The sequence below is a fragment of the Klebsiella sp. S69 genome, from assembly GCF_016516145.1.
Taxonomy (GTDB): Bacteria; Pseudomonadota; Gammaproteobacteria; order Enterobacterales; family Enterobacteriaceae; genus Klebsiella; species Klebsiella oxytoca.
Genome location: NZ_JACVUU010000020.1, coordinates 57672 through 139889, shown reverse-complemented (window position 1 = coordinate 139889; position 82218 = coordinate 57672). Strand labels below are relative to the sequence as shown.

The following is an 82218-nucleotide window of genomic DNA, read 5'->3' as shown; positions in this document are numbered from 1 at the left end:
GCCTTGCCCGGGCTACGGGTTTACAGCCCGTCTGCGGGCCGGTAGCCCGGATAGATGGGCAGCATCGCCTCCGGGAAATGATTCCACTCTGCGCTCTTATCCCGGGGGCGGCGCTTAACGCGCCTTGCCCGGGCTACGGGTTTACAGCCCGTCTGCGGGCCGGTAGCCCGGACAGGCGCATCGCGCCGCCTCCGGATTTATTATTTATAGCAGTTCAATAATATCGCTGTCTTTCGGCGTGCTGCCGCTGAGCGCTTCGTCGAAATAGTGCTTCGGTACGGTAAAGCGCAGATGATCGAGAGCAAACTGCATGCTGCGATCGTCAATCGCGTGCCCCAGATCCTCAACGATATCCAGCGTCACATCCCCGCCGGCCTGCTGCAGCGCCTCCTGCCCCGCAACCGCCCACGCCAGATCGATAACCCGATCTTCACCGCCGTGGATCAGGTGAATCGTGGTCGCGGTCGTCGCCGTCTCGGGCAGAGTCGCATAGCGGCCGTTGAAGGCAATCACCCGCGATGCCAGACCCGGTTCGGCTTTAATGCTTTCCAGCGACATAATCGCCCCCTGCGAGAAGCCGATCAGCGCCGTCGCCTGCGGGCTGACGCCGCTCTGTTGTTGCCAGTAGCGCACCGTTTCAATAAAGGTCGGCATAATCGCATCTACGCGCTGCTGGCGATTTTCTTCGCTGACGCCCTGAACAGAAAACCACTGGCGTCCCGGAGCCGGGCCGCACGGCTCCGCGCCGCCGATGCTGACGATAAGCGCATCGGGAAAGAGCGGCGCAAACCAGCTACCGATTTGCCCCATGGCCACCGGGTTATCGCCGACGCCATGAAACAGCAGCAGCAGTTGCTGTGCAGGTGTTGCGGGGCTTTGAACGATAAAATGATCGTGTTTCATGGCTTTCTCCTTAATGTCTGCAAGGAAGTTTACGCCGCGGAGGGAATATGACCATGCCATTTAACTGATGAAGTTAGTTAAAAAATTGCAACATCTGAACCTGCCGGCGCAGGTCGTTGGCGCGGTTTTCATCCAGGCTAAGCAGCGCCTGCGCCGCCTCTTCGCGCAGCCTGGCCAGCAGCGCTTTCCGTCCGGATAAACCTAACGTTCGGCAAAGCGCGGTCTCATCCTGCTGCTGCAGGCGGGCCCGCAGCGCCGGAAGCGGCAGCACCACCAGCATAAGCAGGCGATTGAGGCTACCCGCCGAGGTCAGCAGCGGACGATGGGCAAAAGCAAAACCCGCTACCTCCAGCCAGTCTTCTTCAGTAAGAATAGTCGCTTTCAGCGCCGTCAGCGGCACAGGTTCATCTCGCCACTCGCGCAGCCAGAATTCGTCGCGCTGCAGCCGTTGGGCTTCTTCGCTTGCCAGGCAATGTCCCGCTTCGCTGAGAGGATAGAGCGCCATCGCGGTGTAACAGCCACTGCTGGCTTCCCGATGCGTGCCCAGCCGCACCAGCGTAAAACCGCAGCTTTGCCAGAAACGCCAAAGTTCGGGAGTATAGCCAAAACTGACTGAGAGATAATCCCGGTCCGCAGCCTGAGCCGCCGCCCGGGCCACCAGCCGCTGCCCCAGCCCCTCGCGCTGGCGAGCCGGATGCACGGCAATACGGCTGATGCGCAGGCCCGTCAACGTGGCCGCCAATGGGCTACCGCCATGCGCCGCCAGCGACTGCGCCACCAGATTTCCGCGCGGACGCCGATAGCCGGCCCATACCGCCCGGCTAAGCGACGGCTCAAGACCGCCCTCCTCCACCAGCCACAACGCCCCGGCGATGCGCTCGCCGCTATGGGCGCAGGTAAAATGCTGTCCTGGCGCATCCAGCATGCGCCGGAGATCCAGCGGCGACGTGCGATAGTGGGCCCCGGAGAGCAGCTGATACATCGTTTCCGGTAACGCAGGCTGCCGCCGCCAGCACTGCTGGCTGACGTTCTCCAGCGCGATATCGCCGCCTGGCGCATGCTGGAAGGTCTCATCATTGAACAGCAGCAGCTGTGCAATTGCCGCTTCCAGCGGACAGCCGCTAGCCCAGCGGATGGGCGTCGTGAGGCTAAACTGCCGTAGGTGCGCGAAGCTGGCGCAAAATTTAAGTAAAAAACCGCGTCCGGTCCCTTCATATCCCTGAACGGTGGTGATCAGCAGCGTTCTCGGGAAACGGGAAACAAGCTGGCGCAGCAGCGGCCCGGGGATGGCGGCAGCCTCGTCGACTATCAGCCATCCCGCTCGACGTCCGGACGCCAGTAATGCATCGGGCGCCATAAAGTTAACGCTCTCCCCGGCGAAAGCCGCCATCACCTCCGTCGCTCCGCGCGCCGGCGCGGTAACGATGGCGTCACCTTTTAGCTGGCGGAGAAGCATTCCCGCGAGAGCGGACTTCCCTCGCCCGCGTTCGGCGGTCAACGCGGCAATACCGGGGGGGAAATCGGCAAGTTCGGCAAGAACGGCGGCCTGCTCCGCCTGCGGATGACCATCGGCGAAATGCCATCGCGGGCGCTCGGGAAATACGGGTACGACCCGTTCATGGCCCTGCCGCCAGAGAATGGACGCTTTATCCGCAACAATCTGTTGGCAAAAACGATAAACAAAGTTCGGCGTGGGTATGGGATCGGGAGCGTCGCTCCAGCGCCGGGAATCCGCATCAGGACGGGCCGGCCATTGGGCGAAGTCGGGGGTGAGCAATACCAGCCAGCTACCGGCGCGTAGCGTACCGGCTAACGCGGCGAAAGCGGCAACATCAAAGCCCGCGCGGGCATCGAAAAAGGCGTGCTGGTATTCGCGGCCCAACAGCGATCTCAGATCTGCAGGCGGGACGTACGGCGCAGGCATCGGCTGTGGGCCAACCCACAGTCCGTCTCCGGCCAGCGCTGTGCGTATTTGTTGCGCCTGAAGCTGAGTCCAGGCATCGTCGCCGCTGAGAACCAGCAGACGACGAATGCCTTCGCGCGCCATCTGCGCCGTCAGACGACGCAGTTCATCCATGACAGAAGAGCATTACAGCGCATTGCCGAAGGTGTTGCACTGCGCCGGGTCGCCGCTATCGAAGCCGCGTTTAAACCAGGTATAGCGCTGCTGCGACGTTCCATGGGTAAAGCTGTCCGGCACCACCCGCCCCTGGCTCTGCTGCTGCAGGCGATCGTCGCCAATCGCCTCTGCGGCATTCAGCGCTTCCTGGAGATCGCCGGTCTCCATGTAGTCCTGCTTCTGCATGTTGTAACCCCAGACGCCAGCGAAGCAGTCCGCCTGTAGTTCCATTTTCACCGACAGGCGATTCGCTTCCGCCTGCGAAGCGTTTTGCTGTAGCTCACGCACTTTCGATTCAATACCCAGCAGCTTTTGTACGTGGTGGCCAACCTCGTGGGCGATAACGTAGCCCTGTGCGAAATCGCCGCCGGCGCCAAGCTTGTTTCTCATCTCATCGTAGAATGACAGGTCGATATACACCGTGCTGTCCGCCGGGCAGTAAAAAGGCCCCATAACGGACTGACCGGTACCGCAGGCGGTCCGCGTCGCGCCGCGGTACATCACCAGTTTGGGCTGCGGATACTGGCGGCCCATATCTTTAAATATTGCTCCCCAGGTATCTTCCGTGTCCGCCAGAATCACCTTAGTGAATTTTGCGGCTTCTTCATCCTGCGGGCTGATGGAGCGTTGGGTGGTGGTTTGCTGCGGAGATACCGGCTCGCCGGTCAGCATGCCGGTTAAATCGACGCCGTAATAGCCCGCCACCAGAACAATAATCAGCAGCACAATGCCGCCTTTGCCGCTGGGGAGACGAAAACCGCCCCCGCCGCCCATTGGCGAACCAGATTGACTACGACGATCTTCAACATTGTCGCTCTCGCGACGTCCTTGCCAGCGCATAAGCACCTCAATTCATCATATTAACCAATGAATAAGATCGTAGGCGGTTCAGCGAAGGATTACCACAGGAAACAGCAAGAAGAGCGCCAGAAGAAGAAAACTTCTCCTGGCGTAGGGGATTAGTCGAGCTTCACGCCCAGGCGATGAGCGACTTCTTCATAGGCTTCAATCAGGCCGCCGAGGCTCTGGCGGAAACGGTCTTTGTCCATTTTATCCATGGTCTTTTTATCCCACAGACGGCTGCCGTCCGGAGAAAATTCATCCCCCAGCACCACTTCGCCTTTGAACAGACCAAATTCCAGCTTGAAATCCACCAGGATCAGGCCCGCATCGTCAAACAGCTTTTTCAGCACATCGTTAGCTTTGTAGGTCAGCTCCTGCATACGCGCCAGGTTCTCTTTGCTCACCCAGCCAAAGGTTTCGCAGTAGGATTCGTTGACCATCGGATCGTGCATGGCGTCGTTCTTCAGGAACAGGTCGAACAGCGGCGGGTTCAGCTCGATGCCCTCTTCAATCCCTAAGCGTTTCACCAGCGAACCGGCAGCGCGGTTACGTACCACGCACTCCACCGGCACCATATCCAGCTTTTTAACCAGACACTCGGTATCGGACAACAGCGCTTCCATCTGGGTCGGGATACCCGCTTCCGCCAGCTTGCTCATAATGAAATGGTTGAACTTGTTGTTCACCATGCCTTTACGATCGAACTGCTCAATGCGAGCGCCGTCCCCTGCTGACGTATCGTTACGGAATTCGAGTATCAACAGATCCGGGGTCTCGGTGCTGTATACCGTCTTCGCCTTACCACGATACAACTCAGCTTGCTTTTGCATCTTTGTCACTCCAGTGATGATTAACGATAAAAATTTGTGCTTTTCTGCCGACGCACACGTTTGCGTCACTATACATTAAAAAGGGCCGGATTGCTCCAGCCCTGTTAATTACTTACTTAATGCGGCCTGGAATACGGCAACCAGGGCATCATTTTGCGACTGCGTCAGAGTATGGCCTTTCGGGTCGATGAACTGCAGACTGCTGCGGTTATCGAGGTCCCCGACCTGCAGTTTATAATCGCCGGACACCAGCTGTGGGTCGCGAGCGCCCAGATCGGTCCAGCCGCTGTCGGAAAGCGGTTTATAGGTCACGGACAAGTTACCCTGAGAGCGAGAACTATCAGTTACCTTCATACCCACTTTTTCCAGCGCGCCCGGCAGGCGTTGCCATACCAGATTAAACGGTGCGCGAACGATCAGCATCGGCAGGCCGGTATCATCAGCCCCGCTCTGCACGTCGAAGGTTGCCCCAGCATTTTTCTGCGCAGCGTTCTGCGCGCTGGTCGCGTTCAGATCCAGACCTTCGGAAATGACGTTCAGCATGGCGGTACTGTAGCGCTGCAGCGAAGCCGGATCGGCAACAGGTTTACCCGCCTGCTCCAGATTCACCAGCTTCACGATCACCGCCTGCTGGTAGCCCTGCTGTTTAACTGAGATTTGATAGCGACCACGATACTGCTGGTCTTCATCGAGGCGATTCCATTCGACCCAGTCGGTATTCAGCGTCTGGCTGGCATCGTCGCGTTTAGCGATAGTGTAGTTTTTCGACTGCACGATGCTTGCCACCTGCGCCCACAGCGAACCGCTGCGCCCGTTTTCCACCATCAGCGTTGCGGTATCACCGTTAAACTGCGTGCGCGCGCCGCTGACCAGCGCCAGAGGCTGGGCTGGCGGACGAATATCCAGCGCTTTGCCTGTGTTACCGGTGCTGGTCGCAACCGGAATATTATAATCACCCACCTGAACCGGCAGAATCATACCTGCTGGCGCGTGAAGTTCACTAAGCGGCGTAGCCTGCAAATAGGCCTCGTCGCCGCTCACCTGACGCTTATAGCGCGAGTCAGAACTACAGGCCGCGAGGAGTAGAACCAGCGAAACACCCGCAACCTTCGCCAGGCGCGACTTCTGTACTGAGTAAGCCATCAAATCTCCCTAAACTTTACAGCAAACCGGCATGCTTCAGCGCTGCGGTAACAACCTTCGTACCGTTTTCGGTAATCGGGGTCATCGGCAGGCGTAGCGTATCGGTCGCCACAAGACCCAACGCCTTACAGGCCCACTTGACCGGGATAGGGTTGGGTTCGACAAATAATTTGGTATGCAATGGCATCAGACGCTGGTTAATCGCACGAGCTTCGGCAAATTGACCTGCTAGCGCCAGTCGGCACATCTCGGCCATTTCACGCGCCGCAACGTTTGTCGTTACGGAAATCACGCCATGGCCGCCTAGCTGCATAAAGTCCATTCCGGTCGCGTCATCGCCGCTCAGCAGAATAAAGTCATCTGAAACCAGCTCTTTGATCTGATGAACCCGGCTTAAGTTCCCCGTCGCTTCCTTAATACCGATAATATTTTTGATTTCCGCCAGACGACCAACGGTTTCAGGCAGCATATCGCAACCGGTACGGGAGGGCACATTATACAGAATTTGCGGCAGGTCAGTATGTTCTGCGATAGCTTTAAAGTGTTGGAAGAGTCCTTCCTGAGTCGGACGGTTGTAATAAGGCGTTACCGTCAGGCAGCCAACCACGCCGCTATCGTTAAATCTTTTAGTCAGGCTAATCGCCTCTGCGGTTGCATTAGCACCGGTACCGGCAATGACCGGGATACGCCCGTCGGCCAGTTCCAGCGTCTGCATGACCACGTCACCATGCTCTTCATGGCTCAATGTTGCGGACTCTCCGGTAGTACCTACCGAAACAATCGCCGAGGTTCCGTTGGCGACATGGTAATCAATCAGTTTTTTCAGGCTTGACCGGCAAACGTTGCCGTTTTCATCCATCGGCGTGACAAGCGCTACAATACTTCCCGTAAACATGGGCCATCCTCAGAGCATAAGTGGGACAAGATTCTCAATGTTACGTTTGGTGCCGCAATAAAAGCAAGAGAGCCGATGCCATCAGGGATGTTGTATGCCGGTTTTTTTTATGCTTTCCTAACGTTACCTCACCTTTTTAAAGGAAGAACAGGTTTGACAGCCTCATTACAACACTATCTGGTTATTACCGCGTTGGGTGCTGACCGCCCAGGCATCGTGAATACGATCACTCGTCACGTCAGCAGCTGCGGCTGTAATATCGAAGACAGTCGGCTGGCCATGCTTGGCGATGAGTTTACGTTTATCATGCTGCTTTCCGGTTCGTGGAATGCGATTAACCTGATTGAATCAACTCTGCCGCTGAAAGGCGCCGAGCTGGATCTGCTTATCGTGATGAAGCGTACAACCGCAAGGCCGCCGCAGGCGATGCAGAATAGCGTCTGGGTTCAGGTTGAGGTGCCGGATTCACCGCACATCATTGAGCGATTCACGGCTCTGTGCGATACGTGGAAAATGAACATTGCCGAACTGGTTTCCCGTACTCAGCCGGGAGCGAACGACGATTCAGCACAGCTTTTTATTCAAATCACCGCCCACAGCCCGACTACGCAAAATGCATCAAATATCGAACAAGCGTTCAAAGCCCTATGTACAGAACTGAATGCACAAGGCAGTATTAACATCGTTAATTATTCACAGCATGATGAACAGGATGGAGTTTGAGTGATGAACCCACTGAAAGCCGGTGATATTGCACCGAAATTTAGCTTACCGGACCAGGACGGCGAGGAAGTAAATTTGACCGACTTCCAGGGACAGCGTGTTCTGGTTTATTTTTATCCCAAAGCCATGACCCCGGGCTGCACCGTACAGGCGTGCGGTTTACGCGATAATATGGACGACCTGAAAAAAGCAGGCGTTGAAGTTCTGGGAATCAGTACGGATAAACCAGAAAAACTCTCCCGTTTCGCCGAAAAAGAGCTGCTGAACTTCACTCTGCTGTCTGATGAAGATCATCAGGTGTGCGAGCAGTTCGGTATCTGGGGTGAAAAAACCTTTATGGGGAAAACCTACGACGGTATTCATCGTATTAGCTTCCTCATCGATGCCAATGGCAAAATCGAACATGTTTTTGATGACTTCAAAACCAGCAATCACCACGACGTGGTGCTGAACTGGCTGAAAGAAAACGCCTGACGCACGAGTAAACGCAAGACGCCGGGTCATCGCCCGGCGTCTTTTTTTAGGCCATTCTTTGCGGCTTCGCGCTAATGCTCGTCTTCCACTATCAGGCCATCCGGCCAGGCATGCACCACCGCTTTGATGAGCGTCGCCAGCGGGATCGCGAAGAACACTCCCCAGAATCCCCACAGACCACCGAAAATCACCACCGACAGAATAATGACCAGCGGATGCAGGTTAACGGCTTCCGAGAACAGTACCGGCACCAGCAGGTTGCCGTCCAGCCCCTGAATAATCAGGTAAACCGCAAACAGGCTCCAGAACTCGGTGCCCGCGCCAAACTGGAACAACGCCACGCCCACCACCGGAATAGTGACCACAAAGGCGCCGATATAGGGAATTAATACCGAGAATCCGACCAGTACCGCCAGCAGCAGCGAATAGTTAAGGCCAAAAAGGATAAAGCCAATCCACGTCGCCACGCCGACGACGATCATCTCCAGTACCTTACCGCGGATATAGTTGGTAATTTGCTGGTTCATCTCTTTCCACACCTGCCCGGCCAGGCCGCGGTTGCGCGGCAGCACCCGGCGCACGGCGTTAAGCATCTGCTCTTTATCTTTCAGCAGAAAGAAAACCATCAGCGGAACCAACACCAGGTAGACCGCCAGCGTCAGCAGCCCGACCAGGGAGGCCAGCGAATATTTCACCACCGAATCGCCGACGGTTAACATCCGGCTGCGCATGTTCTCCGCCATCGCGTCGATAATCCCGGCATCCATTAAGGCCGGATAACGGCGCGGCACCGTGGCGGCGAAATCGGAAAGCTTATTCAGCATTCCTGGCATATCGCGAATCAGATAAATACCCTGCTGCCAGGCAACAGGCATCACCACGAACGCCATCAGGAGCAGAATACCGACGAACAGAATCAGCACAACCGACGTGGCCCAGGTACGTGAAAAACCGATACGCTCCAGTCTGACGGTAGGCCACTCCAGCAAATAGGCCAGAACTATCGACACTAACAAAGGCGCCAGCAGGCCGCTGAAGAAAAACATAATGCCGAACCCGGCCAGCAAAATGACCAGCAGCGCTATCGCCTCCGGATCGCTGAACCGTCGACGGTACCACTGCATTAACATCTGAAGCATAAAACCCTTCCCTGAAGAGCAAAGCTGTAACAATCTCAGGAATTGTATCGAAATGTCACAAAAAAGACTTCGCTTTTTATGGGTAAAACCACAAACATTAATGACCGGGTGAATATCATATTTGCAACGCCGCGAACGACGGCTAAACTCGCTGAACCTGCTTGCGGTCAGGGAACATTACGCCGCACAATCGGTCAAACTGGCACACCTACATTACAGGACAGAGGTTATGTTCAGGCAGTTGAAGAAAACGCTGGTGGCGACCGTCATAGCGTCGCTGACGCTGGGTTCAATATTACCTGCTTTTGCCGACACCGCAGACACCCTGCCGGACATGGGCACCTCCGCAGGAAGCACGCTCTCCATCGGCCAGGAAATGCAGATGGGAGACTACTATGTACGCCAGCTGCGCGGCAGTGCGCCGTTAATTAATGACCCGCTGCTGGTGCAATATATTAACGGTTTAGGCATGCGCCTGGTCTCGCACGCCAATTCCGTGCGCACCCCGTTCCACTTTTATTTAATAAATAACGATCAGATTAACGCCTTTGCTTTCTTCGGCGGCAACGTGGTGCTGCACTCGGCCCTGTTCCGCTACTCGGATAACGAAAGCGAGCTGGCATCGGTCATGGCGCACGAAATTTCTCACGTTACCCAGCGCCACCTTGCCCGCGCCATGGAAGACCAAAAGCGTAACGCCCCGCTCACCTGGGTCGGTGCGCTGGGTTCAATTCTTCTGGCGATGGCCAGCCCGCAGGCCGGTATGGCCGCCCTGACCGGTACCCTGGCGGGTAGCCAGCAGGGAATGATCAGCTTTACCCGTCAAAACGAAGAAGAGGCCGACCGCATTGGTATTCAGGTCCTTCAGCGCTCTGGGTTCGACCCGCAGGCGATGCCGGCGTTTATGGGGAAGCTGCTCGACGAATCGCGCTACTCCACCCGTCCGCCGGAAATGCTGCTGACGCACCCGCTGCCGGAAAGCCGGCTTGCCGACGCCCGCAACCGCGCGAATCAAATGCGCCCGGTTGTCGTACAGTCCTCAGCTGACTTCTATCTGGCGAAAGCCAGAACGCTCGGTATGTACACTTCCGGCGATAATAAGCTGGGCAATGACCTGCTGAGCAGTTGGGAAAAAGGCAATATTCGCGAACAGCACGCCGCCCAGTACGGCCGCGCTCTGCTGGCAATGGGTAACAACAACTACGATCTGGCGCGCAAAACGCTACAGCCGTTGCTGACCGCAGAACCGCAGAACGCCTGGTATCTCGACCTGGCCACCGATATCGACCTCGGGCAAAAAAGAGCGACAGACGCGATTAACCGCCTGAAAAGCGCTCGCGAACTGCGCACCAACCCGGTGCTGCAGCTCAACCTCGCCAACGCCCTGCTGGAAGGAGGACAACCGGCGGAAGCCGCGAATATCCTTAACCGCTACACCTTTAATAATAAAGACGACATCAACGGTTGGGAGCTGCTGGCGCAGGCGGAAGCCAAACTGGGCAATCGCGATCAGGAGCTGGCTGCCAGAGCAGAAGGGATGGCGCTGGTAGGCCGCCTCGATCAGGCGATTACCCTGCTCAGCAGCGCCAGCTCGCAGGTGAAATTAGGCAGCTTACAGCAGGCCCGCTACGATGCGCGTATCGATCAGCTGCGCCAGCTGCAGCAACGCTTTAAACCGTACCAGAAAATGTAAGGAGATCTCATGTCCGATACGGTCAAAATCTATCACAACCCGCGCTGCTCCAAGAGCCGCGACACGTTGAGCCTGCTGAAGGCTAACGGTATCGACCCTGAAGTGGTGCTCTATCTGGAGACGCCGCCGGATGCCGCCACGCTGCGCCAGCTGCTGAAAATGTTAGGAATGGCCAGCGCGCGCGAGTTAATGCGCCAGAAAGAAGATCTCTATAAATCGCTGGATCTCGCTAATCCGCAGCTCAGCGAAGATGCGCTGATCCAGGCAATGATCGATAATCCAAAACTGATTGAGCGCCCTATTGTCGTCAGCCACGGCGAGGCCCGTATCGGCCGCCCGCCGGAGCAGGTACTGGAGATCGTTAACTAGCATCATCCTGCCGCGGTTGGCTTCGGAAGCCGCGGCCCGCTACAGCTTGAGGATCTCTTTGACGAAAGGAATGGTCAGCTTGCGCTGGGCGGTTATAGAAGCGCGATCGAGCTGATCGAGCGTCATAAACAGCGAGCGCATTTCACGATCCAGGCGCTTGAGGAGGAACCGGCAGACGTCTTCCGGCATTTCAAAGCCGCGCAGCCTCGCCCGCAGCTGAAGCGCCTGGAGCTTATCTTCATCCGATAGCGGCTGCAGCTTGTAGATTTGTCCCCAGTCGAGGCGCGAGGCAAGATCCGGCAGGCCCAGCTTGAGCTGGCGTGGGGGTCGGTCGCCGGTGATCAGCAGCCGGGTTTTACCGGATTCGAGGATGCGGTTGTAGAGGTCGAAAATCGCCATTTCCCACAGCTCATCGCCCGCCACGCATTCAATATTGTCGATGCAAACCAGCGATAGCTGCTCCATTCCGTCCAGCACTTCAGGAACAAACCACGTCCGTTTATCCAGCGGCACATAGCCCACCGCATCACCGCGCTGGGAAAGTTCCGCGCATGCTGCGTGCAGGAGATGGCTGCGCCCCGCCCCTTCGCGTGACCAGATATAGATGTATCCGCTATGCTCCTGCCGCAGCACATTTTGCAGGGCGGCAAGAAGAGAAGGGTTATCACCCGGCCAGAAACTTGCGAAAGTTTCATCATCGGGAAGATACAGTGGCAAAGAGAGCTGTGCCGGTGCGTTCAGATGGACCTCAACATAGGCTTTCAGAAAAACGCGGAGAGTTTAGCACAGAAATACGCAAGGAGAGAACCGGGCAGGATCGCCGCCCGGTATAAGGATCAATGTTTTGCTTCTTCGCTATCGGCAGCGTCGAGAACGACCTCTTCCGGACGCAAGACGCCGATCAGTTTAAAGATCAGACTCAGGCCGACGCCAACAATCGTCGCCAGCGCCATGCCTTTCAGTTCGGCGGCGCCGATATGCACTTTTGCACCGCTCACGCCGATAATCAGAATGACGGAGGTCAGAATCAGGTTCTGCGCCTTGTTGTAATCGACTTTTGATTCGATCAGCACGCGAATACCCGATGCGCCAATCACTCCGTATAGCAGCAGAGAGACGCCGCCCATTACCGGCAGCGGGATAATCTGGATCGCCGCCGCCAGCTTGCCGACGCAGGAGAGCAGAATCGCGATGATCGCCGCGCCGCCGATAACCCAGGTACTGTAAACGCGGGTAATCGCCATCACGCCAATGTTCTCGCCGTAGGTGGTGTTCGGCGTGGAGCCAAAGAAGCCGGAGATCACCGTGGAGAGACCGTTGGCAAACATTGAACGATGCAGGCCCGGATCGCGGATCAGATCTTTTTTGACGATATTGGCCGTTACCACCAGATGCCCAACGTGCTCGGCGATCACCACCAGCGCGGCTGGAAGAATGGTGAAAATCGCAAACCATTCAAAGCGCGGGGTGTAGAAGGTCGGCAGCGCGAACCAGTGGGCCTCGGCGATGGGCGTCGTGTCGACAACGCCCATTACGAAGGAGAGCGCGTAGCCAACCAGGACGCCGATTAAAATCGGGATAATTGCCAGGAAACCGCGGAACAGCACTGAACCGAAGACCGTCACCGCCAGCGTCACCATCGAAATGATGATGGTTTTGCTGTCCGGCGATTGTCCCTCTGCGGGCAGCAGACCGGCCATATTCGCCGCGACGCCCGCCAGCTCCAGTCCAATAACCGCAACAATCGCGCCCATCGCCGCCGGGGGGAACATCACATCAAGCCAGCCGGTGCCGGCTTTTTTGACAATAAAGGAGACGATGCAAAACAGCACGCCGCACATGATAAAGCCGCCGAGAGCGACTTCGTAGCCCAACGGTAGCAAAAGCAGTACCGGAGAAATAAACGCAAAGCTCGATCCCAGATAAGCCGGGATTTTGCCTTTGCAGATGAAAAGGTATAACAGCGTTCCGATGCCGTTAAACAGCAGTACCGTGGCCGGATTGATGTGAAACAGAACGGGCACCAGTACCGTTGCGCCAAACATGGCGAACAGATGTTGCAAACTAAGCGGGATTGTCTGTAAAAGCGGCGGTCTTTCACTCACCCCGATAGCACGGCGCGTCATGGCATTTTCCTCTGAGAGTCGTTTGTTGATTGCTGTTGGTGTGTTTTATTCAAAAAAAAGCCGACTCTTAAAGTCGGCTTTTTCTACTTCATCGTTTATTTCGTACCAAAAATCTTATCGCCAGCATCGCCGAGCCCCGGAATAATGTATCCGTGCTCGTTCAGGCCCTGGTCGATGGACGCGGTATACAGCTCAACGTCCGGATGCGCTTTCTCCAGCGCGGCGATACCTTCCGGCGCGGCCACCAGAACCAGCACCTTAATGCTGGAGCAGCCGGCTTTTTTCAGCAGGTCGATGGTGGCGATCATCGAGCCGCCGGTTGCCAGCATCGGGTCAACCACCAGCGCCATGCGTTCGTCGATATTGGATACCAGCTTCTGGAAGTAAGGAACCGGCTCAAGGGTCTCTTCGTTACGATAGATGCCTACCACGCTGATGCGCGCGCTTGGCACGTGCTCAAGCACGCCTTCCATCATCCCCAGACCCGCGCGCAGAATTGGCACAACGGTAATTTTTTTACCCTTGATCTGCTCAACTTCTACCGGGCCGTTCCAGCCTTCGATGGTCACTTTTTCAGTCGCCAGATCGGCGGTGGCTTCATAAGTCAGTAAGCTGCCAACTTCTGAGGCGAGTTCACGGAAGCGTTTGGTGCTGATGTCGTGCTCACGCATCAGGCCCAGCTTGTGTTTGACGAGTGGGTGTTTCACTTCCACGATCTTCATTCTCTTTCTCCTCTGAGGGGCAGCCACAAAAAAAATCGCCGGATTATACCGCCTTTTTCCTTTTACGCCATAGCCGATATGTTTGACCGGGATCAACCAAAATGCTTTACGCTGCCTGAGCCAGTATAAAACAAAATAAAAAAACCCCGCGAAAGCGGGGCTGAATGGGGCTTTAGGGCTGTTTATAGCTTTTCGCCGTTGCTGCTGATAACCTGCTGATACCAGGCAAAAGATTTCTTGCGGCTACGCGCCAGGGTGCCCTTACCTTCATTGTCTTTATCTACATAGATAAACCCGTAGCGTTTTTTCATCTCGCCGGTACCTGCGGAGACCAGATCGATACAGCCCCACGGGGTGTAGCCCATCAGGTCGACGCCATCCTCAACAACCGCTTTTTTCATCTCGGCGATATGGGCGGAGAGATAGTCGATACGGTACTGGTCATCTACCGAACCGTCCGCTTCGCGCACGTCGATGGCGCCAAAGCCGTTCTCCACAATAAACAGCGGCAACTGATAATGGTCCCAGAACCAGTTCAGGGAGTAGCGCAGCCCGACCGGATCAATCTGCCAGCCCCAGTCTGACTTCTGCACGTACGGATTGGAAACCAGGCTGGTGGTTTCATCATAATCCAGCAGCGGATTGTCATCCGTTGCTTTCGTGGCAAACGACATATAGTAGCTAAAGCCAATATAATCGACGCAGCCCTGAGTCAGCGCCGCGCGGTCTTCTTCGGTGATATCCAGCTTAAAGCCGCGGCGCTCGAAGTAGTTCAGCAGGTGCTGCGGATATTTGCCGCGCACGTGAACGTCGGTAAACCAGTAGCGGCGATGCATGGCGTTCATCGCCATCATCATATCGTTGGGCGCGCAGCTCAGCGGGTAAATAGGACACATGGCGATCATGCAGCCCACCTGCAACGACGGGTTAATTTCGCGGGCGGCCTTAACCGCCAGCGCGCTGGCGACCAGCTCATAGTGCGCTGCCTGATACATCACCGGCTCACGGTCTTCACCCGGCAGATACTTCAGTCCGGAGTTAGTAAACGGGGCAAAATCTTCGTGGAAATTGGCCTGGTTATTGATCTCATTAAAGGTCATCCAGTACTTCACTTTATGCTGGTAGCGGGTAAACACCACCCGGGCAAAGCGGACGAAGAAATCAATCAGCTTACGGTTACGCCAGCCGCCGTACTCCGTCACCAGATGGTACGGCATTTCGAAGTGGGAGAGCGTAATCACCGGCTCAATACCGTGCTTCAGGCACTCGTCGAACAGGTCATCGTAAAACTGCAGGCCGGCTTCGTTAGGTTCTTGCTCATCGCCCTGCGGGAAGATCCTCGTCCAGGCAATGGAGGTGCGGAAACACTTGAAGCCCATTTCGGCAAACAGCTGAACGTCGTCTTTATAACGATGGTAGAAATCAATCGCCTCGTGGTTGGGATAGTTTTTCCCTGGCAGGACGCCATCAGTGATTTCGCGCGGTACGCCGTGTGCGCCTGCGGTCATGACGTCGGCGACGCTCACCCCTTTACCGCCCTCTTTCCAGCCGCCTTCCAACTGATGCGCCGCTACCGCGCCGCCCCACAGAAAACCTTCTTTAAATCCAGACATGTTCTCTCCCTATGCGCAGTCGCCGCTCTGCGACCGGTGTTGCTGATTGAAATGGTAAACCGCGCCTACCAGCCCGGCATCGTTGCCGTGGCTGACGGTGTCGAGATACTCCGCAATGCCAAACCAGGCCAGATGCTCGCGCAGCAGCGCCAGAAATCCCGGTCGTTCCACAATTCCACCGCCGATCAAAATCGTTTGCGGATCGAATAAGTTAACGAGGTTGTAAAGCCCGGTACCCAGGCCGTTAAAGAATTCAGCGACCAGCCGTCGACAGGTCGCGTCGCCCGCATCGTAGCGGTCAAAAATCTCTTCGCCGGTGACGTCATCCAGCGCTTTGCCGAGATGCTCAGCGTAGCGATGGCGCAGCACGCGCAGCGTGCAGTTTTCGTTCATCGAATAGCGCCGCACATCGCGGGTGCCCGGACGCGCGGTTTGCATATAACCGAATTCGCCGGCGCGGAAACGTGCGCCGTGGACCAACTGGTTATTACAGAAAATCGCCCCGCCGATGCCGGTGCCGATGGTCAGGACCAGGAAGTTGCTCATGTCGGCGGCTTTACCCCGCCAGCGCTCGGCCAGCAGCACGCAGTTAGCATCATTTTCAATGGCGACGGGCAATCGCACCTGCTGCTCAAGCCAGGCCTTGATAGCGAAGTTATCGAACTTACGGATGGCGCCGCCCATTTCGATAAAGCCGGTGTGCGGATTAACGTAGCCGGGAGCGCTGATCGCCACTCCTTTACATTCCGGGTGAGCGGCGATCCACGCCAGCATCGCCTGCAGGATCTGGTCGCCATCGCTGTCGATAAGGGTCTGCTTTCCTTTATCCAGCAGCTCGCCTTCGCGCGTCATTACCCCCATTTTTAACGCCGTGCCACCGATATCGAATGCGGCAATTTTCATCCTCAGCTTTCCTCCAGAATCCATCAAATTCTCGGTTTATCTCGCGTAGCAGCAGGAAAGAAACCGGTTTCAGTGGCATGATGATTATTCCTGAGAACGCTGGCAAGCAGAAGAATGTACCCGGTTTCATTTTCGTGAACGGTATCAAATTTGCGCACTTATCGGCCGTTTTACATCGACTGCAAAGCAGGCTCGCAAACGTTTGCTTTCCCTGTTAGAATTGCGCCGTTTTTTATTGCTACCGCAAACGCGTGGAGACTTCGCAGTGACCGATAAAACCTCTCTCAGCTATAAAGATGCCGGCGTGGATATTGATGCAGGCAACGCTCTCGTCGACCGTATTAAGGGCGTGGTGAAGAAAACTCGCCGCCCGGAAGTGATGGGTGGACTGGGCGGATTCGGCGCGCTGTGCGCGCTGCCGCAGAAGTATCGCGAGCCGGTTCTGGTCTCCGGCACCGACGGCGTCGGCACCAAGCTGCGTCTGGCGATGGACCTGAAGCGCCACGACACTATCGGTATCGACCTGGTCGCCATGTGCGTAAACGACCTCGTGGTTCAGGGCGCCGAGCCGCTGTTTTTCCTTGATTACTACGCGACCGGCAAACTGGATGTTGATACTGCGGCGAGCGTAATCAGCGGCATTGCCGAAGGTTGTCTGCAGTCAGGCTGCGCGCTGGTGGGCGGCGAGACGGCGGAAATGCCGGGCATGTATCACGGAGAAGATTATGACGTGGCTGGTTTCTGCGTCGGCGTGGTAGAAAAGTCAGAAATTATCGACGGCAGCAAAGTAGCCGATGGCGATGTGCTGGTGGCGCTGGCCTCCAGCGGACCGCACTCAAACGGCTACTCTCTGGTACGCAAAATTATCGAAGTCAGCGGCGTTGACCCGCAAACCACCGATCTCAACGGCAAACCGCTGGCTGACCACCTGCTGGCCCCGACCCGCATTTATGTGAAGTCCGTGCTCGACCTGATTGCCAACGTAGACGTGCACGCTATCGCCCATCTGACCGGCGGCGGCTTCTGGGAAAATATCCCGCGCGTCCTGCCGGACAACACCCAGGCGGTCATTGATGAATCTTCCTGGCAGTGGCCGGAAGTGTTCAACTGGCTGCAAACCGCGGGTAACGTCAGCAGCCACGAAATGTATCGCACCTTTAACTGCGGCGTCGGCATGGTCATCGCGCTGCCGGCAGACGCGGCGGATAAGGCGATTGCCTTCCTGAACGACAAAGGTGAAAACGCGTGGAAAATAGGGTATATCAAAGCCTCTGATTCCGAACAGCGTGTGGTCATTGAATGAAAAACATCGTGGTGCTGATTTCCGGCAACGGTAGCAACCTGCAGGCGATTATCGACGCCTGCGCCCGGAAAAAAATCAACGGCACCCTGCGTGCAGTCTTCAGCAACAAGGCCGACGCGTTCGGCCTTGAGCGCGCGCGCGCGGCGAATATTCCGGCTCACGCCCTCGCCGCCAGCCAGTTTGCCAACCGGGAAGCCTTCGATCGCGAGCTGATGCACGAGATCGACGCCTATGCGCCGGATCTGGTGGTACTGGCCGGCTATATGCGTATTCTTAGTCCGGCTTTTGTCGCCCACTATCAGGGGCGGATGCTGAATATCCACCCTTCCCTGCTGCCAAAATATCCGGGGCTGCATACCCATCGCCAGGCTCTGGAAAATGGCGATGAGGAGCACGGGACGTCGGTGCATTTCGTGACCGATGAGCTGGATGGCGGTCCGGTGGTATTGCAGGCAAAGGTGCCGGTTTTCGCTGAAGATACCGAAGACGACATTACCGCCCGCGTACAGGCGCAGGAACACGATATCTATCCCCTGGCTATTAGCTGGTTTGTCGACGGCCGCCTGCGCGCGGAGGGCAACGAAGCCTGGCTTGATGAAGTGAAGCTACCGCCGCAAGGCTACGCTGCCGAAGAGTAACCTCCCGCCCTGCGTTTTATCCACGCGGGGCTTTTTTTTGATTAAAATCGTTTAACAATCAAATATATTGGAGAAATAATTCTTCTTACTGTCATATTGTTGTGACAGAGTGAATCGCTATGCGGAAAATTTCGTCATAATAGTCTATGTCCTGTGAGTAAAACGGAGTGTGAGCTGTAATGGGCCAGGAAAAGCTATACATCGAAAAAGAACTCAGCTGGTTATCCTTCAACGAGCGCGTACTTCAGGAAGCGGCGGACAAAAGCAATCCGCTGATCGAGCGCATGCGTTTTTTGGGGATTTACTCCAACAACCTCGATGAATTTTACAAGGTGCGCTTTGCCGAACTGAAGCGCCGCATCATCATTAGCGAAGAACAAGGCAGTACCGCACACTCTCGCCATCTGCTGGGAAAAATCCAGGCTCGCGTGCTCAAGGCCGATCAGGAGTTTGACGGTTTATACAATGAGCTGCTGCTGGAGATGGCGCGTAACCAGATTTTCCTGATTAACGAACGCCAGCTCTCCGTCAACCAGCAGTCCTGGCTGCGCAACTACTTCAAGCTGTATCTTCGTCAGCACATTACGCCGATCCTGATTAACCGCGAAACGGATCTGGTTCAGTTTCTGAAGGATGATTACACCTATCTGGCCGTCGAGATTATTCGCGGGGATAGCATCAATTACGCGCTTCTCGAGATTCCATCAGACAAGGTGCCGCGTTTTGTGAATCTGCCGCCGGAAGCGCCGCGCCGTCGCAAGCCAATGATTCTGTTAGACAACATTCTGCGCTATTGTCTGGATGATATCTTCAAGGGCTTTTTCGATTACGATGCGCTGAATGCCTACTCGATGAAAATGACGCGTGATGCCGAATACGATCTGGTGCATGAGATGGAATCGAGCCTGATGGAGCTGATGTCCTCCAGCCTGAAGCAGCGTCTGACCGCCGAGCCGGTGCGCTTCGTTTATCAGCGCGATATGCCGGACGCGATGGTCGAAATGCTGCGCGACAAGCTCTCCATCTCTAACTACGACTCTATGCTGCCGGGCGGTCGTTACCACAATTTTAAAGACTTTATCGGCTTCCCCAACGTCGGCAAAGCCAATCTGGTGAATAAACCGATGCCGCGTCTGCGCCATCTGTGGTTCGATAAATTCCGTAACGGCTTTGATGCAATTCGCGAACGCGACGTGCTGCTTTATTATCCGTACCACACTTTCGAACACGTGCTTGAGCTGCTGCGCCAGGCCTCTTTCGACCCGAGCGTGCTGGCCATCAAAATCAACATCTACCGCGTAGCGAAAGATTCACGAATCATCGACTCGATGATTCACGCCGCCCACAACGGTAAGAAAGTGACCGTGGTCGTGGAGCTGCAGGCGCGTTTCGATGAAGAAGCCAATATTCACTGGGCTAAACGCCTGACCGAAGCTGGCGTGCACGTTATCTTCTCCGCCCCGGGTCTCAAAATTCACGCCAAGCTGTTCCTGGTTTCGCGTAAAGAGGGTGATGAAGTCGTGCGCTATGCGCACATCGGTACCGGCAACTTCAACGAAAAAACCGCGCGTCTGTACACCGACTATTCGCTGCTGACCGCCGATGCGCGCATCACCAATGAAGTCCGCCGGGTATTTAACTTTATCGAAAACCCCTATCGTCCGGTCAGCTTCGATTACCTGCTGGTATCGCCGCAAAACTCGCGCCGACTGCTTTATGAGATGATCGATCGCGAGATCGCCAACGCGCAAAATAGTCAGCCATCAGGAATCACCCTGAAGCTGAACAATCTGGTCGATAAAGGCCTGGTAGACCGCCTTTACGCCGCCTCCAGCTCAGGCGTTCCGGTTAATTTGCTTATTCGCGGCATGTGCTCGCTGATCCCTGGCCTCGAAGGAATCAGCGAAAATATACGCGTCATCAGCATTGTTGACCGTTTCCTTGAGCATGACCGCGTTTATTGCTTTGAAAACGGCGGCGATAAGCAGGTTTGGCTATCGTCCGCGGACTGGATGACGCGCAATATTGACTATCGTATCGAAGTGGCCGCGCCGCTGCTGGATCCGCGTCTGAAACAGCGCGTACTCGATATTTTCGATCTCCTCTTCAACGATACGGTCAAAGCACGCTATCTTGATAAAGAACTGAGTAATCGCTACGTGCCGCGCGGCAATCGCCGCAAAGTGCGCGCACAGATGGCGATATACGACTACCTCAAATCACTTGAACAGCCCGATTAACCTATGCCAATAAACGAAAATGCCCCTCGGCCGCAGGAGTTCGCTGCGGTCGACCTCGGTTCGAACAGTTTTCATATGGTGATCGCCCGTGTCGTTGACGGAGCAATGCAGATCATCGGTCGTCTGAAACAGCGCGTACATCTGGCCGACGGCCTGGATGAAAACTCTGTACTGAGCGAAGAGGCTATTGCGCGCGGGCTGAACTGCCTGTCGCTATTCGCCGAGCGCCTGCAGGGTTTTGACCCATCCAGCGTCTGCATCGTCGGCACGCACACGCTGCGCCAGGCGACAAACGCCGCAGAATTCCTCAAGCGCGCGGAGCAGGTCATCCCCTACCCGATTGAAATCATCCCCGGCAATGAAGAAGCGCGTCTGATTTTTATGGGCGTTGAGCATACGCAGCCGGAACGAGGCCGTAAGCTGGTCATCGATATCGGCGGCGGCTCTACCGAGCTGGTTATCGGCGAGGATTTCGAACCTCGCCTGGTGGAAAGCCGCCGTATGGGCTGCGTGAGCTTCTCTCAGGCCTATTTTGCTGGCGGCGTCATCAATAAAGAGAATTTCCAGCGCGCGCGACTTTCAGCCGTGCAGAAGCTAGAAACGCTGGCCTGGCAGTTCCGCATCCAGGGGTGGAACGTGGCCCTGGGCGCGTCCGGCACCATTAAAGCCGCTCACGAAGTGTTGGTGGCGATGGGCGAGAAAGACGGGTTCATCACTCCCGAGCGCCTCGAGATGCTGGTCGAAGAGCTGCTGAAGTATAAAAACTTCGACTCGCTGAGCCTGCCCGGGCTGTCTGAAGATCGAAAAGCCGTTTTTGCGCCCGGTCTGGCTATCCTGTGCGGGGTATTTGACGCGCTGGCGATTAAAGAGCTGCGCTTGTCCGACGGCGCGCTGCGTGAGGGCGTGCTGTACGAGATGGAAGGACGTTTCCGTCATCAGGATATCCGTAGCCGCACCGCGCAAAGCCTGGCGAACCAGTACAACATCGACCGTGAGCAGGCGCGACGCGTGCTGGAGACCACCACGCATATTTATGAGCAATGGCAGGAGCAGAATCCCAAGCTTGCCAATCCGCATCTGGCGGCGCTGCTGAAATGGGCAACCATGCTCCATGAAGTTGGCTTAAACATTAACCACAGCGGCATGCACCGTCATTCGGCTTATATTCTGCAACATAGCGATCTGCCGGGCTTTAATCAGGAACAGCAAATGCTGATGGCCACCCTGGTTCGCTATCACCGTAAAGCGATTAAGCTGGATGATTTGCCGCGTTTTACGCTGTTTAAGAAAAAGCAGTTTCTGCCGTTGATTCAGCTGCTGCGCCTTGGCGTGCTGTTGAATAACCAGCGCCAGGCGACGACCACGCCGCCGACCCTCACGCTGAAAACCGAGGCCAACCACTGGACGCTGACCTTCCCGCACGACTGGTTTAGCCAGAATGCGCTGGTACTGCTCGATCTGGAAAAAGAGCAGGAGTACTGGGAAGGCGTACCTGACTGGTGGCTAAAAATCAGCGAGGAAGAGAAGCCTGACGCGGCCAGCTAGTTTATCTCACGCGGGCCGGACTTCCGGCCCGTTGTCCTGTCAAGCCTCAACCAGCGCCTCAAGCGGCGCTGGTCTGCCAATCTCGTAGCCCTGCATATAGTCAATCCCCAGCGAAATTACCGCCTGGCGAATCTCCGGCGTTTCGACATATTCGGCCACTACCTGCATGTTTCTCATCCGGGCCAGCAGGCAAATGGAAGCAACGGCCTGATAGTCCAGACTGCTGGAGACCAGATTACGGATAAAACTGCCGTCAATTTTCAGCAAATCCGCATTCATCGTTTTCAGCCGCGCGTAGCTGGCATAACCGGTGCCAAAATCATCAATTGCCACCCGGCATCCCAGCTCCTGAAGCTGCGCCAGGGTTTTACGCGCCTGTTCCGGATTTGTCAGTGAATGGTTTTCAGTCAGCTCAAAAATAATCTGCCAGGGCTCAATATCGTAATGCTCCAGCAGCGCTTGCACCTGTTGATGAAAATGGCTGTTGCTCACTGAAAAAGGTGAGATATTTATCGCCAGACGCATTCCCGGCAGCTTCTTGCGCTGCTTGTCCATAAACATAAGCGTATGTTCGAGTACCCAGCTATCAATACGCGCCGAGAAGCCAAACTCGTGTGCTACCGGTAAAAAGATATCCGGCATGACGATTTCATCATTGTCGTTCAACATCCTGAGCAGGACTTCGTGGTAGCTATCCCCGCGGATGCCGACAATCGGCTGCGCCATCAGGAGGAACCGATCCTGATCAAGCGCCTTCACCAGCTGATTCATTATCGCGACTTTGTCTTTCAGCTCTTGCTGCAGATTGATGGCGCCGCGGCGCTGTAAGTTTTCAGGGCTTCCGGTCGCCAGAGAAAGGTCGGCCGCGCTGTTGAGTTCGCCAAGCAGCAAATGCAGATGCATCACCGGCGAGCGAACGTTGCAATAGCTGAATCCCACGGGCGGCTGCAGCGGCATACCATTCCAGACAAAACGAAATTTTTTGAGGTGCTCATAGAGCTGGGGAATGCGCTGCTGATGGCCTTCACTGTTCAGATGAACCACCAGCTCATGCCCTGCCATCTGGTAGATATCCTCCCCAGGGCGCAGTAACTCGCTGAGCGACTCGGCCAGCAGCTGCTTGTACTGAATACGCAACAGAACACCGTAGTGGCGGCCCAATATTTCCAGTTCAGGAATGCGCAGGAAACACAGCACGGACCAGGAGGATTTATTTAACGCCCGACTCAGCGCCCGGATATTAGGCAAGCGAACGACCGGATCGATGAAGGCCATCCGACGCATGCGCGAGTAAAAAACTCGCTGCTGCGTCGCCAGCATTGCCATATAGGCGATAATAAATGAAAACACCAGATAGCTGGAGGAGGTGATCGCCAGCTGATTGTTATAAATCGGGGAATGCGGGAGATATTGATAGTGAAAGTGAATAATAATAATTAAAACAAGTGACCAGACTAATGAAATAAAGCGATAGCCAAAGCGCATCGCCCCCCATAACATCACCGGCATCAGCAAGGATAACGTATAATTTGTACTGAATATGGTGCTCGTACTATTCAGCGGCATCAATAGAAGGAATAATAGAATTATCAGCACCACTGCCCATATAACAAATTCAAAGCGCTTTATTTTTGGGTCGATCTGTAAGCGAATTTGCGATATAAACCCGCGGATATAAAGCGGATTGCGGATAGTTCGAATAACGAAGTAGCACAACGGCACGCCGGTTAAACATCCCGCCATCAGGGCCTGAAAGGTGATAAGCGAACGCAAACTTAAGGGATTGACCCCTATCAACCCGGTAGCGCGTGGATGAATGCCCAGATACTCGGCCAGCTGCGACAGGATAAGAAAGATCAGGGACGGCAACAGCATCTGCCAGAACAATCGCTGAGGCATCAGACTTACGTTGCCATGCGAGATTTGCTGCCTTCGCGGGACAAAAACGCGATAACCGCCCCAGCATAAAACGGTCGGAATAAGAAAATGGAAAATGACGCCGATAGTATCTTCCAGCGACATGCCGCGCGTAATGGAAAGCAACAACCCGAGAACGATCCCCGGTAATGCGGCCCAGCCGAAAAACAGCATCAGGCTCAGTACTAGCGCCAGGGGTAAATAGTAAAGAGAGACTTCATTACCATCCAGCAACGCAACGGTATTAGCCCATCGTGACACGGGAAGCAAACATACAGGTAAGATAAGCGGTAGCGCCCACCATTTATCCCGATATTGCCTGTAAAGTTTAATTAAGTTCATAGATGCTCTACGGATAACCCTAAATCCTGCAGGGTGTATTCAGGCAGGCATCCAACCAACCGTCATAATCGCGCCAGGAATAACAACGCGGAACTGGCTGGTGATTTTAGTTATCGCTGCGAACAGACGATTGATATAAATCAAGAAATCACGTAGCTGATATTAATAATACCGTTTTTTTAACATTCATCCGCCATAAGCAGAAAGCATGTAAATACGAGGATTATCTTATATAACATTAATTAATGTTTTGCCTGCGGGATTTTTACATCCTCATCAATTGACCCTTCCGCTTTCCTGTGCCTTAATACGCACATCGCCCAGCCTTTGGGTATACTTTAAGGAACCTTTTGTGAGTCAGGCACCCAGTATGCGTAAACGACATCGATTTAACCGTCGCATGACCCGTATCGTACTGCTTATCAGCTTTATCTTCTTCTTTGGACGCTTTGTCTACTCCTCCATTGGTGCCTGGTACCATCATCAGGACAAAAAGCAATCGCAGCAATCCACTATCACCGTTGAGCCTTCGGATTCAGCAAAAGCGCCTGAGCAAAAATAAACGCTCAAAAAGACTAATGCCGAAGCACAACCAGCACACCAGCCATCACTAACAATGTGCCCGCTATTTGTGCCAGCGAAATGGGTTCTCCCAGTAACCACCAGCTAAAGAATACGGTTAGCATTGGTCCCAGAAGGCCGATCAGCACGGCGCGTTCCGCACCAATGCGCTGCACGGCCGCCGACTGCCAGAAGATCGGTAATACGGTTGAGAAGAGCGCCATCGCGCCACACCATAGATATACCTGCCACGGCAGGTTAAGCGCGGATAACGGTTGAGCAAGATAAAAATGGGTTTGCGTGGCAAGAGATGAAACCAGCAGGGCAAGAACCGCGAACTTCATCGACCCCATACGCCGGATTGCCACCTCTGACCCGGCATTATAAATGGCATACAGTAAGGCCGCTGCGGCGATCAGACCACCACCGAGCACCAGGCTATGCATATCACCGCTAATCTGCAGATCGTGGACAAACGCCAGCAGAATTCCCGACCAGGAGAGCGCTAAGGCCAGGAGTACCTTTTTTTCGAAACGCTTACCCAAAAACAGGACGCCAATCAGAATAGTGAGCGCCGGGTAGGTAAATAAGATCAGCCGCTCAAGCCCGGCGGTAATATAGCGCAGGCCCATAAAATCCAGGATCGCCGAACCGTAATACCCCACTATTCCCAGCAGCAGTAGCAGCAGATAATCACGACGCTGCAGTGGTACACCGCTACGCAGCACCCGTAGAGCAACCAGGATAACGAAAGGTAACGACAGGGTCATCCGCAGCATGAGTAAAGTAATGGCATCTACCGTTGCCTGCTCGTAGGCAAGCTTGACGAATATTGCCTTAAACGAGAAACCAAAAGCCGCGCAGACGGAAAATAGCACGCCGATCAGCTGTGAAGATGACGCTTTATTCATCGTGAGGCCTGCTGCAATAAAGCTATCTGTCGCCACATCTCCGGCGAGTTTGAATACATAGGGAAATGCCCGCAATGCGGAATTTCCGCCAACTTTACACCACGGCGGGCAATAGAAGATAAATAGCTTAGCCCGGCATTCTGGTCGCCGTACATAAACATTTTTGGACACGGTAAATTAAGGAATTTCGCCATTAGCTCACCGTGGTCAGAATAATCCACCATCGAAGAGAAAATCCCCGGCACCGCTTCAGCGCGAACCTTTTGCGGCAGGCTGCTGGCATAGAGCGCGCTGGCCCAGGCTGGCGATTGGCGAGTGCGTTCAATAAAGCGCGCGAAGAAACGTTCCGCGTCCGGCTCAGCATATTGCACAATTTGCCGGCTCAAAAAGCAGTCTTCCGGCGCGATATTGCCCTCAATATTCACAAAACTTAGCACTCGCTCGGGGAAAGCGTGCGCCAGCAGAAGCGATGTTAATCCGCCCATTGAATGCCCGACCAGGTGAAAGCGCGTAAACCCCGCGTGGGAAATCACCTTCAGCGCCGTCTCAAGCAGAAAGGGTAACCCCATCTTGCTGTAATCAGCGCATTGGCTCTCACCACAACCCGGTGCATCCCAGGCAATAAACGGCTGCCCCTCAAAGGCTCGATGGCGCACGAAATCAGCGTAATCCTCTTTGCTGGAGCCAAAACCGTGAAGAAAGACGACCGGCTCCCCCGTTCCTTCACGGCTAATGGACGCGATATCAAGCCCGATGCCCTGCACCGTCATTGGCAAGCGCTGCCATGTCAACTCCGGCTGTATTTTCATCATATCCTCATTGCTTATCATTCCTGGGCTGGAATCATAACCAGCTATGTTGATATGTAAATTCTTATAAAATAAACTCTGTGATACTAAATAAGTAACAGAATATCTCTCATGAGCAATATTGATTTTCGTCGTATTAAGCAGCTGTGGATGTTTCTCGCAGTAGCGGAAGAGGAACACTTTGGCCGCGCGGCGCTGCGCCTCGGGATGTCGCAACCGCCGCTAACGGAACAAATCAAGCTCCTGGAGCACGGGCTGAAACTCCAGCTGTTCGAGCGTTCGCGGCGCGGGACCCGCCTGAGTCCGGCCGGAGCCGCACTCCTGCCCGCGGTACGCCAGTTCGCCGACCAGCTCAGCCAGTTGGGCAGAACCGTCGATGAAATCGCCGCAGGCCACTCGGCGGTATTGAATATCGGGGCGATAACCTCGGCCATGCTGGAGACCTTACCCCCACTGCTTGAGGAGCTTAAGCGCGCTACGCCCGGGCTAACAATATTTATCCGGGAAATCGATAGTGTCGATGCGATCCCCGCACTGGAGAACGGTGAACTGGATCTGGCTTTTGTGCGCCTGGAAGGTGAGACCGAAGGCCACATCACGACTTTGCCGCTGGAAGAGTCACGCCTGGCTGTCGCGCTACCGGTCGATCATCCGCTGGCCTTACAGCATCGCGTCAGCCTGCGCGCGCTGGCAAAGGAGCCGATGGTAATGTCTGCTCGCCAGGTCAGCCCGGCCTGGTTTGATCTCCTCACCTCGCTGTGTCGCACCCACGGTTTTACTCCCCGCATTCTGCATGAGGTCCGCTCGGTAAGTTCACAAATTGCGTTCGTCAGCTGCGGCCAGGGCATCGCGCTGGTTCCCGCCTCCACCCGCAAACTGGCGCCGGCTAATGTGGTGATAAAGGCCCTGGAAGAGAAGCAGATGGTTGTTACCGCGGCGGCGGCGTGGAACAGCGAGCGTCACCACCCGCTGGTTGATTCAGCCATTGCTTTATTGAAAACACGCTACGCCTGACCATTCTCCAACTTCTGCAGTAAACGCAGGATCTCAGCAATACCTTTGCTGATAATTTTATCCTGCCGCATGATTATGCCTAACTGACGATGCAGCAGCGGAGTCAGTGATTGAACATTTAAGCCAATACGATCCTGCGGATGCTCTACCGCCATTCTCGGCACAATGCTGAACCCCAACCCCGCACGTACCATGCGCTTAATCGCCTCAATGCTGCCTAACTGCATGACTGGCGCTATCGCCCGCCCATCGGCAAGAAACCAGCCATCGATCAGATCCCGGGTTCCGCTTCCCGATTCAAAAGCGATTAGCGGTAATGATTGCAGAATCTCTGGCGTCAGCGACCACGGTAACTCATCCTGCCCATCGCTGAAAATACACACAAACTCCTCCTCTAACACCGGCATAACCGCCAGACTGCGTCCATTCGCCGGTAGCGTACAAAGCCCAAGGTCGAGCCGATTCTCTTCAATAGCCCGAACCACCTCAAGCGTATTGCCAACCGTGACCCTCACCGTCAATAAAGGATGCTCATGATGTAGCTTCTGCAGTAACGGAGGTAGCAGATGAATACAGGCGGTTGCTCCGGATCCCAGCGTTACCGAGCCGCTGATTTCACGATTGAATTCACTCACCGATTGCACCGCCGCGCCCACCGCCAGTTCAATCTGCTCACTATGCGCCAGCAATGCGATTCCGGCCGCCGTCGCTTTAATTCCCCGCCCGGTGCGCTCAAGCAGCCTGGTTTGTAGAAACTGTTCCAGCTGACGTACCTGCAGGCTGACCGCAGGCTGCGACAATCCCAGTACGTCTGCCGCAGCGGAGAAGCTCCCGCGCTGTACGACCAGGCGGAACGTCGCCAGATTTCCCAGATTGAGCGTCATCATCACAAAGTTTCTCTTATAAGGGTCATAAACGGACCGGCCTGCCTGCACAATAGCGCGCAAGGTATGCTGCCGACAACAGCGTAACTGAATGGAAAATCATGAATACACCTGCGAACTCGCACTCCGCGCCGGGCTTTATCACGCTGGCCGCCGGGTGCAATCAGCTGATTAACTGGGGAATCTCGTTTTATATGCCCGGCATTTTTGCCAGGGCTATCGCTCAGGAGACCGGCTGGACCGCTACGGAAATCTATTTCGGACTGACCCTCGCCATGCTCATGATGGCGACGCTTTCTCCATTTATCGCCCGGCTTCTGGCCCGCTTTGGCGGCCAGCGAATAGTGATTACCGGTACGCTGGCGATTTCAGCGGGGTGTCTGCTGATGGCTTACGTCCATAGCCTGACGGGCTGGTTCGCCGCCTGGCTTCTGACCGGCATCGGTATGCGGCTGGCGCTGTACGACGCGCTGTTCGCGGCGCTGGTGAATCTTTACGGGCAGCGTGCCAGGTTGACCATATCGCGCGTGACGCTGGCCGGAGGATTAGCCTCGGCCCTGTTCTGGCCGCTTGGCGCCTGGCTGCTGACGCGGATGGACTGGCGGCACGCGCTGCTGGTCTACGCCCTGTTTGGCCTGCTTAGCGCTCTTCTGTTGTGGAAAATGCCGAATACCAAATTACCGTTGCCGGTAAGGGTGAAAAAAAACCAGCAGCAGTCAAAGCATGATAGACGTCCGGCCCTGCTGTACGCGTCGTTGATTGCGCTGGTTACCTTTGTATCCAACGGCACGTCAACGCATCTTCCCGAGTTCATCGCCAGCGTTGGGCTCCCTGTCGCGGTGGGAATGCTATGGGGAATTGGACAAACCGGCGCGCGCTTTCTCGAAGTGGCATCCGGCTACGCGCTCACACCGCTGCGGCTAACGATATTGACGACCTCGCTGATGCCGCTCTGCTTTGCGCTTGGACTGAGCAGCGCTTTTCTGTCGTGGGCGGCCGGCGGATTTGTACTGGGTTACGGCGCGATCAACGGCCTGACCACCGTGTTTAAGGCCACTTTACCGCTGCAGCTCTTTGCCGCCGAGGATTATGCCCGGCTAACCGGCATTCTGTTGATTCCCGCGCAACTGCTGGCCGCCATATCGCCGTTTGCCTACGCATGGCTAAATCATCATTTCGGGTTGAGGGGAAGCTTAGCCGTTTCCGCCGTGCTGGCTGTGATGGTGGCAGCTTTGGCGATGGCCATTGCATGGTGTCAGCAGGAGAATACGCCAGCGGCGATTGAAGAACGGGGATAACAGTAGAAGCCCGGCGTATCGGTATTCATCGCCTCAGGTAATTCCGTAATCCTTTGATATTAACATGAAAAATGCCATTAATGACGTCAATCATTAATGGCATTATTTTTATTCAATTACCGCAAAGAATAAATTTTATTCCCACTCAATGGTAGCCGGCGGCTTACCGCTGATGTCATACACCACGCGGGAGATACCGTTAACTTCATTGATGATGCGGTTGGACACGCGGCCGAGGAAATCGTACGGCAGGTGCGCCCAGTGTGCGGTCATAAAGTCGATAGTTTCAACTGCGCGCAAGGAAACCACCCAGTCGTACTTACGGCCATCGCCCATGACGCCGACGGAACGCACCGGCAGGAATACGGTGAACGCCTGGCTCACTTTGTTGTACAGGTCAGCTTTGTGCAGCTCTTCAATGAAGATGGCATCCGCGCGACGCAGCAGGTCACAGTACTCTTTCTTCACTTCGCCCAGCACGCGCACGCCGAGACCCGGGCCCGGGAACGGGTGACGATACAGCATGTCGTACGGCAGGCCCAGCTCGAGGCCAATCTTACGCACTTCATCTTTGAACAGCTCGCGCAGCGGTTCAACGAGGCCCATCTTCATCTCTTTCGGCAGGCCGCCCACGTTGTGGTGAGATTTGATAACGTGCGCTTTGCCGGTTGCGGAAGCCGCAGACTCGATCACGTCAGGGTAGATAGTCCCCTGCGCCAGCCATTTCACGTCTTCCAGCTTCAGCGCTTCTTCGTCAAACACTTCAACAAACACGCGGCCGATGATTTTACGCTTCGCTTCCGGATCGTTTTCGCCCGCCAGCGCAGCCAGGAAACGCGCCTCGCCTTCGACGTGAACGATGTTCAGACCGAAACGATCGCCGAACATATCCATAACCTGCTGAGCTTCATTAAGACGCAGCAGACCGTTATCCACGAAGACGCAGGTCAGGTTTTTGCCGATAGCGCGATGCAGCAGCATTGCGGTAACAGACGAGTCCACGCCGCCGGAGAGGCCGAGAATGACTTTATCGTCGCCCACTTGCTGACGAATACGTTCGATGGCGTCGTCGATAATTTTGGCCGGGGTCCACAGCGCTTCACACTGGCAAATCTCGCGTACAAAACGCTCCAGCATGCGCAGGCCCTGACGGGTGTGGGTCACTTCCGGGTGGAACTGCACGCCGTAGAAGCGCTTCTCTTCGTTGGCCATAATGGCGAACGGGCAGGTTTCGGTGCTGGCAACGGTAACGAAGTCAGACGGGATGGCGGTGACTTTGTCGCCGTGGCTCATCCAGACGTCCAGCATAGCGTTGCCGTCCGCGCTCAGCGCATCTTCAATGCCGTGGATCAGCGCGCTATCGGTCTGAACTTCAACCTGCGCGTAGCCAAATTCACGCTCATTAGAGGCTTCAACGTGGCCGCCCAGCTGCATCGCCATGGTCTGCATACCGTAGCAGATGCCAAAGACCGGCACGCCAGCTTCGAAGACATACTGCGGCGCGCGCGGGCTGTTATCTTCGGTAGTGCTTTCCGGGCCGCCGGAAAGAATGATGCCGTTAGGATTGAACTCACGAATTTGAGCTTCAGTCACGTCCCATGCCCACAGTTCGCAGTAGACACCCAATTCACGAACGCGACGCGCAACCAGCTGGGTGTACTGAGAACCGAAGTCCAGGATAAGAATACGATGTTTATGAATGTTATCCGTCATTGACGATAATTCCGAGGCAAGTGATACAGGTTAAATAAATCGCCCGGCGCGTGGCCGGGCGATGAAAATCAGGAGCCCATGCGGTAGTTCGGGGATTCCTTGGTAATGGTCACGTCGTGAACGTGACTCTCCTGGATACCCGCGCCGCTGATGCGCACGAATTCCGCTTTGGTCCGCAGGGTGTCGATGGTACCACAACCGGTCAGGCCCATACAGGAGCGCAGTCCGCCCATCTGCTGGTGAATAATCTCTTTCAGACGGCCTTTATAGGCGACGCGACCTTCGATACCTTCCGGTACCAGTTTGTCGGCGGCGTTATCGGTCTGGAAGTAGCGATCGGAGGAGCCTTTAGACATCGCGCCAAGGGAACCCATACCGCGGTAAGATTTGTAAGAACGCCCCTGGTAGAGTTCGATTTCGCCCGGAGACTCTTCGGTACCCGCCAGCATCGAACCGACCATGACAGCGGCTGCGCCTGCGGCAATCGCTTTCGCGATATCGCCGGAGAAACGAATACCGCCGTCAGCGATAACCGGAATACCGGTGCCTTCCAGCGCTTCAACCGCGTCAGAAACGGCGGTGATCTGCGGAACGCCCACGCCGGTCACGATACGCGTCGTACAGATGGAGCCTGGACCGATACCCACTTTCACCGCGCTGCAGCCGGCTTCCGCCAGCGCACGTGCGCCCGCGCCGGTCGCCACGTTGCCGCCGATGATTTGCAGGTCAGGATATTTTGCGCGGGTATCGCGAATACGCTGCAATACGCCCTCAGAGTGACCGTGAGAAGAGTCGATCAGCAGAATATCGACGCCCGCGGCAACCAGCGCATCAACGCGCTCTTCGTTACCCGCGCCCGCGCCAACCGCTGCGCCAACGCGCAGGCGACCCTGCTCATCTTTACAGGCGTTCGGTTTACGTTCCGCTTTCTGGAAATCTTTAACGGTGATCATGCCGAGAAGATGGAAGCTGTCATCCACAACCAGGGCTTTCTCAACGCGTTTTTCATGCATTTTGGCAAAGACCACTTCGCGGCTTTCACCTTCGCGAACGGTAACCAGACGCTCTTTCGGCGTCATATATACGCTAACCGGCTGGTTCAGGTCGGTGACGAAACGCACATCGCGGCCGGTAATGATGCCGACCAGCTCATTGTCTTCGGTCACAACCGGATAGCCAGCAAAACCGTTACGTTCAGTCAGCTCTTTAACTTCGCGCAGAGTCGTAGTCGGCAGAACGGTCTGCGGGTCGGTAACCACGCCGGACTCATGCTTCTTCACGCGCTTAACTTCTTCCGCCTGACGCTCGATAGACATGTTTTTATGAATAAAACCGATGCCGCCTTCCTGTGCCAGGGCAATCGCCAGACGCGCTTCCGTCACGGTATCCATTGCTGCGGAGAGCATAGGAATATTCAGGCGAATGGTTTTCGTCAACTGGGTGCTGAGATCGGCGGTGTTTGGCAGAACGGTTGAATGAGCGGGAACGAGGAGGACGTCGTCAAACGTCAGAGCTTCTTTAGCGATACGTAGCATGGGCAATATCTCGACCAGGGTGGATAAATATTGCCGTGGCATTATACAGAGCGTAACCGATTGCATCTACCCTTTTTTGCAAATAATACTTGCGATCCCCTCTCAGCAGGTTACTATCGACTGAATAACCTGCTGATTTAGAATTTGATCTTGCTCACATGTTGCCATCTCAATCCCCCTCAATTTACACGGTTAGCCGCCTCAATCAGTCGGTCCGGCTGCTGCTGGAACGTGAAATGGGCCAGGTATGGATCAGCGGCGAGATTTCCAATTTCAGCCAGCCCTCTTCCGGTCACTGGTACTTTACCTTAAAAGACGATAACGCCCAGGTGCGCTGCGCAATGTTTCGCAACAGCAACCGCCGGGTGACCTTCCGTCCGCAGCACGGGCAGCAGGTGCTGGTTCGCGCCAACATCACCCTTTACGAGCCGCGCGGCGATTATCAGATTATCGTGGAGAGCTTGCAGCCTGCGGGCGAAGGACTGCTTCAGCAGAAGTATGAACAGCTGAAGGCCGCCCTGGCGGCGGAAGGCTTGTTCGATCAGCAGCATAAAAAAGCGCTTCCCTCCCCTGCGCACTGCGTAGGCGTCATTACCTCTAAAACCGGCGCCGCGCTGCATGATATTTTACAGGTGCTCAAGCGTCGCGACCCTTCCCTGCCGGTGATTATTTATCCGACCGCCGTTCAGGGCGAAGACGCACCGGGGCAGATTGTTCGCGCGATTGAACTGGCCAACGCGCGCCGCGAATGCGACGTACTTATCGTCGGACGCGGCGGCGGTTCGCTGGAAGATTTATGGAGTTTTAACGACGAGCGGGTGGCGCGGGCGATATTTACCAGTCCGATTCCCATCGTCAGCGCCGTGGGCCATGAAACTGACGTCACTATTGCCGATTTCGTCGCCGACCTGCGCGCGCCAACGCCTTCCGCGGCGGCAGAAATGGTCAGCCGTAACCAGCTGGAGCTGCTGCGCCAGCTCCAGTCAGGACAGCAGCGTCTTGAGATGGCGATGGACTACTTCCTTGCCAACCGCCATCGTCGCTTTACCCAGATATTTCACCGCCTGCAGCAGCAGCATCCTCAGCTGCGCCTTGCTCGCCAGCAAACGGAGCTGGAAAGGTTGCGTCAGCGCATGCGTTTCGCTCTTGAGACGCAGATGAAGCGCGCCGATCAGCGCCAGCAGCGCGCTACGCAGCGTCTGAATCAGCAAAATCCGCAGCCGCGTATTCACCGCGCCCAGAGCCGTATTCAACAGCTGGAATATCGCCTGGCGGAAAATATCCGCAGCCGCCTCGGCGAGCAGCGCGAGCGCTTCGGCAATATGGTCACGCATCTGGAGGCTGTCAGCCCGCTGGCGACGCTCGCCCGCGGCTATAGCGTGACTTCCGCCAGCGACGGCAAAGTGCTGAAGCAGACCAAACAGGTACGCGAGGGAGACCTTCTCACTACCCGCCTGAACGATGGCTGGGTGGAGAGCGAAGTGAAAAACATCACGCCGGCGAAGAAAACGCGCTCCCGTAAAAAAGCCTGATTATTCTGCCTTTTCAACCGGGGATAACTATACTGCTCTCATGCCCTTTTTAAACGGTTCTATCCGGCTAAGGAGCGTGATATGCCTGTTGCTTATCCTCGTTATGTGATTCCGCCCTATATTTTACGCCGCATTGTCGACCATGGCTCGCTTCAGCAGCAGCGCTGCGCGCAGAATACCCTCAGCCATGTTCAGTCCCTGATGGCGCATGTTCCCGGACGCCCCGCTGCGCCCCATGTCACCACGCCGGGCCAGCTTGAGCGCGACATTTACGATGCCGGGCAAACCCAGGAACTACCGGGAACGCAGGTCCGTTTTGAGGGGCAGCCCTCCAACGGTGATGTGGCCGTTGATGAAGCCTATGACTATCTCGGCATCACCCATGAGTTTTTCTGGAAGAGCTACCAGCGCGATTCTCTGGATAACCGCGGGCTAAAGCTCACCGGCAGCGTCCACTATGGCCACGAATATCAAAATGCGTTCTGGAACGGCCAGCAAATGGTATTTGGCGACGGTGATGGCGAGATTTTTAATCGCTTTACTATCGCCATTGACGTCGTCGCGCACGAGCTAAGCCATGGCGTGACGGAGAGCGAAGCCGGTCTTATCTACTTCGAACAATCTGGCGCGCTTAACGAATCACTCTCGGACGTCTTTGGCTCGCTGGTCAAACAATATCAGCGCCAGCAAACGGCGGACAAGGCGGACTGGCTAATAGGTGAGGGACTGCTCGCGAAAGGCATTCACGGCAAAGGTCTGCGCTCGATGTCTCAGCCCGGCTCCGCTTACGATGACCCCATCCTTGGCAAAGATCCGCAGCCCGCTCACATGAAAGATTTTGTGCATACCCAGCAGGATAACGGCGGCGTACATATCAATTCCGGCATTCCTAATCACGCCTTTTATCTCGCCGCCCGCGCGATCGGCGGTTTTGCGTGGCAAAAAGCGGGCCACGCCTGGTATGACGCAGTGTGTGATAACTCTCTGGCAAAAGACGCTGATTTTTCAACCTTTGCCAGGCTCACGGTTCGCCATGGCGAAAAACGTTTTGGCAAAGAGATCGCTGATGCCATCACTCAAGCCTGGGGGCGCGTCGGAGTGGTGCTATGAATCTTGCCGATCTTAGCGATGATGCGATTATTGAGCTGGCTCGCGAGGGGGGCGTCGCCTGGATCCCGGCGCTCAGTGGAATGCGTAAGATTGTGGTTGCGAAGCTCAACGAGCAACAGAAGCAGCGGATCGCTTCAATTCTTCAACAATCGCTACCGCTGGGCAAGCCGCCGGGGCAGCCCGACTCGCCGGGCAGCGGCGACCAGCGTTTTTTTCGCATTCAGATCATCAGCGAGCAGCACTACCACAGCCTGATTATTCTCATCCCGGAGGAGCGTGCGCCAGAATCACTGGTTGAACTCTGGCGCGACGGTGAAAGCTGCGTCAGCGATAAAAATTAAACCGGCACAAACTCGACGCGTTTTTTTGAAATCAGCCCGTGGCCATTCTGACAAAAATAATCTACCGCGCCGCAGGCTTTTAATACTTCCAGCGGCTTGTGGCAGTCCGGGCAGCGGGCTTCAACAACATACTCTTTCGCGCAATGCGCGCAGTGGGCGCTATTGCCCTGCACAGCAAGCTGCGCATGGCACACGGGGCAATCAAATTCCATGGTGACTCCTGACGACGGGTATGTGGCTTTATTTTATCACGGTTGCACAATCTGTGGCTGCTGCCAGCCACTGAACTCCAGCAGACTATTCGCTCCCAGGCGGATCGCCGCGTTTATTTTACTCACCCTGCATACTGAACCGGGACTGAGCAAAAGCGTCGTACACCTGCTTATCGGTGAACGGCGGGAAGGTGGCCCGTTTAGCGGCATCAATCAGCGCAGCGCAATATTTTTTATTACCTTCACTCGTTGTGATGCTATTCAGTTTCCCCTCATAGCTGAAACTCACATGGATCGTGCATTTTTTCCCCGTCCAGCCGTAGCGATTGGATAATCGGGAATCAATAGACTCTTTTATCGATCTCGCCTGCCTGCCATATTCATCATCATCGCTGAATCGTCCAGAGCTACAGCTCCCAAGCGCTGAGGTTTTATGACAGTCAGCAGGATGAAACGGCGTACAGCTGCTGGTTAATATGACCAAAGCGAACATCACGATTGTTTTTTTCATATCCCTGTTCCCGACGTTTATTTCGATTGTCCCTTCGTTATTTCACGTGCATTCATCTTAGCGAAAAGGGACGCCACCGCTTCGAATACTGCCGGGCTGATTTGGCGCTGGCACCTCAACGGAACACGGCCCCGGCGTGAAATGAATGGTAATGATGTTATTGCTGGAAGGCTTCCCTTTAACGTATCGCCATTTTCCCATTGCGGCCCTGACTTCATTATCAAACATTCCGGAGGGATCGGAGCTTAATAACTGAATGTTAGTCACCCGCCCATTCTCGTCAACGTCAAATTGCGCTTTAACCTGACCCGGTATCCTTTTTTTGCGGCTTTCGCGGGATAAGCAGGCTTAACGCGCGGTTCAACAGGTTGTGATTCAGCGGTACAGGCTATGGGAAAAAGAAACAGCATCAGGAGAGTTAAGAAGCTTTTCATTCTGACCTCATTGTCACAAAAATATTTATCCTCCCTGGTTTTTCTCACATTTATAACGCAGCCTCAAGCGAGTTTATTATTCTGCGCATGATCGGTGGCCGATAATAAAAAAGCCCGACGGATGCGGGCTTTCTATTTTTAATGCTGACGGATAGCTTATTTGCCTTTCTTGATGTGAAAGAAAATAAAACCCATAAACACATTGATTTATATATGTATTTGTAATTTTTGTTTTTCTTTGTGTACACCCTTGTGTACATCATTTTGGAAGGTGCTCCATCCTATAAGCATAAATCGCCCGAAAAAAAATTCTTATTCCCACCGCAGAAAACTGCTCCTCTGGTAACAGTCCCATCCAGCCAACCAGAGAGAAAGAGGCTCCCTCTCCTATAGATATAGTGTTCTAGCGTTTCGGGTTGGTTTTTTCTTTCCCTCTGTAAATTGCATCAAAATCTGGCTCCTCATCTTCCAATATCTCTTCTTCGAAAGAGTGATGACGGCTATGCAGTGGATGGTTGAAATTGAACCATGTTGTTCTTGGACGGCCGTCCAGTCTTCGTACAAAAGCTATACCGTGATCTTTTAGTATCTGGCACTGCTTTGAAGGGAATTGCGCACCTGTGATTTCTAGCATTTCCTCATCGGTGATTAGCGTCATACATGGATCGCGTTTATCCACTTGAACTCCCCGTTAAATATGTACCTGTTACTTTCCTGTTCGGGCTGCGGGCAATCCCTGCATTGACCCCCATCAGAGTGCATCCGGGCAAAAAAAACTGATTAAACATAATCAATTTCTGGAGACTGTTATGAATGAAATCAAATCAGAAGTTTACTCATGGGCTGCTGAGACCAGCCAGGAGCATGTTGCTATTGAGATCTGTAAGGCGTGGTTTGTCAGTGGAGAATGTTCAGAGTACATAAAACTCTACCCAATGGATGATGCTTACGGCCAGGCTGACTGGCGGGCCATAAATAACAACCGGCAAAAACTGTTCCGGTGGTTTGATGGGCAGTCTGCCAGAGCAGTCGCAAGAACAAGGTTACTTCGAAACGCTATTTTGACGGCATTACCTGCTGAACGAAGGGCCAGAGTTTCCGGGGATAAAACTACTTACCTGCTGATTATCCTGACCAAAGAAGTTTCCAGAATTATCACTGCGGCTTTATTGCAAGAGCGTGACATGTCACAACAGATTAATTCCCTGCGTAAAGTGCTCGATAGCCTTGAAAGCAGCTTAAATGGCGTTGACAAAACGCGCGCGCGCGCGAGTACAAAGAGGGCTGAAACACGTCAACTCCCATAGAAATTATTTTTCTTTTTTGATGGTTCGAGAGAAAAAATGCGGGTATTTCGACGCGGAGTGTATTCGCTATGCGGTGTCCACATGTTTTTGCGTGTTTGCGTAACGCCGGGATGTGTAGTTATGAATGAACTTTCGCGACAGGATTTGAGTCGGCAGGTCTTCCTTCCGTCTTTGCTTAATGTGGCACCACAAAGAGATAAGAGCATCACCAGCAAAGTAACGAGGTTCGGCTCCTTGCTTCCAGCCAATTACCGCTGTTTTTGATACATCCAGTTCTTTCGCAATATCACTGAGTGTCAGGCCCTCTCGTGAAATGTCCTCGATTATACGGAACCAGTCATAACGATAAGACACGACAACAGGCATATCATTGCACCTCACGTTAGGGGAAAATGATTCTATAAAATTGTATTATACAGTTAATTAATTCCCCTTTATTGGTTATTTGGAGGTCATGGAATGTTTCATGATTTGAGTGTTTCGCGGTTATCGTCTTTGGTGTTCGCCGAAGGCATGAATGTTAATGGTCGTGAAAATAATCAGAAGGATGGTCAGAAATGAGAATCCCTACAGGTAACTTTGGAAACGTCCTACCTCAGGCGCAGCCCACCCGAGTCGATGTTGGTAATACCGGTGCTGTCGGGGACGCTGTAGCCCAGCTAGGGAGAGTGGGACTTGGTGTCGCTGAGGATATCCAGCAACGGCAGGAGCAGGATAACCAGAACGCATTGCAGGCGCTAAGTACCGCTGGTGGGGCTCAGGTTAATAAACTGCTGTATGACCCGGAAACCGGCATGATAGCAACCCGTAAAGGGATTAACGCCGTTGGTGCGACCAACGACACGCTGAAAGAATGGGACGCCTGGAGAGATAAGCAACTCTCGTTACTTCCACCAGCAGCCCGCCAGCGCGGTAAAATCCTCCTGACGGCCCAACGAGTACAGATGGAGCGAACCAGCTTTGTATACGAGCAGGGAGAGCGAGAGCGCGCGTTGCAGGAAACGTACAACGCATCGAATAACGCCAGCGTTCAGAGAGAAAGTCTGTTTTACGGTGACAAGATCAGTACCCAGCTTGAGGCCGGTTCCCGCAATCAGGGTATTGATGAGTACGGTAAAGCGCAGGGATGGCCCGAAGAAAAAATAGCGTTCGAGAAAACGCTGTGGCAGCAGAAAGCCGCTTCTGGTGCATTTGATCTGTTCGTCAGCCAGCAGAAACAATCCATGATGGGGCCGGGTGGCGCTCTCCCGACTACAGGTACACCAGACCTTAGCCAGCTGGCATCGGCCAATATGTACGTTGAAAGCCGGGGACAGCAGTTCCGCGCCGATGGCTCGCCTCTGGTTTCCGGTGCCGGTGCTGTCGGCATCGCGCAGGTGATGGAGAAAACTGGCCCGGAAGCCGCAAAATATGCCGGGGTGGAATGGAGCCGCGAGCGCTGGCTTAACGACCCACAGTATAACCTGCAGATCGGTTACGCGTATTTCGAGCATCTGGGAAGCAAATACAGCAACAACCCAGTACTTACGGTTGCGGCCTATAATGCCGGGCCGGGAATGGTTGATGACTGGATTAACGGCACCAATAAGACAGGTAAGAACGAAAGCCTGACGAAAATTGGCGATCCGCGAAAAGGCGAGATATCCGATGCCGGGTTTACATCCGCTATTCCGCTGAAAGAAACCCGCGAACATGTACAGAAAGTTTTGGGTGCAGCCGCCAGCATTCCACCGGGCGCGACAATTGGTTCCATATCCCGGATGCCGTTCTGGAATAAAATGTCACCGCAGGATCAGAGCAGCGCCATTGATAAGATGTCAGCGCTGTACGACATGCGGGCATCCGCCGGCCGCGTCGCCCTGCAAAGCAAAATGCAGGATGATCTTGCGCTTCTGGAAGCGGGCAAAAACGTTTCCCCGATAACGCCGGAAGCGTGGGCCTCCACCCTGCCCGTACAGGCGACACCGGCAGAGCGCATGCAGCTGGAGCAAACCTACCGCCATTATCAGCAGGCAATGAGCCTTAAGCCAGTCTATCAGTCCATCGTACAGGGAACGCCCCAGCAGGGGCTGGCCGCAGTGCAGGCATTGCAGCCACAAGAATCCGCCCCTGATTTTAAATACCAGCAGGAGCTGTACGCCACTGCACAGGCTAAGCTGACTCAGGTACTGAAAGCCCGCGAAGCGGATCCCGGCGGCTGGCTTGTGCAAAATGACGAAACGACCCAAAAAGCATTCTCAGCCTATTCAGCTAACCCTGAGCTACTGGGTGATTATGTGAAAAATGTCATAATCCAAAAACAACGCTTTGGCATTAAAAGCGATGCAGTTTTACCCAAAGCGCAGGCGGAGGCTTTATCTCAGGCTCTGTTGCAGTCAACACCGGAAAACCAGTCAAGACTATTGGACACCATTCATAAAGGTACCGGCGGTGGCGCGCCTTACATGGCCACGCTCAAGCAAATAGCGATAAATGCTCCCTCTGCGGCGGTCGCTGGCATCCTGATGGATAAGCCTTCGTCGTTAATTGCTCAGGAAAACTGGATCAATCCTGATATCACGATTTCACCTTCGCAAGCGTCAAAAACTATTCTCGCGGGTTCTGCTGCACGAAAAGGGACTAAAGATGCAAAAGGGATGACGATGCCTAAAGAAAACGACATGCGCCTTGAGTTCTCCAGTGCTGTGCAGAATGCATTCGCCGGTGATGCTCAGGGAGCCGCAATGGCATATGAGGTGGCAAAGGATTACTACGCGGGAATAATGGCCCAGAAGGGGGATTACTCCGGTGTTCTGGATGATGATGTCTGGAAGCAGGCCGTTAATGTGTCAACTGGCGGTGTTCATGACTATAACGGCATGGGGTATGTTCTGCTGCCGTGGGGTATGTCGCCAGAGCAGTTTGATAAACAGGTCGATCAGGCGTGGCAAACACAGGTCACTGGTGCGGGAATCAAAGCACCGCCAGGGCAGTATGGCCTGCAAAGTTACGGTGACAGCCAGTATCTGGTTAAGCTCGGTGCAGGATATCTGCTTAAATCTGATGGCTCTCCGGTAATACTGGATCTGACTCAGCAGCGTCAGCGCTTTATCGAGGGCATACCGCAATGAGTTATTTCGGATTAAATCAGTCGAATCAAAACCAACTGTCAGAAACAGCGGCATCCAGCCCCATTGGTTTAAAAAGGGATGTCGGTTTTTTCGATAATGCTGTGGGTGCCGGTGTATCAGGTTTGTATTCGGGCCTTGTGGCCAAACCGGATCAGTTACTTTGGGCGGGGATGGATAAAGTTGTTTCCCCTCTGTCCCGGTTTATTAATGAAAATACACCCGTACGGGATTCTTCTGAAGAATACATTGCCGAGCAGAGAAGGCTGGCAACACAGCAGGTTAAGCGTCTGACTCCCGATGCCGGTACAACCGGAACCGCGGGTCAGATTCTGTTTGGTCTATTTGATATGGGTGGTCAGGCTGTCGCCGGTACCGCCATCGGGGGCCCGCTGGGCGGTGCGGCGGCTGTTACCTCGCTTCAGGGCTTTTCTGAGTTTGAGCGTCTGAGGTCGGAAGGCGTGGATTTATCAACGGCTCAGGATGTCGCGTTGATTCACGGTATAACGACCGGCGCCGGTACGCTGATCCCCATGAGTATCGGTCTGCGTGCTGGTGGCGCGCTGGCGGAAGGTGTTGGCGCGCAGATATCCAGAACGAGCGAGAATGCGTTACTCAATGCCGGTGCTGCCGTAGCGCGTGCTGCACCTGACGTAGCGTATGCTGCGGGTTCTAACCTTGCATTTGGTATGGCGCTACGCGGAATGACGGCAGAAACCCTGCGCAACTCCGGTTACGATGATATGGCCGGTCAGTACGATGTTTTTGATCGCCAGGCGATGGCGATTGATGCAGTGCTCGGCGTTGCGTTCGGCGGTCTTGGCCGCTTTGTTAACTCCCGTGGCGAGAATGTCCGTGCGCCGGAGTTTTCCCCGTCTGATGTCGATGCGGCGCTGGCGGCTAATGCAGCCCACCATGCAGAAATTGATATTGCTCCCGGAATACCGGTCAATGTTCTGTCACGGGATGCGCATGCTCAGGCATTACAGCAGGCAATGCGCAATGTCAGCGAAGGAAATCCCGTCGATGTGGCCAGCATTGTCGACCCGGCAGCATTCAGCGAAGTACCCGGGCGCCGCAGCCTGATTGCGCAGTCTCTGGATGAAGTGCTTTTCAATGCGGAGGAAGGAACCGCCGCGCGTGCGGCAGATACGCGCCGGCTTGAAGAACAGGCCGCGCAGTTGCTATCTCGCGGCGAACGTCAGGTTTACCAGTCTGAAGTGGCTAACAGCCAGCGCCTCATCGATAACCTGACTGAGCAGCGCAATCAGATCCTATCCGAGGAACCTGCGGGGAATGGCAAAGCGCTGGCACGTGCGAGAGCCGACAAGCAGGGTCGCCTGCGAGACCTCGACCAGAGAATTAGAGAGGCGCAGAGGCGTCTTGAGTTTTCGCGTAATACGCTGGCGCCCCATGAGCCCGGCGGACAATTCTATGAGGCGCGCGCTGAACTTTCCCGCAGACGGCAGGCAGAAAGCGATCTGAATGCGCAGGCGCTCTCATATTACAAAACGGCCGAAGTGCGTAGCGCTGATGAAGCTGCGCCACCCGATACCGCTACTCATGTCCGTAATAGCGACCAACAGCGCACACAGAGCGAAAGCGAAACGGGCGACATTGATGTGAAAGCCGCAGAGGAATCACTGACCACCGCCCCCGACATGATGATCACCACGCTGGACGATGAAGGTAATCCTCAGTCTCGCCCTGCTCGTGAATTGCTTGACGAGGCGAATCGTGAAAATGAACAGGCTATACAGGATTCCAGCCTTTTTGATGTCGCAGTCGCATGTTTCTTAAGGGGATAATTTATGCGTCAGGAATGCATTCAGGCAGTACAACAGGCAGCTCAGCGTACTCTGAGCGCTCGTGAAATTCAGAATATTGAAGACCGTATCTACAGAAACATGCGATCACTGGCGCGTAACGACCCTGCGTCGTGGCGGATGCTGTCCGAGGCCGAACGTCTGCGCCGGGCCGGGCAACTCGCCGCCGACGAGTTAAAGCAAGAGTCGGCGTTAAAGAAACGTCGTGTTGCGTTAACTATCACTGCCCGCCAGCGCCTTGATTCATTTATTAATAATTACAAAGGGAAAGACGGAAAGCTGGAGGCACTGAATCGCACGATAGCTTTTCACGCTGATGGCAAAGCAAATTTCCTGTCTGTTGAATCCCGAGGGAAGGCTACGCGAGATTATGCACTCAGCCAGCTGCAGGAAGCCTTTGAAGCTGTTGACCCTCGATTTTTCGGCCTGTTCGAAGATGAAAAAGGCGTTCGTGATCTGGTTTATGAAATTCGGGGGAAAAGTACGGGGAATGCTAAAGCCCGGGCAGGGGCAAAAGCCTGGAAGGATGTTACTGAATTGCTCCGTCGTCGGTTTAACGATGCGGGTGGCGACATCGGGCATCTGGATGACTGGGGCATGCCTCAGCATCATTCAATGGAAAAAGTTGGCAAGGTTTCTAAGGATAAGTGGGTCAGCGATATCATTGGGAAACTTGACCGAAAGTATTACACCAAAAGCGACGGGCAACTGATGTCCGATGCGGAGCTGACGGCGTTTCTGGGTGAGGCATACGAGACTATCGCTACAGGTGGTTTAAATAAGCTCAGCGATACAGGTTTGCGTATTTCCGGGGCGAGAGCCAACCGGGGAAATGCTTCCCGGCAGATCCATTTCAAAGATGGTGAGGCGTACCTTGAGTACCAGCGCCAGTATGGCGACCGCTCGCTGTGGGAAATAATGGTGCATCATCTGGAAAGCATCAGCAAAGATATTGCGCTGGTAGAAACTTACGGGCCGAACCCGGATCACGTATTCCGTTCTATTCTCGACGAAGTCACATCAGAAACGGCAACTGCTAATCCTCAGCGCGCCGGGCGTGTAAAGCGCCTGGCTAACAGCACTGAAAATCTTTACAACTTCATTTCCGGGAAAACACAACCGATAGCGAATCCGCATATCGCCAGATGGTCTGACAATATCCGTAACTGGCTGGTGGCCAGCCGTCTTGGCTCCGCCCTGCTCGCATCCTTCTCTGATCTCGGCACTATGTACCTGTCAGCAAAGGTCACTAATCTGCCAATGAACCAGCTATTCCGTAACCAGCTGGAGGCGATGGACCCGACGAATCGTACAGAGCTGGCACGTGCTCGCCGGGCCGGACTGGCGATGGAATCATTGCTTGGCAGTGTAAACCGATGGGCGATGGATAACATGGGGCCGTCTGTTTCGCGCTGGTCGGCAACGGCGGTAATGCGCGCCAGTGGCCTGACTGCATGGTCTGATGCGCACAAGCGTGCGTATGGCGTCACGATGATGGGCAGTATCGGGGATGTGGTGAGGCGAACGCCAGATCTTCGCAGTCTCGATGACAATGATTTTCGTATTCTGAAAAGCAAGGGGGTGACAGAGCAAGACTTTGCTATCTGGAAGCTGGCCGATCAGGAAGACTGGGGGAACGGTAACACCACTATGCTGACGCCGGAAAGTATCATGCGCATTCCTGATGCAGCATTACAGCATATTGGCCCCCCTGAGCGTGTCAGATTTGAGGCTATGCGCCGTCTGCTCGGTGCAGTGTCGGAAGAAGTTGATATGGCCGTGATTACTCCCGGTGCGCGTGAGCAGATGGTTACCGGTTCAGGTATTCAGCGAGGTACATGGAAAGGTGAGCTAACCCGCAGCGTGTTCCTGTTTAAGTCTTTCCCGATCTCGGTGGTGATGCGCCACTGGTCACGTGCAATGGGTATGCCTTCCGCTGGTGGTCGGGCCGCATACATTGCAACTTTTATTGCCAGCACAACTATCCTCGGAGCGTTGTCACAGCAGTTGAACGATATGGCATCTGGGCGTAACCCGCGGGATATGGTTGGAGAGGGGGCGGGGAAATTCTGGCTTGGTGCATTGCTTAAAGGTGGCGGGCTTGGGCTGTATGGTGATTTTCTATTATCCGATCATACTCGCTATGGTGGCGGCGCTCTGGCGTCAATGCTTGGCCCGGTCGCTGGTCTGGTTGATGATGTGGTTAAACTGGGGCAGGGAATACCGCTCAACGCCGTAGAGGGCAAACCAGAACAAACGGGGGGTGATTTGGTGAAACTTGGTAAAGGGCTGATACCCGGCGCTAACTTGTGGTATGCAAAAGCGGCTCTTGATCATATGATTTTTAACCAGTTGCAGGAATATTTTTCCCCGGGTTATCTTCGTAAGATGGAACAGCGTTCCCGCAAAGAGTTTAACCAAACATACTGGTGGCGACCACAGGATCCGTTGCCTAATTAGGGGAGAACATGAGTCAGATTATATTTATCGTAATAATTTCAGGAGCTTTCCTGTGTTACTCCTATGCCTTCGATAAAAAAGGATTCAGCCTGGAGCCTCAGGCTCGTGCTGCGGCGTGGTTTGGCTTTGTCGTTTTTGGTCTCGTTTTGCTTGGGCGCTTAGTTGGAAATTAAGCGACTTGCGGTCAAATAGCAGTGCATAAACTATGCGGCAGTTTTTATATCAGTACGCCTATCAATAAGAATCGGTGCAGTGAAAATCTGTACCGTTTTTTTTTCGCTGAGACCTGTATTTTTGAGGAAAAAGCAGCTGACTACATCAGGGCAAGCGGCAATGTTCGCGGAAAAAGTGAAACTGAATGGTGAATGAAAAACACATTGAGCTTTATAGGCAGAACACATCAAGCCTGCCTATCCATAGGCAGAACACACCTTATCTGCCTATAAATAAGATATAGACATTTTGATACTTGTGTCGATGATGCTTCAGACGGTTTCATAATCGTTATAAAACCGATTTTGGCCAATGGCAATCAGCTTCATCGTTGTTGGTTTGGGGGCTGTTTGGGTGTTATTTGGCATTCCCGGTCATGGCTAAAACCATTAACCCCCTATACGTACACAAAATCACTTATCCCACTTGTCCCACTTGTCCCAAAATTCATAACCATGTGATTTATATGAACATTAAATCTTTATCTGGGATAAGTCACCCGCGTTTTGGGATAAGTCGCCTGATTTTATACTTGTCCCAGCCAACTGAGAGGGAAGTTGTCCCAGAACCAACACGACTTATCCCAGAAATGCTGATACTTGTCCCAATTTTATCCCAATTCAATAATGTAATTCATTATAAAAACAATATGTTAATCAGTAATTGCATCCTATGGGATAAGTGGGACAATTATTTTTACGAGCACATGTGTATTACTCCGTTTCTGTTTCCTCTGATTCTGGGGCAAAAAGTAAAACGTACGTCCACGGTCTGGCGTTGTTGAGATGTTTAAGCCGTGGCGTTCTTATCTGCCAGTTTTTACCACTGGTGGGTTTTTTGAGCATTCCGGCTTCATGGAGTATTTTCGCAGTGGCGTCTTTGTTGTGGCCACCAGCGACATGTTTTTTAAACGGCGCGGGCAGTACATAAAACAGCATAGGATCGTCAAAACGTTCTCCGCTGTCCCGATACCCCATCAGCTCTGTGATCGGTAAATCTCGCGGATCATAATTCAGTGGGGCAAACCGGCTCATGCCATAAGCGTTGAGAAACTCTTCCGCCTGCTCAATAATCTGCTGGTGTTCTTTGTTTCCGGTACCGAACTCTTTCACCCATGCATTGAAGTTATGCTGAATCGCATCCCGGCAACGCTGCAGATCCCAGCCAGTAATATGGCCAGACAGTAATAGCGCAGCTTCCATCACAGCAAAGCGTTCCGCAACCCGGTGAACCTGTTCACCATAGCTTTCCGGGATTAACCCGCGCCAGCGTTCACGTGCTGTGACTGCGGCCTCCTGAGCCTCCTGCTGGTGGTCAGCAAGCCATCGCACCCATTCACGGCCGGCGGCACCATGGTTAACTGTCCAGGCATCGCGTAATGCATCAGCGTGAGCCTTACCAGAAGGCAAACCATGAAATGCGGTGGATTTCTCCAGCGGCACATTTAGCAAGCGTACCAGTTGCCCTGCTTTGGGCTTCATGCCATTACTGAGCAGGAAGGTTTCGATATCCATTTCACCGGTACTCACTGCAACAGTTCGCCAGCGCTTTAACTCCCGGTTTCCGCCTTCTCTAGCTCCCTGCAGTTTTCCAGACCCGTTAAAGAGCGTATAAGCGGATGTGGCAACTGATTTAGGGTCTGCTCCCTGACCAACCTCATCCAGCGCCAGTAACCCGTCATGGTGAGCCTGTGCTTCGTTAGCAATACCCAACGCCGTACCGTACCAGGTGAGCCGCAACATATCGGGGTTGCCATAAAGACTACTGGCAATATTCGCTGTTGTTGTTTTACCTGCGCTGGATTGCTGAAAGAAATGCACCCCGAAACCATCCGCGCCCACAAGCCCCACCAGTGGTGCAGCCAGAGCAGCAGCAACGCCTAGCATCATGGAATCATTGCCTTCCACCAGCGCGGCCACGGATTCGCGCCAGCTTTGCGCGGTACCCGATACGGTGTAACCGGATGCCGTCGCACTTCGACCATGAAAAACCACGCGTTTATCACTGCCTCCAATGATTTCACCGTCAGGCATGATGTATACGCCGTGCTGCCATCCTGACAGCGTGGCAACGTTCCACAGTTCACCGGTATCACTGTCCGTCAGATGGTCTGCGAGAATGGCCCGCAGTTGCGGCTTGGCGGTAACACGCAATCCCCGGTTGCTCAGACGTGCCCAACCTTCGCGGTTGCCGATATCACCAGCCGGGATCGCTTCCGTGCGTTCCGGCCGGTTTCCGGTGGGTTTCCAGCGCAGTATCACAAAATCAATACCGTCACCTTCACCAGTTCCCAGCACTTCGACTTCTCCGCACAACCACTGGCCCGGACGGATCACCTCTCCAGACTGCCTGTCGATTTTCGGTGTGACCCAATACAGACCGCCCGCGCGGGACTCAACACACGGGACAAGCTCATCCGCCGGTGCGCGTTTTCGGTTCATCCGGTTAACCTCCGTAACCAGACTTTCGCTATGTTCTGCCTGCTCACGCACTCGCGCTAAATACTCCCGCCAGTCCTCCGGCTGCTGATCAGGAATACCTTTGTATAATTTCGCATCCTGTACGCCAGCCAGTGCCAGTTTTTCGCCGATGGCATTAATCACGAGCGGTTCAATATCCCCGGCCAGATAGACGCGTGCACAGCGTCGTCCTTTGTCAATAATGCGCAGGTTCGCCAGTTCAGCCAGTTGCTTTGGCCCCAGCCAGACTGGCGGCGTTGAGTCACTGGCAATCTGCTTACCCATGCCTTCTTCCCAGCCTTTCGCGTGGGAGTAAGCATCGGCCCCGGCAAAAATAACAGCCTCAACAAATTTATCCTTTGGCAGGCTTTTAACGTTTGGTGCATTTTTCACTGCCGCCCCCTTAATGCATCACTGGTGTGGCCGGCAGGCCGTCAGTCTTCAGCGTTTTGATAAAGCTGTCGTAAAGTCTTGCCAGTTCTTCACGCCCCTCCGATGACAGGTACATGCAGCCTTCGGGTGATATTTCCATCATCCCTTCATACATGCGAACAGCTATACCAAGACCCGTTTCAACCCCATAATTTTGAATTGCTACAGCTTCGACGTTATTGGCCAGAAAAATACGTTCTGTTAATGGGGAAACGTAGAGATCACCATGCGCACCGGAATAAACCACCGCCCGACCCGCGCTTCCGTCATCGCCGGTAATACCCGCCAGTCTGTTTTTCTCCTGCTGCTCCATGATGAACAGGAACACCACCAGCCAGCGATAGACAATCGCTTTCTGAGCATTCGATAGGATGTAGTAGCGCTTAAGATCACCGTCCAGCACCCCGGCGACAAATTGCAGCCCTGTCGGGAATTCGTCGTCATAACGCCCCTCATCAAGCAAACGAATAGCCGTGGGATAGTCCACCATCAGGAAGGATTGATTCGTATCCTCACTGTTAAGCACCGGCATGTTGATACCTTCTGGCGTAGCTTCTGCATAAATTATGTTTTCCAGCGAAGATATTCCGTAAATAGCTAATACATCGTTCATAGCGCAGTCCCTTCCTTCTGTGAATCAATGTGCAACGTATCAGCGCGACTAATGATCTCGTTGATGATGCTGATTTTTTCGACGCCCTGAGCCTCCATTACCCGCGCCATATCGGTTTTGTCAGTGAGTCGGGATTTTTCCACCAGAGTAAACTCACGATGCAGCCTGTCCTGAGTACACATACACGGGGAGTGATAACCTTCACGGTAAAAGATCACCCGATTTAACTGATGTTCTGCGATGGTAATAATTGACCCATGGCTGTCTTTCCAGCGGTCGCCGATACGGATTTCAGGATGAGCAGAGCCGCCGGAATTGCATCCGGTTTTATTTCTTTTCATAGATTTAACCCCTTACGGAATCAGGCGGAATAATGGTGAACCCTGCCAGTCGGGCAAGCTCAATAAAGGCGTTCAGGTTGGCCAGATGCTCACTGGCGGAAATGGTTCGCTCACTTACTACCCGGCCATTTTCTAAAGTCAGCAGAATGCGCCCGGTAAAACTCTGATAACGGGCTGGCTCATTTTTTGACATAAGTTACCTCCATTTCCTCCAGCGCGTCGGCAAGAGAATCAGCCCGCTCAAAAGCCACACGCAAAAGATCCGGTACGAAACGCTCTGTTTTCTGGTCGCTTGAGGATGTAAGCAACACTGCACATTCAAGCAGTGAGGCTGTCAGTGCGGCGTACTGGCGGATGCTCTGGGTTGATTTGAGTTCCTGCATGTTATTCATGCTCATTATCCCCCGTGGCATTTTTGATATTGGCTTCCAGTATTGCGATAGCTTCTTCAGCAGCTGTTTCGGCAATCATGTTTATCGCGGCCAGTGAATGAGGAATTACACTGCCGGAATACTCTGCATCATAAAGTAACTTATGCGCGGTTCTTGCGATGGCATTGATATCCGCCATGGCATGCATCAGATGAAGCATTGCTTTTGCGCACGGGGATTTATGCATTTTGCACCTCCTGAACTGGCAGACGAGCGGCCAACGAAAGAATGAAGTGCGGAGCAAGGATACTCCGGGCTTCGCGCTCAGTTGCAGCATCAACGGACAGGCGGCAAGGTTTGGCCTTTTTGTCGTGGCGATTGAGTGCCAGAAAGCGCCAGGTGAATAAAGTCGGGCTGATAGATGCCCGCCCCGTAAGGGGTGTGGTACGATTTGACATAGCTACCTCGTTACTTGTGATAACGCTGGTGGTCAGAGGCCCGGTTAGTGTTCCACCACTGCCGGGCTTCGCCGTTTTGTGCCTTATCTGTTTGCTACCTGTGGATAAGGTGTGATTTAAATTATACCAAACTGAATCACACAACAAGTGTTTAATGTGATTTATTTTTGTGTATACTGAATCACAATCCCATTTAACAGGCACCCACATGGCAACAAACACCAGCAATGATAAGTCCCGGCAAATATCGATTCGCATACCACATGATGTTTTGGATGAGATAGAGGCGGTAAAATTAAGCGGCGAATCAACTGCCGGCTTTTTAGTAACGTCAGCACGTAGCGAAATCGCCCGCAGGCAGACTGAAGGCAACGAGGAAGCTTTACTGCTATCTTCCCTTGATGCGCTGGCGCGTGTTGAAGAAATCGGCATGAGAGCCGGTGAGGAAATCCAGCATATCATCAGCGTTGCGCGTAACGAATTACAGCAGCGGCAGCGCAAGAAGCCCAAAGAGGCAAAGTAACCTGCCCGGCAAAGGCTGCTGTTATTCTGACGGGAGGCGGGGTTTATAACCCCGCTTTTTGTATCACTTAGCACTGTCCTGCCCCTCGATAAACGGCAGGGATAACTGACTGAGGCTATTAACCAGACATTCCGCTTTTTTGAGCAAAACCAAGTCGTCCTTCCTCTTCCTGAGGCGACGGCCGGCATCGCTGGAATCCTCATCGGATTGCTGACGTGCAGCTGCGACAATGCCCTGTAACTCACCAATCGAGTGGCCCAAATAACCCCCTCTCTGGTGATCCAACTCCTCCATGTAGTCATAGACCTCGGCCTGCAGTTCATAGCTGTAGCTCATGGCCATCAAACATGCTTCACGTTTAGGAAAGTTGTAGCAGGGTTGAGTTCGGCCCTTATCATCAAGGTAATCTCCTAAAAATTTAGGAGATTGAAGCTCTCCCAGAACCTTAGGAACTTTATTCATGAAGTTATCGTGGCGAAGTTTACGATACTTCTTGCATGGAAACGGTAGGCCTGCAACTTCAGCTTTTGATTGACGATCAGCATTAATATATTCAACCATCTGAAGGCTGCTCATAGTAGGAATTATACTGGTTTCAGGTTGCACGAAGCCCCGCCCGTCAAAGCGTTTATTAATATTCATAATGATGTCCGGTTTTTAATTTACTGAGTGTGGGTTTTGTTTAATTACGCAGAATGACGGCGTTCGGCCAACCATTGATTGATCTCCACAGCATCAAATGCCGTGATTTTTTCGCCTAGTTTTGTAGGCTTTGGCAAAGTCCCGTTACGGACTTTACGATCCAGAGTGGATAAGCTCATCCCCAACATTTCAGCCAAACGATATCGGCGGATATAGCCAGTTGTAGGAATTGCGGTTTGTGTGGAAGATTGGTTTTTCATATGCCCCGTTACCTCTTTATGGTGCTTAGTGATTCGTAACGGGATAATGATTGATGGAAAACGATGCAAAGTCATCGCGGCGAAAAATTAGTTTTCGCCGCAAGACTAACTATCTGATTTAAATGATTTATTTGCAAGTGAAAAATACGAATCCAATAATCTCGCACTCATTCTTTTATCTTTATCAAGAATCTCATTCTTTAGAGCATCCTGAGTCCATCTTTTGGAAGGTGTATCAGCTTTTTTCATAGCGTTTAGCATCAAGCCAGTAACCAGTAAACTATCTTCTAAGTTTATATTCTCTTGAAAAACATCTTCAAATAATCCCGTTAGTTTAATTTCACCTCTTGCATGAGCGTTGTTTAAATATGACCCGCTCAACCCACCATTAACAAAACTAGGTAATTGCGAACCTTTAATCATAGTTTCGTAAATTTTATCAATTGTCCTGCGAGATATAAGCAAGTCATTTACATTAACATTTACACTTTCAAATCCGTAAGCCACCCTATTATTCCATTCGGAATGAAAAAGATCTTTTCCATATAACACGCAATATAATTCATTATTATCTTGAAAAGACAAATGTCTTTCAGGATATAGAGTCTTAATAACGTGCTTTTGCTTTACTTTCAATATATTTACATCTTGATAAGTCAACGCCCACAAACCATGGGCCATCCCTAACAATAAGACGGCCATCTCACTGCGGCCTGCATTGAAACTGAATGTAGTAATGTTTTCTTTTTCTATTTTGAATTTAGAAAAAAAGTCCGTTTTATCAAAAAAAAGATAGTCTTTTGTTTTACCCTCTATGGAGTTAAATGCACTGAGAATCTTTTTTTTGTCTCCCTCCCATTCTGTCGAGAATCCCCTTACAAGCAAAGATGAAGGAATGTTATCAAACATTATACAAAGCTCAATCGCACCAATAGCACCCAAATGCATTAAATCATCAACGGTGCACTTCAATATTTCAGAGGCTCGTTTAATATTACAAAACTCTAGTGGTGGCAATTTCTCTTGCTGCCAAATAGTTTTATTCACGACTTACCTCCCCTTATATAAAGAACATTGTATTCTTTTCCGTGCTCCAGAGACACGAGCAAATCAGCCCATTGTGCCAACGCTGCTTTCCGCTCATCAAAATACTGGTGCCGGTTATAAATACCCTCTATGCCCGGTATTTTGTGATTAAGGCAACGCTCGGCTATCACGGGGTCAATGCCTATCGCGGCCATCTGGGTGCGCATGGTTCGCCTCAGGTCATGGATACTGAACGGCTCAACGTCTACCATTTCTTTCAGTACGGACGGCATAACCATATTCAACGTGGCCCGGCTAACGTGCGCCGTTGTTCTGGCTCGTCTGGCCGGAATTAACCAGCGACTATCGCCGGCAAAAAGTCGTATCTCTTTAATCCATTCGATCACCGGCTGCGGAAGTGGGATATCAATATCATCGCCGTTCTTCGCCCGCGAACCGGGTAAATGCCACACTTCGTTATCAAGGTCGAACTCAGACCATTCGGCGGCGCATAGTTCCATCTTTCGAACACCCAGCGCCAGAATGATTTTAAATGTGAGCTCATTCTCTCGGCTGATACCTCTGCCACGACGTAGCGCTTTGAAGAACATAATTAGTTCATCACGGCTTAACGCTCTTTTACGCCCCAGCTCCTTCCCTCCGGCATCTTTTGAACCAAAGGATATCGCTGGATTAACCTCAATCATTCCGCGCACCACGGCATAATCAAAGAGCCGCTTGAGCATTCTAAGAACATCATTAGCCACCGTAGGAGAGCCACGCTCTAAAACATCCTGCAGGACGGTATCAACATGGCGTGGTCGAACGTCCTCAACCTTCATTCGGCCAATGAGCGCGACGATATTCTTTTGCAGACTACTGCGGAAAAGCTCAGGGTGTTTGTAGGTGGTTTCTATCTGGCGGGCATAATACTCCGCGGCAAGCTCTGAAACGTGAATGGCGTTCTTCTCTGCTTCTATCTTCGCTATTGCCTCGGCTTTGCGCTCCTGCTTTTCTGCGGCTACGTCATACCCAAGAGCTACCCGTGCGGATAGCTCTTTAGCTACCTCTCTGGCTTTAGCAAGTGAGAAATCAGAATAAGAGCCGATCATCATCGTGCGGGACTTCCCCGCCAGCTTATACCGATAGCGCCAAAAAGGAGTTTTATCCTCTTTACGGTACCTCAGATATAGGCCGTCGCCGTCTGCTCGCCCCTCGAATCGTTCCCCGTTCTTAATCCATGCACGGATCTGCATGTCTGTTAGTTTTGGCATGTGCGAATACCTGAAAAACCTTACTGTTATCCAGTTGGGTACACGATGAGATGTACCCAAATTGATTAGAGGCATACCCAAAACCACAGTATTTCGTTATGGGTACACCTCTGTGTACACACTAATCATGCGCTTTGTTGCGTCGTTATGATAGCCCCTACCAACAAAAAAGCCCGGCATATGCGGGCGTTGGGGGATTCATGCTGGTGGGTAAATCTTCCTGATAGCTTATTTGCTTTTCTTGATGTGTTTAATCAAGCGCTTACGCTTACGCATCTGATTAGGCGTCAGAGTATTACGTTTGTTGGCAAACGGGTTTTCCCCTTCCTTGAACTGAATGCGAATTGGCGTGCCCATCACTTCCAGTGATTTACGGAAGTAGTTCATCAGGTAGCGCTTATACGAATCCGGCAGATCTTTAACCTGATTACCGTGAATAACCACGATCGGCGGGTTATAACCCCCGGCGTGGGCATATTTCAGCTTCACGCGACGACCGCGCACCAGCGGCGGCTGATGGTCTTCGGCAGCCATGGTCATGATGCGGGTCAGCATAGCGGTACCCACGCGACGGGTTGCGCTGTCGTACGCTTCGCGCACGGATTCAAACAGGTTGCCTACGCCGCTACCGTGCAGCGCGGAGATAAAGTGCACGCGAGCAAAGTCGATAAAGCCCAGACGGTAGTCCAGAGTCTCTTTCACCTGCTCTTTAACTTCCTGGCTCAGGCCGTCCCATTTGTTAACGACAATCACCAGCGAGCGACCGCTGTTGAGGATAAAGCCCAGCAGAGAGAGATCCTGATCGGAAATCCCCTCCCGCGCATCAATCACCAGCAGCACCACGTTGGCGTCTTCGATCGCCTGCAGGGTTTTAATCACCGAGAATTTCTCGACGACATCGGTGATCTTACCGCGTTTGCGCACGCCGGCGGTGTCAATCAGCACGTATTCACGCTCGTCGCGCTGCATCGGGATGTAGATGCTGTCGCGGGTCGTTCCGGGCATGTCGTAGACCACTACGCGGTCTTCGCCCAAAATACGGTTGGTGAGCGTTGACTTACCCACGTTCGGGCGACCCACTATCGCCAGCTTAATCGGCAGATCCTGTGGGTTAAAATCTTCTTCCGGCTCTTCAACTGCTTCGCCGTTCTGCTCGGCTTCAAACTGTGCCCAGTATGCCGCGTCTTCGTCCACTTCTTCCGGCGGGTTCACCTCATCAACCCACGGCAGCAGGACGTGCTCCAGCAGACTGGTGACGCCGCGACCGTGTGAAGCGGCGATAGGATAAATCTCGCCTAACCCCAGCGACCAAAAATCGGCGATCGCCTGATCGGCATCGATGCCATCAGTTTTGTTTGCCACCAGGAAGGTCGGCTTTTCGCGGGAGCGCAGGTGTTTAGCGATTGCCGAGTCCGCCGGCATCAGGCCCGCCCGCGCATCGACCATAAACAGCACCACGTCCGCTTCTTCAATCGCCAGCAGCGACTGTTCCGCCATCCGCGTTTCTACGCCATCTTCGGTACCGTCGATCCCGCCGGTATCGATACAGATAAATTCGCGGCCTTCCACTTCAGCACGACCGTACTTACGGTCACGAGTCAGCCCCGGGAAATCCGCGACCAACGCATCGCGAGTGCGCGTTAAGCGGTTAAAAAGCGTGGATTTTCCAACGTTAGGGCGCCCGACAAGCGCGACCACAGGTATCATGTTAAATGCCTCATACTAAAATCGATACAACGCCATTTTCACGGCGTTTTTAAAAAAGCCAAAACGGCCCCTGTCTGCCAGGGGCCGTTTCTCAAAATAGACTACCGCTGTTGTTAACGCGTAATCGCGTACAGCGTACCGTCTTTCGCCTGAATCAGCAGTTTGCCGTCAGCAACAACTGGATCGGTCAGGAAGCCTGAGCTGTCTACCTTCTGCTGAGCCACAAAGTGACCATCTTCCGGGTTGACCCAGTGCATATAGCCTTCGCTATCGCCAACAACCAGGTTGCCATTATACAGCACAGGCGCCGTCAGCAGACGGTGCAGTAGATCGCTTTGCGTCCACAGCGTCACGCCGCCGTCGGTGGTGAGCGCCAGCAGACGGTCGTTTTGATCAACCAGGTAAATACGGTTGCCGTCGACGATGAAATCATTCACTGAACCCAGCTCGCGTTTCCACATAATCTGGCCGCTGCGCAGATCCAAAGCCGTCAGGTTGCCGTTATAGGCCAGCGCATAAATCACCCCGTTCACGATAACCGGCGTCGTATCGACGTCGTTAAGACGGTCGATTTCCGTCGGACCGGTGGCGGTAGAGATACGTTGCTGCCAAATCATCTGCCCCTGCTGCATCAGCACCGCGCTGACGCGACCGTTATCGCCGCCCACAATCGCTGCGCCGTATGCCGTAGCCGGAGCGGATTCGCCGCGCAGAGAGAGCGCTGGCATATCCAGGTTAACGGTCCATTTCACCGCGCCGTCAGCTTCGTTCAGCGCCTGCAGCTGACCGTTAGTGGTGTGAATCAACACCATACCGTCACTGACGACCGGACGGGAAATCGCTTCACCCGCTACGCTCGCTTCCCATGCGACGGTGCCGTCGCTGGTATTCAGCGCGTAAACTTTCGCTTTTTCGCTACCGATATACACATGGCCACCCGAGACGGTCACGCCGCCGGAGAGCAGCGCAGGCGCGCGGGAGAACCAGCCGTCTTTCTCGGCCAGGTTAACCGACCACACCTCTTTGCCGTCGCCTGAATTCAGGGCTTTAACGGTGCCTTTACGATCGGCGGCATACACAACGCCATCAGCAAAAGCCGGGTGCAGGTTAGAGTAGAATTCGCCAATACCGCCGCCAACGGAGGTGCTCCAGGACGTGGACGGCGTAAACTGGTTTTCCACCGTCGGCAGTGGCGACATTTTCACCACATCTTCTTCGCTGTTAAACAGCGAACAACCGCTCAATAAGGTAACGGAAAGCAGCCCTGGCAAAAGTAATTTACGCAATTGCATCGAGTCCCTCTCAGATGGACAAATTATTTATTTTCATACGCATCATTTCGCTGAGCGCCGGCGAAGCATCGCTTTTCGCGCCCGCTTCCCAGGCCGCTTTCGCCCCTTGCTTATCGCCTTTGCTCAGCAGGATCTCGCCGCGCAGGTCGGCAACAATCGCGGTCCAGCCTTCGCCTTTCACGGCATCCAGGGTTTTCAGCGCGGCATCAGGCTGCTTAAGCTGTAGCTGTACGCGAGCAAGACGCATATTGATAACCGATTTCAGGTTATCATCAGAAGCAGCGGCAAGCCCCTGCTGAAGCTGCTTTTCAGCGTTCTGCAGATCGTTTTTCTCAACAAACTGCTGCGCCAGTTCAAGAGAAGCAAACGCACCATAGGTGTTTTTGCTGTCGGCGGCAAATTTCTGCGCCGCGTTCAGCGCCTCTGGTTTATCCGCTTTAAGCGCGGAAATCGCATTTTCATAAGCCAGAGACGAGCCTCTGGCGGTATCCAACTGATGGGAGGTCCAGTAGCGCCAGCCAACCAGCGCGCCAACGCCCAAAATCACCCCAACGGCCAGCGCTTTGCCATTTTCAGCAAAGAAGCGCTTCAGCGCGTCGACCTGATCGTTTTCGTTATTGTAAAGTTCCACGCAGTCCTTCTCCTGACTAATGTTTCCCGGGAAATTAACCCAGAAGTGTGCGCAAATGCGCGGCAACGCTATCCTGCGTTACGGTAGTTTGCTCACCTGAGCGTAAATCTTTCACTACCACGTTTCCGTCAGCGATTTCTGCTTCGCCCAGCACCAGCGCAACGCGAGCGCCCCATTTATCAGCGCGAGCAAACTGCTTCTTAAAGTTGCCGCCACCGTGGTTGGTCATCAGCTTAACGCCGGGTAACGCATCGCGTACCTGTTCAGCCAGACGCATTGCTGCGGACTGGGTGTCAGTTCCGGAGGCTACCAGGTATATATCGACAACAGGATCGGCTTTAAATTCCGGATTCACTGCCTGAACCAGTAAAACAAGACGTTCCAGCCCCATCGCAAAGCCGACGCCAGGCGTTGCGCGACCGCCAAGCTGCTCAACCAGACCGTCATAACGCCCACCGGCACAGACGGTTCCCTGTGAGCCGAGGCTGGTGGTAACCCACTCAAACACGGTGCGGTTGTAATAGTCGAGACCGCGCACCAGACGCTGATTCACGGTATAGCGAATACCGGCATCGTCCAGCAGCGCGCAAAGCCCGGCGAAGTGCGCTTTGGACTCTTCGTCAAGATAATCACCCAGCGTCGGCGCATCGTTCAGCAGCGCCTGAACTTCCGGGTTTTTAGAATCCAGCACGCGCAGCGGGTTGGTGTACATGCGGCGTTTGCAGTCTTCATCGAGCTTATCCTTATACTGCTCAAGATAAGCCACCAGCGCGTCGCGATAGCTGGCGCGAGCTTCCAGTGAACCGATAGAGTTCAGCTCAAGGGCAACGTGGCTGGAGATCCCCAGTTCACGCCACCAGCGGGCGGTCAGCATGATCAGCTCGGCATCGATATCCGGCCCCTGCAGACCGAACGCTTCCGCACCAATCTGGTGGAACTGACGATAGCGGCCTTTTTGCGGACGCTCGTGGCGGAACATTGGCCCGATATACCACAGGCGCTGTTCTTGATTGTACAGGAGACCATGTTCGATGCCGGCGCGTACGCAACCCGCCGTACCTTCCGGACGCAGGGTCAGGCTATCGCCGTTACGGTCCTCAAAGGTATACATCTCTTTTTCAACCACGTCGGTCACTTCGCCGATAGCGCGTTTGAATAACGGGGTCTGCTCTACAATCGGCATACGGATTTCGCTGTAACCGTAGCTACCAAGCACCTGCTTCAGTGAGCCTTCAATGCGCTGCCAGAGAGCGGTTTCGCCCGGCAGATAATCGTTCATGCCGCGAATGGCTTGAATGTTCTTTGCCACGTTTATTCTCTTTATATATACAAAAATGAACCCCGGCGCCTCGCGCCCGCAGGTTCAATCATACACGGGAAGCGTATCGCTTCCCAACACGTTATTTCGCTTCAACCTGCTGAATATCGATGCGACGCGCCTCATCCAGCATCGATGCTTTAGCGCGAATACGCGCTTCCAGCTGATCGATCATATCGTCGTTATCCAGTCGGTCTTTACGGACGCCGTCTTCGTACAGGCCGCTTTTCTTGTTGCCGCCGGTCACGCCGAGCGTCGACACCAGCGCCTCGCCTGGGCCATTCACCACGCAGCCAATGATCGAAATGTCCATCGGCGTAATGATGTCTTCCAGGCGCTGCTCCAGGGCGTTAACGGTACCGATAACGTCAAACTCCTGACGTGAACATGTCGGGCAGGCAATGAAGTTGATCCCGCGAGAGCGAATGCGCAGTGACTTGAGAATATCGAAGCCAACTTTGATCTCTTCAACCGGATCCGCCGCCAGAGAAACGCGCAAGGTATCGCCGATCCCTTCAGACAGCAGCAGTCCGAGGCCGATCGCGGACTTCACCGCGCCGCTGCGCGCACCGCCCGCTTCGGTAATCCCTAGATGCAGAGGCTGGTCGATCTGTTTCGCCAGCAGACGATAGGATTCGACCGCGAGGAACACATCGGAAGCTTTTACGCTGACTTTAAACTGATCGAAATTGAGACGATCGAGATGATCGACATGGCGCATTGCCGATTCCAGCAGCGCCTGCGGAGTCGGTTCACCGTATTTCTCCTGGAGATCTTTTTCCAGAGAACCGGCGTTTACCCCGATACGGATGGGAATATTTTTATCGCGAGCGCAGTCCACCACCATGCGGATACGCTCTTCGTTACCGATATTGCCCGGGTTAATACGCAGACAATCAACGCCGTATTCCGCGACCTTCAGCGCAATGCGGTAATCGAAGTGGATATCGGCAACCAGCGGTACGCTCACCTGCTGTTTGATAAGCTTAAAGGCTTCTGCCGCGTCCATCGTTGGCACCGAAACACGAACGATATCCGCGCCAACGCGCTCAAGGGCTTTAATTTGATTTACCGTCGCCGCCACATCGGTGGTGCGCGTGTTTGTCATCGACTGTACGGCGATGGGGGCGCCATCGCCAATCGGCACATTCCCAACGTAAATTCGCTTTGATTTTCTACGTTGAATCGGAGCCTGGTTATGCATGAAAAATCTCCCGCGTTACCCGTCTGTTACTGCGCCGGTGATTGTTCGGCATTAAGGGTCAGACGTGCAACCTGGTTAGTTCTGATAAAACGACTCAAATCGACTGGTTTACCCAGATACTGTATCTGTACCGCCGCCGGTGCACCGATTTTCAGTTTATAAGGTGCCTGGCCGCTCAGATTGAGATTACCGCCTTTACGCTGCAACCCGCTGAACAGCTTTTTACCCGTCGCATCGCTCACTTCCAGCCAGCAGTCGGCGGTGAAATTCAGCACCAGATCCTGAGCCGAGGCCGGCGCAGCGGTCACGTTTGCCTGGTCGGTCGGTAGCGGCGAAGTTGGACTGGCGGGCGCTGGGGTAGCCGCCGTGTCAACGTTCGCCTGAGAAGGCGCAACAACGGCGTTGTTATCGACCGGGGCCGCAGTCGCAGCCGGAGCCGAGGTTGCTGGCGCAGAAGAGGTCTCTGCCGGCGCGCTGTTAGCAGCGGTATCGGCGGAAGAATTCGCCGAACCATTGTCCAGAGGAATGCTTTGGCTGTTGTTATCGCCAGCGTTCAGCTCGGCGGAGGACTGATCGGCCATGGTGGAGATCTCGTCCTGCTGCGCTTTGTGGTCCTGCCACCACCACGCGCCGCTGAGGCCAATCACCACGAACAACACCAGCCAGGTAAAACTCATTAGCCAGCCGTCGCGTTTTTTGCGACGTTTACCTAGCGAGAAGCTCTGCATTGGCGCCACTTTTGCCGCACGAATGGGAGCCTGCTTCGCCATCATCGGCAGCAGTTCTTCTTCAGGGATGTGCACGAGGCGGGCATAAGAGCGGATATAGCCGCGCAGGAAGGTTGAAGCCAGATCGGCGGGTGCCTTATCGTCTTCAATATCACGAACCGTGGAAACCTTCAGGCATAAGCGCTCAGCCACCGCTTGCTGGCTGAGCCCGAGTTGTTCGCGGGCGTTACGCAAACGCGCGCCCGTAGTGTTTGCTTCTTGATGGTCTTGAGTGGCTTCAGTATTCATTCGCTACAACTACTGGTACGTGAAATTTAAAATTCAGCGCCGGTGACCCCGCGCCGCGAGACATCTGCTCAACGTCAGACAAACAGTATAAGTCCGTATGACGTACTATCACAGAGACTTATCAATATTGAATGCTAAGCGGTTGTTGTACCGCTACATACTGCCTCAAAGTCGACAAAAACGCACCGTAATTATTAACCAGAACAGCGTATTTCGCCCGGCTATACAACATAAATATGCAGCGCACCGCCCAGGCTGTGCGCTGCATCATTTATCAGACTGCCTTCACGTCGATCGCTTCGCCCTGCATACGTTTACGCAGCGTACGTTTAGTTCGGTCGATAACGTCGCCGGCCAGCTGGCCGCAGGCTGCGTCGATATCGTCACCGCGAGTTTTACGCACGATAGTGGTGAAACCATACTCCATCAATACCTTGGAGAAACGGTCGATGCGACTGTTAGAGCTGCGGCCATACGGCGCTCCCGGGAAGGGGTTCCACGGGATGAGGTTAATCTTGCACGGCGTATCTTTTAACAGCGCCGCCAGCTCGTGGGCATGCTCGGTACCGTCGTTGACGTGATCCAGCATGACGTATTCGATCGTCACGCGGCCCTGGTTGGCATTGGACTTCGAAATATAACCACGTACCGAGTTCAGGAAGGTCTCGATATTATATTTCTTGTTGATCGGCACGATTTCGTCACGAATGGTATCGTTCGGCGCGTGCAGAGAGATAGCCAGCGCGACGTCAATCATATCGCCAAGCTTATCAAGCGCAGGCACCACGCCGGAAGTGGAGAGCGTGACGCGACGTTTTGAGAGCCCAAAACCGAAGTCGTCGAGCATGATTTCCATAGCCGGAACCACGTTGGTCAGGTTCAGCAGCGGCTCGCCCATGCCCATCATTACCACGTTGGTAATCGGACGCACGCCGGTGGTCTTCACCGCACCGACGATTTTCGCCGCGCGCCAGACCTGGCCGATAATTTCCGAAACCCGCAGGTTGCGGTTAAAGCCCTGCTGCGCCGTGGAGCAGAATTTACACTCCAGCGCACAGCCCACCTGAGAAGAAACGCACAGGGTGGCGCGATCGTCTTCCGGGATATACACGGTTTCGACGCGCTGATCGCCAACGGCAATCGCCCATTTGATGGTGCCGTCGCTGGAGCGCTGTTCTTCCACGACTTCCGGGGCACGGATTTCCGCGACTTCCTTTAATTTGCCGCGCAGAACTTTGTTGATGTCGGTCATCTCGTCAAAGTTATCGCAGCAGTAGTGATACATCCATTTCATCACCTGATCGGCGCGGAAAGGCTTTTCGCCCATGTTTTTGAAAAACTCGCGCATCTGCTGACGATTCAGATCCAGCAGGTTGATTTTGGCATCTTTGTTCGGCACCGTCAGTGCGGCGCTATCAGGTGTGACTATTTGTTCAGACATAATTGATTCCGGCCTCGTTATTACACGTTATGGCCCCTGGAGGGTTAAAAAGAAACGCCCCGGGAGCGACTGCTCAGCCGGGGCGCTGTATTCTACAAATTCTGCCCCATCAATACTACGTCTGCACGCAGCAATGATGAAAAAATCTGTAACTGCCAGGCAGCTCCTCGTGACCGGGGTGAACGCGCGCAGCCAACACCGCGACGGTCGAAAAGGCGACGAGGATGGTATCTCCAAAGTATTTTACGTCACGGCGAGGCGGCGAGTTCGCAAATCCCCGGGAGCATAGATAACGATGTGACCGGGGTGCGCGAATGAAGCCAACAAAGCGGTGGCGTGAAAGACGCGAGAGATTAGCGGGTGCGCGGGCAAACCTCGCCTTCAGCAAAGAAAAACGCGATTTCGCGCGCAGCGGATTCAACGGAATCGGAACCGTGGGTGCCGTTCTCGGTGAAGCTGTCAGCGTAGTCTGCGCGCAGCGTACCCGCCAGCGCGTTCGCCGGGTTGGTTGCGCCCAGCAGGTCACGATGACGCTGAACCGCATTTTCGCCTTCCAGCACGGAAACAACGATCGGACCGGAAGTCATGAACTCAACCAGACCGTCAAAGAACGGGCGACCTTCGTGCTCAGCATAGAAGCCGCGAGCCTGCTCAACGGTCAGATGCAGCATTTTAGTGCCAACGATTTTGAACCCTGCAGCTTCAAAGCGAGAAAAGATGCCGCCAATAACGTTTTTTGCCACCGCGTTTGGTTTGATGATGGAAAAAGTACGTTCAATAGCCATGATAACCTCTTTATATATGTTGTTCTGTTTTGCAGATGAGCAGATGAGACCGATAAATACGGCGCGAATTATAATCATCATCTAAGGCGATTGCCTATGTGTTTAGGTAACATTTTTTTAAAAAAAAGCGACCTTAAACAACAAATCCAGCCCATTACGGCAAGTTCTGTTTATTGCACCGTGAAGTTCGCGGCAACAATTTGCCCCGCCTCATCCATCACCACCAGTTGATAACGGTCAGGGCGATCGATGTTAAGGGTCGCGCTGGAGCCTTCAGCCGGCATAGGCTCACCGTTAAGAAACCACCAGCGCCGCCCTTCCCCGCCGGTCGTTTGCAGCGGCAGCATCACCTTTTGCTCGCCGGGCAGTCGTTTAACGACTGCGCCCTCGCGTATGCCCGAGAGCACCAGCGGTGCGGCATCAGCGCTTTGGACCGGCGGACACGCCGCCGAAACTGCAGGCAGCCTGACCCGACGTCGTTCGCCTGCGGGTAGCCAGGGTTCGAGCGGCAGCGGCCAGACGTCGAAGCTTTTCTCTACCGCGCCGGGGCAATCTGCCGCCACCCGCTGTCCTTTTTCGTTCAGCCAGACCGGAAAGCGGATCCCTCGCATACCTTCCTGTCCAGGGAGCAGCAAGGTCGGCGGCTGACTCTCATCAAGTAGCCAGGTGGCCAGCCGTCGGCGGCAGTTCGCATCCCCCGCAGGTAAATACTGCCCGCCGGGCCAGCAAACCGTCCCGGCGCTGACCGATGAGGGACGCGGGTCGCTCGGCAATCCGCCGTGGCTCATTGCCGGCCGCGCCAGCAGCATATTATTGACCTGATTCAGCAGCGGCACCGCGCTGGCGAAGCCAAACTGTCCGACAACCGGCGTGCCGTCAGGTCTTCCGGTCCAGATACCTATCAGATAGCGGGCGTTCACGCCGATTGCCCAGGCATCGCGATAGCCGTAGCTGGTTCCGGTTTTCCACGCCAGCGGCACCACCTGTACCAGCGACGCATCGGGAACCGGCTGCGCTTCGCCGGCCAGAATGCGCCGCACAATCCAGGCGGCCCCCGGCGACAGCAGCGGTCGTTCAACCAGCGGTGAATCAGGAGTGATGCGCAGTTGCCCCGCCTTACCGTGACGGGCGAACGCGCTGTACGCCGCCACGATATCCGCCAGACGCGCGCCGGCGCCGCCGAGGATCAGCGATAGATTCGGCTCCGCGCCGGCGGGCAGCATCAGCGGCAATCCGGCATTGCGCAGCCTGGCGGCAAAACGCTTCGGCCCGTAGGCCTCCAGCACCTGCACAGCCGGAAGGTTCAACGAGCGAACCAGCGCTTCGCTGGCGCTTACCGGCCCGTGAAAACCGCTGTCAAAGTTGCCCGGCCGGTAGTCGCTAAACCGGCGCGGGACATCCTGTAATAGCGAAGCCGGATGGATCAGCCCCTCATCCAGCGCCATGCCGTAGACAAACGGTTTCAGTACCGAACCCGGGGAGCGGATCGCCGATACCATATCAATGTGGCCAAAGCGGCTATCATCACTGATATCCGCCGATCCTACCCAGCCGCGCACCTTCATATTGGTATGGTCGACCACCACCATCGCTAAAGAGCTGCGCGGCGGCAGGCGCGATTTCCAGTTCAGCGCCAGATCCTCCAGCTGCCGCTGCAGCCCGGCATCCAGCGTCGTTACTAACTTCTCAGACCGGCTGCTCGCCAGCGCGCGGCGGGAAAAAAGCGGCGCCAGCTGCGGCATCTGCCGCGGAAACAGCCAGACGGGCTCTTCGATAGCTTCTCGCACCGGCTGCGGCGGCCACACGCCCTGATTTTCCATTCTCAGCAGCACTTTATCGCGCGCCGCCTGCGCACGTTCCGGCCAGCGGTCCGGGCGCAGCCTGCTTGGCGCCTGCGGCAGAACGGCCAGCAGCGCCGCTTCGCCGTAGCTTAGCTGTGCGGGCGGTTTACCGAGATAAGCCCAGCTGGCCGCGCCAATCCCCTGCAGCGTGCCGCCGAACGGCGCCCGATTGAGATAGAGCGTGAGGATCTCGCTTTTTGACAGATGCCACTCCAGCTGCAGCGCCCGCCATAGCTGACGCAGCTTGCCGCCGAAGGTGCGGGGATGAGGATCGAGCAGGCGCGCCACCTGCATGGTCAGGGTGCTCCCTCCGGAGATCACTCTCCCGGAAGTGAGATCCTGCCAGGCGGCGCGAGCGATCGCAAACGGGTTAACGCCGGGATGCTCCCAGAACCAGCGATCTTCATAGTGGATCAGCGCCTGCAAATAGCGCGGCGAAACATCAGCCAGCGTTACCGGATAGCGCCAGACGCCCTGCGCATCGGCAAAGCGCCACAGCGGCGTCCCGTCTTCCGCCACCACTACTCTGGCAGGGGTAACCTCACGCAGCGGCAGCGGCCACAGCCGGTCTGCCGCCAGCAGCAATAGCCACAGCAAAAAAATAAACGCCGCCAGCCAGCGCCAGCGGCGTTTGATACGCCTCAGCGCCCGCATTTATGGCGCAACGGTTAGCGGTCCGCTGGCTGCGCCAGTTGCCCGCCACTGCGGCACGTACATCGACTCAACCTGCGGCTGCGGTACCTGATAGGTGCCCGGCGTCACCGCGCGCGCCAGATAAACCAGCGTCACCGGCTGGCCTTCATTGATAGCTACCGCGGCCACAAAGCGATCGTCGCGAAACTCAATGTGCTGGATATCGGCCTGCTGCATCTGGTTAAGCAGATTTTGCACCACCTCGCCGTTCTCCTGCAGACTGGCGCTGCTGTTGGCCAGATTCTGGTTTTCCAGCTCCAGCCCCGCCGGGAGTAAATCCACTACCAGCGCGTCCGGGACGTTACGCTTAGCCGTCACCTCCAGCTTCACCAGCACTAGTTCGCCGCTGCGCAGCGAAGAGAGCGATTTCTGCTGACCCTGGGTATCGAAAACTTGCCGTTCAATGCCCAGTACGTTGCCCCCCGGCTGCGGCGCGTTCTGCGGGTAGCCGCTGCTATCGAGACGCAGCCACAGCGGCTGCTGACCGGTATTGGTCACCTGCAAGGCCGCCAGCTGATCGCCGGTCAGGTTACGGGTTTGCGCTTTCTCACCGGAGAGCGGTTCGGCCTGCACGGAGGTTTGCGCCTGCCAGCTGCCGGGAAGATCCTGCAACGTGCGTCCGGCCAGGAACAGGGCATTACTCTCCTGCGTCGAGAGCCAGCGCTGGCCGTAGGCTTCTTCCGCCAGATGGCTGAGCAGCGTATTTTGCGCTTCCGGCAGCAGTTTGTTCTCCTCCAGCAGCGCCAGCTTCAGCGCATCGTCGCGCAGCTCGCTGCCGTAATCGCCGAGCCAGCGGTTCGCCTCCTGCCGCGGCGTGCTCAGCGCCAGCTTCAGGGCTTCGTCGCCGCGCGGCGCATCGCCCATCATTTTCAGGGCCACGCCCAGCTGCAGCAGCGGCAGACCGGAACGCGCCTGGTCGTGACGGCTCCAGATTTCGCGCAGCGCGCCGAGCGGCGCTTTCTGCTGCCGTGCCAGCACCAGCGCGGCGTAGGCCTGAGCGGCAAAACGGCTGGCCTGGGCATCATCGCTGTAGCGGACGGCGATCAGCCCCGGCTCCTGTAAATAACGCAGCAGGCGCTGGTTGCCGTTATTGACGGCATTGGTTGGTACGCTATAGCCCTGCTCGCCCGCCCGGACGAGGAAGTCCATCGTGTAGGCGGTTAGCCAGTACTCTTCCGGCCCCTCTCTGTCCCACAGGGCGAAACCGCCGTCATCGCGCTGCATCTGCAGCAGGCGAGAAATGCCGATATCCACCGCCGCGCGTCGTTTTTCATCGCTATCGCCGCCGATCCCCAGGGCTTTAAGCTGGGCGGCGTTGGTATAGAGCGACGGGAATAGCCCGCTGGTGGTCTGCTCCAGGCAGCCGTAAGGAAAGGCCTTCAGGTCGCGAATATAGCGCGCCAGGTTCAGCGGCGGCTTGCCGCTAAACACCAGCTGCCCCTGCAGTGTGGCCGGCGAGAAACCCTCGCTTTGCGCCGCCGGAGCCTGCCAGCTTTCCCCCGGCTGGAGGACAGCGCCGGAATTCACGGTTTGCGCCGGGAAGGCGGGACGCACGCCCAGCTTCCACTGCTTCTGCATTGGCGTGAAAGTTTCACCCGGCAGGTTCAGGCCGCTGATGGTGGCATTTACCTCACCATCGCCAAAGCCTTGTAGGGCGCGAACGGGCACAAACAGGGTGCTGCGCGCGCCGGGCGCCAGATGCACCGGCGGTATTTCTCCCCCTGCAAGCTGCAGCAGACCGCTGGCTGCCAGCGCAACGTTGAGAGTCTGCGGCTTATCGGTCAGGTTGCTGAGATCCAGCGCCAGGCGAGTGGTATCTCCGCTGGCGAGGAAACGCGGCATATTCAGCTCCGCAATCACCGGCGCCGCCACGATCGTTTTTTCTTCGCTGCTGCCGAAATCATCAGCCGTCCACGCCTGCGCCATGATCCGCAGTTCGCCGTTAAAGTCGCCGATTGGCAGGGTCACCGTCCCTTCGCCTTTCTCATCCAGCATAACCGGCTGCGCCTGCTGGGCGATAATCGTCACGTGATTAACCGGCGGCTTACCGCCGCGTTTCAGTTCATCGCCGTCGCCGCCAAAGCGCAGGCTGGCGAGCCTCCCCTGTCCTTCAATGACCTGACCATAGATATCGTAAATATCGGCGCCGTAGCGTTTCTGGCCAAAGAACGCGTTCCAGGGATCCGGCGTGGCGTAGTCGGTAATATTGAGTACGCCGCTATCGACGGCAGAGAGCAGAACGTTAACCTGTTTCGGCGTCTCGCCTTCTTTGAGGCTGGCCTTAATCTTCACTTTCAACGGCTGGTCAGGACGCATTTTATCCGGTGCTTCCAGCGCCAGATTCAGGCGACGGTTATCATCGCCAAGCGGCAGGTGCAGCAGCCCCACGGCCCGTTTTGGCGTTGCGGACTGGGATTTATCCCCCGGGCGAATCACCAGGGTGCTGAGGTACAGGTCGTGACGATTCCAGGCTTTATCCACCGGGATAGATAATTCCATCCCTTCCGCCGGGACGTCAATCTCCTGCCACCACAGCGGCCCTTCGCTTGATTCCACCAGCGCGTAGCCTTTACCGGCAGCCGGAGCGGCAATATGCAGCTTGATCGTATCGCCGGGTTTATAGGCCGGTTTATCCAGCTTCATGGTAACGCGGTCCGGACGCGCCGCCCCCTGGCCTTCGCTGTTATCCTGCCAGCTGTACCCTGCCCAGAAGCGTACGCTGCTGACGACATCATCCGGCCCTTTGACTTCCAGGCGATAGGCGCCCCACTCGACCGGGAAACTGACTTTCGCCGTTTGCCCGGCAGAGAGATCGAGCGATTCCTCACCTTCCTGAAGATCTTTTTGATCGAACTGTGACTGCCAGCCTTCGCTCTCGGACCAGTTCCAGTAGTAGTCGCGACGTTCGCGAATTAATCGCACCTGCAGCCCGGAGACCGCTTTCTTTTCGCCTTTGGCATCGGCGTAGACAATTTCAAATGCGGCGTTGCTGTTTTCATCCACTACCGGCTGCTTGATCGTGCTGTCGGTACGATAGTCATAAACCTCTTTCAGGGCGAATTCCGGACGGATGCCAGGCAGCGTTTCGGCCGGCCAGATCGGCTGCCTGACGGTGCGCGTAACCGGTCTGCCGCCGGACTCCAGCAGGCTGGCCTGCAGGATCACCTGCAGCGGCGAGCGGCTCTCCTGCCACTGGCTGGCGGCGGTGACTTCCGCATGTCCCTGGTCATCCAGGGTGGTCTGCACTTCATCCAGGCTGCGGGAAAGATTCTCCTCGGCAATGTCGCCAAACTGGAAGCCCGGCAGCGCAGGTACCGCGTCGCGCAGCGGACGCAGGAACAGTTTACCCTGCAGCGAGTTGCCGCTGGCCGGCGCGCCGTACAAATACGCCCCGCTTACGGCAAAGCTGACATCCGCAGCCGGCGAAACGGGGGCATTTTGCGGCGTGAGATTCAGCGCCATGCGCTCAGGCATAAAATCTTCAACGTGAAAATCCCACTCGCGCGGCTGGTTATCGCCGGTACTGGCGCGAATGTGCCACATCCCGGTCGCCGCGCCGCTATCGAGCGGATAAGTAAATTGATACAGGCCATTGATCGGTTTGCTGACCGTCGAGCGGATTATCTGGCCATCCGGCTGCACCACTTCCAGCTTTACCGGCTGTTCGGGAAGCGGCCTGCCGTCGCTATCGCGCAGTAACGCGTTGAGGATCACCGTTTCGCCCGGGCGGTAGAGATCGCGCGGACCAAACATAAACAGCTGCTTGCTGAAGCCCGGCGCGCCGGCAATAGAAAACTCAGCCAGATCCAGCGCCGGAAGTTTAAGATCCAGCAGAGTGGTTTGCCCGTCCTTACGCGCCAGCAGCAGCGCCGCGTCTTTATCCGTTTGTAACTTCACGTGCCCCTGAGCGTCGCTCTTCGCCTGCGCCAGGGTTTGCCCTTTGGCGTTCAGCAGCTGCACATCGATACCGGACTGCGCCGCGCCGTTTTCCAGACTCTGGGTAAAGACATCCAGCCGATGGTGATAACGGTGCGCGGATACGCCAATATCGCTGAGGGTGAACAGCGTCGCAGCGTTGCTATAGCTGTAGCGGCCCGCCTGATTCATCACCGCGATATAGACGCCCGGCTCCTGCAGTGGCTTGATATCCGCCAGCGGCAACAGCAGTTTTTCGCGCGTATTGCGCGCGGGGTTGAGGTCAAAACGGCCGGTGTAGACCAGATCGGCCATCTTCAGCAGCTCGTCCGACTCCCAGTTGCTCAAGGAATTCCGGTATTCCCATTGGCTGACGAAGGCCGAAAGTGATTCAGGTTTAATCCGGAAAAAATTGACGTCGATGTTATCGACATTCAGCGCCATCACCGGCAGTCCGGCCACGACTTTCCCCGGCAGCAGCGAGCCGCGGCTGGCAAAGCCGATGCTCGGGGCGATGTCGCGGGTGGTAATGGTTTTTTCAAAGCTGCTGTCAAAAGTCGCTTTATTCAGCGCCGCCAGGGTGGGATCCACCGAAACGATCAGCTCGCGTTTTGGCTCAAGATGGCGAAGACGCAGCTCTTTAAGGTTGGGCGCCAGCTCCCATGCCCCGTCAACTTTGCCGCTTTTTTTGTCGACCAGATACACGCTGCGGGAGAAATCCTGATCCGGCTGTAGAGGAATAGAAAAAGTCAGCACCAGCGTCGCCGCGCCGTCGAGCTGAACTTCAGAGGCATCCAGCAGCGTTAACGCTTTGCCTTTGCTTTTCTCAGCCAGCGCCGCCAGCTGGGCGCTGTCCGGCTTCGCGGGCGCGTTATCCGCCGCTGCGGATGCCGCCGGCGCGGCCGCCTGCGGTTTGCCGCTGTCGTCGCAGCCGGTTATCGATAGCGCGGTAAGTAGCGCCAGAGACAGCGCCGCCAAACGAAATGGTTTCATCCTTCTAACCCCTCGGCCCGCAGGCCAGATACATTCAGTGAACACATTATTATGCGTTAACGGCAGAATTACCAATAGCCCGCCAGCCCGCAATATTGGTAGATAACCGGGGCGGCGCCCCTGCGAACCACGGATAGCTGGAGTGAATTAATTTAGCGGATATATCGCGCTACGATTTTTCTTACCTCGACCTTTAATATCCTCAACCATTGGCACTTTTTATTCTGAAATTCCCCTCTCTCCGGCCATATAAATTGACAAGGCGCGAGCTTTCTATTTATTGTTCGGGATATCAGTGCCTTTAAAATATAAATCATTACCCTGGCGATGATAGTGACTGTCCGTTCCACAGTCTTCCAGAAAGCACAACATCAACCCATCTCATATTCCTTATATGGGATAAATAATATGGAAGTTATTTATGTCTCAAATGGTCGCACTGTCGATTATTATTTTAATTCTTTATATCGGCGACGTTGTTTCTACCCGCACAAAAGCCTGGATTCCCTCGGTATTTGTCTGCGCCGTTCTGTTTTTAGTCGGCTACTGGACATTTTTTCCGGCAGATATCATTAGCCGGGCCGGGATCGGTACGCCAGTTGCCATAATGCTCATGTATCTGTTAATCACGAATATGGGCACCCTGCTGTCGCTGAAAGAGCTGGCGCAGCAGTGGAAGACCGTGGTCATCTCTCTCGCCGGTATTGCCGGGATCGCGGTGGCCGTCTTTGCGGTGAGCATGATGCTATTCGATCTTAACACCGCGCTGGTCACCATTCCTCCGCTGGTCGGGGGTATCGTGTCATCGCTGATTATGTCGCAGGGCGCCAGTAACGCCGGCCTGGTAGACCTGTCGGTTTTTGCCATTTTGATTTACGTGATGCAGGGGTTCGCCGGATATCCGCTGACCGCGATTATGCTGCAACGAGAAGGCAAAACGCTGCTTGCCCGCTACCGCAGCGGCGAACAGCGCCCTGATGACATTGCCGAAGAGCACGCGATGCTCGCCGTCGGCGAGGAGAAAATGCCGCGCCTGTTCAGTAAAATCCCCGTCAGCTACAACAGCAATTACTTTAAATTCCTGCGTCTGGCGCTGGTCGGCTGTCTGGCCTGGGTCGTCGCTGACCTCGCAAAGCCAATCGTGAATATCAGCCCCTTCGTACTGTGTCTGTTTTTTGGCGTCGTATTTACCTCGTTAGGCTTCCTGGAAAAACATACCCTGCATAAGGCTAACGGCTTTGGCTTCGCCATTATGGCGTTGATGCTCTTTATCTTTGATACGTTGAACAAAGCCACGCCGGAGATGCTGCTGCGTCTGCTATTCCCGATGGTAGTGTTAATCGCCACGGCGGTGATAGGTATGTTTGTTGTCTCCTGGCTGGTCGGAAAACTGCTTGGCGTCAGCGGTCCGATGGCATTCGCCATCTCTTTGACCGCGCTGTACGGTTTTCCCGCCGACTACATTATTACCAACGAGGCCATCAACGCCCTCACCCACGATGAAAAAGAGCGCCAGATGCTCACCCACCATATGCTGGGCCCGATGCTGGTTGGCGGATTCGTCTCCGTCACCATGGTTTCGGTGGTGTTAGCCGGAATTCTGGTCGGCTATCTGACGCCGGTGCTCGGTTGAGCGCGTTGAATTTTTAGCAAATTATGGAGCCATTGATGATTAACCCTGATATCACCGCGATTATCGCCAGACAAGAACAGGCGATGATCGCTTTTCGCCGCGACCTGCACGCCCATCCGGAACTACCCTGGGAGGAGAAGCGCACGACGGATCGCGTCGCCACCGGACTGGAGGCCATCGGTATCCCTTACCGCCGCACTCATCCCACCGGAATCATCGCCGACATCATCGGCGGCAAGCCGGGTAAAACCGTAGCTCTGCGCGCCGATATGGATGCGCTGCCGGTACGGGAGCTGAACGATCCGCTCGACTATAAATCACAAACGCCCGGGAAAATGCACGCCTGCGGCCACGACGCCCATACCGCCATGCTGCTGACCGCCGCCCATGCATTATATGATGTTCGCGAACAGCTGACGGGCAACGTACGGCTCATCTTTCAGCCTGCGGAAGAGATTGCCGAAGGGGCAAAGGCGATGATACAGCAGGGGGCGATTGATAACGTGGATAACGTTTTCGGAATGCATATCTGGTCGGGCACGCCGTCCGGAAAAATCTCCTGTAACGTCGGTTCATCCTTTGCCTCAGCCGATTTACTGAAAGTGACCTTCCGCGGCCGCGGCGGCCATGGTTCGATGCCGGAGGCCTGCGTCGATGCGGCGGTCGTCGCTTCCGCTTTCGTGATGAATCTACAGGCTATTGTGGCGCGAGAAACTTCCCCGCTGGAATCTGCGGTAGTGACTATCGGCAAAATGGATGTCGGCACGCGCTTTAACGTCATCGCCGAAAACGCCGTTCTTGACGGTACCGTACGCTGCTTTAGTCTTGAAGCGCGCCAGCGGCTGGAGACGGCGATTAGCCGCTATGCCGAGCATACTGCCGCAGTGTATGGGGCGACCGCTCAGGTTGACTACTGCTACGGTACGCTACCGGTGATCAACGAAGAGCGCAGCGCGCTGCTGGCGCAGTCGGTTATCCGCGACGCATTCGGCGATAGCGTCCTTTTCAACGAAAAGCCGACTACCGGCGGAGAAGATTTCAGTTTTTATATGGAAAATATCCCCGGCGCCTTTGCGCTGCTTGGCTCTGGGAATAAAGAGAAAGGCAGCGACTACGCGCACCATCACGGCTGCTTTAATATTGACGAGCAGGTGATGAAAAGCGGCGCTGAACTGTACGCGCAGTACGCCTGGCGCTATCTGCAGCAAAACGCGTTTTAAGCGCCCCCTCCCCCGACGCTGCTCGGGGGAGCATCACATTCCCACCGCCTCTTCTTGAAAATGCCTTGTCGATATCGCAAAAAACAACAACAATCACTCTATTGTTGATGACACGGAGGCACTCATGTCTACCTCGTTTTTTGTCGCTGCCGACTGGCTGGCAGAGCATATTGATGACCCGGAAATCCAGATTATCGACGCGCGGATGGCGCCGCCGGGACAGGAAGAGCGCGATCTTAACGCTGAGTATCAGGCCGGTCATATTCCCGGCGCCGTCTTTTTTGATATCGAAGCCCTCTCCGATCACACCAGCCCGCTGCCGCACATGATGCCGCGCGCGGAGGCGTTTGCCGTCGCCATGCGCGAACTAGGCGTCAGCAGCGATAAGCACCTGGTGGTATACGATGAAGGTAATCTCTTCTCTGCGCCGCGCGCCTGGTGGATGCTGCGCACGTTCGGCGTTGAAAAGGTGTCGATTGTTGCGGGTGGGCTGGAAGGCTGGCGCCGCGATGGGCTACCGCTGGAGCAAGGCCTTCCCGAACTGCCGGAAGGGGATTTTGACGGACGCGTCGATCCGCTGGCGGTCAAGCGGCTGACCGATGTGCTGCTGGTCAGCCATGAAGGATCGGCGCAGATCGTCGATGCGCGTCCGGCAGGGCGCTTTAATGGCCAGGTGGCAGAGCCGCGACCGGGCCTGCGCTGCGGGCATATTCCCGGCGCGCTAAACGTGCCGTGGACTGAACTGGTGATTAACGGCGAACTTAAAACCACTGATGAACTCAACGAGATTTTTGCGCGTCAGGGCGTCGATTTTGAACGGCCGATTATTGCCAGCTGCGGCTCCGGCGTAACGGCGGCGGTCGTCGTGCTGGCGCTCACTACTCTCGGCGTTAACGGCGTTAGCCTGTACGACGGCTCATGGAGCGAATGGGGCGCGCGGACGGATTTACCGATTGAGCCGGCCCAGTAGGCAGTAGATAGCACAATGGGGGCCCGGGCCCCCATTGTGTTAAATAATTCGATTTTGCTTAAAGTCGCGCAGGAAGCTGCCCCAGCGCTTTTCATAAAACGGCGTAATGTGGGCGATCATAAAGTGGCTAATTCCCTTTTCACCCTCCACCACCTGACAGATGTCAATCGGCTCATCGCCGGGAAGCGTATCGGTCGCCACGCTGCCGGTCGCCTGAATAACCTCCTCAATATCGCCTTCCGCTTCAATGCCAATCAGCAGGTTGGCTGGCGCATCGGCGCTGTCTTTGATAGAGCATAAAAACGCGCGCTTCACCGTTTTCAGCGTCTTAAACAACGCGGTCAGCGAGTCCACCATCTGCGCAGGCGGCTCGGCAACCTCAGACAGCAGCAGCGACTCTCCGCCTTCCAGCACGGTCTGGGTGCTGAGCGGGCTGCCCTCTTCGCCCAGCAGATGGCTGATCTCACGCGGCGCAAACTCTTTGCCGGTGGCGAGTTTGGCATTGAGATAGAGCGTCTCGCCGAGGGTCATGGCAAATAGCGTGCGCACCGGCATCACCACGAAAGACTGTTCGTCCTCAACGGCCTGCTGCAGCGCCGCCAGCGAGGTGAAGAAAGGAATGACCGATGTACCATCATCTTTTTCCCAGTGCTGCAGATCCAGTACGCTGTCTTCAACGACCTGCTCGCCCTGCGCGGCGGCTCCCGGTACCCAAACGGTGGCTTCCAGCAAACTGCGGAAAAAAGCCGGACGATGGCCTGGTTCTATAGCCGCCTTCTCCAGCAGGATTTCTAGCTCATTTTTAGTTTCGGACATAGTAGTTCCACAACGATGATCCCTCCGCCCCGACGCTCTCCTCAGCGGGAGAAAACCGAACGTTGTCTCATCCTCAGGGAGAGAGTCAGGGTGAGGGGAAAAAGTTATTCCGCGGTCAACAGATTCGCAATAGTGCGCACGCCGAGGCCGGTCGCGCCCGCCGACCACTGCTCAACCGCAGATTTGCGGTAGGTCGCCGAGCAGTCGATGTGCAGCCAGCCTTCATGGTAATTCTCCACGAAGTGGGACAGGAAGCCCGCCGCGGTGCTGGCGCCGGCCGGATAGGCCGCGCTGCCGGTATTGTTCAGTTCAGCAAAGTTGGACGGCAGCTGGCCGCGGTGGAACTCAGCCAGCGGCAGACGCCAGAAAGCTTCGTTTTCAGCCTGCGCGCTCGCCAGCAGTCGATTCGCCAGCCTGTCGTCAAAGCTGAACAGGGCGTGATAGTCATTGCCCAGCGCGGTTTTCGCCGCGCCGGTCAGCGTGGCGGCATCGATGATCAGCTCCGGCTTTTGCGCCGAAGCATCGATCAAGCCGTCCGCCAGCACCAGACGACCTTCCGCATCGGTGTTCATGATTTCCACGGTTTTGCCGTTGCGATAGTGAATAATATCGCCCAGTTTGAAGGCGTTACCGCTAATCAGGTTATCGGCACAGCACAGATACAGCTTCACGCGCTTGTTCAGGCCGCGAGTAATGGCGAACGCCAGCGCGCCGGTTACCGTCGCCGCGCCGCCCATATCGGACTTCATTGAGTCCATAAATGCGCTCTGCTTGATGCTGTATCCGCCTGAGTCAAAGGTAATGCCTTTGCCGACCAGACAGGCGTATACCGGAGCTTCTTTGTCGCCAGTCGGGTTATAGTCCAGCGCCAGCAGGACCGGCGGACGCTCGGATCCGCGGCCGACGGTGTGGAGGCCCAGGTAGTTCTGCTCGCGCAGATCTTCGCCCTTAGTGATGCGATAAGAGACGTTATCGCAGGCCACGCTGCACAGCAGGTCTACCGCACGCTGCGCCAGCTGTTCCGGCCCTAGCTCTTCCGCCGGGGCGTTGATGGTGTCGCGCACCCAGTCAATAATGGTCAGGCGGTTATCCAGTTCGCTTTTCTGCACATCGTCAAGAGCTGGCCACTCAACTTTGCGACTGCCTTTCGGGCCTTTATAACCCGCCCAGAACGCCCATGCGCGGTCGGTATCCCAGCCCTCGCCGTCAAGCGCGACATGTTTAATACCCATGCCGTCAATTTTACGCGCCGCGCGCTGAATCAAACCCAGGTCGTCTTTGCCGTTCAGGTGCAGGGCGATGCCGTCGTTATTCATGCTGTAAGACGCTTTTTCTCCCCAGCGCGCATCGGCTGGCTGAGCGGTAAGCGTAATTTTCATAGCTTCGGTCATTATCATTATCCTTCTTAGCAAACGGGCCGCCGTATGGCAGCCCGTAAAGTTTTTTCGCTCGTTGATTCACTCGGCTTAAAACCACCGGGTAAATCATGACGCGAAAATTATTCGGCTTCGTCTAACCAGACTAGCAGAATCGCCTCAAGAATTTTTTCATTGGATGCGTTTGGATCGTCATCAAACTCTTCCAGGTCGCAAATCCACTGATGCAGATCGGTGAAGCGAACGGTTTTCGGGTCGAGATCCGGGAAAGCGTCGTACAGCGCTTCGCCGATTTCACGACTATCGGTCCATTTCAGTCCCATATTAATGCTCGCGTGCGTGGTTGATGGTGTAACGCGGAATTTCGATGACCAAATCTTCGTCAGTCACCCGCGCCTGGCAGCTCAGACGGCTGTCGGGTTCAAGCCCCCAGGCCTTATCCAGCATGTCGTCTTCATCTTCGGTACTTTCAGCCAGCGAGTCAAAGCCTTCGCGCACGATGCAGTGGCAGGTGGTGCAGGCACAGGATTTTTCGCAGGCGTGTTCAATCTCAATGCCGCTACGCAGAGCAGCATCAAGAATGGTCTCACCGGTCTCAGCTTCCACAACTACGCCATCCGGACACAGGTCCTGGTGGGGCAGAAAAACAATTTTTGGCATTTTAAACCTCGTCCACGGATTGGCCTTTCAGCGCGATACGGACCGATTGATCCATACGACGTGCGGCAAATTCCTGGGTTTGTGTGTCGATATTTTTAATCGCTTCTTTGATTGCATCGGCATCATCGCCTGCCGCTGCGGCGCGTACTTGCTCCGCGGCGTCATCGATAGCCTGACGCTCTGCGGCGCTTAACAGCGCGGCGTCGGCGGCCAGCGCGCTGACCAGACTTTCCAGCACGCGTGCGGCTTCAACTTTTTGCTCGGCCAGCATACGCGCCTGGACGTCCTGTTCGGCGTAGCTCATCGAATCTTTAATCATGCTGGCGATCTCGCCATCGGTCAGACCGTAGGACGGCTTCACCTGAATTGAGGCCTCGACGCCGGTCGATTTCTCCATCGCCGTCACGCTCAGCAGACCGTCGGCATCCACCTGGAAGGTCACGCGAATATGCGCCCCGCCCGCCGGTAATGCCGGAATGCCGCGCAGCGCAAAGCGCGCCAGGGAACGGCAGTCCTGCACCAGCTCGCGCTCGCCCTGCATAACATGGATAGACATCGCCGTCTGGCCATCTTTGAAGGTGGTGAACTCCTGCGCGCGCGCGACAGGTATGGTGGTGTTACGCGGAATAACCTTTTCCACCAGGCCACCCATGGTTTCCAGCCCCAGGGAGAGTGGGATGACATCAAGCAGCAGCAGTTCGCTATCCGGCTTATTGCCTACCAGAATGTCCGCCTGAATCGCCGCGCCGATGGCGACGACTTTATCCGGATCGATAGAGGTCAGCGGCGTACGGCCAAAGAATTCGCCGACGCGTTCACGCACCAGCGGCACGCGGGTCGAGCCGCCCACCATCACCACTTCCAGCACCTCTTGCGCCTCAACGCCTGCATCTTTCAACGCGCGACGGCAGGCCAACAATGTACGTTTTACCAGCGGCGCGATCAGCTCATTAAACTGGCTGCGGGTCACTTCACCCTGCCAGCCGCCGACGTTCACCCGCGCCGTATCGGCATCGCTGAGGGCGATTTTCGCCGCGATGGCCGCGTCGAGCAGCTCACGCTGCAGGCGGTTATCGCTGCGATCGTTCAGGCCAGCCTGCTCGCGCAGATAATCGGCCAACAGATGATCGAAATCGTCACCGCCGAGCGCGGAATCGCCGCCGGTCGCCAGGACTTCAAATACGCCGCGACTCAAGCGCAGCACGGAGATATCAAAAGTGCCGCCGCCGAGATCGTAAACCGCGATAGTTCCTTCCTGACCGGAGTCCAGACCGTAGGCAATCGCCGCCGCGGTGGGTTCGTTCAGAAGACGCAGGACGTGCAGGCCCGCCAGACGCGCGGCATCTTTGGTACCCTGACGCTGAGCATCATCGAAGTAGGCCGGCACGGTGATCACTACGCCATCAAGCTCGCCCGCCAGCGCCTCGGTGGCGCGTGCGGCCAGCGCCTTCAGAATATCGGCAGAAACGCGAACCGGATTGAGCAGTCCGCCCGTTGTCTGAATCATCGGCAGGCCGTTTTCGCTGGCCTGCAGGTGATAAGGCAGATGCGGGTAGCGGGCCTCGATATCGGCCAGAGAGCGCCCCATCATGCGTTTGACGGAGCTAATGGTGTTGACCGGATCCTGAGCGGCGTTTTGTCGCGCGTCGTAGCCCACCGTCAAACCCGAAGCCTGATAGTTCACCACCGATGGCAGCAAATAGCGCCCCTGATGGTCGGGCAGGGTTTCGGCCTGGCCGCTACGCACGGTAGCAACCAGTGAATTGGTGGTGCCCAGGTCGATACCCGCCGCCAGACGTCGCTGGTGCGGCGCGGCGCTCAGGCCAGGCTCACTAATTTGTAATAAGGCCATAATTGCTTCCGAAAATTAAAAATCGAGCAGTTTTTCTTCGAGTTGTTCCGCACTGCTTCGCAGTTTATCGAGAAAACGCAGCTTGCGCACGGTATCCGCCGCCGCCTCCCACGTCTCGTTATTAAGTTGTTCAACCATCAGCTGATGCCGGGTATCAAATTGCGCTTTGACCCGCTTGATAAAACTTTCCAGCCGCGCTTCATCTTTCGCCTTGCCTATCTCATCAAGCTCTTCGCGCAGTTCCAGCTGTTCCATCAGGAACGCGGTATCGCGCACGGTATGCTGCTCGCTGGCGAGATCGAATCCGTGAAGCGAAAGGAGATATTCGGCGCGGGTCAGCGGGTGGCGAAGGGTTTGCCACGCCTGATTGATGGTGGCGGACTGCTGCACCGCGGCAAGCTGTTCGGCCGCGTTGCCGCTGGCGAACTTGTCCGGGTGATACTGGCGCTGTAGCTCCTGGTACCGGGCAGCCAGAGGTTCTAACGAAAGGGTATAGCTGGCCGGTAACCCGAAGAGGGTAAAATAGTCCATAACAACCTCAGGGTTAACGAGATAAAGCAAACCCCACTTACGGATGTCCGCAGTGGGGTTTAGATGACATTGCAATTACACGTTAAAGCTTTCGCCGCAGCCGCACTCGTCTTTCACGTTCGGGTTGGTGAACTTAAACCCTTCGTTAAGACCTTCTTTGACGAAGTCCAGCTGCGTGCCGTCGAGGAACTGCAAGCTTTTGCCGTCGATCACGACCTTCACGCCTTTGTCTTCAAACACGGTGTCTTCTGCCGCCGGCTCGTCAACAAACTCCAGTACATAAGCCATACCCGAGCAGCCGGAAGTTCTGACTCCCAGGCGCAGACCAAACCCTTTACCGCGGTTGGCCAGAAAGGTGTGGACTCGCGCTGCTGCACTGTCGCTTAAAGTAATCGACATAACAAACCTCAACTCTTAATTATTTTGCTTCACGTTTGCTTTTGTAATCCGCAATCGCGGCTTTAATCGCGTCTTCCGCCAGAATAGAGCAGTGAATTTTCACCGGCGGCAGTTCGAGCTCGTCGGCGATATCGGTGTTTTTAATCGCCTGAGCTTCGTCCAGCGACTTCCCTTTCACCCATTCGGTTACCAGGGAGCTGGAGGCAATAGCGGAACCGCAGCCGTAGGTCTTGAAACGCGCGTCTTCAATGATACCTTCATTGTTGACTTTAATCTGCAACTTCATCACGTCGCCGCACGCCGGTGCGCCAACCATGCCGCTGCCGACGTTTTCGTCGCTATTGTCGAAAGAGCCGACGTTGCGCGGATTCTCGTAATGATCGATAACTTTTTCGCTGTAAGCCATGATGAATTCTCCTTATTGGTGCCGAATTAGTGATGTGACCATTCAATGCTGTTCAAATCCACGCCCTGCTTGAACATTTCCCACAGCGGAGAGAGTTCGCGCAGACGGCCGATGGAGTTACGGACCAGATTGATGGTGTAGTCAATCTCTTCTTCGGTAGTAAAACGACCTAAAGAGAAACGAATAGAGCTATGCGCCAGCTCGTCGGTCATCCCCAGCGCGCGCAGCACGTAGGACGGCTCGAGGCTTGCGGAAGTACAGGCTGAACCGGAGGAGACCGCCAGGTCTTTCAGCGCCATAATCAGCGACTCGCCTTCAACGTAGTTAAAGCTGACGTTGAGAATGTTCGGCGCGCCCTGCTCGAGATCGCCGTTCAGGTAGACCTCTTCCATATCTTTTACGCCGTCCCACAGACGGTTACGCAGGCCGCGCAGGCGGGCCATTTCGCTTTCCATCTCTTCTTTCGCGATACGGTAAGCTTCACCCATACCGACGATCTGGTGGACTGGCAGCGTCCCGGAACGCATACCGCGCTCGTGACCACCGCCGTGCATCTGCGCTTCGATACGGATACGCGGCTTACGACGCACGTACAGCGCGCCGATGCCTTTCGGGCCGTAGATTTTGTGGCCGGAGAAGGACATCAGGTCCACTTTCAGCTGGCTCAGATCGATAGGCAGCTTGCCCACGCTCTGGGTCGCGTCAACGTGGTAAATGATACCGCGGGCGCGGCACATCTCGCCGATGGTAGCGATATCCTGCACCACGCCGATTTCGTTATTCACGTGCATAATGGAAACCAGGATGGTGTCATCACGCATCGCGGCTTCCAGCTCTTTTAAATCGATAATGCCGTTACGCT

Annotated in this window: 76 protein-coding genes (1 of these 76 cut by a window edge); 23 read left to right on the top strand and 53 right to left on the bottom strand. The window is 54.9% G+C overall.

All coding sequences use genetic code 11. The features are described from left to right. Positions 1-204: 204 nt before the first annotated feature. The 6 genes from ypfH to dapA all read right to left on the bottom strand — a co-directional run bounded on the left by ypfH (position 205) and on the right by dapA (position 6733). On the bottom strand, positions 205-903 hold the full coding sequence (ypfH, locus tag IAE27_RS19830) for an esterase (RefSeq protein WP_016809537.1): 699 nt from the start codon (positions 901-903) through the stop codon (positions 205-207). A gap of 73 nt (positions 904-976) precedes the next feature. Next, positions 977-2980 carry a tRNA(Met) cytidine acetyltransferase TmcA gene (locus tag IAE27_RS19825; RefSeq protein ID WP_154022942.1) on the bottom strand — a complete coding sequence of 668 codons (2004 nt, stop codon included), beginning with the start codon at positions 2978-2980 and terminating at the stop codon, positions 977-979. 12 nt (positions 2981-2992) lie between these two features. Then, positions 2993-3862: a neutral zinc metallopeptidase gene (locus IAE27_RS19820; protein WP_070555695.1), complete on the bottom strand. Its 870-nt coding sequence runs from the start codon at positions 3860-3862 to the stop codon at positions 2993-2995. A gap of 119 nt (positions 3863-3981) precedes the next feature. Continuing rightward, complete coding sequence (gene purC, locus IAE27_RS19815) at positions 3982-4695, bottom strand: phosphoribosylaminoimidazolesuccinocarboxamide synthase (protein WP_200092807.1); 714 nt, start codon at positions 4693-4695, stop codon at positions 3982-3984. 108 nt (positions 4696-4803) lie between these two features. Then, positions 4804-5838, bottom strand: a complete 1035-nt coding sequence (bamC, locus tag IAE27_RS19810; protein WP_004104418.1) for an outer membrane protein assembly factor BamC — start codon at positions 5836-5838, stop codon at positions 4804-4806. 16 nt (positions 5839-5854) lie between these two features. Continuing rightward, the gene (dapA, locus tag IAE27_RS19805; protein WP_004104419.1) at positions 5855-6733 is read right to left on the bottom strand and encodes a 4-hydroxy-tetrahydrodipicolinate synthase; all 879 of its coding nucleotides are present in this window, start codon (positions 6731-6733) and stop codon (positions 5855-5857) included. A 153-nt stretch (positions 6734-6886) separates the two neighbouring features. Between dapA and IAE27_RS19800 the strand changes: the two genes are divergently transcribed. Continuing rightward, on the top strand, positions 6887-7456 hold the full coding sequence (locus tag IAE27_RS19800; RefSeq protein ID WP_004104421.1) for a glycine cleavage system transcriptional repressor: 570 nt from the start codon (positions 6887-6889) through the stop codon (positions 7454-7456). Between the two features lie 3 nt (positions 7457-7459). After that, positions 7460-7930 carry a thioredoxin-dependent thiol peroxidase gene (gene bcp, locus IAE27_RS19795; RefSeq protein ID WP_004104423.1) on the top strand — a complete coding sequence of 157 codons (471 nt, stop codon included), beginning with the start codon at positions 7460-7462 and terminating at the stop codon, positions 7928-7930. A gap of 71 nt (positions 7931-8001) precedes the next feature. On the opposite strand, the gene IAE27_RS19790 is transcribed toward bcp, so the two are convergent. Further along, positions 8002-9069 carry an AI-2E family transporter gene (locus IAE27_RS19790; protein ID WP_004104424.1) on the bottom strand — a complete coding sequence of 356 codons (1068 nt, stop codon included), beginning with the start codon at positions 9067-9069 and terminating at the stop codon, positions 8002-8004. A 229-nt stretch (positions 9070-9298) separates the two neighbouring features. On the opposite strand from IAE27_RS19790, the gene bepA reads away from it, so the two are divergent. Continuing rightward, positions 9299-10762: a beta-barrel assembly-enhancing protease gene (gene bepA / locus IAE27_RS19785; protein WP_016809534.1), complete on the top strand. Its 1464-nt coding sequence runs from the start codon at positions 9299-9301 to the stop codon at positions 10760-10762. A 9-nt stretch (positions 10763-10771) separates the two neighbouring features. Continuing rightward, positions 10772-11131, top strand: a complete 360-nt coding sequence (gene arsC / locus IAE27_RS19780) for an arsenate reductase (glutaredoxin) (protein ID WP_004104426.1) — start codon at positions 10772-10774, stop codon at positions 11129-11131. A 39-nt stretch (positions 11132-11170) separates the two neighbouring features. On the opposite strand, the gene IAE27_RS19775 is transcribed toward arsC, so the two are convergent. The 5 genes from IAE27_RS19775 to bglK all read right to left on the bottom strand — a co-directional run bounded on the left by IAE27_RS19775 (position 11171) and on the right by bglK (position 16495). Then, positions 11171-11872 carry a DnaA inactivator Hda gene (locus IAE27_RS19775; protein ID WP_213799324.1) on the bottom strand — a complete coding sequence of 234 codons (702 nt, stop codon included), beginning with the start codon at positions 11870-11872 and terminating at the stop codon, positions 11171-11173. 95 nt (positions 11873-11967) lie between these two features. After that, positions 11968-13257 carry a uracil permease gene (uraA, locus tag IAE27_RS19770; RefSeq protein ID WP_004104428.1) on the bottom strand — a complete coding sequence of 430 codons (1290 nt, stop codon included), beginning with the start codon at positions 13255-13257 and terminating at the stop codon, positions 11968-11970. A gap of 95 nt (positions 13258-13352) precedes the next feature. Beyond that, positions 13353-13979: a uracil phosphoribosyltransferase gene (gene upp / locus IAE27_RS19765; protein ID WP_004104429.1), complete on the bottom strand. Its 627-nt coding sequence runs from the start codon at positions 13977-13979 to the stop codon at positions 13353-13355. Positions 13980-14161: 182 nt separating this feature from the next. Next, positions 14162-15592, bottom strand: coding sequence for a 6-phospho-beta-glucosidase (locus IAE27_RS19760; RefSeq protein WP_024274547.1), 1431 nt, complete (start codon positions 15590-15592; stop codon positions 14162-14164). 9 nt (positions 15593-15601) lie between these two features. Continuing rightward, positions 15602-16495, bottom strand: a complete 894-nt coding sequence (gene bglK / locus IAE27_RS19755; protein ID WP_004104432.1) for a beta-glucoside kinase BglK — start codon at positions 16493-16495, stop codon at positions 15602-15604. Between the two features lie 265 nt (positions 16496-16760). Between bglK and purM the strand changes: the two genes are divergently transcribed. The 4 genes from purM to ppx all read left to right on the top strand — a co-directional run bounded on the left by purM (position 16761) and on the right by ppx (position 22221). After that, positions 16761-17798, top strand: a complete 1038-nt coding sequence (gene purM, locus IAE27_RS19750; protein ID WP_004104433.1) for a phosphoribosylformylglycinamidine cyclo-ligase — start codon at positions 16761-16763, stop codon at positions 17796-17798. After that, positions 17795-18436 carry a phosphoribosylglycinamide formyltransferase gene (gene purN / locus IAE27_RS19745; protein ID WP_004114390.1) on the top strand — a complete coding sequence of 214 codons (642 nt, stop codon included), beginning with the start codon at positions 17795-17797 and terminating at the stop codon, positions 18434-18436. Before purM ends, purN begins: the two co-directional genes overlap by 4 nt. A gap of 179 nt (positions 18437-18615) precedes the next feature. Further along, on the top strand, positions 18616-20676 hold the full coding sequence (gene ppk1, locus IAE27_RS19740; RefSeq protein WP_004104435.1) for a polyphosphate kinase 1: 2061 nt from the start codon (positions 18616-18618) through the stop codon (positions 20674-20676). Positions 20677-20679: 3 nt separating this feature from the next. Further along, positions 20680-22221, top strand: coding sequence for an exopolyphosphatase (gene ppx / locus IAE27_RS19735; RefSeq protein WP_004114392.1), 1542 nt, complete (start codon positions 20680-20682; stop codon positions 22219-22221). Between the two features lie 39 nt (positions 22222-22260). Here the strand turns inward: ppx and IAE27_RS19730 are convergent, their stop codons facing one another. Further along, complete coding sequence (locus IAE27_RS19730) at positions 22261-24480, bottom strand: EAL domain-containing protein (protein WP_024274550.1); 2220 nt, start codon at positions 24478-24480, stop codon at positions 22261-22263. A 370-nt stretch (positions 24481-24850) separates the two neighbouring features. On the opposite strand from IAE27_RS19730, the gene IAE27_RS19725 reads away from it, so the two are divergent. After that, positions 24851-25042, top strand: coding sequence for a YfgG family protein (locus IAE27_RS19725; RefSeq protein ID WP_004104447.1), 192 nt, complete (start codon positions 24851-24853; stop codon positions 25040-25042). Between the two features lie 13 nt (positions 25043-25055). Here IAE27_RS19725 and IAE27_RS19720 read toward each other — a convergent pair whose 3' ends face one another. Both IAE27_RS19720 and IAE27_RS19715 read right to left on the bottom strand, forming a co-directional pair. Further along, a complete protein-coding gene (locus tag IAE27_RS19720; protein ID WP_024274551.1) occupies positions 25056-25952 on the bottom strand; it encodes a DMT family transporter in 897 nt (298 codons plus the stop codon). Continuing rightward, a complete protein-coding gene (locus tag IAE27_RS19715; protein WP_224226339.1) occupies positions 25949-26764 on the bottom strand; it encodes an alpha/beta fold hydrolase in 816 nt (271 codons plus the stop codon). The genes IAE27_RS19720 and IAE27_RS19715 overlap by 4 nt, the downstream gene beginning before the upstream one ends. A 108-nt stretch (positions 26765-26872) precedes the next feature. Here IAE27_RS19715 and IAE27_RS19710 point away from each other — a divergent pair, with 108 nt between their 5' ends. Then, entirely contained in the window at positions 26873-27775 is a 903-nt protein-coding gene (locus IAE27_RS19710; RefSeq protein WP_004104450.1) for a LysR substrate-binding domain-containing protein, read from the top strand. On the opposite strand, the gene IAE27_RS19705 is transcribed toward IAE27_RS19710, so the two are convergent. Continuing rightward, entirely contained in the window at positions 27766-28662 is an 897-nt protein-coding gene (locus IAE27_RS19705) for a LysR family transcriptional regulator (protein ID WP_004114400.1), read from the bottom strand. The two genes, IAE27_RS19710 and IAE27_RS19705, sit on opposite strands and share 10 nt — an antisense overlap. Before the next feature lie 98 nt (positions 28663-28760). On the opposite strand from IAE27_RS19705, the gene IAE27_RS19700 reads away from it, so the two are divergent. Beyond that, the gene (locus IAE27_RS19700) at positions 28761-29957 is read left to right on the top strand and encodes an MFS transporter (protein ID WP_200092805.1); all 1197 of its coding nucleotides are present in this window, start codon (positions 28761-28763) and stop codon (positions 29955-29957) included. Positions 29958-30092: 135 nt separating this feature from the next. Here IAE27_RS19700 and guaA read toward each other — a convergent pair whose 3' ends face one another. After that, positions 30093-31670: a glutamine-hydrolyzing GMP synthase gene (gene guaA / locus IAE27_RS19695; RefSeq protein WP_004104468.1), complete on the bottom strand. Its 1578-nt coding sequence runs from the start codon at positions 31668-31670 to the stop codon at positions 30093-30095. Between the two features lie 68 nt (positions 31671-31738). Next, complete coding sequence (guaB, locus tag IAE27_RS19690; RefSeq protein ID WP_014230355.1) at positions 31739-33205, bottom strand: IMP dehydrogenase; 1467 nt, start codon at positions 33203-33205, stop codon at positions 31739-31741. Positions 33206-33363: 158 nt separating this feature from the next. Between guaB and xseA the strand changes: the two genes are divergently transcribed. From xseA to IAE27_RS19675, 3 genes are all read left to right on the top strand, one after another. Beyond that, positions 33364-34737: an exodeoxyribonuclease VII large subunit gene (xseA, locus tag IAE27_RS19685; RefSeq protein WP_154022945.1), complete on the top strand. Its 1374-nt coding sequence runs from the start codon at positions 33364-33366 to the stop codon at positions 34735-34737. Between the two features lie 81 nt (positions 34738-34818). Next, a complete protein-coding gene (locus IAE27_RS19680) occupies positions 34819-35847 on the top strand; it encodes a M4 family metallopeptidase (protein ID WP_004104471.1) in 1029 nt (342 codons plus the stop codon). Continuing rightward, the gene (locus IAE27_RS19675; protein WP_200092804.1) at positions 35844-36188 is read left to right on the top strand and encodes a protealysin inhibitor emfourin; all 345 of its coding nucleotides are present in this window, start codon (positions 35844-35846) and stop codon (positions 36186-36188) included. The genes IAE27_RS19680 and IAE27_RS19675 overlap by 4 nt, the downstream gene beginning before the upstream one ends. Here the strand turns inward: IAE27_RS19675 and IAE27_RS19670 are convergent. From IAE27_RS19670 to IAE27_RS19655, 4 genes are all read right to left on the bottom strand, one after another. Then, the gene (locus IAE27_RS19670) at positions 36185-36400 is read right to left on the bottom strand and encodes a zinc ribbon domain-containing protein (RefSeq protein ID WP_004104473.1); all 216 of its coding nucleotides are present in this window, start codon (positions 36398-36400) and stop codon (positions 36185-36187) included. The two genes, IAE27_RS19675 and IAE27_RS19670, sit on opposite strands and share 4 nt — an antisense overlap. A 118-nt stretch (positions 36401-36518) precedes the next feature. After that, a complete protein-coding gene (locus tag IAE27_RS19665) occupies positions 36519-36911 on the bottom strand; it encodes a cell envelope integrity TolA C-terminal domain-containing protein (protein WP_004104474.1) in 393 nt (130 codons plus the stop codon). 57 nt (positions 36912-36968) lie between these two features. After that, the gene (locus tag IAE27_RS19660; RefSeq protein ID WP_224358757.1) at positions 36969-37226 is read right to left on the bottom strand and encodes a TonB family protein; all 258 of its coding nucleotides are present in this window, start codon (positions 37224-37226) and stop codon (positions 36969-36971) included. Between the two features lie 522 nt (positions 37227-37748). Then, positions 37749-38024: a DUF4224 domain-containing protein gene (locus IAE27_RS19655; protein WP_224359986.1), complete on the bottom strand. Its 276-nt coding sequence runs from the start codon at positions 38022-38024 to the stop codon at positions 37749-37751. A gap of 130 nt (positions 38025-38154) precedes the next feature. Here IAE27_RS19655 and IAE27_RS19650 point away from each other — a divergent pair, with 130 nt between their 5' ends. Further along, complete coding sequence (locus IAE27_RS19650; protein ID WP_049099592.1) at positions 38155-38652, top strand: toxin YdaT family protein; 498 nt, start codon at positions 38155-38157, stop codon at positions 38650-38652. A 66-nt stretch (positions 38653-38718) separates the two neighbouring features. Here the strand turns inward: IAE27_RS19650 and IAE27_RS19645 are convergent, their stop codons facing one another. After that, positions 38719-39018, bottom strand: a complete 300-nt coding sequence (locus IAE27_RS19645) for a hypothetical protein (RefSeq protein ID WP_117040499.1) — start codon at positions 39016-39018, stop codon at positions 38719-38721. A gap of 191 nt (positions 39019-39209) precedes the next feature. Between IAE27_RS19645 and IAE27_RS19640 the strand changes: the two genes are divergently transcribed. Genes IAE27_RS19640 through IAE27_RS19625 form a run of 4 tightly spaced genes read left to right on the top strand, consistent with a single transcriptional unit; the run spans position 39210 to position 46218 of the window. Next, positions 39210-41762 carry a transglycosylase SLT domain-containing protein gene (locus tag IAE27_RS19640; RefSeq protein ID WP_227685283.1) on the top strand — a complete coding sequence of 851 codons (2553 nt, stop codon included), beginning with the start codon at positions 39210-39212 and terminating at the stop codon, positions 41760-41762. Beyond that, on the top strand, positions 41759-43567 hold the full coding sequence (locus IAE27_RS19635; protein WP_200092802.1) for a hypothetical protein: 1809 nt from the start codon (positions 41759-41761) through the stop codon (positions 43565-43567). Before IAE27_RS19640 ends, IAE27_RS19635 begins: the two co-directional genes overlap by 4 nt. Positions 43568-43570: 3 nt before the next feature. Beyond that, positions 43571-46045: a hypothetical protein gene (locus tag IAE27_RS19630; protein ID WP_200092801.1), complete on the top strand. Its 2475-nt coding sequence runs from the start codon at positions 43571-43573 to the stop codon at positions 46043-46045. Positions 46046-46053: 8 nt separating this feature from the next. After that, positions 46054-46218 carry a hypothetical protein gene (locus IAE27_RS19625; RefSeq protein ID WP_168377439.1) on the top strand — a complete coding sequence of 55 codons (165 nt, stop codon included), beginning with the start codon at positions 46054-46056 and terminating at the stop codon, positions 46216-46218. A gap of 753 nt (positions 46219-46971) precedes the next feature. Here the strand turns inward: IAE27_RS19625 and IAE27_RS19620 are convergent. The 7 genes from IAE27_RS19620 to IAE27_RS19590 are packed head-to-tail and all read right to left on the bottom strand — an operon-like array spanning position 46972 to position 50932. Continuing rightward, positions 46972-49110, bottom strand: coding sequence for a DUF927 domain-containing protein (locus IAE27_RS19620; protein WP_200092800.1), 2139 nt, complete (start codon positions 49108-49110; stop codon positions 46972-46974). Between the two features lie 10 nt (positions 49111-49120). After that, positions 49121-49762 (bottom strand): hypothetical protein, encoded by a 642-nt coding sequence (locus IAE27_RS19615; RefSeq protein ID WP_117040494.1) that lies wholly within the window; start codon positions 49760-49762, stop codon positions 49121-49123. Further along, positions 49759-50103, bottom strand: coding sequence for a DUF4222 domain-containing protein (locus IAE27_RS19610; protein WP_064168531.1), 345 nt, complete (start codon positions 50101-50103; stop codon positions 49759-49761). Before IAE27_RS19610 ends, IAE27_RS19615 begins: the two co-directional genes overlap by 4 nt. Positions 50104-50107: 4 nt before the next feature. Next, positions 50108-50296 (bottom strand): hypothetical protein, encoded by a 189-nt coding sequence (locus IAE27_RS19605; protein WP_049190144.1) that lies wholly within the window; start codon positions 50294-50296, stop codon positions 50108-50110. Continuing rightward, the gene (locus tag IAE27_RS19600) at positions 50283-50495 is read right to left on the bottom strand and encodes a hypothetical protein (RefSeq protein ID WP_064371237.1); all 213 of its coding nucleotides are present in this window, start codon (positions 50493-50495) and stop codon (positions 50283-50285) included. The genes IAE27_RS19605 and IAE27_RS19600 overlap by 14 nt, the downstream gene beginning before the upstream one ends. Beyond that, a complete protein-coding gene (locus tag IAE27_RS19595) occupies positions 50488-50721 on the bottom strand; it encodes a hypothetical protein (RefSeq protein WP_064168529.1) in 234 nt (77 codons plus the stop codon). Before IAE27_RS19595 ends, IAE27_RS19600 begins: the two co-directional genes overlap by 8 nt. Then, positions 50714-50932 (bottom strand): host cell division inhibitor Icd-like protein, encoded by a 219-nt coding sequence (locus tag IAE27_RS19590; protein ID WP_162825175.1) that lies wholly within the window; start codon positions 50930-50932, stop codon positions 50714-50716. Before IAE27_RS19590 ends, IAE27_RS19595 begins: the two co-directional genes overlap by 8 nt. 208 nt (positions 50933-51140) lie before the next feature. Here IAE27_RS19590 and IAE27_RS19585 point away from each other — a divergent pair, with 208 nt between their 5' ends. Then, the gene (locus tag IAE27_RS19585; protein ID WP_200092798.1) at positions 51141-51455 is read left to right on the top strand and encodes a YlcI/YnfO family protein; all 315 of its coding nucleotides are present in this window, start codon (positions 51141-51143) and stop codon (positions 51453-51455) included. 63 nt (positions 51456-51518) lie between these two features. Here the strand turns inward: IAE27_RS19585 and IAE27_RS19580 are convergent, their stop codons facing one another. From IAE27_RS19580 to IAE27_RS19515, 14 genes are all read right to left on the bottom strand, one after another. Next, the gene (locus IAE27_RS19580; protein ID WP_086074080.1) at positions 51519-52097 is read right to left on the bottom strand and encodes a Rha family transcriptional regulator; all 579 of its coding nucleotides are present in this window, start codon (positions 52095-52097) and stop codon (positions 51519-51521) included. A gap of 44 nt (positions 52098-52141) precedes the next feature. Then, the gene (locus IAE27_RS19575; RefSeq protein ID WP_086074081.1) at positions 52142-52357 is read right to left on the bottom strand and encodes a helix-turn-helix transcriptional regulator; all 216 of its coding nucleotides are present in this window, start codon (positions 52355-52357) and stop codon (positions 52142-52144) included. A gap of 105 nt (positions 52358-52462) precedes the next feature. Then, complete coding sequence (locus IAE27_RS19570; protein ID WP_200092797.1) at positions 52463-53404, bottom strand: hypothetical protein; 942 nt, start codon at positions 53402-53404, stop codon at positions 52463-52465. Continuing rightward, positions 53401-54657, bottom strand: a complete 1257-nt coding sequence (locus tag IAE27_RS19565) for a tyrosine-type recombinase/integrase (protein ID WP_200092796.1) — start codon at positions 54655-54657, stop codon at positions 53401-53403. The genes IAE27_RS19570 and IAE27_RS19565 overlap by 4 nt, the downstream gene beginning before the upstream one ends. Positions 54658-54885: 228 nt before the next feature. Further along, on the bottom strand, positions 54886-56364 hold the full coding sequence (der, locus tag IAE27_RS19560) for a ribosome biogenesis GTPase Der (protein ID WP_004104476.1): 1479 nt from the start codon (positions 56362-56364) through the stop codon (positions 54886-54888). A 113-nt stretch (positions 56365-56477) separates the two neighbouring features. Next, the gene (bamB, locus tag IAE27_RS19555; protein ID WP_004104478.1) at positions 56478-57656 is read right to left on the bottom strand and encodes an outer membrane protein assembly factor BamB; all 1179 of its coding nucleotides are present in this window, start codon (positions 57654-57656) and stop codon (positions 56478-56480) included. Between the two features lie 10 nt (positions 57657-57666). After that, positions 57667-58287 (bottom strand): YfgM family protein, encoded by a 621-nt coding sequence (locus tag IAE27_RS19550; RefSeq protein WP_004104480.1) that lies wholly within the window; start codon positions 58285-58287, stop codon positions 57667-57669. A gap of 34 nt (positions 58288-58321) precedes the next feature. Beyond that, positions 58322-59596 carry a histidine--tRNA ligase gene (gene hisS / locus IAE27_RS19545; RefSeq protein WP_004104483.1) on the bottom strand — a complete coding sequence of 425 codons (1275 nt, stop codon included), beginning with the start codon at positions 59594-59596 and terminating at the stop codon, positions 58322-58324. Positions 59597-59687: 91 nt separating this feature from the next. After that, positions 59688-60809, bottom strand: coding sequence for a flavodoxin-dependent (E)-4-hydroxy-3-methylbut-2-enyl-diphosphate synthase (gene ispG, locus IAE27_RS19540; RefSeq protein ID WP_004104485.1), 1122 nt, complete (start codon positions 60807-60809; stop codon positions 59688-59690). Between the two features lie 26 nt (positions 60810-60835). Continuing rightward, positions 60836-61825 carry a cytoskeleton protein RodZ gene (gene rodZ, locus IAE27_RS19535; protein WP_004114411.1) on the bottom strand — a complete coding sequence of 330 codons (990 nt, stop codon included), beginning with the start codon at positions 61823-61825 and terminating at the stop codon, positions 60836-60838. Between the two features lie 274 nt (positions 61826-62099). Then, positions 62100-63266: a bifunctional tRNA (adenosine(37)-C2)-methyltransferase TrmG/ribosomal RNA large subunit methyltransferase RlmN gene (locus IAE27_RS19530; protein ID WP_004104488.1), complete on the bottom strand. Its 1167-nt coding sequence runs from the start codon at positions 63264-63266 to the stop codon at positions 62100-62102. 353 nt (positions 63267-63619) lie between these two features. Further along, a complete protein-coding gene (gene ndk / locus IAE27_RS19525; protein WP_004114414.1) occupies positions 63620-64051 on the bottom strand; it encodes a nucleoside-diphosphate kinase in 432 nt (143 codons plus the stop codon). A 170-nt stretch (positions 64052-64221) separates the two neighbouring features. Further along, positions 64222-66546: a peptidoglycan glycosyltransferase PbpC gene (gene pbpC, locus IAE27_RS19520; protein ID WP_070555707.1), complete on the bottom strand. Its 2325-nt coding sequence runs from the start codon at positions 66544-66546 to the stop codon at positions 64222-64224. Further along, entirely contained in the window at positions 66547-71493 is a 4947-nt protein-coding gene (locus IAE27_RS19515; RefSeq protein ID WP_154022959.1) for an alpha-2-macroglobulin family protein, read from the bottom strand. Between the two features lie 421 nt (positions 71494-71914). Between IAE27_RS19515 and IAE27_RS19510 the strand changes: the two genes are divergently transcribed. From IAE27_RS19510 to sseA, 3 genes are all read left to right on the top strand, one after another. Continuing rightward, the gene (locus IAE27_RS19510) at positions 71915-73126 is read left to right on the top strand and encodes a hypothetical protein (protein WP_023321430.1); all 1212 of its coding nucleotides are present in this window, start codon (positions 71915-71917) and stop codon (positions 73124-73126) included. Between the two features lie 35 nt (positions 73127-73161). Beyond that, entirely contained in the window at positions 73162-74346 is a 1185-nt protein-coding gene (locus IAE27_RS19505; protein ID WP_115239320.1) for a M20 family metallopeptidase, read from the top strand. A 124-nt stretch (positions 74347-74470) separates the two neighbouring features. Next, positions 74471-75316 carry a 3-mercaptopyruvate sulfurtransferase gene (gene sseA / locus IAE27_RS19500; protein ID WP_023329917.1) on the top strand — a complete coding sequence of 282 codons (846 nt, stop codon included), beginning with the start codon at positions 74471-74473 and terminating at the stop codon, positions 75314-75316. Between the two features lie 39 nt (positions 75317-75355). On the opposite strand, the gene sseB is transcribed toward sseA, so the two are convergent. From sseB to iscS, 9 genes are all read right to left on the bottom strand, one after another. Next, positions 75356-76132, bottom strand: a complete 777-nt coding sequence (gene sseB, locus IAE27_RS19495) for an enhanced serine sensitivity protein SseB (protein ID WP_023329918.1) — start codon at positions 76130-76132, stop codon at positions 75356-75358. Positions 76133-76236: 104 nt separating this feature from the next. Then, the gene (gene pepB, locus IAE27_RS19490) at positions 76237-77523 is read right to left on the bottom strand and encodes an aminopeptidase PepB (RefSeq protein WP_023329919.1); all 1287 of its coding nucleotides are present in this window, start codon (positions 77521-77523) and stop codon (positions 76237-76239) included. Positions 77524-77630: 107 nt separating this feature from the next. Next, positions 77631-77831, bottom strand: coding sequence for a Fe-S cluster assembly protein IscX (gene iscX, locus IAE27_RS19485; RefSeq protein WP_004104502.1), 201 nt, complete (start codon positions 77829-77831; stop codon positions 77631-77633). Position 77832: 1 nt separating this feature from the next. Then, positions 77833-78168 carry an ISC system 2Fe-2S type ferredoxin gene (gene fdx, locus IAE27_RS19480; RefSeq protein ID WP_004104503.1) on the bottom strand — a complete coding sequence of 112 codons (336 nt, stop codon included), beginning with the start codon at positions 78166-78168 and terminating at the stop codon, positions 77833-77835. Position 78169: 1 nt separating this feature from the next. Further along, a complete protein-coding gene (gene hscA / locus IAE27_RS19475; protein ID WP_004114424.1) occupies positions 78170-80020 on the bottom strand; it encodes a Fe-S protein assembly chaperone HscA in 1851 nt (616 codons plus the stop codon). Positions 80021-80035: 15 nt separating this feature from the next. Then, complete coding sequence (hscB, locus tag IAE27_RS19470; RefSeq protein ID WP_108704691.1) at positions 80036-80551, bottom strand: co-chaperone HscB; 516 nt, start codon at positions 80549-80551, stop codon at positions 80036-80038. Between the two features lie 75 nt (positions 80552-80626). Further along, positions 80627-80950 (bottom strand): iron-sulfur cluster assembly protein IscA, encoded by a 324-nt coding sequence (iscA, locus tag IAE27_RS19465; protein ID WP_154022961.1) that lies wholly within the window; start codon positions 80948-80950, stop codon positions 80627-80629. Between the two features lie 19 nt (positions 80951-80969). Further along, positions 80970-81356, bottom strand: coding sequence for a Fe-S cluster assembly scaffold IscU (gene iscU, locus IAE27_RS19460; protein ID WP_002913991.1), 387 nt, complete (start codon positions 81354-81356; stop codon positions 80970-80972). Positions 81357-81382: 26 nt separating this feature from the next. Next, positions 81383-82218: the 3' portion of a cysteine desulfurase gene (gene iscS, locus IAE27_RS19455; RefSeq protein WP_004134936.1), read on the bottom strand. Its footprint extends 379 nt past the window's final position; only the last 836 of its 1215 coding nucleotides appear in the window; the start codon falls outside the window, past its right edge — the gene reads right to left on this strand; the stop codon is at positions 81383-81385.

Bases quoted from the DNA above. Each gene is read 5' to 3' on its own strand.
- ppk1 (WP_004104435.1), top strand. From the start codon at position 18,616: ATGGGCCAGGAAAAGCTATACATCGAAAAAGAACTCAGCTGGTTATCC.
- IAE27_RS19565 (WP_200092796.1), bottom strand. From the start codon at position 54,657: ATGCCAAAACTAACAGACATGCAGATCCGTGCATGGATTAAGAACGGG.
- purN (WP_004114390.1), top strand. From the start codon at position 17,795: ATGAAAAACATCGTGGTGCTGATTTCCGGCAACGGTAGCAACCTGCAG.
- fdx (WP_004104503.1), bottom strand. From the start codon at position 78,168: ATGCCAAAAATTGTTTTTCTGCCCCACCAGGACCTGTGTCCGGATGGC.
- IAE27_RS19725 (WP_004104447.1), top strand. From the start codon at position 24,851: ATGCGTAAACGACATCGATTTAACCGTCGCATGACCCGTATCGTACTG.
- IAE27_RS19580 (WP_086074080.1), bottom strand. From the start codon at position 52,097: ATGAATATTAATAAACGCTTTGACGGGCGGGGCTTCGTGCAACCTGAA.
- rodZ (WP_004114411.1), bottom strand. From the start codon at position 61,825: ATGAATACTGAAGCCACTCAAGACCATCAAGAAGCAAACACTACGGGC.
- IAE27_RS19595 (WP_064168529.1), bottom strand. From the start codon at position 50,721: ATGCATAAATCCCCGTGCGCAAAAGCAATGCTTCATCTGATGCATGCC.
- IAE27_RS19640 (WP_227685283.1), top strand. From the start codon at position 39,210: ATGAGAATCCCTACAGGTAACTTTGGAAACGTCCTACCTCAGGCGCAG.
- bglK (WP_004104432.1), bottom strand. From the start codon at position 16,495: ATGAAAATTGCCGCATTCGATATCGGTGGCACGGCGTTAAAAATGGGG.
- IAE27_RS19665 (WP_004104474.1), bottom strand. From the start codon at position 36,911: ATGAAAAAAACAATCGTGATGTTCGCTTTGGTCATATTAACCAGCAGC.
- IAE27_RS19715 (WP_224226339.1), bottom strand. From the start codon at position 26,764: ATGATGAAAATACAGCCGGAGTTGACATGGCAGCGCTTGCCAATGACG.
- pbpC (WP_070555707.1), bottom strand. From the start codon at position 66,546: ATGCGGGCGCTGAGGCGTATCAAACGCCGCTGGCGCTGGCTGGCGGCG.
- bcp (WP_004104423.1), top strand. From the start codon at position 7,460: ATGAACCCACTGAAAGCCGGTGATATTGCACCGAAATTTAGCTTACCG.
- ndk (WP_004114414.1), bottom strand. From the start codon at position 64,051: ATGGCTATTGAACGTACTTTTTCCATCATCAAACCAAACGCGGTGGCA.
- IAE27_RS19680 (WP_004104471.1), top strand. From the start codon at position 34,819: ATGCCTGTTGCTTATCCTCGTTATGTGATTCCGCCCTATATTTTACGC.
- IAE27_RS19510 (WP_023321430.1), top strand. From the start codon at position 71,915: ATGTCTCAAATGGTCGCACTGTCGATTATTATTTTAATTCTTTATATC.
- iscX (WP_004104502.1), bottom strand. From the start codon at position 77,831: ATGGGACTGAAATGGACCGATAGTCGTGAAATCGGCGAAGCGCTGTAC.
- iscA (WP_154022961.1), bottom strand. From the start codon at position 80,950: ATGTCGATTACTTTAAGCGACAGTGCAGCAGCGCGAGTCCACACCTTT.
- IAE27_RS19530 (WP_004104488.1), bottom strand. From the start codon at position 63,266: ATGTCTGAACAAATAGTCACACCTGATAGCGCCGCACTGACGGTGCCG.
- xseA (WP_154022945.1), top strand. From the start codon at position 33,364: ATGTTGCCATCTCAATCCCCCTCAATTTACACGGTTAGCCGCCTCAAT.
- bamB (WP_004104478.1), bottom strand. From the start codon at position 57,656: ATGCAATTGCGTAAATTACTTTTGCCAGGGCTGCTTTCCGTTACCTTA.
- der (WP_004104476.1), bottom strand. From the start codon at position 56,364: ATGATACCTGTGGTCGCGCTTGTCGGGCGCCCTAACGTTGGAAAATCC.
- IAE27_RS19730 (WP_024274550.1), bottom strand. From the start codon at position 24,480: ATGAACTTAATTAAACTTTACAGGCAATATCGGGATAAATGGTGGGCG.
- guaB (WP_014230355.1), bottom strand. From the start codon at position 33,205: ATGCTACGTATCGCTAAAGAAGCTCTGACGTTTGACGACGTCCTCCTC.
- IAE27_RS19615 (WP_117040494.1), bottom strand. From the start codon at position 49,762: ATGAACGATGTATTAGCTATTTACGGAATATCTTCGCTGGAAAACATA.
- sseB (WP_023329918.1), bottom strand. From the start codon at position 76,132: ATGTCCGAAACTAAAAATGAGCTAGAAATCCTGCTGGAGAAGGCGGCT.
- IAE27_RS19575 (WP_086074081.1), bottom strand. From the start codon at position 52,357: ATGAAAAACCAATCTTCCACACAAACCGCAATTCCTACAACTGGCTAT.
- IAE27_RS19670 (WP_004104473.1), bottom strand. From the start codon at position 36,400: ATGGAATTTGATTGCCCCGTGTGCCATGCGCAGCTTGCTGTGCAGGGC.
- IAE27_RS19790 (WP_004104424.1), bottom strand. From the start codon at position 9,069: ATGCTTCAGATGTTAATGCAGTGGTACCGTCGACGGTTCAGCGATCCG.
- IAE27_RS19635 (WP_200092802.1), top strand. From the start codon at position 41,759: ATGAGTTATTTCGGATTAAATCAGTCGAATCAAAACCAACTGTCAGAA.
- IAE27_RS19600 (WP_064371237.1), bottom strand. From the start codon at position 50,495: ATGAATAACATGCAGGAACTCAAATCAACCCAGAGCATCCGCCAGTAC.
- IAE27_RS19820 (WP_070555695.1), bottom strand. From the start codon at position 3,862: ATGCGCTGGCAAGGACGTCGCGAGAGCGACAATGTTGAAGATCGTCGT.
- IAE27_RS19705 (WP_004114400.1), bottom strand. From the start codon at position 28,662: ATGATGACGCTCAATCTGGGAAATCTGGCGACGTTCCGCCTGGTCGTA.
- IAE27_RS19625 (WP_168377439.1), top strand. From the start codon at position 46,054: ATGAGTCAGATTATATTTATCGTAATAATTTCAGGAGCTTTCCTGTGT.
- IAE27_RS19590 (WP_162825175.1), bottom strand. From the start codon at position 50,932: ATGTCAAATCGTACCACACCCCTTACGGGGCGGGCATCTATCAGCCCG.
- IAE27_RS19650 (WP_049099592.1), top strand. From the start codon at position 38,155: ATGAATGAAATCAAATCAGAAGTTTACTCATGGGCTGCTGAGACCAGC.
- IAE27_RS19645 (WP_117040499.1), bottom strand. From the start codon at position 39,018: ATGCCTGTTGTCGTGTCTTATCGTTATGACTGGTTCCGTATAATCGAG.
- ispG (WP_004104485.1), bottom strand. From the start codon at position 60,809: ATGCATAACCAGGCTCCGATTCAACGTAGAAAATCAAAGCGAATTTAC.
- uraA (WP_004104428.1), bottom strand. From the start codon at position 13,257: ATGACGCGCCGTGCTATCGGGGTGAGTGAAAGACCGCCGCTTTTACAG.
- IAE27_RS19515 (WP_154022959.1), bottom strand. From the start codon at position 71,493: ATGAAACCATTTCGTTTGGCGGCGCTGTCTCTGGCGCTACTTACCGCG.
- bamC (WP_004104418.1), bottom strand. From the start codon at position 5,838: ATGGCTTACTCAGTACAGAAGTCGCGCCTGGCGAAGGTTGCGGGTGTT.
- hscA (WP_004114424.1), bottom strand. From the start codon at position 80,020: ATGGCCTTATTACAAATTAGTGAGCCTGGCCTGAGCGCCGCGCCGCAC.
- IAE27_RS19675 (WP_200092804.1), top strand. From the start codon at position 35,844: ATGAATCTTGCCGATCTTAGCGATGATGCGATTATTGAGCTGGCTCGC.
- iscU (WP_002913991.1), bottom strand. From the start codon at position 81,356: ATGGCTTACAGCGAAAAAGTTATCGATCATTACGAGAATCCGCGCAAC.
- guaA (WP_004104468.1), bottom strand. From the start codon at position 31,670: ATGACGGATAACATTCATAAACATCGTATTCTTATCCTGGACTTCGGT.
- IAE27_RS19700 (WP_200092805.1), top strand. From the start codon at position 28,761: ATGAATACACCTGCGAACTCGCACTCCGCGCCGGGCTTTATCACGCTG.
- bepA (WP_016809534.1), top strand. From the start codon at position 9,299: ATGTTCAGGCAGTTGAAGAAAACGCTGGTGGCGACCGTCATAGCGTCG.
- IAE27_RS19585 (WP_200092798.1), top strand. From the start codon at position 51,141: ATGGCAACAAACACCAGCAATGATAAGTCCCGGCAAATATCGATTCGC.
- IAE27_RS19610 (WP_064168531.1), bottom strand. From the start codon at position 50,103: ATGAAAAGAAATAAAACCGGATGCAATTCCGGCGGCTCTGCTCATCCT.
- IAE27_RS19605 (WP_049190144.1), bottom strand. From the start codon at position 50,296: ATGTCAAAAAATGAGCCAGCCCGTTATCAGAGTTTTACCGGGCGCATT.
- IAE27_RS19760 (WP_024274547.1), bottom strand. From the start codon at position 15,592: ATGTCTGGATTTAAAGAAGGTTTTCTGTGGGGCGGCGCGGTAGCGGCG.
- IAE27_RS19505 (WP_115239320.1), top strand. From the start codon at position 73,162: ATGATTAACCCTGATATCACCGCGATTATCGCCAGACAAGAACAGGCG.
- purC (WP_200092807.1), bottom strand. From the start codon at position 4,695: ATGCAAAAGCAAGCTGAGTTGTATCGTGGTAAGGCGAAGACGGTATAC.
- sseA (WP_023329917.1), top strand. From the start codon at position 74,471: ATGTCTACCTCGTTTTTTGTCGCTGCCGACTGGCTGGCAGAGCATATT.
- upp (WP_004104429.1), bottom strand. From the start codon at position 13,979: ATGAAGATCGTGGAAGTGAAACACCCACTCGTCAAACACAAGCTGGGC.
- IAE27_RS19630 (WP_200092801.1), top strand. From the start codon at position 43,571: ATGCGTCAGGAATGCATTCAGGCAGTACAACAGGCAGCTCAGCGTACT.
- hscB (WP_108704691.1), bottom strand. From the start codon at position 80,551: ATGGACTATTTTACCCTCTTCGGGTTACCGGCCAGCTATACCCTTTCG.
- IAE27_RS19825 (WP_154022942.1), bottom strand. From the start codon at position 2,980: ATGGATGAACTGCGTCGTCTGACGGCGCAGATGGCGCGCGAAGGCATT.
- pepB (WP_023329919.1), bottom strand. From the start codon at position 77,523: ATGACCGAAGCTATGAAAATTACGCTTACCGCTCAGCCAGCCGATGCG.
- dapA (WP_004104419.1), bottom strand. From the start codon at position 6,733: ATGTTTACGGGAAGTATTGTAGCGCTTGTCACGCCGATGGATGAAAAC.
- ypfH (WP_016809537.1), bottom strand. From the start codon at position 903: ATGAAACACGATCATTTTATCGTTCAAAGCCCCGCAACACCTGCACAG.
- arsC (WP_004104426.1), top strand. From the start codon at position 10,772: ATGTCCGATACGGTCAAAATCTATCACAACCCGCGCTGCTCCAAGAGC.
- IAE27_RS19720 (WP_024274551.1), bottom strand. From the start codon at position 25,952: ATGAATAAAGCGTCATCTTCACAGCTGATCGGCGTGCTATTTTCCGTC.
- IAE27_RS19710 (WP_004104450.1), top strand. From the start codon at position 26,873: ATGAGCAATATTGATTTTCGTCGTATTAAGCAGCTGTGGATGTTTCTC.
- ppx (WP_004114392.1), top strand. From the start codon at position 20,680: ATGCCAATAAACGAAAATGCCCCTCGGCCGCAGGAGTTCGCTGCGGTC.